Source organism: Rhodoflexus caldus, assembly GCF_021206925.1.
GTDB classification, from domain to species: domain Bacteria; phylum Bacteroidota; class Bacteroidia; order Cytophagales; family Thermoflexibacteraceae; genus Rhodoflexus; species Rhodoflexus caldus.
Genome location: NZ_JAJPRF010000003.1, coordinates 1 through 115,343 on the forward strand (window position 1 = coordinate 1; position 115,343 = coordinate 115,343).

Genomic DNA, 115,343 nt, shown 5'->3' on the forward strand with positions numbered 1-115,343 from the left:
CGCGCCTTGCGGAGGCTAACAACCCTGTTTTACAAGCCATGCTTGCCCATAAAGCACAACCAAACTCTGTTATTGGCTAGTACTTAATGAAAAAGGCCGCCCCTTTTCGGACGGCCTCTTTGTTAAATCGCTACACTGCTTGCGTTCACCTATTTTTTCAAACCGATTTCGCGCAGACGCTCATTGAGGAATTCACCCGCTGTAATATCGGGATACGCCTTTGGATGAGCCTCGTCAATGCAGTTTGGCAAACAAGCCAGATTCATTTCAGAGCGAGGGTGCATGAAGAACGGAATGGAGAAGCGGGAAGTACCCATTTTCTCGCGCGGCGGGTTCACTACGCGGTGAATGGTTGATTTGAGTCGATTGTTCGTATGACGCTCCAACATGTCGCCCACGTTTACTACTACCTGTTCAGGCAGCGCCGTAATCGGAATCCACTTGCCGTCGCGGCGGAGCACCTGTAAGCCTTCCGCACTTGCACCCATCAGCAGGGTAATCAGGTTGATGTCGCCGTGAGCAGCGGCACGCACCGCATCAGGAGCCAGCGCATCAGGGTTTTCAATCGGGAAATAGTGAATGGCACGCAGGATGCTATTGCCGAATTTTACTTTATCGTCAAAGTAGTGTTCGTCCAGCCCCAGATAAAGAGCAGCGGCACGCAACAGTTGCACGCCCGCTTTTTCCAACGTGCGATAGGCCTCTAAGGCTAAGGGTTTGAACTCAGGTACTTCTGCATCAGGGAATACGTTTTCGGGATATTCCGCCTTAACAGGGTCGTTAGGGTCGGTTACTTCCTGACCTACATGGTAAAACTCCTTCAAATCCGGCACGGCATGGCCTTTTGCCTGCTCTTTGCCCTTGCCTATATAGCCGCGTTGGCCGGCTATTTCGGGGATTTCGTATTTTTTCTTTACTTCATCGGGCAAAAAGAAAAACTTCTTTACTGCATCATACAGCTTTTCAGTCAGCTCATCGCTAAGGCCGTGATTTTTTACTGCCACAAAGCCGATGTTTGTCCATGCATCTCCCAGATTTTTTACGAAGCGGGCTTTGCGCTCAGGGTCTCCGCTGGTGAAGTCCGCCAAGTCTAATGAAGGAACCTCATCATACAAAATTTCGCTCATTGTTTATCAGGTAATTAAGGTTTGTAAAAACAACCTGCAAAAGTAGTAATAATCAGCCAATTGTAAATTAGCTAATTAAAGTCATGAAAACTATTGTATATACAAATATTGTTCGTATGTTTGCACAAGAATTACATGTTATAACATCTAAATTGCATTACAATTATGGCACAATGGGTAATTGACGCTGCACACAGCGAAATACAATTCAAGGTAAAACACCTGATGATTTCAACCGTAACAGGTTCTTTCGGTACTTTTTCGGGCAGCGCCGTTACTGCAACCGACGATGACTTCACCGATGCACAAATCTCTTTCACGGCTGCTACGGCTTCCATCAACACCGGACAAGCCGACCGCGATAACCACCTGCGCTCTGCCGACTTCTTTGATGCCGAAAAATATCCCGAAGTAACTTTTACTTCTTCTTCCATGAAGAATACAGGCGGCAGCAATTTTGAACTGACCGGCACCCTTTCTATGCACGGCGTGAGCAAAGAAATTACGCTGAACGCAGAGTTTTTGGGCATCAACAAAGACCCTTGGGGCAACACCAAAGCAGGTTTTGAACTGAGCGGCAAAATCAACCGCAAAGATTTCGGCTTGAACTGGAACGCAGCATTGGAAACAGGCGGCGTACTGGTAGGCGAAGAAGTAAAATTGATTGCCAACGTACAATTGGCGCGTCAATAATTAGTTGAATAGATGTATGGAAAGCCGTTTCGGATTTTTCGGAACGGCTTTTTCTATAGCCCGAGTTTGGTTTTGAAATCGCGCAGCAAGTCCGTGTTTTTCATGCCCGGGGCAGCTTCAAAGCGGCTGTTTACGTCTATGGCGTGCAAAGCGGGCAGCAGCAGGGTTTTGAGTGCTTCGGCATGTTCCGTGCCGATGCCTCCGCTAAGGAAAAAGGGCTTGCCGAAAGGATAGTTTTTGAGCAAGTCCCAATTGAAGGTTACGCCGTTGCCGCCGTGATTTTTCCCTTGTGTATCAAAAAGGAAAAAATCTACGGTTGGTTCATAGTCGGTCAGTTTTGCAAAATCAAAGGTTTCACCGACGGAAAATGCCTTGATTACAGGCAAGCCCGTTGTTTGGCGTATGCTGCGACAAAATTCCGCCGATTCGCTGCCGTGCAGTTGCAAGAGTTGCAAGCCGTAGTCTGCCGTTGCCTGCACGATTTCCTCTGCCGACTGATTGACAAAAACGCCCACTTTTTTGGTTTCCGCAGGGAAAACAGGCAATTGCTCGGGCGGCAGATTGCCCGCATACCGCGATGAGTCGCGATAGAATATCAAGCCCGCATAGTCTGGGCGTATGTCCGAAAGAATTGCCGCTATGTTGGCAGGGTCTTTCAACCCGCATATTTTCCATTGCATTGCTTCACTCATTTTTATTGCTCCGCGTCAGAGGCTAAATTAGCGGACGCATTGCCAAAGATACGGCGCGATTTGTTATGAAAAATTTTACCGTTCAAACCCGCTATAAAAAACTGCTTGCCGATACGGTTACTCCCGTGAGCATCTACTTCCGTCTGCGCGATAAGTTCGTGAACACTCTGCTGCTGGAAAGTTCCGATTATCACGGCAACGAAAATGCTTTTACCTACATCTGCTGCGAACCCGTAGCGGCGTTTAAGGTTGCCGAGGGGCAAATGCACATCAGTATGCCCGACGGACAAACGGAAACGTATCAGGTAAATGCCGAAAATCGGGTGGTGGACTATTTGAACCGTTTTGCCAAGTCGTTTCAGCCCGTTTCGCCGCTGCCCGACAAGTTCATCAGCAACGGCATTTTTGGCTATATGGCATACGATGCAGTGCAATACTTTGAAGATATTTCGCTGCCAGTCAAATCCAAAGAAGGCTTTGACCAACGCATCCCCGACATTTACTATCAGGTATTCCGCTATATCATCGCCATCAACCACTTCAACGAAGAGTTGTACATTTTTGAGCACCAATACGGCGATGAACAACTGACCGAAGACGGCATTGCACAAATTGAAGGCATCATCCGCAATAAGAACTTTGTTGCCTATCAGTTTGAACCCGTCGGCAGCGAGCGTTCTAACTTTACCGACGAGGAATTTCTGCAAATTATTGCCAAAGGCAAGCAGCATTGCCAAGCGGGCGATGTGTTCCAAATTGTACTTTCGCGACGCTTTGCGCAAGGTTTCAGAGGCGATGAGTTTAATGTATATCGCGCGCTCCGGGCTATCAATCCTTCGCCTTACCTGTTCTATTTTGACTACGGCAATTTTAAAATTTTCGGTTCTTCGCCCGAAGCGCAATTGGTCATCAAAGGCGGGAAAGCCGTTATCCACCCCATTGCGGGCACATTCCGCCGCACGGGCAACGACTTGCAGGATGCCGCCGCCGCGCAACGGCTCATGGAAGACCCCAAAGAAAACGCCGAGCATATCATGCTGGTGGACTTGGCGCGCAACGATTTGAGCAAGCACTGCGAAGAGGTAACGGTTGCCACTTTCAAAGAGGTGCAATATTTCTCACACGTGATTCACTTGGTTTCTACGGTAGAAGGCAAACTCACCGACCCGGAAAAAGCCATCCAGATTGTGGCGGATACCTTCCCTGCCGGAACCCTTTCGGGCGCGCCCAAATACCGCGCCATGCAGCTCATCAACCAATACGAAACCATCAGCCGCGGCTACTATGGCGGTTGCATAGGCTTTATGGGCTTCAACGGCGACTTCAATCAGGCAATTATGATTCGTTCGTTTTTGAGCATCGGCAATACGCTGCACTATCAGGCAGGGGCTGGCGTGGTGTTCAAGTCCGACGACCGCAGCGAGCTGGAAGAAGTAAACAACAAACTGCGCGCACTGCGCACCGCTTTGCAATTGGCAACGGGTTTTGAGAATTAATCGCCTTTGCGCAAAACGGTAATCACTTTGCGCACATCTTTGGGCTCAAAGGTTTTGATGCCTTTCAGGCAGGCACGCAGGAAACGGGAAGGCGGTTTGCGGATGTATTCGCTCCATACAGCCATTTCTTCATCTATTTCACGGATGCGCTGTTGGCGTTCCTCATGGTCTTTCAACAGCCATAACTCTCTGGCAATCAGCCATGAACGATTGCGCGCATAAACAATGCCCATATTGGCCAGCCGCTCATCCATCTTGCCGCCTATTACGTCTATCACCGACATTACGGGAGAAATGCGGTTAATGCTTGCCTGCATACTATCGGTAAGTGCTGCCAGAATATTGTTGATTTTGGCATAGTCATTTGACAATTTGTTGATATGCTCCGATTGCATGGTTTCCGCCGCTGCAATTCCTAAGTCTAAACTGATATGTGCGTGCATCCCCATAATCAGATGCTGAATGACGGCCAACTCTTCCTGACTGCTTTCAAATGATACCGCCCATGAGCAGCTGATTTCCTGATTTTGCTTAAACCCCTGATAGGCAGACAGATACAAATCAGCGAAATTAACATCAAAGACGGTCATACGATGGTTGTCATCAAACGTCTTTCGCTCAATTGCAGCTTTGATGGCAGCCGTTGTACGGCGATAGATACAGGCAAAAATGCCTGCACGGCTGGCGTTATCGAGGCTTTCCTCAATAATTTCATCCATTTGCGCCAAAACCCGGTCTATGCTTTCCATGGCTAAAAAAGTGCATACATCATGCCGCCAAATGAAGGTACGCAAAAAAGGGCAGCCGTGCAAAAACATCAGAAGGCGACTTCTATTTTTGAAAGAATTTTAGTAGTAATATCGGTTTGCAGCCACCACATTACCCAATCAAAAACCATCAGCCATGCGCCTTGCAGGATGATGGCTTTGCCGAAACCTTCCCACCGAAGGCTGTTGCTGTCGTTGCGGCGAGCGCGTTCTATCAGATAAAAGCCGCCCATGATGTACGCCACGTCCAAGGCGGCATTGAACAGATAGATTTTCTCAATGCCATACTGTGCAGCAACCGATTCCCGAAGGTTCATCAGGCTAACACCTGTTTGCAGGGCATTCCAATAGCCACCTGCGGCAAGTACGATATTGACAATGTTCCAATAGGCATTCATTTGCCAGAAATAGCGGCTTGCTCCTTCGCTTTTTCGGGCTTTCCAAAAGCCGATAATAATGTTGAAAAATGCCCATGTGCCCAACAGCATCATTCCCTGCTGGTTGAGGTTGAGCCGCGCTAAGTTGAGCGTTACAAGTGAGTCGAGCAACAGCATAGCTTAATGATTGGATAGTTTGATGTACGAAACCGACAGGTCTTCGAAACCTATCAGGTTTAAGTCGTTCATTTTTAATGATTTATGCAAATTTTCCTTTACAAATCAACTATTACTTTGTACAGCCGCGTTATCTGCCCAAAATCAGCATTCGAATACAGGAAAAACGTGGCTGTTATCCAAAAACCTCCTGCAAAGGAATCTGTAAATCGCTGAAAATGAATGAGGTAATCAGGTCTTCTGCGGTATAGATGTCGTGCAGTCGGTAGCGGTTGTTTTCATCTAAAATAAACTGTTGCAAAAACTGTTCGTAGGGAACCACAATCCAGTATTCGCGCACGCCGTTTTCTTCATAGAGGCTGAATTTGTGCTTCATTTCCTTCTTGGAATTGCCTTTGGAAAGAATTTCCACAATCAAATCCGGTGCGCCGAGGCAGCCTGCTTCGTCAATTTTTGCTGCATCGCAAATAATGGAAATATCGGGCTGCACGACCGTGAAAATATCGCGATTGGCTGCGGCAGACTTCTTACCGTCTAACAGCCGCACATCAAAAGGCGCAGAAAAAACTTCACAGGATTTTTCCCAAAAACAGTTGGAGATAAAGTGCATCAACTTGCGCGAAATCCGCTGATGGGTAGCCCCGGGCGCGGGCGACATCGGGAAAATTTTGCCTTTAATCAACTCAACGGTTTCCTCCAACTGCCATTGCAGATAGTCGGCGTAGGTATATACGCCGTTGGGGTCTAATTGGGAAAGGCTGGTAACGGGTTGCATAGTCAAATATACACAATTTTCATCCATCCGACGGCTTGCCGAAGCCGCCGCCGCCGGGTGTATGCAGGCAGAGCAAATCACCTGCTTGCAGGTCGGCGCGGTCGATGCCTTGCAGTGCCACAAGTTCGCCCGTAGCGCGCACAAGCCACTGTTGCCCTGTTTTGCCCGGCTCGCCGCCTGCCATGCCGTAGGGGGCTTCCTTGCGGTGCTGGGTAATGAGGCTCAACGCAACGGGGGCAAGAAAGCGGATGTGCCGCTCAATACCGTTGCCACCGCGCCACTTGCCCTTGCCGCCCGAATCGGGGCGAACGGCAAACCGCTCTACGCGCACGGGATAGCGTTTTTCCATGATTTCCGCATCGGTAATGCGCGTGTTGGTCATGTGGCAATGGACGGCATCCGCACCTTGGAAACCTTCCGTTGCGCCGCTGCCTCCGCCAATGGTTTCGTAGTAGCCGAACGATTCATTTCCGAAAATTAGGTTGTTCATTGTGCCTTGGCTGCACGCGGCAAGTTCTAAGGCTTTGAGCAGCGTATCGGTCAGCCGCTGGCTGACTTCGGTATTGCCGCCCACCACGGCAGGGCAAAGGGCAGGATTATCGGAAAATCGGGGATTGAGCAGCGAACCTTCGGGCAAATGCAGTTCTACGGATTGCATCAGCCCCTCATTGAGCGGTACGTATTCGTGCGACAACTTGGCGGCAATCAACAAGCGCAAGACGTAAATCACAACGCTGTTCACAATGGCAGGCGTGGCGTTGAGGTTGCCCGCATATGTGGCTGCCGTGCCGCTGAAATCAATCGTTACTTTGTCGTTGCTGATTTGGATGCGGGCGCACAGCGGGCTGCCGTCGTCCAAACGCTCCGTGGCGGCAAACGATTGCGCGGGCAATTGCCGCAGGCTGCGCATCAGGCAATCATGCGCATAGCGTTTCAATGCCTGCATGTAGCGGCGCACCTGACCGATGCCGTAGGTACGGCAAAGATTTTGCAGCCCGCCAATGCCTGCCTGAACCGATGCCAGTGCCGCCTGCAAATCGGCGATGTTTTCGTTCAGCGCACGGGTAGGATACGGCGCATCGGTAAAGAGTTGTGCGACCGCCTCCCATTGCGGCACGCCGCCGCGCATCAGGTAGGCAGGTACAATTACGACTCCTTCTTCTGCAAGCGAGCGGGCATCGGGCGGCATCGAACCCGGACGCGAGCCGCCGATTTCAGCATGGTGCGCACGGTTGGCAACATAGCCAACCAATTCATCATCAAAAAAAACGGGCGCAATGAGCGTAACATCGGGCAGGTGCGAGCCGCCGAACGCGGGATGATTGGTAACAACCACATCGCCTTTTTGCATAGGCAAAACCTTGCGCACTTCGCGCACGCATACGCCCAAACTGCCCAAATGCACGGGAACGTGCGGCGCATTGACTACCAATTCGCCGTCGGCATCCAGCAGGGCGCAGGAAAAATCCAGACGTTCTTTTACGTTCACCGAAAAGGCTGTCCGTTGCAGCAATGCGCCCATTTGGTTGGCAACTGCCGTAAATCGGTTGGAAAACAGTTCCAACTCGGCCGCTTCGGGGGCTTGCCCTTGTTGAAGCGGCTGATTATCGGTGCAATACAATGCCACATCGCCGTTGGCAAGTATTTCCGCCTGCCAATGCGGCGGCATAAAAACCGTGTGATAATCACTCAAAAGGATAGCCTTGCCTTTCAGAGCAGCGCCTGCGGGCAGGTCTTCAAGGCGAAAAACGGCGGCATCGCCGTAGCGCTCCGATGTCGTTACCTCATGTTTTTGCTCATTGGGCAAAGGCGGGGGCAAAGTGCGGCTTTGCGGAACGGCAGCCGTCAACCACAAGGCTACCACTTCGGTTTGTTCGTCGCTTGTTTGCTCGGGAAAATAGCCATAGAGTTTGGCATATGCCTGTCGGAACTTTTGCGCTGCCGAAAGTTGCGTTTCATCTTCCTCAAAATCAACAGAAACGGTACTTTCCTGTCCTTTGAGCCGCAACTCGGCACTGATTTGTCGGATGATAATTTGTTCAGAAGCAAAGTTTTGGGCAAGCAAGGGCTGCATTGCCGCATTTTTAAGCTCGGCAAGGATTTGTTGCCAACTATCAAAAAAACGAGGCAAAGGCTGCATGATTTGCCGTGCCTGCGTATGGGCAATATCCGTTTGCCCGATGCCGTAAGCACAAAATAAGCCTGCATAGCGAGGCACTAAAATTCGCTGAATACCGAGCAAGTCCGCCACTTCGCAAATGTGCTGCCCGCCTGCACCTCCGAAGGCAAGCAGCGCATAGTCGGCAGGATTTTCGCCTTTGCGCGTGGTAATCAGGCGAATCGCTTCCGCCATTTTTTCGTTGGCAAGTTGCAAGAGCGTAGCCAGCAGTTTTTCCCGACCGATTGTCTCACCTGTTGCTTCGGCTATCTTTCTTTGAAGATGAGCTAAGGCCTGTTCGGCAGCGGCTTCGCTGATAGGGATGGAAAAATTTTGCGGCATCAGTCTGCCCGCAAGTAAATTGACATCCGTTACGGTGAGCGGACCTCCGTTGCCGTAGCAAGCCGGACCGGGAAATGCCCCCGCACTGTGCGGACCGACAGCGAGCCTGTGTCCGTCGAAAAAGCAAATTGAGCCTCCGCCTGCCGCCACGGTCTCCATGGCAACGGCGCGGCTCATGAGCGACAGCCCGCTGACCTGTACCTCGTTTGCCCAATCGGGTGCACCGTCCACGCGGGCAACGTCGGTGCTGGTGCCGCCCATGTCAAAGGTGATATGTTTGGCAAAGGGGCTGCCCTGCGTATGCTTCCATGCACCAATAACTCCTCCCGCGGGGCCGCTCAGCAAACTGTCTTTGGGGTGAAATTCCCAATAATCGGCCAGATTTCCGTTGCTGCTCATCAGCCGCAAATCGGCTGCCTTTTCGCTGATTGGTTGAAGGTACGACATCAACACGGGTGCAAGTGCCGCATTGGCAAGGGCGGTTTGGGTGCGCCATTCGTATTTAATCAACGGTAAAAGCGCCGTACCTGAGGAAACATAAGCAAAGCCCGCCTCTGTCAGTGCCTTGACCAACTGCAGTTCGTGTTGCGGGTTCAGGTAGGCGTGCATGAGCGAAACGGCAACGGATTGAACTTCTGCACTTTTCACTTCTTCAATTATTCTCCTGATTTCGCTTTCGTTGAGCGGCTGCACGATTTGCCCTTCGGCATCTGTTCGCTCATGTACCTCTACGACCACATGCGGCGGCAAGGCAGGCTTTCGGATTTGCAAAGCAAAAATATCGGGGCGCTGCTGGCTGCCGATACGCAGCACATCGGCAAAACCTTTGGTTACTACCAAGGCGGCTTTGGGAGTTTTGGCTTCCAGCAGTGCGTTTGTTCCTTTGGTAGTACCCAGCCGCATGGCAATAGGCGGCAAAGGCTGATGCAGCGGCGTATGCGTCAGCAAGCGTGCTGCGAGCAGGGGCGCCTCTTCGCCTGCCGTGAGTTCAAAAAGGGTGTCGGCAGCAACAGCCGAGGCGGCATTTTGCAGAAATAGCAGCCCTTCGGCAAGACGACTGCCCATAACCTGATATGTGCCGCCATCGGGCAGCAGGCGCAGGGTGTAGCCCTCAAAAATATCTTGCCGAAAAGGAAACTGCACGTGCCAAATGTTGCCTTGCGTTTTCCGAACGGTTCCGCGCAGCACGCCGCTGCTCAATACTTTGCAGGTGAGCCATTCGCCTGTGGGAGAAAGTGCTACGCAGTCGGTAAAAGTACCGCCTGTGTCAGCCCATAAATGCCAGCCGTTGTTCATGCTACCAAATTACGAATGTATGCGGTTTATTGTGCCTCAAAACAATCCGCAACGGATTACATAAACATGCAACTTTTTGCAGATGACATGGTTTTCGCTGATTTTGTTATACCAAACGGCAAGTGTTTTTGGGAAATTTTTTATGTAACTTCTTGAAAAACAGAATATTACATGCCTAAAAGACCCATAAGGTTGATGTGTAGCATCCTCAGTACCAAATCTACACCCCTGTTTTAATTTTGGGCGAGGATATACCGCCTTATGCTGTCGGTAACAGCAAGCTGAACGTTGCTCCTTTACCGTATTCACTTTCACAAATCAAATCGCCGGACATAGCAAGCGCATAGCGTCGGGCGATGTATAGCCCCAAACCCGATGAAGGTTCGCCGGCAGTTGGTCGGGCGCTGAGTTGCTGAAACTGCCCGAACAGACGAGGCATTTCCTCAGGTTTAATACCCGGCCCCTCATCCCTGACTTGTATGGCAAGCATCTGGCCCCTTAGTTCGGTAGTGAGATAAATATTTTTCTCCTTTGGCGAAAACTTGAGCGCATTTGAAATGAGGTTTTCCAAAATATTGCGGGTGAAATTCTTGTCACCAAAAGCAGTAGCTGACGGCTCTGTTGCCGATGCAATGTGTATGGTGATTTGTTTGCGCGCCGCCTCGGTGGCAAACCTGTCGGCAAGTATCTGAAACAAATAGGCGATGTCAAGGGCTTCTTTGTTCAATGAAAGCTCGCCGCGACTCATGCTTTGCCAGCTCAACAACTGCCCGACTGTGTCTAAGGCATCAGTGGCTACCTGTCCTATCATCTCAATAGCCTCCCTATTCGGCTGAGTATCATAAAGGGCTATTTCCGACAGCGAACTGATGTTACCCAGCGGTGTGCGCAGGTCGTGTGTAATAATGCGAATCAGATTGGTTTTTTCGTTGTTCAATGCTGCCAATTCCGCATTGCGGGCTGCCAATTGTTCGTTTTGCTTGGTTATCTCGCTGTTTTTTTGCAGCAGCATCAGATTGGTTGCCCGCCTTTGGTTGGCCTGATGCACAAGCACGCCTAACAATATGACTGTTAAGGCAATTACAACACCTGCCGCCCACAGATAGGTATTGCGTTGGGCAAGTTCAATAGCTTGCAGGCGATTCTCATTACGCGCTTGTATCAGTGAGAAACTGGCTTTTGCTGCTTTTATCGCATTGGCTTTTTCGCTGTTCATGATGCTGTCTTTCAGCACGTAGTACTTTTTCAGCCAAGCTATTTCACTACGGGCATCTCCTTTAACCGAATCCAGCATGTACAACAGTTTATATGCCCCCAGAGAGGTGGACTTTCTGTTAGACTGCTGCCCTTCTTTCAATAAATCCATCGCCACAGCCCTTGCCTTTTCGTATTGTGCGGTGTAAAAATAGCTTTGGCTCAGGGTTTCGCGTATGCGAGGCAACAAATAGCGAAGGTCGGGGTGATTGTTTTTAATTGCCAGTGCAGTTAGCCCTACATTAATTGCCTGTTCGTAATTCTTCTGCATAAAGAAAAGGCGTGCCATTTCGTCTAAGGGGGTGATAGCCCGCTTGGCATTGCCTGCTTTTTCATAGAGTATTACAGCCTTTTGCAGGGCTGCAATGGCTGAATCTAATTGTTGCTGCCTACCTAATAATAGCCCCTGCTGTGTGGTCAGGTTGGCCTCTTCTATGTACATATGTGCCAGCCTGCTCAGTTTGAGAGATTCTTCCAAATGCAAAGAGGCTTCTTGGTATCTTCCGGCTGAAATCAAAAAATCCGTTTTGCTGTACGACATTCCTACCATTTGCAAGGTATCGCGCAGATACGCCGCCATTCGGTAGGCTTTTGCATAAAGGCTATCCACTGCCTGTGCGGTTGTATCACCCAATTGCCTGTTCAAATTCGCAATATTGATAAACAGTGCGGTCATAGACCGGGTAGGCTCTTTTAGCTTTTCAAAAGTCCCAAGAGCGTTCAAATAAAACTTCAAGGCGATTTCCAGTTCGCCCATGTTGCGGTGGCAAAGCCCGATGTTGTTCAACGTGCGGGCAAGACCATAATCATCTTGCAGTTTTTCATATATCAGACGGGCAGAATCTAAGTGCGACAGGCTTTTTCCAAACTGTTGCCATCGCAGATAGTTCAATCCTGACTCTCTGTGTGCCTCTGCCATCTGCGTGCTTGCGGGCGCATGCTCGCGTAATACGGCAATGGCCGATTGCAATATTTCATGTGCTTCGGAGTAGTAGGAATATTGACTGCGTGCACTTCCGGCTTCCGTAAGTGCCCATGCAGCCTCTTTTGGTAGCTGATTATCACGAAACAGCTTTGCCGAGGTTTGTGATACGATAAATGCGGAATCAAAACTCCCTTTTTGCCTGTAAGAAGTTCCCAAAGCAAGCAGCGCCCATGCTTCGCTAATGTTGTCGCGCTGCCGACGCGCCTCATGCAGGCTCGTAATGGCAAGGCGATAAGCGCGCCCCGGGTCTTTGTCGTATAACGCAAGGGACTCTTGCGCCATTTTTTTAGAATGAGGCATATCTGCCGCAGCAAGCATTGGAAGCCACCATAGCAACCCCAAAAAACAGTAGCGTATCGGCACAACCTTCATTCTGTCTTGATGTCGTTTTTTTTGATAGTTCACAAAAGTACGAAACTGCCTGATTCTCTTTTATGTATGACTAAGCAACTGCCCGTCTTTAAGTGTCAGTTTGTTATCAATGATACTGTGCTGTTGCACCAAAGGGTCGTGGGAGGTAACAATAATGGTTTTGCCTCCTTTTTTCAGTGAGGTAAATACGTCCAGAATTGCCGCTGCCGTGTGGCTGTCCAGATGCGCGGTAGGCTCGTCGGCAAAAACAATGGTAGGATTGGCTGCCAAGGCTCTTGCAATAGCGACGCGTTGCTGTTCTCCTCCCGACAATTTTTCTATGGGCGATTCTATTTTATGTATAATACCCGCACTTTCGGCAGCTTTTTCCACGGCTTTTTTCAAGCTGTTATGCGAAAGCCCGTAAGGAATGAGCGGAACGGCAATATTGGCACGTACCGTAAGCCCTCTGATGAGATGAAACTGTTGAAACACCATGCCAATATGTTGGCGGCGGAAGCGTGTCAAAAATTTTTCCGGCCAGCGCGATACCTGCTCGCCGAGGCAGTAGTAAGCTCCTTCGGTTGGCTTAGCAAGACAAGCAAGGATGGAAAGCAATGTGCTCTTACCCGAACCCGAAGGGCCTGATAAGAGCACACATTCACCCGCTTCAATCGTCAAACTGATGTCTGTCAGGGCTTTTACTTCGTTGCTTTCTCCGCCGTTAAAAACCTTACTGATGCCTATGGTTTCTATAACAGGCATGGATGCAGCTATTGTTTGTTGGCGTTTTGTACTTTTTCAATGTCTTTGGCTTCCAGTACATCTTTGATGTTCATGCGCTGGTTGTCTTTGTAGGCAACAATCCAAGCATCTTTCACACCCATTTTGCGCAGGTACTTTTTAAAGTTATCGGCTTCCCAATAGTCGCGGAAGTGTCCTAAGGTGTATTTGTAAGCACCATCGGAATCCTGTTCAACGGAAAAATTTTTGTTGTTATCCTTGAACATGCTTGCGTCTATTTTACTGTAAACGCCTACCTGCACGCGGAACCATACGCCTTTGGTGTATTCGGAATAAGAACCTTCCACCTCGTTTTCGTCGCGGCTTACCCTTGCGGAGTTACCGCTGCCTCCGCCTCTTGCGGCTGCCAGTTCGTTGCGCAAGGCTTCTATTTCAGCGTCTTTATCGGCAATAATCTTACCCATATTGACCAATTGGCGTTTCATACCTTCGGCTTCGCCTACCAATTCGGCTTTACTGTTCACCAAGTCGCGATATGCCAACGGGTCTAACTCGTTCTTTTTCTTTTTCCACTTTTTGATTTCTTCCTTGTTTTTTTTGTCATCATTTTTTTTCTGCGCCACAACAGGAAGCACCGCTGCCGAACTTAAAAACGCGAACAGAAAAAAGGCGTAAACCGGTTTCATAACTTTATTAGCTTTGGTTGTGTGAATCAATACTTTAACACCAATTTGATAGCATATATTAAGCCAAAAACAAAATTTATTTGAGGCTGCCAACCATATCGGCGGGAACCACCCACTGGTCATATTGCTCGTTGGTCAGCAAGCCCAGCGCAAGAGCAGCTTCACGCAACGATGTGCCCTCTTTGTGTGCTTTTTTGGCAATTTTAGCGGCATTGTCATAGCCAATGTGCGGATTCAGCGCAGTTACCAGCATCAAAGAGTTTTCCAGATGGCGGGCAATGACTTCATGGTTAGGTTCAATACCGTCAGCGCATTTTTCGGCAAACGATACGCAGGCATCGCCCAGCAGGCGGGCAGACTGCAATACGTTGGCTGCAATCAGCGGTTTAAATACGTTGAGCTCGAAATGCCCCATAGAACCGCCTACGCTTACGGCTACGTCGTTGCCCATTACTTGCGCACAAACCATTGTTAAGGCTTCGGGCTGTGTCGGGTTCACTTTGCCGGGCATGATAGAGGAGCCGGGTTCATTGTCGGGGATGATGATTTCGCCAATGCCGCAGCGTGGGCCGGATGAAAGCATACGGATATCGTTGGCAACTTTCATGAGGGCTACTGCCGTGCGTTTCAGTGCACCGCTCAGTTCTACCATTGCATCGTGGGCAGCCAGCGCTTCAAACTTATTGGGAGCTGTTACAAACGGATAGCCCGTCAGTTCAGCAATTTTTTTGGCCACCAGCACATCGTAGCCTTTGGGCGTGTTGAGTCCCGTACCTACGGCAGTTCCGCCGAGCGCTAGTTCGCGCACTGCTTCCAGCGCGTTTTTAATGGCGCGGATGCTCATATCTATTTGCTGAACATAGCCGCTGAATTCCTGCCCCAACGTGAGCGGTGTGGCATCCATAAAGTGTGTACGGCCTGTTTTCACAATCGGCATGAAGGCCTGAGCCTTGGCAGCCAGACTGTCGCGTAGGCGTTGCAAACCGGGCAGTGTAATTTCTACTACCTGCTTGTAGGCGGCAATGTGCATCGCCGTAGGGTAGGTGTCATTGGAAGACTGTGATTTATTGACGTCGTCGTTAGGGTGCAGTACCTTTTTCTCGTCGGTGAGCTGACCGCCGCTGATAACGTGTGCACGATAGGCAATCACTTCATTAACGTTCATGTTGCTTTGCGTACCCGAGCCGGTTTGCCAGATAACCAGCGGGAACTCGCCGTCTAATTTTCCGGCCAATATTTCATCGCATACCTTGCCAATCAAATCGCTCTTTTCTTTGGAGAGAACACCCAATTCGTAATTGGCGAGTGCAGCAGCTTTTTTCAGGTAAGCAAAGGCATAAATCACCTCTTTGGGCATACTGCCTTCCGGCCCGATTTTGAAGTTATTGCGTGAGCGCTCGGTTTGCGCACCCCAGTACTTATCGGCAGGTACTTGTACCTCGCCCATTGTGTCACGTTCTATGCGGTAATTCATCGGTGAAACGGGTTTAATTCATTCCGACAAATTTAATGGAAGAAATCGGGATACGTGCAGGTGAGGTGAGATATAGATACATAGGTGAATTTTAACTCACACCCCCGAAAGCCGACTTCTTGCATCATCCCATCGTTTGAGCAAGGGATACGTAAGAACGGCCACCAGAATAATTGCTGCACCCATGTAGAAGCCGCCGGTCAGTTGTTCGTGCTCGTTAAAAAATACTGCGGCCAGCAAAATACCGTATACAGGTTCCAGATTAACGGTCAGATTGACCGCAAATGCCGTCAGTCGTTTCATGAGTTCTACCGACGCCGCATAGGCATATACCGTACAAGCCCATGCCAAAACCATAATCCAAACCCAGTCCGTTGCCTGCGGAATCAGTTGCAGGGGTTCGCCATTGTTGAGAAAATGCTGATAAATCGGTAAACTGATGAGTGAAACCAACCACGCGCCTATCATTTCGTAGAAAGTGATGGTTTGGTGGTGGTATTTTTTGGTAAATCGGCTATTGATGACCGTAAAAACAGAGGCTAAAAAGGCGGAAGCCAGTGCTAAGGTAAGCCCCAGCATCTGATTGAACTCAAATCGGAAAATGACATATAAGCCGGCCATGATGACCAGCCCGCTGACTACTTCGTACCACTTCACGGCTTTTTTGTTCACAAAAGGCTCCAATACAGATGTCCAAAGGGAGCAGGTTGCCATGCCTGCCAAACAAATGGAAGCATTGGCCACCCTTGCAGAGGCAAAAAACAACACCCAGTGCATCCCAACAATGGTGCCGGTAAATATCAGGCGAATGATGGCTGCACCGTCCAATTTCACCGATTGTTTACGGATGAGCAGGATGGCACCCAAACCCGCTATTGCCAGCAGTGTGCGGTAAAAAACCAGTTCCAACGCCGGAATGCTGATAAGCAGCCCCAGAATAGCGGTGAAGCCCCACAGCAATACGATGAAATGCAGTTGCAAATAGTCTTTGAACATAACGGAAGAGTCTTATCGCGGAACAGTCTTGTACATAATAATTGCCAGCACACCAAACAGCAGCGGCGGTGCCCAAGCCGCCATAAAAGGTGAAACGGAACCCGCCTGCCCCAAACTCATAAACATCCGCGCCAAAATGATGAACAGAAAGGCTATCAGAAAACCAATGGCAATTTGCACGCCTGACCCTTGCCGCGACTTGCGGGCAGATACAATCACCCCCATGAACGTCAGGATGATAATGGCAAAAGGATAGGCAAATGCCATATTTTTTTGTACCAGAAAAATACCAACCGCTGTATTGCCCCGCATCAATTGTTCTTCCACATACGCGTTGAGTTCAGGTATGGTCAGTTCTTCGTGCAGCAGGTGCGTGCTTTCAAAGTCTTTGGGCGAAAGGCGCAACAGCGTATCCATTTTTTCACCGTATTTCAGCACTTCGCGTTCGCCGTTGAACTGATGGAGGCGATAGTTTTCAATAGACCATTTGCCGCTTGTGCTGTCCCAACGGATGCGCTCGGCACTGAGCTTCTCCATGAGCTGATTGCCTATGATGCGTTCCAGCGTAAACTGATAGCCGGTTTGAGTAAAGTTATTGTAGTTCTGCATGTAGGCGTAAGCATCGGGGGCTACGCGGAAATGCACGTTGGTGGCATCGTAGAAGTAGCGCTCTTTGATGAAGGCGCGCTCAAATGCCACCCGCGACTTGTTGGTAATAGGCACCAGATAGGTGGTGCCTGCAATGCTGATGGCTGCCAACAATGCCGCACCCAGCATATAGGGCACCAACAGGCGCATAAAACTCACCCCGGAGGCCAGCATCGCAATAATTTCCGTGCGATTGGCCAACCGCACGGTTACAAAAACCGTTGCCAAGAATACAATAATTGGGCTGAGCAAATTGGTCATGTAGGGAATGTAGTTGATGTAGTAGTGTTCAACAATAAACCCTAACGATAACTTATTGCGATAAAAATCCTGACTTTTTTCGCTGTAATCAATCACGCAGATAATAGCATTGAGCATGATGACCACATACACAAACGTGCTGAGGAACTTTTTCAGGATATAGGCATCTATCAGTTTGAGGCGCATGGCAGTTTAGTCCAACACAAAAGTTTGTCCTTTTTCGGGCATGGCCACTTGTTGGTAGCCTTCGGTTGAAAGCAGGGTACGGAATGCTTCCATTGAATCGGTTTCGCCATGCACCAAAAATAGCTGTTTCAAACGGTCGGGTGCCTGTTGTTTAACAAACTTTATCAGGTCGTCTTGGTCGCCGTGCCCGCTGAAAGCATCGGTGTACTTCACTTTGGCAAGTACAGGGATTTCTTGGTCGCCCACGCGGAGCGAGGGAATACCGTCCAGCAGTTGTCTGCCAAGTGTATTTTCGGCGCTGTAACCAATCATCAGAATGGTACAGTAGGGGTTAGACAGGTTGTGGCGAATGTGGTGCTGAATGCGCCCGCCTTCCAGCATACCCGAAGAAGAAATGATGATACAGGGCTCGCGGTAGTTGCTGATGGCCTTGCTGTTTTTCAGGTCTTCCACAATCACCAGATTGTCAAAATCAAAAAGGGTATCGTGGGTTGCCAGAAAATCGCGGGCATCTTTGTTGAGCATTTTGCTGTAGCGCGCGTAGATTTTCGTGCTTTGCAGTGCCATCGGGCTGTCGGAAAACACCTTGATAGGTGGCAACCGCCTTTGCGTAGCCAACTTGTTGAACGTATAGAGCAATGACTGCGTGCGGCCTACACTAAACGACGGGATAATCAGCCTGCCGGGCTTCTCCACACAGGTTTCTATGATGGCTTTTTCCAGCTCTGCCTCCACTTCTACGTTGGGCGTATGATTGCGTCCGCCATAGGTACTTTCGCAAATCAGGTAATCTACTTGCGGAACAGGCGAAGGGTCGGGCAGCAGCGGGTAGTTATAGCGCCCTATATCTCCCGAAAACAGAATGCTGCGCTGTTTGCCGCCCTCATTTACTTCTATGAGAATATTGGCAGCGCCAAGCAAATGGCCGGCAGGTATAAATGTGATGTGCAATCCTTTTTTAACCTGAAAGCGCTGATTGAAAGCGATACCGACAAAACTATCCATCGCTGCATCCACTTGTTTTTCAATGTACCACTCGTTCACTACGTTGGGCGGCGGCAACTGCTTCTTCTTTTTCTTTTTGGAAAGATTTTGCAGCCGGCGGCGGTGCAATGCAGCCGAATCGGTCAATAACAGGTGGGTGAGGTCTATGGTAGGAGAAGTACACAGCACTTGCCCTTCGTAACCTTCGCGATACAGATTGGGAATATTTCCCGAATGGTCTATGTGGGCGTGGGTTAATAATACCAGATTGAGCGTACTTGCATCAAACGGAAAAACTGACCCCGGAAATGCCTGCGGCAACTCTTCTTCTTTGCCGCGTTCTCTGTCCATATCAAAACCGCAATCTATCAGGATGCGATAATCGTCTTCCAATTCCAATAAATACATGCTGCCCGTAACCTGCCGGGCAGCCCCCCAAAATGTCAGCTTCATTCTCTCAAAATATCTTTAACAGTATGTCTGCGCGCAAACCCGACAGGTTTTGGAAACCCGTCAGGTTTGCCTCAACTCAATAAGCCCGCTCATGCGAACCTTCCATAAACTTGATAAACGCCTTATTAACAATGTAATTACCGCCCGGCGTAGGATAATCACCCGTAAAGTACCAGTCGCCGATATGATTGGGGCAGGCACGATGCAGATTCTCTACGGTTTGGTACACCACCTTCACTTCTGCCTGAATGTGTGGCTGCTTTACTATCTGCGCCACTTTATCGGAAATTTGCTCGTAGGTGAACGGCGCATAAATTTCCTTCACATGATTCACTATTTTGTGGCTTTCCAGCTTAACGGCATCCAAACATTTCTGATAAACCTCTTCCAGCAAATAAAGTTTTTTGTGTTCCTTCAACAGCTCGCGTGCGGCACGGAAAGCAACAAACTCTTGCATACGCGACATATCAATGCCGTAACAATCGGGAAAGCGAATCTGTGGCGCGGAAGAAACTATCACAATACGCTTGGGCTCTAATTTTTCCAGCATATTGATGATGCTTTTCTCTAAGGTGGTGCCGCGCACAATGGAGTCATCTATTACAACAATGGTATCCTGCCGCTTTTTGATAACCTCGTAGGTGGTGTCGTACACGTGCCCTACCAAATCGTCGCGATGCGCATCATCGGTAATGAAGGTGCGCAACTTGGCATCTTTAATCACCAATTTTTCCACTCGCGGACGGAACGAAAGCACCGATTCCAAGTCTTTGGCACTGAGTTTTCTCTCGGCAATGGCTTTCTTTCGCTGCTCAATCAGAAACTCCTCTATGCCCTGCATCAAGCCCAGAAAGGCTGTTTCGGCCGTGTTGGGGATGTAGGAAAAAACGGTATTATTCAGGTCGTAGTCAATGGCTTTCAGAATTTGGTCGCGGAGCAAATAGCCCAAGGCCTTCCGTTCCTGATAGATTTCGGGGTCGTTGCCGCGTGAAAAATAAATGCGCTCAAAACTGCACGAACGCTTGGGCAGCGACTCGGTAAACGGCAACATCCGATAGTCGCCTTCTTTGTCTATAATCAGCGCGTGGCCGGGCGTAATTTCCTGAATCTGGTTGTATTGGCAACCAAAAGCCGTTTTGATGGCGGGTTTTTCGGAAGCAACAACTACTACCTCATCATCGGCGTAATAGTAGGCCGGACGAATGCCGGCAGGGTCGCGTGCGACAAATGCTGCGCCGTAGCCTGTCAAACCGGCCATGGCATAGCCGCCGTCAAAGTCTTTGCAGGCACGCTGCAATACGCGCTGCAAGTCAATGTGTTTTTCCAGCAGCGTTGTAATCTCTTGATTGTCAAAGCCCTGCTGATTGTAGTGGTCGAACAGGCGTTGGTTTTCGGTATCCAGAAAATGTCCTATTTTTTCCAGTACGGTAACTGTGTCGGCTTTGGCTTCGGGGTGCTGACCTAAACTGATGAGTTTTTCAAACTGTTCATCTACGTTGGTCATGTTGAAATTGCCTGCCACAATCAGATTGCGGCTTCGCCAGTTGCTGCGGCGGATGAACGGGTGCACACTCTCAATGCCATTGCCGCCAAACGTTCCGTAGCGCAAATGCCCCAGCCATAACTCGCCGGTATAAGGCACGTTATTTTTTAACCAGTTGGCGTTCAGGTATTTGTCAGGATACTTTTTCTGTATTTTCCGAAGCACTTTACCCACTTTTTTGAAAATGTGTGCGATGGGCTGAGCTTTCACGGAACGCACCCGATGCATGTACGGATTGCCGGGGCGCGGATTGATGACGATGTTTGCCACACCGGCACCGTCCTGCCCGCGGTTGTGTTGCTTTTCCATCAGAAGGTACAGGCGATTAATGGCGTAAGCAGGTGTGCCGTATCGCTCAATATAATAGGAAAGGGGCTTGCGAAGCCGAATCAGCGCAATGCCACATTCATGGCGGATAAAGTCGCTCATGCGAAGGCTAAAAATAAAGAAGTGCAAATGTACACCTTTTCCCATAGTTTTCTATGGGCTGTTTGCAGGTGATTGGCAATTAGCAGAACCTTTATTTGATAACGGCTATCGCCTCAATTTCAATCAGCACTTCGGGGTCGTAGAGTGCTTCTACGCCTGCGAGCGTACTTGCAGGCGGCTGCTCCATATTTAGGTAGTTGCGGCGAATTTCGCGGATGCGGTTGCGGCGCTCAATGGTCAGCCCCACTACGTAGGTATTCATTTTTACCACATCGGCAAAGGTTGCACCGGCGGCTTTCAGGGCTGTTTGCAGATTTTCAAACACCTGCCTCGCTTGTGCATCAAAGTCATTTTTGCCCACTATCTGCCCCTGTGCATCGGTGGGCACTTGCCCCGAAAGGTAAATGGTTGTTCCGCCGCTTACTTTGACCACATGTGTATAGCCGGGCGGCTTAGGCCACTCCGAAGGATTGATAAATTCTACCACCTTGGGTTGTTGTGCATGAGCAGCTATACCCACAAACGTAAAGATGGTAATCAAAAAGAGAGTTTTCATGGTTATTAACAGTAACGTTAAATGAGTGTTCTGCTCCTCAAATCTGCACCGCTTACCCCGCCGAAATAACCGAAAAACCGCCTTTCAAGTGGTTTTCGGCAGCCTGCAACAGGTCATCGGTTGTAATTTTATTCAGCGATGAAACATAGTGATGGTAGAAGTCTTCGGGTAGCCCGTGGTGATAAATGCCTTTGTAGCGATTGGCTATGGCAAAAGCCGTATTCAGCGAACCAATAAACGACCCTTGCATATAGTTTCGCACCAAATTCAACTCATCGGTATCTATGGGCTGCTCAATCATCCCCGCTATTTCCTTGTGGATTTCACTGATGGCCAGCTCGCGCAAATCCTTCTTTACATCTGCGCCAATTACCAGATAAGATGCCTGTTGCAGCGTAACCAGATTGGCATAGATGCCATAGGTAAGTCCTTTTTCTTCGCGAATGTTTTGCATCAAGCGCGAGCCGAAATAGCCGCCTAAGGCTTCTACAAGCAAGGAAAGCGTAAGGTAGTCCCTGCTGTTTTTGCCCTGTTCCAACACAATGATTTTGCCAATGCGAATAGAACTTTGCACAGCGTTTTCCTTCGGCTGATAGAGGGTAACAGGTTCAATGGCCGGTGCATGGCCGCTTAGGGTTGGTGCCGTAACATGACTCACGGGCAATGTACCCAGCGTTTCGGCAAACAGTTGCACATCGTCGGGCTCAAACTGCCCTGCCGCAATTATCTCAAAGGATTTTCCTGAATAGTACTGTTCATAGAATTGCTGCACCTCTTCTTGCGAACTGTCGAGCAACTGCTGCTCGGTGATAACGCTGCCGTAGGGATGCGTTGCACCAAAAATGCTCTCCCTGAACAAGTTAGTGGCTACGGTAGCCGTTTTTTCTAAATTGATGCGGATGCCCTGAGCAGTAACGTTTTTCAGTTTTTCTAACTGACGTTCGGGGAAAACAGATTCTGCAAGCATTTCCTGCACCAATCCAAGCATCGGGCGCAAGTGTTTGTGCAGGCAGTAAAACTCTACTTCGCTGTGGTCGAGCCCGGGGCTGAGTTCCAAAAACGCACCCATTTGGTCTATGGCAGCCATGAGCGATGCAGCAGAACGATGCTTTGTACCTTCTGCCAACATTTTATTGGTCAGATAGGCAACGGCGCGCTGCTTGCCTGCCAACCTGCCCGTATTGAAATTGAGTTGTACATTAACGGTTGGCTGAACGCCTGCATTAATCAGTCGCAGTCGGATGCCATTGGGCAATATAAAAGTTTGCGGGCGTACCAAAGGAAAATCTTCTAAGGCAAACGCCTGAGGCGCAATTGTACGGTCTAAGGGTTGTTCCATAAGCAAAAGTACGAGTTTCCGACGGGTTGAATGATACAGGTCATCTTTTCCATTGACCAATACAGCGAAATTTGCAGCCAAAACGCCCAAATGAGCCCATTATGAAAACGCTCTGTTACTCTCTTAAACCGTTTGAACGCCCGGGCATGGTGCAGGCCAACCATCGCAAACACGAACTGATTTTCAACGAACAAAGCCTTTCTTTGGAATCGGCAGCACTTGCCGAAGGCTGCGAAGCCGTTTCTATTTTTACTAACGATGATGCTTCGGGAGATGTGCTGAAAGCACTTCACAGACTCGGCGTAGGGTACATAGCCTTGCGCTCGGCAGGGTATAACCACGTAGACTTAACAACGGCACGCCGATTGGGCATTCGCATTGCCAATGTGCCGGCCTATTCGCCCAATGCCGTGGCAGAGCAAGGCGTAGCACTGCTGATGGCACTCAACAGGCGAATCGTAGAAAGCCAGTGGCTCATGCAAATGCAGGATTTTCGCTTAGATACACTTACAGGCTTCAATATTCACGGCAAGACCGTTGGTATTATCGGCACGGGGCAAATAGGGATGGCTTTTGCCAAAATTATGAACGGCTTCGGCGTTCGGCTGCTTGGCTTTGACCCGCAACAAAACCCCGAGGCAGCCGCTATCGGCCTAACCTATGTTTCGTTGGAGCAACTGCTGTGCGAAAGCGATATTATTTCCATTCACTGCCCGCTGAACGAGCACACCCAATACATGATTGATGAGCCGCAATTTGCACTGATGAAAGAAGGTGTGTATATTGTCAATACGGCACGCGGCGGCATTGTGCGCACATCTGCACTTATCCGCCACCTGTCGGCGGGCAAAGTAGGCGGAGCCTGTTTAGATGTGTATGAACGCGAAAAAGGCTTGTTCTTTTTTGACCACAGGCATACCATTATGCAGGATGAAGAGTTTATCCGCCTGCGCAGTTTTAAAAATGTGCTGATAACAGGTCATCAGGGTTTTTTAACGGTAGAGGCCTTGCGCAATATTGCAGATACTACCATTGAAAACTTGGACGCATGGGAGCAGCACGGACGTTCGCCAAACGATTTGACAGACTAATAACTCATTAAACACATGAAGTATTCTCTCTCTTTGGGCAAAATTCTGGGCATCCATGTACAAATTCACTGGACATTCCTCATCCTCATCGGCTGGATTGTAATAAGCAACCTGAGCGCAGGCAACAGCACCGAACAAACGCTTTGGGCAGTCCTTTTTGTGCTTACCATTTTTGCCTGTGTAACGCTGCACGAATTTGGTCATGCACTGGCGGCACGTCGCTACGGCATTGAAACACAAGATATCACCCTTTTGCCTATCGGAGGCTTGGCACGGCTGGCTTCCATGCCCGAAAAACCGATGGAAGAACTGGTTGTTGCACTGGCAGGCCCGGCAGTGAATATTGTCATCTCTGCGCTCATCTATCCATTTCTGCATATATCCGAAGGAACGGAAATTTCCCTCAACCTGCGCGCTGTTGATGGCGATACTTTTTTGCTGAGTCTGATGGCCGTCAATTTATGGCTGGCACTGTTCAACATGATTCCTGCTTTCCCGATGGACGGGGGGCGCGTACTGCGTGCATTGCTGTCGTTCCGCATGGAGCGAGCAGCGGCAACCCGTGTAGCTGCTGCTATCGGGCAATTTCTTGCCATTGGTTTTGTTATTTTGGGTTTCCTTGGCAATCCCTTCCTGATTTTTATCGGCTTTTTCATATTCCTTGGTGCACAGGGAGAAGCCGAACTTGCACAGACCAAGTCTGCTTTGCAGGGCTATCGGGTAGCTGATGCAGTGATGCACGACTTCATGACTTTGCAAACTTATCAGCCATTGCAGGCAGCGGTAGATTTACTGCTCAACGGGCAATCGCGCAATTTCCTCATTTTAGACCAAGACCGCCCCGTAGGTACGCTCAGCCGCGATGAAATTGTACGGGCACTTTCACAATACGGAGCCGAAGTGCCTGTAAGTCAGGTAATGAACCCCGAGCTGGTATTTTTACAGGCTGAAATGCCTCTGGAAATTGCTTGGCAGAAAATGCAGCAACACCGCATAGAGTTTGCGCCGGTTATGCACCAGCAGCACCTGTTGGGCGTGTTAGATGTAGAAAACATCGCCGAGTTTATGATGGTACAAAGCGTGCTGAAATCATCGGAAGCACGCAGCAACTTTGCAGCAAAGCCTGTATAGTCGCTCTGTGTGTAATTTTTTCAGCTTTCGGTGAATCTGCCGTACTTTTAGGTACAATTTTTATGGTATTCATGCTGTACCGTAAATTTAGATATCTTTGAAAGTCTGATTTGTACCATCCCAATGACTCATCGCATCGTACGATATTTACTGCTGTTTTTTGCTTTGTTCGTAGCTGTTCCTGCCTTGCTTGTTGCGCAAACTCCAAACCCCATGCAACAAAGGCGACAGGAAGAACTCAACGTACTGAAAGCTATTTTTGAACAAATGGGGGGCGCAAGCTGGACAGGTGCCGGTATGCCTTGGCCTGTAAATGCTAACAATGCGGTTTCCACTTTTCATACATGGGCAGGCATTACCTGCGAACCCAACGACAGTACGGGGCGCATCGTTAAAATCAACTTACCGGGCAGGAAGCTCACAGGCAGGCTACCTGCTGATATCAACAAACTAACCGAACTGACCGAATTAGACCTTTCCGATAATGCGATTACAGGCACCATACCACGGGAACTTGCCACTCTCACTAAAATTACCTCTATCAATCTGAGTAAAAACCGCATTACCGGCATTCCGAGTTTTGCTACGGTTACTTCCCTGCGAACGCTTAATGTTGCGAATAACAACTTGGCATTTGACAGTTTTGAGCCCAACATAGGCAGAGGTTTTACGCTGACACCGCAAGACAGCATCGGGCGCGACACGGTGATTGTGCTCAACGAAAAAGATGCTTTTCGCTTCAATGGTGAAATCGGAGGCACAGCCAACGTTTACCAATGGCTGAAAGACGGGCAGCCTTTCGGCTCAGCCAGCCCTAATGCAGGAATTCTGGATTTTCCCGATGTTGCACGCAACCTGCATCAAGGGCGCTTTGTGCTGCGCGTAACCAATCGGTTGGTTTCGGGGGTTACATTATTCCGACGCACTGTCCGCATTATTGTTACACCCTGTTTTATTACCGGTTCACGCATCGGCCCCAACCAAACCGTTTATTGCGAAGGAGCACCCGTGCCCACCTTCACGGGCGAACAGGCATCGGGGGCTGTGGGCACGCTGCGCTATCAGTGGCAACGCTCTACCGACAGCCTCACATGGACAGATGTAGGGCCTAACAGCAAAGATTACAGGCCAACTGTAATCGGTCAAAGTATCTATCTGCGCCGATTGGCACTCGACGACCGCTGCGTAACCGATACGAGCAACGTCATACGCGTGCTGTTTGTGCCGCGTATCCGCAACAATGTGGTGGAATCTTCTTATATCTATTGCCCCGGCGACAGCATCCGCACATTCAGAGGAACACGCCCCGTAACAGGAGGAGACGGCAACTACCGCTACCAGTGGCAAAGTTCTAAGAATCGCATAGATTGGTCAGACGAGGACGCAACTGCCAACTTCCGACCACAGGCACTGCAAGATACGACCTATTTCCGCCGCATAGTTTCCGACCGCTCCTGTGCCGTAGATACAAGTAATGTTATCCGAGTGGTAGTAGCCCCTGAGTTTGGCCCCAACTTAGTCGGGTTTGACCAAATCCTTTGCCCGGGGCAGCGACCGCGAGCCCTGCGCGATACCGTCCGCTTAGACTCTACCACCGTTCGCGATACAGTAAACTTCCGATTCCTTTGGCAACGTTCCTTAGACCGTCGCGCATGGGTACGTGCCGATTCGCTCACCCGCGCCGATACTTTTTCCGTATTTCAGCCGCGCGTACTGGCAGCAACCACCTATTTCCGCCGCTTAGTAATCGGCCCTTGCGTTACCGATACAAGCAACATAGTTACCCTCTCCATTGCGCCGCCTATTGAAGGAAATTTTATTGAAGCAGACCGAGAAACCCTTTGCGACAATGATACATTGCCTATCAAGCTGCGCGGCATCATCCCCGAGCCCAAAGGCGGAGGCGGACAGTACAGCTACATCTGGCAAAGCTCGTTAAACGGGCGCGACTGGAACAATCGGGCTACCTCCGACACGCTCGATTTGTTCATCCGCAACGTATCCGATACTACCCTCATCCGCCGCATTGTACGGAGTCGCTGTTTTACCGATACAAGTAACATTGTTCAAATCAACCGTGCGTTTGACTTTGGAGAAAACAAGGTTACAAGCGGCAATTTGACTATTTGCCTGACCGACAAACCGCCGACCATTCAGGCAACACGTCCGCAAGAGCGCGGCAGATTCAATATTCAGTGGCAAATTTCGCCCGATTCGGTCAATTGGGCGAATGTAGATTCCACCCTCAGCCGCCGCGACTTAGGCAAGGGGGTAGATTATACGCCCGATACCTTGCGCCTTTCGCTGCAATATTTCCGAAGGCTGCTTAACAACGGCTGCCGCACCGATACAAGCAATGCTGTTTCGCTTCGGGTTGTTCCGCGACTGGCCGGCAACCGCATAGCACCTGTTACGCAGGAAGTTTGCGAGGGCAATCCTATTCAGGCACTGCGCGGGCAACAACTGACCGGCGGCGGCGGCAACTATCGCTATCGTTGGGAGGTTTCCACCGACAGTGTGCGTTGGGCATTGGCCGATACCTCTGCCGTATTCCAACCGCAGGGACTGGTACGCACCACGCTCATCCGTCGCATTGTGCAAGCCGCCCATTGCAGCCCCGACACGAGCAATATGGTGCAAATACGCATCATCAACCGCTTGGAAAACAACCGCATCCGCGACAATCAGGAAATATGCTTCGGGCAAAAACCCGATACGCTGCGCGGCAGCGTGCCCGTGGGCGGCGACGGACGCTATGACTACATTTGGCAGCGCGAAGTAAGCCCCAACGTTTGGATATCCGTTGGAGCAGAGCGCGACCACTTCCCCGATGTGGTACAAACTACCCGATTCCGCCGCATTGTTTCTACCCAATGCTTTACCGATACAAGTCAGGTTGTCAATGTGTTTGTTACTCGTCCCATCCGCAACAATATCATTCTGACAACCAACCTGACCATTTGCAAAGGGGCACAGCCTGATACCATTAAGGCTTCTATTCCGCAAGACGGCACAGGCGTATTTGAGTATCAATGGCAAATTTCTACCAACCGCACCACATGGCGCGATATCCCGCGCGAAGTAGGGCCGTTTTTAGTACCCCCAACACCGGATAGTACAAGTTTTTATCGCCGCATTGTGAAAAACAAATGCTTCAGCGATACCAGCTTATCGGTACCCATACGCGTACTGCCTTTGCCACGCGTCAATGCGGGGCCTGATACAACGGTTATATTTGGCAGAAGCGTTCGGCTGCGGGCAACAGGCGCAAGCAGATACGTATGGACACCCAAAGAAGGGTTAGACAACGATTCTATTGCTACACCGCTTGCAAGCCCGCGCGTAACTACTCGGTACATTGTGCGCGGTATAGATGCGGCAGGTTGCGTCGGACAGGATACCATAGAAGTGCGAGTAGCCACCGACCCCGAACTACTGGTTGATATTGTGGATGTGATTACACCCAACGGCGATGGGCTGAACGACTTTTTGCACGTGAAGAATATAGAACTGTACCCTCAAAATACGCTGATAATCTTCAATCGCTGGGGGCAGGAAATTCTCCAAAAACGCAACTATACCAACGATTGGGACGGCACCATAGACGGCAAAGCACTACCCACGGGTGTGTATTTCTACATTTTCAGGATAGAAGGCACCTCGCGACCAAAGACGGGTTCATTCACGTTACTCAACTAAAACTATGAAAAAATTTTTACTGATATGGGTATGCGTTATTGGATGCGTCTCTTTCGCATACGCCCAGCAAGTGCCACTGTACAGCCAGTATTTTCATAACCCGTTTATCTACAACCCCGCATGGGCAGGGCTGGATAAGTTTGCTTCCATGAACCTGACCTACCGCCGCCAGTGGGAAGGCTTAGAAGGTGCACCACAAACCATACTTGCCACCTTAGACCTGCCTTTCTATGAAAACAAGGCAGGGTTTGGCATTAATGTGTACCAAGACAGAATCGGGTTATTTCAGCAAAACAAAGTACAGTTCAGCTATGCTTACCACCTTTTCGAGCTGTATGAAAACAGTTCCGTTTTCTCATTCGGACTTACCGGCGGGCTTGTTACCAATCGCATAGACTTCAACAATGCCTATATCCTGAATCCTAACGACCCGCAGTTGCTCAACAATACAGGCAACTACCAAGGCGTAGAATTTACCTTCGGCTTGAACTATATCTTTCAAGACAAGTTTCAGATAGGCTTTACTATGCCTCAATTTCTTACAACAGGTATCCGCACCATTGACAACGGCACTAATGATATTGATTTACAACCACACTTTTTGCTTGCAGCCAAGTGTACGCTGAAAACCTACGATGAAATCCATCGGATAGAGCCGATGCTGATGTTGCGCAAGGTGGGTAACGTGCCGCTGCAATTTGATGTAGGTGCACAGTACACATGGAACAATACCCTTTGGTTCAATGCGGCATTCCGCACCAGCTACAGTGCCGTGGCTGCTCTTGGCGTAAACGTGAAGAACTTCCGTTTCGGATTCTCCCGCGACTTTGGCGTTTCCGAGTTGCAGGGAGCAGTAGGCAGCACCAACGAAATTATGCTGGGCTACAAATTTAATCACCTGAAAACCAAGACTTACGGTGCACCAAAAGGTCGCTCCAACACTAACATAAGACGCAAGGTAGAGCATCCTTCCAAACCCGGCCCTGTTTATCGCCCCAACAACATACATTTGAAGAAAAATCCTAAAAAGAAGCCCAACGTGAATCTGCGCTCACGTCGCCGGACTAACTGATTTTGTGTATGCGGGTATTTTTGTTGATTGGTTTACTATGGACTGCCTGTATGACACATGTATACGGGCAGAATAATGATGAACGGTTTCGGATAAAATTATTGCGCCTCAATACGCAACGCGATGAGGCTTTCCCCGTGTTCTACGGTAATCAGTTCTATTACTTGGCTGCGGGAAAACTGAAATCGCCCGTCAACCTCAGCAACAGCGGCGCAAACTATTACCTGTTACCACATCCGGACAGCAGCTATTCGGCCAGAAGGCGCGTATTCATTGCGCAAAAAAGAGAAGAACAGGGTATTCTCTCCGGCGCATCCTATGCGACAAGCAAAAATCGCATGTTTTACAGTCGCCATTTGTCAAAATCTGGTCGCAACCCGCAAACATCGCGCATATACGAAGCCCTTGTATCGAGTAACGTATGGTACAGCGCATTGCCTGTGCTGCGGAATCTGCCCGACAGTGTTACGGTTTGCCATCCATCGGTATCGGAGGACGGCAACACGCTGTACTTTGCTGCCAATCTTCCCGACAGTCGGGGCGGAATGGATATTTATGTCGTAAGAAAAGACAGCACGGGCAAGTGGTCAGCACCTGTTAATGCAGGGGCAGGCATTAACTCGCCGCAAGATGAGATAACCCCTTTCATTCATCCCGAAGGCAACCTGTACTTTGCTTCTAACCGCAACAACGGCTATGGCGGATTTGATATTTATGAAGTACCTTCCATAGCAGGCCAACTGCAAGAATGTCGTTTAATGCCTCCTCCTTTCAACTCAACCGATAATGACTTTGCGCTGATTATGAACGAAGCGCAGCGAATCGGTTACTTCAGTTCCGACCGACGGGGAAATTATGACATTTACGCCGTCAGCGTTATAAAATTGCATCATACGCGCAACCTAACCGAAAGCGGAGAAAACCTGTATGAACAGTTTGAAATGGAGGTTTCCGGCAGTGTTATAGATACAGCCAACCGTCAGCCGGTCAGAGGCGCACTGGTCAAACTGCGGGACATTTACACCGACGATATCCGAATTACCTTTACCGACAACGAAGGAAGGTATCTGTTCACCGTTCAGAATGACCATAAGTACCAAATAGGCGTTTCCAAAGTAGGTTATCAAAGCACAGAGGATACAGAGTTTTCAACCATCGGCATTACCGAACCTATTCCGCTGAATATCAACTTACTGATGAGCTTGCCGTTGTACAGGCAGTCATTGAAAGTACAAGTGCGGGAGGCCGTCAGCAACACCAAACAATCATCGGGAAACATTCCGGTGGTTGATGCGCATCTTGTACTGGAAGATGTGGCAAGTGGCGAAAAGTACGAGAAGCGCAGCGACCCCGACGGCTCATGCTTGTTTATCATAGAACAAGGGCGCACCTACAAACTGTTTGCGGAAGCAACAGGCTACCAAAAAAGTCTGCCCTATCGGATTACTACCAATCCTAAGTACATGGGGCAGTTTATTGAGATGACCGTAGATTTGCCTCGCGAGGAAGTAGTTAATAATGCTACTAACCGCTACATAAAGGCCATTGTGGTCAATCAGGAAACCAACCGACCGCTGGAAAACGCAACCGTATATTTAACCAATCCGAAAACAGGCGAAACTCGCTTTCTGTACACCGCCAAAGACGGCACTGCTACCTTCAAGGCAGACTCGGGACTTGTTTATAAATTAGAAGCGCAGATACTCGGCTATCAGATGGAAGATTACATGATTGCCGAAGGCAGCGATGTGGAATTGGGAAAAACTCAGGAGGTTCTGCTGCCGTTAAAGCCCGTTAATTACAACCCCATTCCGTTGGATGTTTCCGTGCCGACGATTTATTATTCTTCCGACCGCGAAATTCTTAACGATGAGGTAAAAGCCGAGCTAAACCGCATCCTGCAACTGCTAACAGAATACCCCGGGGTAAAAATTGCCATAGAAGCCCATGCAGGTTTGCACGAATCTTCGCGAAATGTATATGAAATAGCACTGAAACGCGCCAATGCAGCCGCAGCCTATCTGTTCAAAAACGGGTTGTGGCGCGAGCGAGTGGTGGCCATCAGAAGTTTTGGTGCTGAACGCCAACGCAACGACTGTGTGCGCAAAAACTGCACCCCCGAACAGCGTCGTGCCAACCGCCGTACTGAATTTATCATTGTATATCGGTAGGTTGAATCAATTGCAGCATGGTTTCACACTTCATCTCGGTTTCGTTCCATTCTTTTTCGGGGATGGAATCTTCCGTAATGCCGGCTCCTGCGTATAAAATCAGGCTGTTTGCTTGTAGCTGCATGCAACGCAGGTTTACAAACAAATGACTTTCGCCTGAAATATTTACGCTGCCGATGTAGCCGCTGTACAACGCCCTGTCGTAGTGTTCATGGGCAGCTATGAACTCCATTGCAGCAGGTTTGGGCATTCCGCAAACTGCCGATGTAGGGTGCAGCAATTCAAGCATAACCGTCCCTAACTGAGGGAAATTGGTTGCGCGCATATCCACTTCAAAATCGGTTCGCAGGTGAATGAGCTTGCCTGCTGCCACTGTTCGAGGGCCGTTTTCTTCAAACTCGCGCAGACGGATTTTTTTGAAGCAATTGATGATATAGCGGCTTACCATTGCCTGCTCGGCTATTTCTTTTTGTGTCCATGTTGCCTGCTGCAAATTGGTCAGCGTACCTTTGGCTTGTGTACCTGCCAGCGCCATGGTGCGGAAAATCTGATACCTGTCCACGCTCACTAATATTTCAGGCGTAGCACCCATCCAAACTCCGACTTGCGGAATTGCAAAAAAGGATACAAAAGCATTGGGATAACTCTTGACAAGTTCAACAAATACTTCTGCAGGATTAAATCCCTCAGGCATGGCGGCCTCCTTTTGCTTAGAAAGCACCACTTTTTGAAATTCGTGCCTCTTGATTGCTGCTACGGCCTGCGCTACCGCTGCCCGAAAACTTTCCGATGAATTACCGCTTACGGCAGTTGTTTTTACATAATTTTTCAAATGCTGCACCGAAAACTTCTCCGCAGGCATTTGTGCCGATAGCTCCGCTCCCTTGATGCGTTTTACAATTCCCTCGGGTGCAGTTTCCCATATCCAATGTTCATCGGCTGGTATAAAATACACCCCCTTTTCGGCGTGAAACGGTGCTGCAACAAAACCGGCAGGCAGCGCCTCCAAGTCTGTTTGCAGGTGATGCTGTGCCTGCGGCGCAAAGCCTGCAATCAAATGAATGAGGTTGCTTTCGGGCAGTTTCCAAACAGCAAACGGGCGGTTTTCGGCACTGATATAAGCAATCAGGTGACTGATTTCCGTTGCTAAACTGACAGGGGCGGCAATGCCAACGTGCGGCGCAGACAACATAAGGCTACAAACATCTTCAGCTTTTAAACGCTAAAATGACAATGATTGTTGTAACAACCAATGGGACTCAAAGCCATTCAATGGCAAATTTCTGTGCCAATTGCTGTAAATCTTCTACTACCGGAGCTACCAAGGGAATACCTGAACGGCGGCGTTCGGCTTCGGCCTCACGCTCAGGGTCGCCGGGAATCAGCACGCGCTCGTAACCTTCAGCAGGTTTTGCATTGCGAAATCGGCCAATCCAGTTATCCATGTGGTGTTTAAACTCTTCGGCAGGGCGGAATGCATCTACGCGCATAGCACCCAAAAAGTGGCCTAAACCTTCGCCCACAGGGTCGGCAGGCAGTGGCAAAAAGCTAACAAAGGGCGGTGCCCAAGGGCCATAGCCTGCACCGGAAAGTACTGCTGAAAAAATATCTACGATAGAACCGAGGCAGTAACCCTTGTGGCTGCCATGTTCGCGGTCGGAGCCAAGCGGCAGCAATGCGCCGCCTTTTTTCAACGCATTGGCATCGGTGGTTGGTTGGCCTGCCTTGTCTTGCACCCATCCCAGCGGAGCATCGGCATTTTTGCGCTGTAAAATTTCCAACTTGCCGTTGGCGGCTGTAGTAGTGGCAAAATCTGCCACAAAAGGCGGCTGCTCCTGTGCGGGAATAGCCACAGCAATCGGGTTTGTGCCCAACATGCGCTCTAAGGAAAAAGTGGGCGCAACCAGTGGGCTGGCGTTTGTCATCGCCATGCCAATCATATCGTAGGCAAGTGCCTGCATGGCATGATGGCCTGCAATACCAAAGTGGTTAGAGTTTCGCACACTTACCCATCCCGTCCCTGCCTGTTGGGCTTTCTTGATAGCAACTTTCATTGCCCAAGGCGCTACCACCAACCCCAGTCCTGCATCACCGTCAATGGTAGCGGTAGAGGGGGTTTGGTGTACAATGCGGATGTTGGGTTTTGGGTTAATCCGCCCCGCTTCCCACAGACGCACATATCCTGAAAGTCGGGCGACTCCGTGCGAATCTATACCGCGCAAATCGGCTATCAATAAACCCTCGGCGGCAGTAATCGCATCGGCCTCAGAGCAGCCAATGGCAGTAAATACTTGGTAAACAAACCGGTAGAGCGATTCGTAAGGAAAAGTTTGCATAAGCAACTGACAGGGATGATGGTATCACAAAAAAAGAGTTGCAGGTTATCAGCTTTTGGCTTTAACCCGCAACTCATGCAGTTCTACTTTTGGTCAATAAGTGATTAGCCGGCAACTACTTCTACTGCCACTTCTTTCTTCACTTCTTTGTGAAGGTCGAGCACGGCAGTGTATTGGCCAAGCATTTTAATTTCACTCTTGAAAACAATTTTTTTGCGGTCAATGTCAAAGCCCTTTTCTTTCAGAGCTTCAGACAATTGAGTAGTAGTAACCGCACCAAAGATTTTGCCGCTTTCACCGGCTTTGGTTACGATTTGAATCACCAAATCGCCAATACGGTCGGCCAGTTCTTGTGCTTCGCGCTTAATTTTTTCGGCTTTGTGAGCAGCCTGACGCACGTTTTCGGCAATAATTTTTTTATTGGACTCGGTGGCAGCAATAGCCAGCCCGCGAGGGATGAGGTAGTTGCGGCCGTAGCCGGGCTTTACATCAACGATGTCGTTCTTATAGCCCAAACCTGCGATATCTTCTTTGAGAATAATTTCCATGACAGCAATTCGATAATTGTTGGTGGTTAACTAAGACTATTTGAGCGAATCGGTTACGTATGGTAACAGCGCCAGATGACGGGCACGCTTCACGGCTTGTGCTACGCGGCGTTGAAATTTCAGGCTGGTTCCTGTCAGGCGACGAGGTAAAATTTTACCTTGTTCGTTTACGAATTTCAACAGAAAGTTCGCGTCTTTGTAGTCGATGTACTTAATTCCGCTCTTCTTGAAACGGCAGTACTTTTTCTTGTTTTCGTTGTTTCTAACAACTGATTCGTTTACGAGTGTCATGGCTATTAGGCTTCGGTTTCGGTTTTAGCAGTTTCTGACTTTTTGTTGAATGCGCCTTTGCGGCGTTTTTCGTTGTACTCCAAGGCGTGTTTGTCTAACTTGGTAGTCAAAAAGCGCATTACGCGCTCATCGCGCTTAAACTCGGTTTCCAGTGTTTTGATAACATCCGGCTGGCCAGAGAACTCGAACAATGTGTAAAAACCTGTGCTCTTGTGCTGAATGGGATAGGCGAGCTTTCTAAGCCCCCAGTCTTCGTGGTGATACACATCCGCACCGAGCGAAGTCAGCACTTGTTTGAATTTCTCGACTGCATCCTTCATCTGAGCATCAGACAAAACGGGAGTTAAAATGAATACAGTCTCATAGTGGTTTGGCTTCATAAAATTTAGCTACAAACGTTTAAGATTAATTTTGAGGGGGCAAAGTTAGACCAAAACATCTGAAAAACAAGTATTTCCCGATACTTATTGCGCATAAACACCCATAGCGGCAAATTTCTCGATGCGTTGATTGATGCGCTCGCGCGGAGAGAGGGCGTTCAGTTCGCGGAAGTTATTCAGGATGGCCTCTTTTACGGTCTGAATGATGGCGGCTTTGTCTTTGTGTGCGCCTCCCAGCGGCTCGTCAATAATGCCGTCAATCAGTTTAAATGCCAGCATATCGGTTGCGGTGAGTTTGAGCGCTTCGGCTGCCTGCTCTTTGTAGTTCCAGCTTCGCCACAGAATAGAAGAACATGACTCGGGCGAAATCACGGAATACCAAGTGTTTTCCAGCATCAAAACGCGGTCGCCAATGGCAATGCCCAAAGCTCCGCCTGATGCACCTTCGCCGATAATGATACAAATGACAGGTACTTTCAGCATGAACATTTCGCGCAGGTTGTGAGCAATTGCTTCTGCCTGCCCGCGTTCTTCGGCCTCTATACCCGGGAAAGCGCCGGGCGTATCAATAAAAGTAACAATGGGTTTATTGAACTTCTCGGCCAGTTTCATCAGGCGCAGCGCTTTGCGGTAGCCTTCGGGGTTGGCCATACCGAAGTTGCGGAATTGGCGCTCTTTGGTATTGCGGCCTTTCTGCTGACCTATGAGCATAAAAGTTTGCCCATCGATGGTGCCAAAACCGCCTACCATTGCTTTGTCGTCGGCTATGTTGCGGTCGCCGAAAAGTTCGATAAAGTCGGTAGTGAGGTTGTAGATATAGTCCAGCGTATAGGGTCTGTCCACATGTCTGGAAAGTTGTACGCGCTGCCAACGGGTTAAATTGCGATAGGTTTCTATCTTCAAATCGTTGATGCGGCGTTCCAGCGTTTTTACGGGTTCGGAAACATCTACGCCGTTTTCGGTTGCCAACCGCTTCATTTCAGCAAGTTTTTCTTCCAACTCGGCGATAGGTTTTTCAAAATCGAGCAACATCTTGTTTGTTATGAGTAGGACAAATGATGAATCAGTAGATTAATTGTTCATGCTGAGCAGGAACTCCTCGTTGTCTTTGGTTCCTTTCATGTTGTTCAGCAGGAATTCCATAGCCTCGCTGGAATTCATATCGGACATGTACTTGCGCAGAATCCACACGCGTTGCATGGTATCTTTGTCGAGCAAAAGGTCTTCGCGTCGTGTACCCGATGCCGGAATGTCTATGGCAGGGAATACTCGTTTGTTGGCCAGTTTGCGGTCTAACTGCAATTCCATATTGCCGGTACCTTTAAACTCTTCAAAAATCACTTCGTCCATTTTGGAGCCTGTGTCAATCAGTGCAGTAGCGATAATGGTTAGCGAGCCGCCGTTCTCTACATTGCGGGCTGCACCAAAGAATCGCTTAGGCTTGTGGAGTGCGTTGGCATCTACACCACCCGACAAAATTTTACCGGAGGAAGGTACAACCGTGTTGTAAGCTCGTGCCAAGCGGGTAATGGAATCTAACAGAATTACCACATCGTGGCCGCACTCTACCATTCGTTTGGCTTTTTCCAATACAATGCTGGATACTTTGACGTGGCGTTCAGCCTGTTCGTCAAAAGTAGATGCTATTACCTCTGCATTGACGCTGCGTGCCATATCGGTTACTTCTTCCGGACGCTCGTCAATCAGCAATACAATGAGATATACTTCGGGATGGTTTTTGGCAATTGCGTTGGCAATTTCTTTGAGCAATACGGTTTTACCTGTTTTGGGCTGTGCCACAATCATTCCGCGTTGGCCTTTGCCGATAGGCGCAAAAAGGTCTAACAAACGGGTGGAATATTCGCTTGATTTATGGCTCAGTTTCAGGCGCTCGTTGGGGAACAGCGGCGTGAGATATTCAAACGGAACGCGGTCGCGCACTTGCTCGGTTGTTTTGCCGTTTACGGTAATTACCCGCAACAGGGCAAAGTATTTTTCGCCTTCTTTGGGCGGACGAATGGTTCCACGCACGGTATCGCCTGTTTTCAGGCCGAACAGTTTGATTTGTGAAGGAGAAACATAGATATCATCGGGGCTGGCCAAGTAGTTGTAGTCGGAAGAACGCAAAAAGCCGTAACCGTCCTGCATAATTTCCAGCACGCCTTCGTTTTCAATAACGCCGTCAAAGTCTCGCACGGTGTATTTAGGTTGCGGTTGCTGCTGCGGGCGCTGCGCTCCTTTTTGAAACGACTGACCGCTGTTGCCCCCCTGACGTTCGTTTTCGGGGCGGCGCTGCGGGCGCTGTTCGGCAATAACGGATTGTTCGGAAGTTGGCGGTGTATCTGTTTCCGGTGCAACTATCGGTGCAACTATCGGTTCTGCCATTTCCATATCGGCCACGGGTGGCAAAGCAGTGGCATCTATCATAAAATCTGCCGTAAAATCTTCTTCCAAAGGCATTATCGGCAGGTTCTCTTGTTCAAATACGTCATTATGAACCGGCTCCAACGGCTGCTGTTCACGTTTATTTACCCTTGTTCTTTTCTTTTCCCGAACAGGCTCCTGTGTGGCGGGAGGCTGTTCAAGTACCGATATTTCTACACGTGGCGCTACGTTCTGACGCTCTCTGCGGAGTTTCAGCGTAGGGGTATTTGTTTCGGGTTTCTTTTCAGTTTCAGTAACTGTATCTGCGGCAGGAGAGGGCGCGGAGGCCTGATGCTCTAAAATTTTGGCAATCAAATCTTTTTTGGTGGGTTTGCCCACAACTTTCACACCCAATTCCTCAGCCAGTTGCCTGACCTCTGACAAGAGTTTAATGTTCAACTCTTCAATACTGTACATACAAATGCGGAAAATAAGTTATTGCTGCGACGCGGTCAGCAGCAGGAAGGACAAGAAATTTTTAAATTGAATCAGAAATGGAACGCACTAAAAAGCTTCTGTGGAGAGAAGCAAAAAAAGGAATAACTGCGCAATAATACGGGTTATACACCTAATAAGCAAATACTACACCTGTTTTTTGCCGTTATTTTCTTTTTCCATGCTTTCCGTCTAACATTGCACAATGAAAGTTTTTTGGCGTATCCTGTCGTTTACTGATGCATGGGGGCGTTTTTTGCCCTTCTACATGTTGGTGCTGCTGCTGTCGGTTGTATTTGGTGCACTCAATTTTTCGCTGCTTATTCCGCTGTTCGATGTTCTGTTTGAAAAAGTGCCTGCCACCGCCACATCGCTGAAAGAACCGATGTTCGACGGCAACATTATTGCGTATGCTACTGCCTACTTCAATTACCGTCTTCGCCTATCTGTGGCAGAATACGGGCCTATGCAATCGTTGCAAATGGTGTGTGCGGTGTTGGTTGTGTCGGTGGTGCTTTCCAATTTGTTTGTTTATTTGGCTCAGTACAGCATGAATCAGTTGTGTTATACGCTGATTCGCGACATTCGGGTGGCTCTTTTCGAGCGTTTTACCGACCTGCATTTGGGCTATTTCAAAGGAGAAAAAAAAGGCGATTTGCTTTCGCGCTTGACCAATGACGTGCAGGAAGTAGAGGTTACGGTTATCACCGTGCTCAAATCCATCATCAAAGAGCCTGTTACCATCATCATATTTTTTGGTGCATTGCTGTATCTGTCCGTAGAACTCACGGTTTTCACTTTGCTTTTTCTGCCTGTAAGCGGTGCCATTATTGCAGAAATCAGCAAGCGACTGCGCAGGGAAGGCCGCGACCGACAAGATATGCTCGGCAAAATTGTCAATATTGCCGACGAAGTGCTCGGCGGCATTAAAGTAGTGAAGGCCTTTAATGCAGTGGGGTATGTAAACAGAAAATTTGCCGAACGCAACGAAATTTATCGCCGCCTGACCATCAGCATTGAAAACAAGCGCGATTTAGCCTCGCCCCTTTCACAGGTATTGGGTACAGTGGTAGTGGGGGGAATTTTACTCTACGGCGGCAAAATGGTATTCGGCGGCGAGCTGGCAGCCTCTTCTTTTCTGACTTATATTGCTTTTTTTACACAGATACTCACCCCTGCAAAGTCGGTTTCAACGGCTGTCAGCACCCTGCAACGGGGTGTGGCTTCCATGGAGCGCGTTTTACAGGTGCTGGATACTCAGCCTGCCATCCAGTCCGCACCCGATGCACAAACCATTAAAGGTTTGGAAAAAGTAATTGAATGGCACAATGTATCGTTTGCATACGGCGAGCGAATGGTGCTGCAAAACATCAACCTGCGATTGGAAAAAGGAAAATCGCTGGCGTTGGTTGGCCCTTCGGGAGGCGGAAAATCTACGCTGGCCGACTTGCTACCCCGTTTCTATGACCCCGTGCAAGGCTACATCAGCATTGACGGCGTAGATATTCGTCGGATTGAGTTGCAGTCACTCCGCAATCTTTTCGGCATTGTTACGCAAGAGCCTATCCTGTTTAACGATACGGTTTTCAACAACATTGCCTTTGGTATGCCTCATGCAACCATGGAGGAAGTGGAAAAGGCTGCCCGCATTGCCAATGCGCATGAGTTTATTATGCAGTTGGAAAATGGTTACGATACGTTGTTGGGCGACCGTGGCGGCAGACTTTCCGGCGGTCAGCGGCAGCGCATCAGCATTGCCCGTGCCGTTATGAAAAACCCACCTATCCTGATTTTGGATGAGGCAACCTCTGCGCTCGATTCCGAATCGGAAAAGGCTGTGCAGGAAGCATTAGAAAATGTGATGCAAGGCCGTGCTACATTGATTATTGCACACCGCCTGAGTACGGTGCAAAATGCCGATGAAATTGCCGTCATTCAGGAAGGGCGCATTGTTGAACAAGGCACGCACCGCGAGCTGATTGCACTTGAAGGCATGTACAGCAAACTGACCCAATTACAGACGTTTTAAAACGGCTTATTGAAACCCTCCCGACACTATACACAAACAACTTGTGTCGGTTTTTTTTTGCTTCCTATTGCTTCACTCTGCCAATTCATAAGCCGTACTTCTGCCGCCTGCGGCTGTTTTGCGGAGGATTTGCTTTTCTGTCAGGTACTGAATATCTATTCTCCGTAAAATATGCGGTGAATATACGCCTTATTCTCCGCAAAAACCTCAATAAATCCCAAAAACTGTCTTTAATTCACTTCAACTCCCTTGTCAAATCGCTTTTTGTCAATTTCGCGGCCGTCGGTGTCGTAGTAGCGCCAAGTGCCGTCGGCTTTGTCGTTGCGGTAGCGTCCACGCACCTTGATTCTGCCGTTAGGGTGATATTCGCGGTAGTCTCCGTGTTTAAAACCGTCGCGGGTTTCTACTTCGCGTTTCTTTGTGCCGTCAGCGTAGTATTCGGTCTGCACTTTGGCGTTGATGTCGCCGATGATTATTTCGTCTGTTGATTCGGTAACGGCTGCCGAGTCTTGCTCCGGGTTTGCCGGAACGACAACGGGAGTACTCTCTCTTGCCTCAGCATCAAACCGCACCAGCAACTGCGTATCAAATACTTCATCGTCGCCAATCAGTTGCAAACTCACATGTTCAAAGCAGTTAATATACGCCTTGTTTGCGTTCATGCTTGCCCAAGTAGCAGGAGAAACCATGGAGCGCATCGTGGGGAACATGACAGGCATTTGCATGTACATAAAAATGCTGCCTGCACGCGATGTCTGCTCTATCAGTTCGCTGAAGCCCTGTTGTGCTGCCAGTGTACGGCCTGCCTCGTAGTCGTCTATGATGTTTTTCAGGGTTTGCGGATGGTTGCTGAAAACCACATAATCGCCGATATAGGTGAAGTAGGGGCGCTCCAATTTTTTAAACAACTTTTCCAGAAACAAACGAAAAAAAAACTTGATGGTCAGGTACTTGATGGGATAGCCCTTGTGTTCGGTTTCAATGAATTTCATGGGGGTTCGCTTGCGGATTTGCTCGCCTACAAAGTCCAATTTCTCGCGCCCGATGGTTTTGTCTTTGGCTTTGATGAATACGGCATAGTCTTTTTCGCCGCGGCTGCTTTCGGGCTGTAACTGCACAATGGCTACCTCCTCGCCAATCCAGTTGATGAAACTTTCGCGGAAATCCAATTTCAAAAAGCGCTCTATCTGCTGCACGTTGCGCTGATAATCACTCCATGCGGCAGCGTCTTCTTTGTATTTTTCTTCAAACGAATTGTAGAAAACGGAAAAATCTTTACAGGTGAGCGTGAGATAGTTGGCGGTGCGTTGTGGCAGTACTTCGTGTACAGACATGCGCCCTTGCCCGGCCTGCAACAGGGCGCGGTAGTAGGAATGTACCGAATCGGGCAAATTGGTCAGCCCGCTGATGCGCAGCCATCGGTCATCCTCTGTGTAAAAATTGCCGCCCGTAAATGCCAATTCTTTGCTGATGCCGTCAATAAAATCATTGGGAGGCATATAGCAGCGAAAGTAATCGTCTAAGTACGCATAATTGAAAAACAACTTGAACAATCCGCTATTTGACGTTTTTTTGCTTACCTGTACAAATTTGGGGTTTTGTACCAACTGCGGATTGGTTCGCTGCAAAAGTGCATTTTCTACCAATTTGCCCTGAAAAGAACAAACCATCAGGTTTTCTACAAAGGCCGCCGAAATGAGTGCTCCCGATTTTCTGTTCCGAAATTCGTAGATGACCGTGCCATCAAAGTCGCGTTTGGCAAGGTTGAACCCCGAAAAAGGCAATGCTACCAGATATTCCTGCAAAAAGGTGAGCCTTGCGGCGCTTTCGAGGTCTACAACAAACAGAAAGTCGTAGTCCGAAGGTTTATAAACATGTGCCGAAACCAGTACATTTCTTGAACCCAGCAGTTTGAACAACTCGCTGTTTTGCTCAATCACAGAGTCCAGCGCATTGGTGCCTTCGGTCAGCGCACCGAAGTAGGGCTGCTTGCGCAAGTGCTGCCAAATAGCACTGCGGCTGATTTCGCGCCAGCTTTCTATCGGTTCGTCGGTTTCTATGACAAATACTGCATCGGCAGGCACCAAACTCATTGGCGGCAGGTTGCCTATTTTTTGCCCGATATAGTACCAACCCAAGTACAGCAGGCAGGCAACAAATATTAGAAATAAAACTACTTTACGCATGGTTGAACAAGTCAGATAAGTTTTGGCGGGCTTTGCGGTAGTTGCTCCACCAGAAGAAAGCCGCCACGGGTACGAATACAGGCACTACACAACTGCCGACAAAGATAAGATGATGCAACATAAACGGCTCCAAAGACCTTCCTTCGGCATATAGCGCATATTTCAAAAAAATGGCATAGCTGATATAGGCATAGGCAACAAGTAAGAGTAGCAATGTCAGCCATGCCTGCTGCCAGTGGAAAATGGCAATCAGCAAATAAAAAGGCAGTGCCCCGATAGCAGCAGCCAAACAAGCCTTTTGAACTTTGTGCCATAAAAAAACCTGCGATTGCGCCGCGCCCTGCATATCTAACCACACTCGCGGTTCACAAAAAATATAGAATGAACCTATTATCAGCAAGTACAACAGCAGCAAAGCGACCTGTGCCACCATTGCCCAATAGAAAAAAATCGCCAGTACCCATACAGCCAGTAAAATCCACCCATTTTTGCGCAGGCCTGCTTTCCACTCGTACATATCGGCAGGCAAACGGTTGAACAGATGCAAACTTCCTGTGTTGCGCATGGCAGGCATTCGTGCATCGGGCAACAGCCACCACACCACCAGCCAGACAAGCATCCCTTGCCAGTATGCCCAAGTAATCATTCCGATAAAAAACGGCAAAGCAAGCAAAGCATATTCGGTACGCATCAGCCATGCCCACTGTGGGGTAAGTGTTTGGAGGAAAAAACGGTCGCTTCGGCTGAAATGCAGCCCGACAATAATGACTACCGCCGTCAGTAATAAAGCCAGTGGACTTTGCAAGGCTACCAACCGAAATGCTGCCCACAGCACAAAGGATAGCAACAGCAGCAAACGCCACAGGCCTAAATCGCGCAGACTGCGCACCAAAGCTACTGCCCGCAGATAGAGTATTGTTCGGATAACAGGCAACATAGAAAAAGCCCCTTTGCAAATTAATGCAAAGGGGGCTGAAACTATTGTTCAAAAATAGTTGGTGATATTATAAAAAGAATGCGTTTAAAATAGTCCCAAACGAATCATACCGGCCATCAACTCAGTACCTGCCAAAAATAAGCCAATGCCCAGCGCTTTGTGTTCCGGTCGCAATCTTGCAAAACTTGATGGTAATGCTGTTACACTTGCAAAAGCCATTGATATAACAAATGCACCCAATACTAAGGCAAACAGCCACGAAGGCAGCGGAAGCCAAAAGGCAGCTATCAATAATAAAGTCAAACAAGCAATGGGTATAAAAACGTTCTGCCAACCTAATTGTACAACTATACGGCCTGCAAAAAATGCTAATATTGCCGCCATTGCCAGTATGGCGGCGGCTAACTGCTCGCCACCAATCACAGCTTGACGTACTATCTCCATATTTGGCAGAATTTCTTGAATAAATGCCATACAAATACCTAACAAAAGCCCGTTTATGAATACCATGACAAAACCTGAGCGGCTTATCTCTTTTATTTGTCGGCTGCTCTGCATACTGCCTGTACGAACGTTCCTCATTTCGTTGCGGTATAGAATACCACTCAAGAGAATCAAAATGCCACCTGCGGCAAATGTAACAGGTGCACCGATAGCCTGTGCAATCGGTACGATAACGGGTTCAAGTGAGTAAGCCAAATCGGTAACAAGGGTGAGTAAACCAACGGCCACAGGCATTTTCTCTGCCGAAACCATGTCTTCCAGACCTGCCAGTGCAGGCGCATGGAAAATATTCATTGCAATCAGCCAGAGTGTTACCAATACAGGAAACAGCCAGCGGAAAATACCATCGGGCGAAATCGCAATAGTTGTTGCCACACTCATAAAAATCATGGCTACAATACCGATACCGGCCATCACAACGGGCAGACTGTTACCGCCTTTGGCACGATAGCGGTCGCCCAGCCGTCCGGCCAATGGCGGAACAACCAATAAAATAACTGTCTGTGCTACCAACACAAACCTGCCAAGGTACTCAAAGCCAAATTGCGCAAGTAGGGGTTCCTGAAAGTTATGATAAGCTACCCAGCTAATAGCAATAGAAGCACTCAATAAAGTAAGAGCTATCAGTTGAGACCAGCGGATTGCCGGTGAAACAGGAGCATGAACAGTAGGCGTAGCAGTAAATGTTGCTTGATTAGCAAGATTTGCCATATGGGTTACATAAAAGGTAATTAAGGTATTTGTTGAGTGAAAAAAGGGGTATATGTGAGTGTACGCATAACACCATTCAATGTTACAACATCTAACCGATTATTTTGGACTTATTGCCTCACTTCCAGCAAATGTCCCTTACCAATACCAAAATTACCCATGCCGTTTGTGCCTTGCACAACGTAGCGGTAACGGGCAGCGTTATCGGCTGTATAAAATGTTACTCTGGCTTTGCCTGTTGTGCTGTCGGTTTGGATAACAGGCTGCCAGTACAGCGTGCTTCGCAAATCAGGCTTAGGCGAATTAGGCTCTTTGGCATAGTCCGGTACATAAAACTCACGGGCTTTGTAGTAGGCGGCCTCTTTGAAATGGAAAATACCCGGCAAAGGCGTTGTGTCTGTAATGTTGTTCCCCCGCTTGGTAATAATGTTAATCACTCCGTTGGCACCATTTGCACCATAGGCAGCAGCGCCTGCTCCTTTCAGTACTTCCACAGCGGCCACATCACTTGGCGGAATGCTGCGGGCTGCCGAAATATCGCTCATAGGCATCCCGTCTATCAACAGTAAGGGGGCTGTACCACTATTGAATGAATTGACTCCGCGAATCTGTACTGTTGCATTGCCGTATTGGTCTACACCTACGATAACCCCTGCAATACGCCCTTGCAATGCCTGTAATACGTTGCCGGAAGGAGCAGCCGTAGTAAAATTAATGTCTTTATACGTCAGGATGGCATCGGGAGCAACCAGCATACGCCCCTGTGTGATTTCATCTTCCGGCTTAATTTTCGTGTCTTTTATGACCACTTCCTGTAAATAGCGGTCGGCAAGCCCGTCGTAGGTACGGTTAGCCTGTGCCTGTTTCTGCCAGTTTTCAATGTAAGACATCAGCGAAGAGGCAGGTTGCGTAATATAATTCATCGGACTGACGGCAGGGTAACTGCGCTTATCCAATACCACTTGTACATTTTCGCGGTTGCCCTTGGCTGTGCTTGCCTGAATGGAGAATTGCAGCGAATCGGTAAAGTCCAAATCGGTAATAAGAAAATTCCCATACTCATTGGCGGTAAGTTGAATGGTTCTGCCAATCGGTTTTTGGAGGAGTACCATCATTTTGGCATCGGGTATGCCTGCGCCTTTGCGGTCGCGCACCTGCCCGCTGATAGCAAAAGTTTGCTCAATCTTATGCACGTAGCGCAAAGAATCGGGATTCAGAATTTTTTTCCATACAAACCTGCGCCAGCCGTGCGTCATCATCAGCAAGTCCAGTGCCTCATAGGCTTTTTCATTGTTTTGTAAATAAAATGACGGATTACGAATCAAACCCGGCAGCTCGGAAGTAAGCATCATGTAGCTCATCAAATCTTCCGGAAAAGGCTGCGTTTCGGGCAAACGGTCGGCATCCAGCACTGCCAGCGACAGGGAAGCAGCAGTAGGCTTGCCATTCAGCGTAGTCTCTACATCTAACGAAACCAAAGAGCGCTTGCCAACGGTATTGGCAGAAGGTGTAATTTTCACCTGCAAATCGCTCTGCGGCGTGCGATTGAACACTAATCGCTCTGCCAGTGGCTCCAATTCGTTAGTGAAAAGTGTGATTTGTAGAATCCCTTCGGGCAACCCGCGCCTGGGGATGCGGATATTGGTCAATGCATTGTCTATTTTTCCCTGAACGGCAAAAACCATTTCGCCGCGCCCCTGAACGACCAGTAATATACCTGTTTTAGCAGCTACATACGGCTCGCTTGCATACACCTGCACGCGATAGGCTGTGTCGGCGGGCGTGTGCAATACGTTCATCATAATACCGCTCTGCTGAGCAGCAGGCAAGGGGAACTCCTGATAAGTGCTGTCGGGAAAATATACGCGGGCAAGGTAGTTGTCGCCGGCCTGCGGCACTAAGCGGAAACTTCCCAAGCCGTCATGCACGGCATTCATTCGCGCTGCCAATTTATTGTCCTGATTGACAATAATACCGCCCAAATTCAAAGGCTCGCCGTATAAATCCGTGATTTTAAAGGCTACGCGATTGCGAAATCCATTGACCATTTGACCACTTTCAGGAAAAAAATTCACCTTTAAGGCGGGTTTCTGATTCGTTCCGGCCTCTACCTCGCTTCCGCTCAGGATGGTCAGCGGACGGTCGTAAAAAGTTTCTTCGCCAAAGTTGCGTTGCCAGTTGGTATAGGCTCGCAGGCGATACGTTCCCGCTTTGAGTGTATCGGGAAGTGTTAAATCTCCCTTGCTGCGTCCGTTGATTACCTGTAAAGTGAGTCGCTTCAGCACTGCTGCCTCCGGACTGATAAGTTCTACATATAAAATGCGACTCAAAGGAGAAAAAGCCCAAGAATTGGCCTCATTGACATACGCAGAAAGCCATACAACTTCACCGGAGGCATAATAAGGCTTATCAGTATGTAGCCATACTTTTTCCTCTACGCGGGTGTCAGTATAGTTTTTCAGGGCTTTGGCAAGCGATTCCAAAGGCGGGTCATTGCGCCAGCTTATTAAAAAAGCGGCGCAAACAAGCAGAAGCAACAAGATAATGCGCATATTATTGACGATAAGGAAAACTTTTACGTTAAAGGTAGTTATTTTTTATTGACAACCCGCTTAAAAAGCAGCCGTTTTTTGTCAATCTTCTTCCTCGTTCGGATAAAGGTAGCGTTGTATTTGCTGCCGCAGTTCTACTAAATTCAGCGCAGGCAGTATTTTGCCGTTGCGCACGGCAGAAGCATGTCCTGTTTCTTCGGAGACAACCAACACAAGTGTATCGGTTGCCTCACTCATGCCAATAGCTGCCCTATGGCGCAACCCCATATTAGGCGGAACGTTCCTATTGTCGGTTACAGGCAGGATGCAGCGGGCAGACTTGATGCGACCGCTTACGATAATCATTGCACCATCGTGCAGCGGGCTGTTTTTAGAAAAAATGGAGATAATCAGGCGCTTGGAAATCATAGCGTCAATCATATCGCCCGTTTCGCAGTAAGCATCCAGTTCATCGTTGCGGGAAAGCACAATTAATGCACCTGTATGTGTGCTGCCCATGACTTTCATTGCTTCCAGCAAGTCGTGAATGTCAAAATCGTTTTCGCTGCGCCCCCTCCGTTTGAAAATGGCGGGCAGTTGCAGCCCCTGTATATCGGCCGATTTGCCAAGGATGAGCAAAAACTTGCGGATTTCCTGCTGGAATATAATCAGTGCGGCAATGATACCTACGCTCATAAACTTGTCTAAAATGAGCGTCAAAATCTCCATTTGGGTGGCTTGAACCACCAAAAACAGCAGGTACAATATCAACAGGCCGAGCAAAACCCGCAATGCCACCGTTCCTTTTACCAGCTTGTAAACGCTGAAAAGCAAAACGCTGACAAGGGCTATATCAAAAATGTCTGCCCATTTGATTTCTAAGAAGCCAATATGAAAAGCCGGTACGAGTATCAAGTAATTGTAGGCAAAAGAAATGAAGCCTTTTGGCGCAACCAATTTTCCTTACGCCCTAAATCGCGTCAAAGTTACACAAGTCCAAGCGCTTTTTTGGTTGATGTGTATAAGTAAGCAGGCAAATTTTTGCGTTCGCCTGTAAAGCACATCGGGCGGGTTTACACCGATTTGTTCGGATGAACACCCCCGCGATGAGGATGTTCATCCGAGTTATTAGCCCCAATCCACGAACTTGCGTAAGGCGTTTTAAACATTGCCTGCTATTGTTTCACCGAAAACGTCCGACGGTCTTTACCTACGCCTTTGATGGTCAGCGATTTGATTTGCGAAGGCAACCGAGTTTTCAGTTGGATGATGCCTTGGTCGGTGATGTCTAAGCCGCCGAAGCCGTTCAGCACGGCTTGCAACATACCGCCCGCACCCGTGGCAAAGTAGGGATTCGTTCCGCCTGCGGTTTCCGCAAGTACGCCAAAGGGCGGCGCTTCGTTGGGTTGGAAACTGTCCAAAAACTGCTCATAGCCTTTTTGCGGGTCGCCCGTGCGGGTATTGAGGATGCTGAAAATGGCATGTGCCATGGCGGGGCTGTCGCCTTTTCTGCCGGGGATGTTGTCGCCCAGCACTTTCCAGTAGTAATCCAAATCTTTGCGAATGGTTGCCGGGTCGGTGATTTGTTTGAGCGGATAAGCCAGCAAATTCACGTCGGCTTGCTTGATGGGTTCTCCGTTGTAGGTGGCGTGTTCGCGGGTAGTACCATCGGGGAATTTGAGGATGACCAAACCCTCTGCCACTTCTTTCCACTTCGGATTTTCGGGTAGCCCCAGCGTGCGCGCCGCTGCATTGGCATAGCCCAGAACTTCTTTTGCCATGCCGTTGGTAAAGGCGTTGTCATCTACGTTTTCTGCCCATTCGTCGGCACATACCACGTTGATAATGTGGTACTTGCCGTCGTTGCCTTTTTCGGCGCGGCTTATCCAAAAGTCGGCTACTTCTTTCAGCACGGGGTAGCCGCGCTGGCTCAGCCAAGCCTTATCTTGCGTTACCTGATAGTATTTCCAGAAAGCAAAACCCACGCAGCCCGTAATGTGGTGCTGAAAAGGACCTGTTAAAGCCCAGACGGGCGTGGATTCCTGCCCCGTATCGTCCGATTCCCAAGGGAACATCGCCCCTTGATAGCCGTGATTGCGGGCGTTTTGTTTGGCAGCTTCCAATCGTTGGAAACGATATTCCAGCAATGACTTGGCAATTTCGGGCTGCAAAATCAGCAGCGGCGGGAACATCCACAGCTCGGTATCCCAAAACACATGTCCGTTGTAGCCCAAGCCCGAAAGCCCCATCGGTGAGAGGCTGTACGCCGTGCCTTCGCGGGCAAAACTGTACAAATGGTAGAGCGCCGAACGCACCGCCCGTTGCACGGCAAGGTCGCCTTCTATTTCAATATCGCTTTGCCAGAGTTTTTCCCATGATTCGGTATGGCGTTTGATAAGGCGTTCGCGCTTTTCCAAAGCGGCAAAAATGGTCAGGCGTTCGGCTTCGTTATGCGGGTCGGCTACGTGTTCGGTGGCAATCACCGAACCGACTACGGCAAACCGATAACTTTCGCCTGCCTTCAACTGCTTGGTGAATTTGAGGCGATGCATCCCGTAGTCCCATTCTTCGTGGATGAGTTGCGGTTCTTCGCCGCGGTGTTCTTCAAACAAAAAACTGTTGCTTGCCGCTACGGTGTGCTTGCCCGTCGGGCTTTTGGCTACGGAAGTCATCAGCGGAATTAAGGCATGAGGGCGGTCGATGAGATGATAGCTGTTTTTAACATCGCGCAGCACGTCGGGGGCTTGCATGACGCTGTGCGCGGTAAACGAAAGGTCTTTTTTTGCCTGCACGGTAACTTCTATGAGTGCCGTATGAGGCAAATGGCGCAGCGCCATAACTGTGTGGGTAACGCTTGCCTTATCGGCATGGTCAAACGTGGTGGTGAAGGCTGCCCGCTTCATATCGAGCGTTTGGGCGTAGTTGCTGATGTTGTTGCGCCCTAAGCGTTTGCCGTCTATGTCCAAATCCATATTGGCAAACTCAAAAACCTTCATAATGTTGCTCACGCGCCCGCGTCCGTAGGTATCGAATGCGCCGTTTAGTACTACTTCGCTCACCTTCATCGGGTTGGGCGAGGAAACAATGCCAATCATACCGTTGGCTACGGTAATGCCGAAATAGCGGTTAGGGTCAATTTGCCGCGCCTGAATGTGCCAAGGCGAATTGCTCAGGTTTTGCGCCTGTGCATATCCTATCAGCAGCAGGCAACAGAAGAGTGCAGTCAGTTTTTTCATTGTTCAACAAAGCTATGGACTTGCGGATTTCGGATTTGGGATTACGGATTTTCAAATTTGGCTTACAAAATCGGAACAGTGCTGATTTGGAAATTTGAGATTGCGGAATCCGAAATTCGCCTTCCGCAATTCGAAATACTCTATCGGTCAGTCGCGCAGCCAGCCTTTGCGCCTGAACCAGAAGTAAATCAATATTACTACGCCAATCATAAAAAGCCAAGTCAGCCCGTAGCCCCATTCCATTTCTAATTCGGGCATGTATTTAAAGTTCATGCCGTAAACCCCTACGATGAAGGTAAGCGGCATGAAAAACACCGAAAAAATGGTCAGGATGCGCATTACCTCATTGGTGCGGTGCGATGCCAGCGAGAGGTGAATGCTCAACAGGTTGTTGGCATCTTCGTAGAGTTGGCTTGCCTGATAGTGCAGCCGCGAGGCATTGTCTATTACGTCCTGCAAATAGGGTGATTTGTCTGCATATGTCAGGCCTGTTTTGTTCAAAATCTCATTAACCGACATGAGCATATTCTTCATCACCGATGCACGGCGGCGGAGCAAATACAGTTTTTCAATAATGGACGTAGGAGCATTGTCGCTGAAAATGAGCTCTTCGTATCGGTCTAATTCTTCGGCTGCTGCATTAAGCGGCGGCTCATAGGTATGCACTACCGAGGCGTACACATCCAGCATAATCAAAAAACTCAGGTCGGTTTCATTTTTATGATAAACGCGCCATTTGTTGCGAATGACTTTCAGGTTTTCGTGGTCGTGGCGATGGATAGAGACCAGAAAGTTATCGCCGATGAAAAAGGCAAGTTTATTGGTCATCTTGCGTACGGTATCGCACTCGGGCGTGGAGTTTTCGTCAAACATCCGCACGATGATGAATGACACATCGCCAATTTTCTCATACTTGGGCAAGTGTTCAGGTTCTAAGCAATCCTGCACCGAAGTAGGGTGCAAATCGTACTGTACGGCCACCTGTGAAAGCTCGCGCAGCGAAGGGTCTATCAGGCTCGTCCACTCAAAACCGGTGGCCTTGCTTTTGAAAACCGACTCTATCATATCAGTTCTGCATTAGAAAGGCTTTGATAAATTCGTCAATTTCGCCATCCATAACACTTTGTACATCAGAGGTTTCCGTACCGGTGCGCAAATCTTTGACCAACTTGTAAGGATGAAACACATAGTTGCGGATTTGCGAACCAAAATCTATGCGTTTCTTCGTGTTTTCTATCTGGGCGCGGGCTTCGTTGCGCTTTTCAAGCTCCAACTGATAGAGGCGCGATTTGAGCATTTTCAGTGCTTTCTCTTTGTTCTGAATTTGCGAGCGCTCCTGCTGACACTCAATAATCAGGCCTGAGGGGGCATGGCGCAACCGAACCGCTGTTTCTACCTTGTTTACGTTCTGCCCGCCTTTGCCGCCTGAGCGAAAAGTCTCCCAAGTAATGTCCGCCGGGTTGATTTCAATCTGAATAGAATCATCAACAATCGGGTAGGCATATACCGATGCGAAAGAGGTGTGGCGGCGGGCATTGGAATCAAAAGGCGAAATGCGCACTAAACGGTGTACGCCTATTTCGGCCTGCAAATAACCATAAGCAAAGGGGCCGTCTATTTCCAGCGTGGCAGACTTAATACCTGCCCCTTCTCCGGGCTGATAGTTGAGTTCCGAAACTCTGTAGCCGTGTTTTTCGCCCCACATAATGTACATGCGCATCAGCATTTCAGCCCAATCTTGGCTTTCGGTGCCGCCCGCGCCGGGATTGATTTCTACAATTGCACCGAGCTGGTCTTCTTCTTTGTCCAGCATTTTTTTCAGTTCCAGCTCAGCTACTATTTTTTCGGTTTTATCTCTTTCTGCCAGAATCTCTTTTTCGCCTACTTCTCCGGCAGTGTAAAACTCATAAAGTACCTCTAAGTCATCCACTGCTTTTTGTGCCTGCTCAAAGTCGTTTGTCCAGTTTTTGCGCTGCTGGATTTCCTTCATGGTTTGCTGAGCGGCCTGCGCGTCGTCCCAAAAGTCGGCGGCAGTGGTTTTAGCCTCCAATTCGGCTATTTCTTTGCGTTTGCCGTCGTAGTCAAAGATACCTCCTCAAGGCCGATATACGCGCCTTCAAATCTTCTAACTGTGTGATTGTCATTCGTATAATCCAATTTTCAGAAAGGCAAAGTTAGGGTTTGCAGCGGAAAGTATTGCGGCTGCCTGCGTTTTATACCGATGCGGCGTTTTGATGGGAATAAATCTATATTTTTGCTGCCATCAAAAAACTATTTTAGCCTCCCATGAATATCCCACAAGACCTCCACTACACCAAAGACCACGAATGGATTCGCTATGAGGGCGATATTGCCGTTGTCGGCATCACCGACTTTGCACAAGGCGAATTAGGCGACATTGTTTATGTAGATGTCAATACAGTTGGTTCAGAAGTAAAAGCAGGCGATGTATTCGGTACTGTAGAAGCCGTAAAAACCACTTCCGATTTGTTTATGCCCGTAGATGGCGAAGTGCTGGAAGTAAACGAAAGCCTGAACAGCCACCCCGAGCAGGTAAACAACGACCCCTACGGCAACGGCTGGATTGTAAAAATTCGTCCGACGGGCGGCGGCAAAGAGCACCTGATTGATGCAGCAGCCTATGGCGCACTGGTTGGGGCGTAATGTGGTAAAACGTGTAGAGGCACGGCGCACCGTGTCTCTACATTAAACGCGCTAAAACACCCGCCTCAACTGCACTTTAAACTCACTTCGGCGATTGCCTTCTATACGGTCTAAACCTGAGCCAAAAACATTCTGATTCCGCAATTCGGTGAAGGCATAGCGCAGCCACAAGTCTGTTTTCCGACCGATATTGAACTGTGCCATGTAATAGTTGCGAAAGCCGCGCCCGTTATATGCCGGAATGCTGAACGAATACAGCACATCTTTTTCAAAAATATATTGGCGGTTTTCAAAATCATCGGTATCAAACAAGGCAAAGCGGCTGCTGATTTTCACTAATTTGAAGTCCAGTACAATATCCTGTGCGATAGCCAGCCCTTGTGTCATTTTGCCTCCTTCCTGTTGGAAACTGCTCCACTGAATACGGCTGCGCGTAGTTACAAGTTGTTCTGCTTTAAAGTCGGCGTTGAGTTGGAAATTGCGGCGCACCGATGGCACTGCCACGTCCATCATGGTGGTATTGTCGCGCAGGTTGCGACCCTTGGTTTCCTGACGGAACTGCGCGTAAATCGCTACTTTACGGTTCGGCTGATGTGTTACGCGTACCAACCACTCGTTGCCTGTAGAGGGAGCATCTACCAGAAAACGAAGCCACGGGAAACGGAAGATATCGTAGTAGGCGGCAATTGTCCAACGCAGTGTCGGCTTAATTTTAATGCCCCAGTAAGTGCCGTACTCGTTAATCGGGCGCGTGCCTTCGCTGAACGACTGGCCGTAGAATGAATGAAAGTTGCGGTCATAGCGGCGGTAAAGCATGGACATATCTACCTTTGCCGAAAGGCTGCTCACAAAACCTGCCAGTGCTCCCATACCTCCGCTTGCCGAGCGTGCGGCTTCGCCAAAGAAGTTGAAATTGCGGTAGTTGTAGCTGAAAAAGCCGCCGATGTTGTGATTCTGAGTACCGTTGAACTCAAATCGGTTGTAAATTCTGTCCACCGGACGAATGGGAACGCTGAAATTGGTCATCATAGCCGTTCCGCCTGCCTCTACGTTGCCGTCGGGCGAGCGATAAGTGGCTGTAATGCCACCGGTAACTTCACGAATGGCATTTTTACCGTTGAGTTCGCGCTCGGTGCGGTGGAAGCCCGTCGGAATAATGCTGTTGATAAACGCCTCGCCAATAATATCCACATCGCTCACAGTATCGGCAGCAGCAAAGTTTACATTGGCCGAACGGCGGGCAAAAGAAATAAAAGGCGTTACATCTACCTTCCCGAAATTGACAGTAGCGGCAGCCCCGCGGAAAAACCCGTTTTCAATCACACTGGTATAAGGCCGAATGCCTGTGTTGCTGCGGCGAATAGTGGCAACCGTTTCAGCACCTTTGCCAATGGTAAAGCCCGCGGCGAGCAGCATTCCCTGCCCGGCCTGAATGAGGTAATCGCCCAGCATGATGGCTTTCAGCCGCCCGCGGTTATATACCGCCGCATGAGCCGACCAGAAATCCATTCCAAACTGACGGCGTGAAGGATTCCATGCAATGGGTTCGCCGGCATCTTTCTCGGCCGTAAAGCCAATGCTGAAATCGCGCAGGTGGCTGACGCGAAATCGCATATAAATTTTATCGGGAGAGCCGGCATAGCGTATTTGCGGCAGTCCGGAGCGCAGCGTATCACCCGCCCCTAACGGGCGAAATCCGCGCTGCTCTTCCAACACCCGCGAGTGGCGGATGAGCAGGTAGTTGTTTTCTTCACTCAAAATGCGCTGCAAAAGCGTGCGTGTGTCTGCTGCAAATGTGCTTTCGCCTACCACTACAAAAGGCAGAATTTTCTGAATGGTTTCCAAATCAAAACCTTCAATGGCTTGCAGTTCGTAGATGCTGAGCAACTCGCCGTTGCGTTGGCGATAGTCCAGAAATTGCCTGATTTGGTATTGCGATAGTACATACAGGTCGGCTAACTGTTCGTAGTTAGCCCTGTTCAGGTCTAATGGGTTGGTGTATAGCAGGTAGAGCGACTCATAAGCATCTTCGTAGTTGATGTCCTCATCCTGCACGGCAAAAAGGGACTGAATAAACTGATCTAAATCTACTTCCGACTGAAAGCGTTTTTGTTGTGCCGATGCAGCCCAACCAAGCAGAAGCAGCAGCGCTGTAAGTAAGGTTTTTTTCATTCGTCCCATGCTTTTTTGGCAGTTTTCTGCTTTGAAAGATGATAACGCAGCGCCACATGATGCGAAGGCAACAGTTGCGGATGTGTAGAAACCGCATAGCCTGCTTCCAATTGCCTGAAATACAAACTTAACCCAAACGAGCCTGTATTAGGCTGTGTGGCAATACCTGTGCGTATTGCCAGTTTCTCTATGAGGCGATACTCTACGCCAACCTTTGCCCGTGCAGGCATTTCTGCATCTTTTTCTCCTTCTGCATTAATCATCAGCCGTTCGTTGGGGCGATACGAAAGCCCGGCCTTCATCACAGTCGGCAGCCGTTCATCCTGAAAATCGGCTAAACGCGCCTGCGTAAAATTGAAAATATGTGCACCTATCCACAGTTGCCGCGTCAGTTGCCCTACGCCACCCAACTCGAAGGCAAACAGGTTGCGCATCCCCAATCCTTCCATGTTGATTTGTACATAGTTCGCACGCAGCCCAAGGCTGTAGTTGGCAATTTTATGGCTGATACCCAGCGCACCAATCGTTTCGTTGAATAAATTATCGCCGAAGCGCGAGAAAGTAGCCGAAGCCCATGCACCGCCGTACACAGGAGCGGCAATACCCGTGGCTACCGTGTGAAAGCCTGCCGCCTGAAAGCGATTGTCATAAGCTGAAAGAAGCGATGCCTGTGTGTTCCATGCCAGCCCGCCAATGTTGTTAAATGTTGCCCACTCGTCTTGTAACGTAACGGCTGCATTAGCCATACCTGCTGCCCTTGCACCTATGCCATTGGTGCGCCATTGTGCCTGTAAATCACTGATAAAAACGCAATAAAAAAATAGAGTAGCTATCAGCCCCGAGGGTAGGAGTTGTTTCATGCCTGCTTTTTTGTACCGAAAAATTAAATCAATTTGATAGGATTTTGTTTGGTGTGGCTTAAAATTGTAACTTGTTTTGCCTGATTTTATTTTTTTAACCCTCCTTTCCGTATTCGGATGAACAAAATCATAATAGCCATAGACGGGTATTCTGCCTGCGGAAAAAGTTCTACCGCAAAAGCTGTTGCGGCAGCTTTGGGATATAGCTACATAGACAGCGGCGCCATGTACCGCGCCGTTACCCTGTATTTCATACAGCACTACGTCAGCCTTGACAATGAACGTGAAATCAGCCGTGCACTGAATAATATTGAAATAGAATTCCGCATACCGCCCGGCAGAACCGACGGTATCAGCGAAACATACCTCAACGGCCTGAATGTGGAAGAAGAAATCCGCAGTATGTTCGTTTCCGATATGGTGAGCGACGTGAGTAAAATTCCGCAGGTAAGGCGCTTTTTGGTTGCCCAGCAGCAGAAAATGGGTAAAAAGAAAGGCATCGTGATGGACGGTCGCGACATTGGCACGGTCGTATTTCCGCAGGCAGAACTCAAACTGTTCCTCACGGCCGACATTAACGAGCGGGCGCGCCGCCGTCAGGCCGAGCTACTGGCAAAAGAACAGTTGGTCAGCCTCAAAGAAGTGATAGAAAACCTTCAAAAGCGCGACCTGATAGACACTACCCGTGCAGAAAGTCCGCTGCGCAAAGCCGAAGACGCTATTGAGATAGATACCACCTTCGTAACTTTCGACGAGCAGGTAGAAATTGTATTGCGCAAGGCGTACCGCAAAATCATGTATGCAGCTGATGAAGTGAGCCAATAGCGCAATTATTCTTCCAAATCCTACGGCAATATGGAACAAGACATCCGATGGAAGCAAAGGTTTGAAGCATTTGGAAGATGCTATTCATATCAGCAAGCCGAGCGATTTAGAAAAAGAGGAGACTATCCGGCGATTTGAGTTTACGCACGAGCTTGCATGGAAAGTAATGAAAGAATTCTTGGAATACGAAGGCATCTCCGGCATTATAGGTTCACGCAGTGCAACAAGAGAGGCCTTAACAAAGGTTTAACACGAAGGGGCAAATATGGATGGATATAATTGAAAGCCGTAACAGGAGTGTTCATACTTATTTGCCCAACATTTTAGTGCGTGAATACGAATTAATTGTAGAAGTTTACTATCCATTACTGGCGGCCTTTCACGAAAAAATGAAAACATACCTATGAACTTCGGATTAGACCAAGAAACCATTGACAAAATCAATTCGTTTTTTGCCAAATATCCCGAAATAGAAGAGGTTGTCATCTACGATTCGCGTGCCAAAGGGAACTATCGCGAAGGCAGCGAGCGATATAGATATCACCCTGAAAGGAAAAGATGTGAACGACCGAACCCACACCAATATATGGCTGGATATTGACAATTTGAATACTCCCTACCTGTTTGATATTTCCGTTTTTCATACCTTAGAATCCAACAGTTTGCCGGAACACATCAACCACGTCGGAAAAATATTTTACAAAAAAGGCCAATAGTCGCGCCTATGATAAACCTCCAAGAGAACCGCACAACTTCCAATATTATCATTTTGATGATGGCCGTAGTGATTGGTGTCGGTTCTATCATCTACACTAACTCGCTGGTGAGCCGTATTTTGGCACAGGAAGAGCAGCAGACCTCCATTTTTGCCAAAGTACAGGAATACATCGCCACTGTTGAAGCAGGGGAAAATATCAATACGCTGATAGAAGTAATTGACGCCAACTATACCTATCCGGTAATTCTGACCGATGAAAACGACAAGGTATTGGGACATCGCAACATCAGAATTCCCAAAGGAAAAGACTCGCTGGCCTACTTGGCCGCCGAACTTGCCGAAATGAAAGCAGCGCACCCGCCCATTGTGGTAGAGCCTGCCCCCGGCCTAAAAAACCTGATTTACTACAAAAACTCCGATTTGGTAGTGCAGTTGAAGTACTACCCTTACGTAGAACTGCTGATTATCAGCCTGTTTTTCGGGATTGTATATGTGCTGTTCAATGCTTCGCGCAAAGCCGAACAGAACAAAGTATGGGTAGGTCTTGCCAAAGAAACAGCGCATCAGTTAGGAACCCCCATTTCCTCACTCATGGCTTGGATGGAGTATTTCAAAGCCGACGAATCGCTGGATGAGAGTATCATCGGTGAGTTGGAAAAAGACGTGTTAAGGCTGGAAATGATTACGGCGCGTTTTTCAAGCATCGGCTCGCCGCCGGTTCTAAAATTTGAAAACGTAGAACAGTTGGTCAAAGACAACATAGACTACCTGCAAAAGCGCATTTCTACCAAAGTGCAGATTTCTGTTAAAAATCTGGAAGGAATGGCTTTGGGTGCGCCGCTCAACCGAGGTTTATTTGAATGGGTTATTGAAAATATCTGCAAAAATGCGGTGGATGCAATGGGCGGCATAGGCAAAATCAACATTTCGCTCAGCTACACCCGCGACGGTAAACAGGTGCAGATTGACATCTCCGACACAGGGAAAGGTATCCCCAAATCGCTCTGGAAGCAAATTTTCAAACCCGGCTATACCACCAAAAAACGCGGTTGGGGGTTGGGGCTTACCTTAGCCAAACGCATTGTGAAAGACTACCACAAGGGCAACATTTTTGTACTCTCATCAGCGCCCAATGAAGGCACAACGTTCCGCATTTTACTGCCCCGCTTCTGATACCTTGAAGTGTAGGTTTTTTATCGTACTTTGCAGCTATGAGTTTCTTGTATCCGTCGTTTCTCTGGGCGCTGGCGCTCGTGTCCGTGCCGATTATCATACACCTGTTCAATTTTCAGCGCCCCAAGGTGATTTATTTTACCAATGTGGCGTTTTTGCGTGAAGTCAAATCGGTTGCCAATGCGCGCAATCGGCTGAAACACCTGCTGGTGTTGCTGATGCGTTGTTTATTCGTAGCCGCATTGGTAGCGGCTTTTGCGCAACCTTTCATCCCCTATCATCGGGCAGACAACCTGCCTGTGGCAGGCAATCAGGCAGCTATTTACATTGACAACTCATTCAGTATGCAAAATGAGCGCGACGGTAAAAAACTGCTTGACCGTTCGGTAGATTTGGCCTTGCAAATTGTCAAAGGCTTTCCGCAAAACGCGCGGTTTTCGGTACTGAACAACAGCTTTGAAAGCGACCTGAATTTTCTTTTTGAGCCTGCCAAAGCCAATGATTTGATTTCAAAAACCGATTACAGCAATACAGGCAGAACTTTGGAGAGCGTGTATGAACGGCAAAAAAACATCCTTGCCAATGTGGCAGGCAGCGGCAGCCACCATATTTTCTGGCTGACCGACTTTCAGCAAATGCCCGGCAGCGATTTGGAAAAATTAGCCGCCGCGTTAGACAGTGTCAATCGCTTTTACCTGCTGCCACAAGAGGCCAACGACGTTTCCAACGTGTACATTGATTCGGTATGGCTGGAAAATCCCTTTGTGCGCGTAAACGAAAGCAACACGCTCAGCATACGAATGCGCCATTTTGGTACAGAGGCAGCCACCGAACGGTTGGTGCGCCTGTTTATTGAAGGCAAACAGGTATCGGGGGGAACTGTCAGCCTTCAGGCCGGCGAAACGAGCGAACTCAAACTCAACTTTGCCGTAACTTCTGCCGGTCAAAAGCCTTGTCGGGTGGCGGTAGATGACATGCCCGTTGTTTTTGACAACAATTACTACTTTACGCTGAACGTAGCCCCCGAAATCAACATTTTACACATCGTGGAAGGGAAAAGCCCGGCCTATATACCCGATGTTTATGCTAATGAGGCGTTTTTCAAAGTGGAATCGGTAAGCGCCGGCAGTTTGGACTACGCCCGCATCAATGCCGCCAACGTGGTGATTTTGCAAGGTTTGAAAACCATAGATACAGGTTTGCAAACAGCTTTGCGCAACTTTTTGGTGCGGGGCGGGGCGCTGGCGGTATTCCCCGGGCAGGTGTTTGACCCGCAAGCCTATTCGGACTTATTAGGTATCCGAACCGTTTTTATTCCCGATGCGCTCTCTGCGGCGACCTTGAAGCTGCCGATGAATGCCCCCGATTTGCAAGAGCCTTTTTTCAAGGGCATTTTTGAAAAAATGACCGAACAAGGCGAAGCTGCCCGCATGGCAATGCCCGAAGCCAAAGTAAATCTGTCGTGGAGTGGGGCAGGCAGAGACCTTTTGAGTTTGCGTAACGGGCAACCCTATCTCTCATCGTTTGAACTGCTGAACAGCAGGGTTTTCCTTTTTGCCGCACCGCTGGATGCAGCTTTTACCGGATTGCCGCAAAATGCGCTTTTCGTACCGATTATGTACAAAATTGCATTGGCGGGCAAGCGTGGCACCGAACGGCTGGCCTATTCTTTTGCCGAGCCGCTGATTGCCCTGCCTTTGGCAGAAGGGCAGAATTTTTCGCGCAACGATGTGCTGAAGCTCGTACCCGCCGACAATACCGCCACCGACCGCGAGCTGATTCCCGTGCAGCGCTTTGCCGATAACCAACTGATTATTGAATTGCCTAAAACAGAACTGCCCGCGGGCAACTACAACTTAGTGCAACGCAAAAACGGCAATGTGGTAACAGCCCTTGCCCTAAATTATGACAAAGCGGAGTCGCAGTTCAAAACCTACAAAGCCGACGACCTGAAGCGGATATTTGCAGGCCGAAAAAATGTGCAAGTACTGGACGAAGTCAGCGCCCGCGAATTTGCAGGCACATTCAATGCCATGAACCTGAACAAGCCGCTTTGGCGCTACTTCATTATGGCAGCCCTTGCCTTTTTGTTGGTAGAAGTGCTGCTGCTGCGGTTTTGGAAGGGGTGAGCTACGCAACCGACATGCTTATAGTACAGCGGTTGAGTGATTTAGCATATCGCGGTTTGCGCTATTGCCCTTTCAATAACTCCTGTTGCCATTTCCACGCCGAGGCCATCATTTCATTGATGCCAAAACGCGGCTGCCACCCTAAAACAGCGGCTGTTTTGCGGGTGTCGGAATAAATGGCTGCCACATCGCCCGCACGAGGGGGGCCTATGCGGTAATTGAGTTTCATTTGCGCTGCTTGTTCAAAGGCGTGAACAGCTTCCAATACGGTTACGCCTTGCCCCGTTCCCAGATTGAAAACATCGTAATAATGCGGCGAATCCTCTTGGCGGAAAAGATATTCCAACGCCGCAATGTGTGCCTCGGCAATATCGGTAACGTGGATATAGTCGCGGATGCAAGTGCCGTCGCGGGTGGGGTAGGTGTCGCCCGCCACAACGAGTTCCGAACGAAGCCCCGCAGCAGTTTGTGTAATAATCGGTACGAGGTTGAGCATTGTTTGCAGCGCATCCTCGCCAATCAGCCCCGATTCGTGCGCACCTACGGGATTGAAATAACGCAAGGAAATAGCTTTGACGGAGCTTATTTTAGCCGTGTTTTGTACAATTTCTTCGCCCATTTGCTTGGTATTGGCATACGGCGATTCCGCTTTTTTGAATGGTGTAGCCTCGTGAACGGGCAGTTCATCGGCATTGCCGTAAACCGAGCAGGAAGAAGAAAAGATAAAATGATTGACATTTCTTTCCTGACATATTTCCAACAGGTTAATCAGCGAAACAAGGTTGTTGCGGTAATAGCGCAGCGGTTGTTCCACCGACTCGGGAACGGATTTCAGTGCAGCAAAATGAATAACCCCTTGAATATGAGGATTTTCATCAAAAATAGTCGCTGTTGCGGCTTTATCGCAAAGGTCAATGGGATAGTTGCGCACCTGTGTGCCGGTAATTTTTGCAATGCGATTGAGTGTTTCCGGACGTGAGTTTACGAAGTTATCGCATGAGATAACCTCATATTTGCCTTGTTGCAACAGTGCAATAACTGTGTGCGAGCCTATGTAGCCACATCCTCCGGTTACGAGGATGGCAGGTTTTGATGCTGTCATGGAATCATTCAAAAAAAATGAAGTGCCGCCACACAGGGGGCACTTCACAAATATAATCATCAGCGATTTTATTTCAGTAATTCGGTAAGGCGGTCTTCCAATGCCTGCCCGCGGAGGTTTTTATCTATGATGATGCCGTTTTTGTCTAACAGCACCGTCATGGGGATACCCTGAATGCGATAAAGCGGTACAACGGATGATTGCCAGAATTTCAGGTCGGAAACATGAGTCCAAGTCAGCCCGTCGTCTTTGATGGCTTTGAGCCACTGGTCTCTTTCCTTGTCCAACGAAACGCCGAATATTTCAAAATCTTTTCCTTTGAACCTGTTGTACATGCGCACTACGTTCGGGTTTTCGCGGCGGCAGGGGCCACACCACGAAGCCCAGAAGTCAATGAGCACGTATTTGCCGCGCAGCGAGGAGAGCCTGATTTCTTTTCCTTCGGGGTCGTTCAGTGCAATTTCGGGGGCGGGTTGTCCAATGGCGGTTTTGCTGATTTGTTCTAATCGCTTGCCAAAATCAACCACATACTCCGAAGTAGGATGCGCCTGTGCAAGTTTTTGGTGGATTTGCTGCAAAAAAGCTATTTCTTTATCGGCATCGAGCGCACCTGCCACCACAATAGACACAATGGAAGAAGGATTTTGTTCTATCATTTGCTTGGCTTTGCCGATAGCATCGGCAGAAAGTGACTGATAGGCTTCCATCAGTTGCTCTTGCGTCAATTGCCCGTTTACTGCCAAAGCCTGTACGCTGTCGGCCTTTCTGCGGAAAGATTGCTCCAACCCGTAAAAACGCAGCAAATAGTCGGTGTCGGGCGAGCCGCTTACTTTAAATGTGCCATTGGTTTGCCCGGCCGCTTCCACCTTTATTATTGCGGGTTGCGTAATTACCAAATCTCCGAATTGTGTATTGTACACATTCAGCGAATAGAAACCGGGAGATTCTACTTTTACTTCCATGCGAAACTTACCGTTGTCATCGGGCTTGACCGAATCTACGGGGACAGCTTTTTCCAACCCTTGCCTGCTCAGATAAACCATTTTACCGGGTTGCGGATTGGCAATTGTTCCTTCAATAACTGTTACTTCCGCATGTGTATTTTCAGCAGCATTTTGGCAGGCTGCAAGTGCTGCTCCGAACAGTAAAAGGAAAACAGTTTTGCGATTCATCGCTAAAATTAAATTTAAGACAGCATCAAAAATAGGCAAAAAGCACCCGCTTACAGGTGGTTGCCGACCGATTTTGGATTATTTAACATTGATTGCCGGCATCTGTAAGATTGGGAGTTCCTCTCTGCCCAATCTTTCCTAACTTTGCCCTATGACTGCACAAGAGTTGTTGGGGCTGTATGCCAACGATGCGTTTATTCAAAATATCGCCCATCAGATTAACCGAACGGGTACGGGAACTATACCACTGCGCGGCCTTACGGGCAGTCAGGACGCGGTTATTGCTGCAACACTCTATAAAATCAATCCGCAGCCGCAATTGTTTTTGCTGCACGATAAGGAAGAAGCCTACTACTTTTTTAATGACCTTCAAAACCTGCTGAAAGACCAGTTGCGCCCCGGGCAGGAAATATTGTTTTTTCCTACGTCCTACAAGCGGCCTTATCAGTTTCAGGAAGTTGATAACGCAAATATTTTACAGCGGGCAGAGGTACTGAACCGCATCAACCAGACCAAAAACTACCTGCAAGGGGAAATCATTGTGAGTTACCCCGAAGCAATGACCGAAAAAGTAATCAACAAGCGCTCGCTTGTAGAAAATACCTTTCTGGTGAAAATAGGGGAGAAAATCAACGGCGAATTTGTTGCCGAACTGCTGCACAGCTACGATTTTGAGCGCACGGATTTTGTCTATGAACCCGGGCAGTTTGCCGTTCGCGGTGGTATCATAGACGTATTCAGCTATGCCGGCGACCTGCCCTATCGAATAGAATTGTTTGGCGATGAGGTGGAAAGCATCCGCACATTTGACCCCGTTACGCAACTTTCGGTAGCACAGGTACAGTCCATTGCAATCATCCCCAACGTGCAAACCAAACTGCTGCACGAAACTCGGGAGCCGTTTCTGAAATTTATTCCCAAAAACACTCGCATTTGGGTGAAAGACTTGGCTCTTACCTTGGAGGTTTTGCGCAAATATTTTGACAAAGCCACACAAGATTTTGCCGAAATAGTATCGGGCAGCGACATCCAACTGGTTGCCAAACCTGCTGACCTTTTTGAAACCGCAGAGAATTTTAAAGAAGCCCTTCAGTCTTTTGCTGTGTTGGAATTTGGCAAACGATTTACAAGCAAGCACAAAGCCATAGAATTCAGCAGCAAACCGCAACCCTCGTTTAACAAAGATTTCACGCTGATTGCCAAACACTTAGACGAAAATCAACTGCGCGGCATTACCAACGTGCTGGTAGCAGAACAGCATCGGCAATTGGAGCGGCTTCGTACTATTTTTGAGGAAATAGACCCGCAATTGCGTTTCCAAACGCTGCATTTGGCACTGCGCGAAGGCTTTTGCGATGAACTCCTGCAAATAGCCTGCTATACCGACCATCAGTTGTTTGAGCGTTTCCACCGCTACAAAGCCAAAGAGCGATTCTCTAAGTCGCAGGCCATGACCATCCGCGAACTGAAATCGCTGCAAATAGGCGACTACGTAACCCACGTGGACTATGGGGTAGGGCGATTTGCGGGGTTAGAAAAAGTAGAATCTAACGGCAAAGTGCAGGAATCCATCCGACTAGTCTATCGGGACGACGATATTTTATACATTTCCATTCATTCGCTGCACAAAATTGCCAAATATACAGGCAAAGACGGTGCCACACCTCCGCTGAGCAAACTCGGCTCGCCGGAGTGGGAAAACAAAAAGAAGAATGTCAAAAAGAAAGTTCGCGACATTGCCAAGGAGTTAATAAAACTCTATGCCAAGCGCAAAGCCGCACCGGGGTTTGCTTTTTCCAAAGACAATTATTTGCAAATTGAACTGGAAACCTCATTTCTGTATGAGGATACGCCCGACCAAGCAAAAGCTGCCGCCGCCGTTAAGGCAGACATGGAACAGCCCTACCCGATGGACAGGCTCGTTTGCGGCGATGTGGGCTTCGGCAAAACCGAGGTGGCCATTCGTGCAGCCTTTAAAGCTGCCATTGACGGCAAACAGGTTGCCGTATTGGTGCCAACAACCGTACTGGCTATGCAGCACTACAAAACTTTCAGCGAACGCCTGAAAAATTTCCCTGTGCGCGTGGAATACATCAACCGCTTTAAATCTGCCAAAGAAATTAAAGCAACCCTGCAAAACCTTGCCGAAGGTAAAATTGACATTCTGATTGGTACGCACCGCATTGTGAGCCAAGACGTCAAATTCAAGGATTTGGGCTTACTGATTATAGATGAAGAGCAAAAGTTTGGTGTAAAAACCAAAGACCGTCTCAAAGAAATGCGCGTCAATGTGGATGTGCTCACACTTTCGGCAACACCGATTCCGCGCACTTTGCAGTTTTCGCTCATGGGCGCGCGCGACCTTTCCATTATCACCACGCCGCCGCCCAATCGCCAGCCCGTTACTACCGAAATTCACGTGTTCAAAGAAGAGCTCATCCGCGATGCAATCAGCTATGAGTTGCAACGCGGCGGACAGGTGTTTTTCGTACACAACCGCATCGGCGATATTGAAGAAATTGCCAATATTATTCTGCGGCTTGTACCCGATGCCCGCATTGGCATTGCGCACGGGCAAATGGACGGCAAAAAATTAGAAGCCGTGATGATGAAGTTCATTGAGGGTGAGTATGACGTGCTGGTTTCTACCAACATTATTGAAAGCGGCTTGGACATTCCCAATGCCAACACCATTATCATCAATCGGGCACATACTTACGGGCTTTCCGACCTGCACCAGATGCGCGGCCGCGTCGGGCGCTCCAACCGCAAAGCCTTCTGCTACCTGCTTACGCCGCTGATGAGCGGCCTTACGGCAGATTCACGCAAGCGTTTGCAGGTGCTGGAAGAATTCAGCGATTTGGGAGATGGCTTCAAAGTGGCCATGCGCGACTTAGACATCCGCGGCGCAGGCGACCTGCTGGGGGCAGAGCAAAGCGGCTTCATTACCGACATCGGCTTTGAAATGTACCATCAGATTCTGGATGAAGCCATTCAGGAACTGAAAGAAACTGAATTCCGCGAGCTGTTTGAGCGCGAGCTGTCGCTGAAACAAGAGGATTTCGTGAAAGACTGCACCATTGAAACCGACTTTGAAATCATTATACCCGACACGTACGTTTCGGGCATCAGCGAGCGGCTACGCCTCTACACGCAAACAGACAGTATCAAAACCGAGGAGGAATTAGAGCAATTCCGCCAGTCGCTGATAGACCGCTTTGGCCCCATGCCGCGCTCAGTATGGGACTTGCTGCGTACCGTTCAACTGCGCTGGCTGGCGCAAAAAATGGGTTTTGAAAAAATTACGCTCAAAGGCGGTACGCTCAAAGGTTATTTCCTCAATAAGGAATCCTATTTTCAGGGCGAAATTTTCGGGCAGATTATTCGCTATGCCACACGCAACCCCAAAAACTGCCGCCTGAAAGAAACCAACAAAGGCCCTGTGCTGATTATAGAAAACATCACCGATGTGGAAAAGGCTATGCAGGTGATGGAAGATATGACAGGGAAATTACAGGAAGCATAGCTTCAGGCCTGATAGTCGCATTTCCACACCGCTTGATAAAAACTTGTTTCGGTATCAGGCACGCATCAGTTCCGCAAGGCTGTTACCAATCATAGAACCGATGGCGACCCCCATGCCACCCATGCGCACCCCCAAAAATACCTGCGGCAGCGTAGGGTGGGGCTGAACAATCGGCTGTTTGTTCGGCCCGAATGCCATAATACCTGCCCACCGCATGGCAATTCGGAAATCTGTATCGGGCAAGATAACACGGCGCAACTTTTCCTCCAACAAATTCATAATCAGTGGCGTAACTTCAAATTTTGTGGTGGTTTCACCCGCAAAATCGGCATTGCGCCCTCCTCCGAACAGCACGCAATTGCCTACGTTGCGGAAGTAATAGTACCCCTCGTCCATGTGAAACGCACCACGAAAAGGCAAATTCGGGATAGGTTCGGTAATGAGTACCTGCCCGCGGCCAGGGCGCACATCCAATTCGGGGAATAATTCACGGGCAAAAGCATTGGTGCAAACGGCCACCTTTTCAGATTGAAAATCAATACTTTGCGGTAATGTTTGGCATGAAATTACAATTTTCCCCTGTTGTTCATGCAGTTCACGCACTTCACAACCCGTTACAATGTGTACTCCGCGTTCCGCTGCATATTGCCAGAGGCTTTTCATCATTTGCCCTGTATGCAGCATTCCTTCTAAGCAGTTGAAAACCAATGCTTTGCTGTGTTGATGACAAAAGCCGAACTCGCGAATTTTATCGTTATGCAATGTGAATATCTTTTGCTTGAAGAGCTTGAACAGCATGAAATTAACGGCTTCCAAATGTTGCAGGCTGTTCAACTCCTGTTCACCGATGAGTTCATAGCCGCCGACAGGCTCATAGCCGATGCGCTCGTCGCCAAGCCTTTGACGCAGCCGAAGCAGCCCTTTCCATCGCAACTCTACCAGTGCGAGCATTTCCTCTTCGGACATGGTTTGCAGGTCGGCCAGCAGTTCGGTCAGGCTACCGAAGCAGGCAAAACCCGCATTTTTGGAGCTTGCTCCCGTAGGCAATGCACCGCGTTCAATCAATAAAATGCGCTTGTCGGGTTGGCTTTCTGCCAGCGCTGCGGCGGTTGAAAGCCCGACAATTCCTCCGCCGATTACTGCGTAGTCGTAATCGGTAAATGATGCTTTTTCCCAAAAACTCAGCATTGTCAGTTTACGTTATCTCCGCGCAAAGTACGGAAACGGCGGCGAGCTTCCGCTGTGTAGATGCTTCCTTTGTATTTTATCAGTACGTCCTGATAGAGTTGCATGGCCGTTGCTTTGTCTTTCAGGTTTTCTTCCTGAATTTTTGCCATTGTGAATAAGGCATCGTCTGCCAGAATATCATCGCCGTATTCTTCCACAATTTTTTTCAGCCGGTCTATTGCCTGCCCAAACTGACCGCGTTTCAAATAAATATTGGCCTGTGCCCAATAAATTTCATCGGTCAGCGAATGGTTAGGGTAGGTGAGGAGCATTTTATCGTATCGGGCAAGTGCTTCGTCAAATTTATTTTGAAATACCAGCAATTCAATGGCCGAAAACTCGCGAAGGGTAGTTTCGGCTGTATCCAATTCCAGATTGTCTCCAATTAGCAGTGAAAGTTGCATGGCATCATTGGCAATTTCACGCGAGGTAGCTTCTTTGAGCACGTCCAGATATTCTTTGGCAAACTCAAAATCGCCTTTAAAATAGGAGAGGCGGGCATTGCGCAACTTTGCCAACTGTCCGATGTTGGTATTTTTTTCGGCTTTTTCAACTTGGGCATAGAACAGCGTGCTTTCCCAAGGTTCGCCTTTGAGCAGGTAAATATCTCCCAAATCCAATTTTGCCTGCGCGATAATATCGCGTTTATTGGCTATTGCAGGCGAAATTACAATCTGTTCCAATACTTTAATGGCAGTATCTTTATTGTCTAAATAGAAAGCCTGCAACAGTGCCATGCTTCGGGCAGCCTCGGCGGTGGACTCCCGTAAGCCCACTTCTGTAAGCATTTTGGTATAATCATTTACCAATTGTCTGATTTTCACCATATCAACGGGAAAGGTATTTTTAATTACCTCTTCACGCGATTTAATCAACATTCTGCGCGCCACAGGATAGAGGTCGCCGGAGGGGTAGCGCTCTATCATATATTCAAAAATTTTAATGGCATTCTGAAAGTCTTTGTTCTCAACGGCAATCATGCCAAGGTCGTAAAGCCCCATGCCTTCTAATTTTTTGCGGCGGTCAATGGCTTTTGCCTGCACCAATGCTTTGCCAAACTCTTTGAGTTGTATGTAGTACCAAAGCATCATTTCATTATAGACGATTTGGTCGGGGTACTTTTGCAAATAGCGTATCAGAATACCTTCCATTTTGGCGAAAGCATCTTCATCCCGAATGCGGGATTGCAACACGCTTTGCACGTAATCCAATTGCCGTTCGCCTTCGGTGAGCAACTCCATGTATTCCTCAATCATTTTATCTACTTTGCCCGAAAGCGAGTAAAGCACCGCCAACTCATAAATAAACTTATCATTGCCGTTTTTCCGGCCAATCAGATAGAGTTGCTCGGCGTAGTCAAACAGGTTGGCATTAATGAAATAGCGAGCTGCATACTTAATCAGGTTGTCATCTTTTCGCACGGCAGCAATGAAGGATTCAAAGTGCTTTTGTGCTTCCTCACGCCGCCCCATCAGCCCCAGCACAACGCCGTAGTCCACATTGAACAAGCCTTCGGTCGGGTAGGCTTTCACTTGCCGGCGCAGATATTTTTCGGCTTCGTCCAATTGCTGCAATTTCAGCATTGCATCCAAATAGTTTTTATGTATCTCATATACATACTGCTTATTGCGCGCCAATTTGGAGTAGATAGTCAAGGCCTTTTCAAACTCGCCATTTGTATAATATTCGTTGGCGAGTTCCAACTCATCTTGTGCCTGTGCTTGCAGCAGAAATCCTAATACGCAAACGAGCGGTAATAACCATTTTTTTGCGTTGTTCACTACATAAAGCATATACAAATAATTCTAATTGATTTTAATAATTAATTGAGGTTTATTGTTGAGCCGTGTATTAGTTGAATGGCCCTCGCTTTTGCCGTACTGTTCATTGCATTTTAATTATCTGAATAGGTAGTTCATCATAAAATGTACACTAACCGTGTTGTTATTAGCAAGTTAGCTTATTTATTCAACGAATTATTCAAATGTGAAGTTCGCTGTTCATCTTTTTAAATTTGGTGGCACACGTGAATAACCATTGTGGAAGGATGAATAAATCATGGCAAGTCGTGTATAGCAAAACAGGTATCACCTGCCTTTTTCACAGATGATACCTGTTTGTTCATGCCTGTACACTATGCTGTTCAAGATTTGTTCAAGGGAAACTTATTTGGGCGCGCGTACAGGAATTTGTTCTTTACTTGTGTCTATAATATTGTCTTCGTAGTCCCACTTGGGTTTTACTTTGATGACTTCGCCAAAAACATAAACAGGCTCGGGGAGAATCCCTTTGGAAGGGTTGCCCGCATCCCATTTACCGTTGTTGTTCAGGTCTCCGATAATGCGAATGCGTTTATCTCCCGGGGTAACATATTCAAACTTGAAGTTCTTCGTATTGAATAGCTCTTGCTCTACGCTGAATTTGTCGGAGGTGAGCTGCACAATAAAATGCGGATAGTCGGTTCGTACCTCTCCGCTGATGGTAGCCAAGTCGTTGGGGTCGCGCTCTTTGTAACTGATTTCTTTGCCTTTCAATGTATCGGACTCTACGGAAATGAAAGCGTTTTTCCCGATTTTCATTTTGAATTCTTTGACGTTCTTGCCCAAATCTTTTTGGATGGTAAGTCGTGTAAAATTGGGATTCCAAGAGTAGTCTGCGGGCGTAAGTTTCTGCTTTTTGAGTGTATCTTTATTTGTAAAGACCTGATAATCAATGCTATCCATAGTAAATTCGCTAACGGGTTTATTAAAAACCAATTCAAATTTGAGCTTATGAATAGCCGGAGTAACCAAAGCTCCGCCTGCGGGAAATTCTTTGACCTCAAAGGGTGCTTTGCGGACATTTTTTTCTTTGGATACATCTGCAAAATAGACATTGAGCGTATCCGTAATGCGGTTCCCGGCCGAGTCTTGTGCAGTTAAATAGATTTTACTGCTGTCGCCTATGTTATAGGCTTCGGTGCGGAAAAATCGGATAGCATCGTTCTCGATCATCCATCGGGTTTTATTTGCAAAGTCTGCGTCAGCATACTGTACCTCTGACATCTGCAAACCTTTATTGAATTTGACCTCGTAATATTGACGCACGGCGCGCGCCTGTGTACGGCGAAAAGGACGGGTATCGTATCGTACCGTTTGCAGATTGACTATTCTGAAAGAGCGATTGACTAAATCAACCGGTACGGAGTCCATGCCGATTGCTTCTTGTGTGTTGTTGTAAATCAAATCGCTTTTAGTGCCTTCCTGCAAAGCATAAATTTTGTAGCGGTCGGGTTTAATATTTTTCAGATGGAACTTGCCCAAAGAGTCGGTTCTGGTTTGGTAAAGCGGCTTATGCTTGAAAATATCTAAGGTATCGTTCAGGCGGTAGAGTAGTACAGAGGCCTTGATTTCCGGCTGACCGGTTTGCAGTTGGGTTACTCTACCGCTGATATTTGCCGTATCTATTTGTTCTCCTGTACTGAAAGCGATGCGCAGATTTTCCGCTTTGTTGCGCTCATTTACATCTTGTACGGTTTCACCGAAGTCAAGCACATAGGTAGTTTGTGGCTCGAAGGGTTCTTCAAATATCAGTGTCAGAATATTTTTATTGAGTTTAAACTCATAATCACCTTTGATGGTAGGCGTGATAATGAGCCCTGATTTCAGGCTTTTCAGCTCAATATATTCATCAAATGCTAACTTAATAATTTTGCCGTTGAACTGTACACTTTGGTCTTTGGGGATACTGAATAGCAATTGCGGCGGCGTTTCATCTTTGGGGCCGCCTGAGGGCGGAGTACCCATGTTGGCACATGCAGCCAGCAGACACAACATGAATACTCCGATAATAATTTTTTGTAACATGAGTTATTTGTCTAAATAGACCATTATAATGGATATATCCGCAGGAGAAATACCACTGATACGCGAAGCCTGTCCCAAGGTTTGGGGGCGCATACGGCTCAATTTTTCACGAGCTTCGTTAGAGAGTGCCTTTATTTCCTGATAGTTGAGTGTTGGGTGCAATTTAATATTGTCTAAGTTGCTTAAACGCACGGCAACACGTTCTTCTTTTTCAATGTATGTATCGTATTTAATCAGGATTTCTGCTTGCTCCACTGCTTCGGGAGTATATTTTTTGAGCTCTTCGCCTATTTCTCTGTCTATTTGCGCCAGTTGTTGCAGCGTAATTTCAGGGCGTTTCACAATTTGTTCTGCCTTAATTTTTTGCGTCAGTAGTGCAGAGCCAAGCGCTTGCAATCCGCCATTGACTTCTTCCGGAGCTACGCCTTTTTGTTTCAGGTATTGCAACACCTTTTCCGTGTCGCTTTTTTTGCGCAGCATATTCCGGTAGCGTTGTTCGTCGGCAAGCCCTAATTGATAACCTTTTTCGGTAAGACGCAAATCGGCATTGTCCTGTCTAAGCAAGATGCGGTACTCTGCGCGGGAGGTAAACATGCGGTAAGGTTCTTCGGTGCCTTTATTTACCAAATCATCTATCAGTACGCCGATGTATGCTTCCGAGCGTTGTAATATAAAAGGTTCTTTTTCAAAAACTTTGTTGTATGCATTGATACCGGCAATCAGTCCTTGACAGGCTGCTTCTTCATAGCCTGTCGTTCCGTTAATTTGTCCGGCGAAATAGAGGTTTTCTACCAATCTTGTTTCCAGCGTTAGTTTAAGCTGTGTTGGCGGAAAATAGTCATACTCAATAGCGTAGCCGGGGCGGAACATTTTTGCATTTTCAAAGCCGGGTATCATCCGCAGGGCTTTGTATTGAACGTCTTCGGGTAATGACGTAGAAAAGCCATTTACATATACCTCTACTGTTTCCCAGCCTTCGGGTTCTACAAATATCTGATGGCGGTCGCGTTCGGCAAAACGATTGACCTTATCTTCAATAGAGGGGCAGTAGCGCGGCCCGATGGACTGTATGGTACCATTGAACATTGGCGAGCGGTCAAAACCGGAGGCCAGTGTGCTGTGCACTTGTGGATTGGTATAAGTAATATAGCAACTTCTTTGGTTGAGAAGGGGCGGAGTGTCTGTATAAGAGAATTTACCTGCCGGTTCATCGCCTTTTTGCTCTTCCATGGCTGCATAGTTGAGGGTGCGCCCATCTACGCGCGGAGGTGTGCCGGTTTTCATTCTTCCTGCCTCGAAACCAAGACTTACCAACTGTTCGGTAATACCAAACGCTGCTTTTTCACCGGTTCTTCCTCCACCAAACTGTTTTTCACCAATATGGATAAGCCCATTGAGGAAAGTACCATTCGTCAGAATTACTGCTTTTGCCTCAAAAGTAATACCGATACCTGTTTTTATTCCTTTAACTCTCCCCTGTTCTACTACCAGTCCTGTAACCATTTCCTGCCAGAAATCTACATTGGGATTTTGTTCCAATGCCAGCCGCCAAGCTTCTGCAAACCTCATGCGGTCGCTTTGCGCACGCGGACTCCACATGGCAGGCCCTTTGGAGCGATTGAGCATCCGAAATTGAATCATGGTTTTGTCGGTAATAATTCCCGACATACCACCCAGTGCATCAATTTCGCGTACGATTTGCCCTTTGGCAACTCCCCCCATGGCCGGGTTGCAACTCATTTGGGCAATCGTTTGCATATTCATGGTTGCAAGCAATACTTTTGCGCCCATGGTAGCTGCTGCATAAGCTGCCTCACAACCGGCATGGCCTGCTCCTACTACTATGATGTCATATTTTGGATACATCGCTGATTCTGTTTTGATTACACAAAATTAGCATATAATCTGATAAGTAAGCAGTTACAACAAATAGCATCTTTGCCATAAGCAACCAATGTGCAAAGTTTTATATCCTTATTCTACGGAAGCTCTGTTTTAAGAGGAAATCGTATCACACAACTGCGCGGATTTTATCAGCCGATATGAGTCAATACTGCTTGGGATGTTTATAAATAAATAAATCCGAATAAACTCACGGCATTATCCGCATTCAAAAAAGGAATCTAATAAGGGAGTGAGCAGTTTAAACTGACTTTTCAAATTTACCGCCAAGCCCGCTGAGTGTTTTTATGATAAATCTTTTCTTTGTGCACACTGCGGTTAAACCTTTGCGCACTCCGCGGTAAAAAGGAACGTGTTAATCTGCTCACCTGCTTAAAGTTAGCTGCTTACTTAAACAATCAAGGTAATGTTCCACGTGGAACATTACCTTGGATTAGTTTTTATAAGGATTGATTCGGTTTTTATATTAAAGCGATAAAATGCGTCTTGTTCCACGTGGAACATTAATTTTCTTGATTCATGGCTGCAGCGGCTTTGGCTTCTGCAGCAGCTTTCAGCATATTATCTAAAATTTGAAGACAGTTATCTTCTTCTTTACGCATAATTTTTTGGTCGCTGGCATTTTTGTCTTTAAATCCGCATAAGTGAAGTACACCATGTATCATTACGCGTGCTAATTCGTTCAGCATTTCTTTGTTGTATTTCTGCGCATTTTCAGTAACGCGTTCTATACTAATGAAAACATCGCCTGAAATTTCGTTGGAACCCGGTTCTGAATTATCAAAAGTAATAATATCAGTTAGAGTGTCGTGGTTCAGATACTGCATATTGATGCTATGCAGGTAATGGTCGGAACAGAAAATGTAGTTTAGTTCACCGACTTTTTTGTTGTACACATTTTCAACCATATGAGCCACCCATTCTTTGTAAACCTTTTTGGATGGCAGTTTGAAAATGATGTTTTCTGTGAAGAAATGCACTTTTTTACTCATGTCGTTGAGAATTTTGGGTTTTGATAATAAAAGTAGTAGGTAGTTTTAGGTCAAATAAAATGTCAGGTTTACTTGGCTGCCTTGCGATAGAAATTCAACTTCATCGGCAAGGTGTTTAATGATAAATATTCCTCGCCCACCGGGTTGCAGTAGGTTCTCCGGTGCAGTAGGGTCTGGCAGGTTGTTATAGTTAAAACCTTTTCCTTCGTCTTTAATGGAAAAGGATATTTTTTTGTCGTCTATGTGCATGGATAAATCAACCAGCTTCTTATGGTCTGAGCGGTTGCCATGGATGATAGCATTATTAACCGATTCTGTTACGGCAATCATGATGTTGCCATAGATATCATCATTGATATGCAGTTGTTCTTTCAGCTCTTCTATAAACTGTTCTACCACTCTGACATTTTCAGGTATAGAAGGTATGCGTAGCTGTTGTACTGCGTTCATAGTTATTTTTCGGTTAAGCGAAGAAATTATTAATTGTTGACTTGCGCTGATTCATTTATTTTTTTGAAATACTCATTGACCTCTTGCTTATAATAAGGATTCAATGAGGGTGGAACTGTTTTAAGTAGTTCTATTTGTTTGGTTTTTTCTTTCAGATATTCGTTGTAAGAACCGGGAGCGGTTTTGTTTTTATCTTTCGCACGTTCTGCCTCGCGCTGCTCATCTTGCTCCCGCTCGCGTAAAGCTTTTTCCGATTCAAGTAGACGGGTCATAATTTCTTTTTGACGCTTGATTAAATCTTGTGTAAGCCTGCGGTTTACCAAGTCTTCTTCTGTTTTTTCCATTTCTTCCAACAGTTTGGCGATATCTCCCCCACCGCCGTCTTTCCCGTTTTCTTTCTGTCCCTTTTTGTCTGTGGGTTTTCCTTCCGTGGCTTTGCGCAAGGCTCTGCGGATGAGCTCCTGCTGGGCTGCAAGTTTAGCCAATTGTTCGGACATCTCTTTGCCCGACTTACCGCTTTTCATCAGCTCTTGTATTTGCTGGTTGAGCGATTGTTGCATTTCGCTCATGTTTTGTTGCTGGCGGTCTTTTCGCTTTTTATTCACTAATTGCATACCGCCCATTTGTTGACCCATTTGCTGCTGCATTTGATGCAACACATCGTCAAGCATAAGCGCCAAGTTGTTAATGCTCCGCATGGCAAATTGTTGCTTGCCTGCTGCTATGTTGTTGTGGCGTTTTTTTATTTCTTCCAAACTTTGGTTGATATAGTCATTCATTTCGCTTACTTCGCGTGTAACGAACGACTTAATCTGAAATACGCGCTTAGAAAGTGCTATCAGGCTGTCTTCTACGATTTTTGCGTTGTCTTTAATTTTCAACTGCTGCTGTCCTAACTCTACAAATCGGGGGTCTTCCTGTCTGACACCTTTAAATTGTGTCATCAGGCTTTCTTGGTCAAAGGATAGTTTTACAAGGTTCTCTAATATTTGGCGCAAGGCATTGTAGTCTTCTACCTGTTGTTTAGCTTCGGCAGACTGCTGCATTTGCTGCATCTTTTGGCTCATTTGCTGCATCTTTTGCGCTGCATTGCGCTGCGATTCGGATGCTTTCTGATTTTGCTTTTGTTCTAACTGTTGGATACTTTCTTTTTGTTTTTGTTCAACTTGTTTTTGGTCATTTTTTAAGTCCTCCATTTGATTTTGTTGCTCCTGCTTTTGCAGTTCTTTTGCCAAATCTTCTATTTGTTTGAGGTCTTTTTGTTGTTGTTCAAATTTTTGATTGAGTTCTTCCTGTTTCTCTTTTAATTCTTGTTGTGAAAGGCTGTTTTCTTTTGTTTGTTCGGCTAATTCTTTTTGTTCTTTGCTGAGTTCTTGCAGGTTGTTAATGGCTTCTTTGGTTTTTTGTTCCATTTGCAGTTTTTTGAACATTTCGAGTGCGCGGTCTAATTCGCGAGCCATATTTTTCTCGCGTTTTTCCATTTCTTCAAGAATGTTCTGCAAATTATTTGGGTTTTGGAGTTCTTGTTGCAAAAGTTTGTTGAGCTCGTCATATAGCTTTTTACTTTCTTCATCCAACAACTCCTCCATCAATTGATTGAGTTGCTCGGCTTTCTCGGCAATTTCGCGGTCTCTTTCGCCAAAGCGCTCTTGTTTGCGATTCAGAATCTCATTTTCCTTTTGCAGTTGCTGAATTTCTTTGGTCAGTTCCTCGCGGCGCTTAATCAGTTCTTCCAGTGCTTGTTTGTCTTGCCAGTTGAGTTTCTTTTTGCCTTTCAGTCTGTCTTGTAATTCATTCAGGCTTTTTTTGAGTTCTTCGGCTTTTTGGAGTGCTTTTTCTATTTGGTTTTTAGCTGAGGAAGCCGATTTTTCAAGTTCTTTTGCAAATTCTTGTTTATCCGGAATGCTAAATTCTTGTACACTTGTTTTACTGCTTTTAGCACCGTTTACACCGTCATTGTCCCATACCTGCACAAAGTACTCGAGCTTGTCTCCTTGCGAAAGCCCGAAATTCTCAATGTTGAACTCTTGATAATATCCTTGGCTAATCAGATTCGGATTAAAATTGATTTTGATGCTATTGTATTGATTATCAGGGTTTTTTCCTTTTTTCAGCACTCTATACTTTAATTCCAGTCGGCTGATACCGTAATCGTCGGATATGTTGCCGGCAACTATGACAAAGTTGTAGAGGGCGGTATCTTTCAGTTGATTGAGATTAATGGTCGGATATTCATCGGGTATAACATTTAAGAAGTACTCAATCACATCCTTATTTTGGCTGTACCGATTTTTTAATTGTATGGTATATGGGGCAGATTGAATGGCTTTTTTAGTGAATTCAAAAGCATTGTTCCCGTTTTTGTTAGCCGGCATTAAACTGTCCGACTGAAATTTGACAAAGAGTTGCTCTGTTTGTTGGGTATTAAAAACCCATCTGATAATTGTTCCTTGCGGGACTATCAGGTTGCCTGTATTAGTGAGTTTTTCATCGGGTTTTCCCAAATACGCAGGATAGTCGAGAAACGCAGTGAAATTACTCATGTTAGGGCGCTCTTGTAACTTCAATAAATAGTCCTTGGAACTGAAGCCCGAAGCCTCTATGGAGAAAGGTATGTCTTTTTGTACGTTTTTAAAAGTGAATGTAAACTTATTGGCTGCGGCTTTATCCATTTTAATTCTTCTGTCTCCATAGAGCACATAGGCCTCCGACGGAATGGCCGTGCCAGTCAATTCTACCTCGAGCCGAAAGTCTTCATTTTTAAATACAACTAATTGATTTTCAGGTACTTGAAAGGTGAAAGGTGCTTTTGGGACAAAAGTTTTGGAATAGTAAATCAGGCGCGGGGTTGTCTCTGTAAAAAGTTGTGGAATAATTGCGGCAAGTAAAAGCAAAACTAAAACGGGGGGCAACACATATCGCAAGTAGCGTTTGTTTTGTGTGTAGTCTATAGCAGCCCGAAAGTCTATGGGTGATATAGCTTGTGCTTTTTGTTCAATGCTTGCCGTAATTAAGTCGGTTTGTGAGGCGCTGAGTTGTCCTAATTGCAGAATATTGAGCAGTCGGTCGCTTACTTCGGGAAAATATTTGCCTATTTGAACGGCAGCTTCTTCGTTGGTCAGCGGGCGATTGAGATTGAATAATTTCAGTATCGGAATCAATATCCATTGGTAGGTTGCAAAGCCGGCAAAAGAGAGGAAGGAAAAAAACAAGGTAGCACGCACCCACGAGTTGAAGTTGCCAACGTACTCGATGCTGTTTACCAACACAAACAACGCAGCCAAAGCACCGGTTGTCAGCATGAGGCCTTTCAGAAGCATATTTTTATAATACTTCTGTTTATACGCCTTTAGTTTCTGCTGAATTTGGTCATATAATTTGTTGGCAGACACCATATCCTTCATACGAAATGTGCAAAATTAAAGTTGCTTTGACCTGCTGAAATTTATTGATAAAATTTATAAAATGCACATATCTGCTCAATTTAAGGAGCGAAATTAAATCCTATTTGACTGAAAAAGCCATTACTTGCCAAATTAGTTCTGTAGTTTTGCTTTTTTAACAAATCATGAAAGGAAAAGTTGTTGTCATTACCGGTGGTTCTTCCGGCATTGGAAAGGCACTGGCCGAAGTTTTTGGACGCAAAGGCTCTCATGTTGTCATTACAGGAAGAGATGTAAATGCGCTGCGAGAAACGGAGCAATACCTTAAAAATCAGGGCATTAGCATAGTTGCTGTTCAGGCGGATGTTACGCTGCCGGCCGATAATGAGCGCATGGCAAAAGTTGCAATTGAAAAGTTCGGTAAGATAGATATATTAATTAACAATGCCGGTATTTCCATGCGGGCACTTTTTGAGGAGGTAGATTTGAACGTTGTTAAAAAGGTGATGGATATTAACTTTTACGGCGTTCTTTATGCTACTCAGGCTTGTCTTCCTTCCATTATTGCCAATAAAGGTTCCGTAGTAGGTATTTCTTCGATTGCAGGCTATCGCGGGTTGCCCGGCCGAACGGGATATTCTGCTTCCAAGTTTGCTTTACAGGGCTTTTTGGAGGTTCTGCGCACGGAAATGATACCTAAGGGCGTGCATGTGCTGACGGCCTGTCCCGGTTTTACAGCCTCTAATATTCGGATGCGCTCTTTGACAAAAGACGGCAGCCCGCAGGGAGAGTCCCCGCGCGATGAGTCCAAAATGATGAGTGCAGAGGAATGTGCGGAGCATATTTACAACGCTGTTGTAAAGCGCAAAAAAATACTGATACTCACGCTGGTGGGTAAACTGACGGTATTTATGAACAAATGGTTTCCCGGATGGATGGACACCATTGTGATGAAGTACATGGCTCAGGAAGCCAATGCTCCGCTCAAAGGTTGATTTAACAAAACGTTCATATCTCTTACCAAAAAGAAATATAGCTTTGAGGTAAGTTTTTCAGTTGGTATCGGCTGTGTGCAAACCTCATTTTTATGTTTGGACTCGAATTTTCTCTGGCAATAGTATTAGCCCTTTGCATACTTTGTGCCCTCGTTTTTGAATTTATTAACGGCTTCCACGATACGGCTAATGCGGTTGCCACTGTAATTTACACAAATTCTTTGCGGCCTGTTCCGGCGGTTGTATGGTCTGGTGTGTGGAATTTTATTGGTGTATTGACAGGCGGTATTTCCGTGGCAATGGCTATTATCAATATTTTACCGATTGATACGATTCTGGATACAGACGTAGGCCACAGCGTTGCGTTGGTGCTGGCTATTTTGCTGACTGCCATTTTCTGGAATCTGGGCACATGGTATCTCGGATTGCCTTGTTCCAGCTCGCATACGTTAATTGGTTCTATCATTGGCGCGGGGTTTGGCTATTCGCTGCTGAATGCGGATGTGGCAACCAGTGCGGTAAACTGGGGGGAGGCGCAAAAAATAGGCATGGCATTGCTGTTTTCGCCTCTGCTTGGCTTCGGCTTAACGGTTTTCTTAATGTTTTTACTGCGCTTTGTATTTCAGGCCGACAATAAAATTTTTAAAGAACCGCCCAAAGGCGAAGCACCTCCTTGGTGGATTCGCACCATCTTAATTCTGACCTGCACCGGTGTGAGCTACTCTCACGGCTCCAATGACGGCCAAAAAGGGATAGGTTTGGTAATGTTGGTGCTGGTAAGTTTTGCACCTGTTTACTTTGCACTCGATGTGAGCAAAGACAGCGCTGAATTGGGCAAAGGCCTTGCGCATTTTCAGCAAACCGTTCGGCAAATAGATTTGCACGAGCTGGCAAAAAGCGACAGTGCCAAACTTGCTTCCATCAACGGAAAGCTGACATGGATGCAAGGTGAGCTTACTAAATACGGTTCTTTGGAAAATTTGCCACAGAACGAACGGTTCGAGTTTCGCAAGTCCATCCTATTGGCAGAAAAGTTTTTCCGCGATGCAGAAAAGAACAATATGCCCGGTATCAGCAAAGAGCAATTGGCTTCCGTAAAGGCCGATATGAAGCTGATTACCCCATTTACCAATTATGCACCTGTATGGGTAATTCTTGCCGTAGCGCTGTCGCTGGGTTTAGGAACCATGGTAGGTTGGAAACGAATTGTAGTTACCATTGGCGAAAAAATAGGTAAACAACACCTGACCTATGCGCAAGGTGCAAGTGCCGAGATGGTAGCCGCCGGAACCATCGGGCTGGCATCTGCGCTGGGGCTTTCCGTAAGCACTACGCAAGTGCTTTCTTCGGGCATTGCGGGTTCTATGGTAGCTTCCAACGGCCTTAAAAACCTGCAAGGAGGAACTATTAAAAACATTCTGATTGCTTGGCTGCTTACCTTTCCGGTGTGTATGGCAGGCGCAGGAACTTTGTTCCTGATAATCAGATGGTTTATAGATTAGCCTTTAAAAACCGCAAAATACGGCTGCTCAAACTTGTCTGTTTGGGCAGCTTTTTTTATCTTCAACAATGGAAAATGAAGACCGCAACCTAAGGTTTTTGGGTGTATTTTTGCTCATTACTTTAGTTGTATCGTGCTGCCTTAATCCCCAAAATCTGAGTGGCAAGCCTCACTTTCACTATATACTGTTACAGCTTAATGTATTAATTATCACCTATCAATATGCTTGTTACCAAACGCAACGGGACAACCGAAACCGTCAGAATCGAGAAAATTACGGCTCGTATTGAAAAGCTTTGCTATGGGCTGGACATGAACCATGTGGATGTATTCCAGATTACACAGCGCGTTATACAGGGAATGTATGACAAAATAACAACAGTAGAGCTGGACAATCTGGCAGCAGAAACAGCGGCTTCCATGACAACCCGCCACCCTGACTATGCGGTACTTGCCGCCCGTATTGCGATTTCCAATTTGCACAAAGAAACCAGTAAGTCTTTTTCAAGTACTGTTAAAAGACTTTACAACTACATTGACCCCAAAACAGGCGAAAATGCAGCGCTGATTTCCAAAGAGGTTTACGAGGTAGTTCGGAACAATGCGGCACTTTTAGATTCTGTCATTATCTACGACCGCGATTTTAACTACGATTATTTCGGATTTAAAACGCTGGAACGCTCCTACCTGTTGCGCATGGATGGCAAAGTAGTGGAGCGCCCGCAGCATATGCTGATGCGTGTGGCCATCGGTATCCACATGAACGATATTGAGGCGGCCATCGAGACCTACAACTTGATGTCGGAAAAGTGGTTTACCCACGCTACGCCGACGCTATTCAACGCCGGTACGCCAAAACCGCAACTCTCATCTTGCTTCCTGCTAACCATGCAAGAAGACAGCGTGGACGGCATTTACGATACATTGAAGCAATGTGCTAAAATTTCACAGTCTGCCGGAGGTATCGGCTTGAGCATTCACAATATCCGCGCTACGGGAAGCTATATTAAAGGAACGAACGGTACATCTAACGGTATTGTGCCGATGCTCCGCGTATTTAATGATACAGCCCGTTATATTGACCAAGGAGGCGGCAAGCGAAAAGGTGCTTTTGCTGTTTATTTGGAGCCTTGGCACGCTGATATATTTGACTTTTTGCAACTCAAAAAAAACCATGGCAAAGAAGAACTCCGTGCCCGCGACTTGTTCTATGCCTTGTGGATACCCGACCTGTTCATGAAGCGCGTAGAGGCAGATGAAGAATGGTCGCTTTTCTGCCCCAATGAAGCCCCCGGCTTGGCCGATTGCTACGGAGAAGAATTTGAGCGCCTTTATGAACGGTATGAGCGCGAAGGCCGTGCCCGCAAAGTTGTGCGTGCGCAGGATTTGTGGTTTGAAATATTGGAAGCACAGACCGAAACCGGTGTGCCTTATATGCTCTACAAAGACCATTGCAACCGCAAAAGCAACCAGAAAAACTTGGGTACTATCAAGTCCAGCAACCTGTGTACGGAGATTATAGAATATACCTCTAAGGACGAGGTGGCTGTTTGTAACCTTGCTTCGCTGGCACTTCCCAAGTTTGTTCATGAAGGCAAATTTGACCATCAGAAACTCTATGAAGTTACCAAAGTAGTAACGCGCAACCTGAATAAGGTAATAGACATCAACTACTATCCGGTGGAAGAGGCGCGCCGCTCCAACATGCGCCACCGCCCGATTGGCTTGGGGGTACAGGGTTTGGCCGATGTGTTCATCATGCTGCGTATGCCGTTTGATTCGGAAGAAGCCCGCGGCCTGAACAGAGATATTTTTGAAACTATCTACTACGCTGCCGTAGAAGCCTCTATGGAACTTGCTCAGAAATACGGCACTTACGAAACCTATCAGGGGTCGCCCATGTCGCAAGGCTTGTTCCAGTTCGATATGTGGGGCGTAACGCCGTCTTCCGGCCGCTGGGACTGGGAGGGGCTTCGCAAAAAAGTGCTGGAGTACGGTGTGCGCAATTCGTTGCTGGTAGCACCCATGCCTACGGCTTCTACATCCCAAATTTTGGGCAATAACGAGTGTTTTGAGCCTTATACTTCCAATATCTATACGCGCCGCGTGCTTTCAGGAGAGTTTATTGTGGTGAATAAACACCTGATGAAAGACCTGATTCGCCTTGGTTTGTGGAATGAAACCATGAAAAACATGATTATTCAGGCCAACGGTTCCATCCAGCAGATTCCGGGCATTCCGCAAAACCTGAAAGATATTTACCGCACGGTGTGGGAGATTTCGCAGAAGGCTATTATTGAAATGGCAGCCGACCGAGGCCCTTATATTTGCCAAAGCCAAAGCCTGAATATCCATATTCAAGAGCCTAATTTCGGCAAACTGACTTCTATGCACTTTTATGCATGGAAGAAAGGCCTGAAAACCGGTATGTACTATCTGCGTACACGTCCCGCTGCCGATGCCATTAAGTTTACGGTGGACAAGGCTATGCTACAGCAGGTGCAGGGGCAATTGGAGAGTGTAGCAGCCGGACAACCTGTTACTACTACTTTTTACGAGAAAAAGTCCGTACCGACGGAGATGCTGCGCGCCACTCCTGCCACAACTAAGGAAGACTACGAGCAAAAGCGTCAGGATATGTCCTGCTCGTTAGACGACCCCGAGGGTTGTGAAGCATGCAGCGCATAGACACTTGCTCAATAAAAAAACTATAAACCCCGAAGAAAAGCATCGCTTCTTCGGGGTTTATTTTTATGGTAAATACCTGTCTGTCAGATGCAGATAGACTTACTGCTTCACGTCGCCGTTTTTGGATATTTTTACCACTAAATGGTCGGTAGTTTCGCCTTCATTGTAGCCGGCAATAATAAAGTCGCCGTTTACATCTTCTGCAATACCGTAGGCGCGCTGGTCGCCGTTGCCACCAATAGTTTTTCGCCACAGGGTTTTGCCCTGGTCGTCGAGGAGCATAACAAAGGCGTTATTCCCTTCTTTACTTGTATTTTCATTGTTGGCATCAGGTACGAATATATCCACATACCCTGCTACAACAATTTTACCGTCCTTTGTAGCCAATACGTCTAAGGCTTCGTCGGTGCTGGTGGTGCCCGTTGTGGTTTCCCATACCTTTGTACCTTTCGCATCGGTCTTTACAACCCATATATCGTGGCTGCCCTCTTTGGCAAAGGAGTAGGTATAACCGGCAAGTACAAATCCGCCGTCCTGTGTTTGAGCAATGGCATTGGCTTGTTCACCCATTTTGCCGCCATAGGTTTGTTCCCATGTTTTGAGGCCTTCTTTGTCAAGAGCTATCAGCCAGAAGTTCCAAGCCAGTTTACCTTGGTGGCGCACTTCTTTGCTGCCGACAATCATAAAACCGCCTTCTTTGGTGGCAATCACCTGTGCGCCCATTTCGCTATTATTAGGCAGCCCGAACTCACGTTTCCATGCCAAATCGCCTTTTTCGTTGGTTTTGATAAGTATGATATCCGATTTTCCGGTTGTGATTTTAGTGGCATTGGCAAGAATTACGAAACTTCCGTCTTCCAATTGAATAACGGAACGGGCTTCATCAATGCTGTCATCATCACCAAATATTTTTGCCCATTGGCGGTCGCCGTTTTTGTCTAATTTGATAGCCCATACGTCTTTCATGTCAGGGCCGCCACCATAGGAATCGGAAGAGCCGACTACCATAAAGCCACCATCGCGGGTTTCGCAAAGGGCGAAGGCTTCTTCTGTTTCCTGACCGCCATAGTTTTTGTCCCACACAACAGAACCGTTATTGTCTAACTTGACAATATTGAAGTTCATATCCATTGAGCCAACACCATAGGAATTAGACCTTCCGGCTACGACCACTCCGCCACCGGATTTCAGCGCCACAATGTCAGCGGATGCATCGTAATTTTTACCGCCAAAAACTTTGTAAAAGGCCGCCAATTGTTGCGGGCTGTTCAACAGAACATGCCACGGATTGGGAGAACTCAGCAGCATCAAAGCAAGTAAAACTATTGGCTTCATAAAGGATAGATTGTTCTGATGTTCAAACTATTAATGCGATAATCGGGAAAATATTGTGTGTTGATAAGGATGTAATAACTTCACAGGAAAATCCTTCGCAAAAATGGTGTCAAAATCGCTGTGTTATTCACTTTTGGGGCAAAACTTTCATCTGTTGCCCGAAAAAGCTATCTTTTGGGAGGAAGAACAAACACTGATTTTGTCTGATATTCACTTGGGTAAAGCCGGCCATTTCCGAAAGTCGGGGTTTGCCATACCGCAAGGTGTTCACCTGCACGACTTGGTTACGCTGGAAAGCATCATTGAACGCTGGCAGCCTGCAAAAGTACTGATTATCGGGGACTTATTTCATAGCGAATGGAATGCGGAGTGGTTACTTTTTTCCGATTGGCTCGAGCAGTTTACATCTGTTCGGTGGGTACTTGTCAAAGGGAATCATGATATTTTGCCTGCCGCTGCCTATCGGTTGAGTTGCCTGCAAATCGTAGCCGATAAATGGGAGAGTTATCCTTTTGTTTTTACCCATGAGCCTGTTGAGCCGGCGGGCGAATGGTATAACATTAGTGGGCATATCCATCCTGCCGTGCGCCTAACGGGGCGGGGGCGACAACATTTGGTATTGCCTTGTTTTTACTTTGGCTGCCGCAATGGCATTTTACCTGCGTTCGGCAAATTTACCGGTATGGCAACCATTCAGGCAAAAACAGGTGACACGGTATTTGTGATAAGCGCCGGCGGCGTAACCCGCGTCTGTTAAAATCAGCATAACTTTGCAACTATGGAAAACCGCGAAATCCGCAAATGGGAAGACATCCTGCAATGGGTAGCCGTTGCATTGGGACTTTTGTGTATCAACCTGTTTATCAGTAGCTTTTTCTTTCGGCTTGATTTGACAGAAGACAAACGCTATTCCATTGCGCCCGGCACCCGCCAATTGCTCGAGAATCTGGACAACAACATCTACGTAGAAATATACTTGGCCGGCGAGCTGAATGCCGGATTTAAACGCCTGCAAGCTGCCATTCGGGAAACACTGGAAGAATTTAACGCTTACAGCAACAATAAAGTCCAATATCGGTTTATTGACCCCGAGTCGGCAGGCAACCCTGAGCAGCGCGGTGCGTTCCAGCGAGAACTGATTAATGCGGGCATTCAGCCGACTAACTTGTTTGAAAACGTGGATGGTAAGCGGATTCAACGCCTGATTTTCCCCGGTGCGATTGTTCGTTCGGGTACGCGACAGGGAGCGGTTAATCTGCTCAAAGGCAATTTGGCAGCCTCGGCACAAGAGCGGCTCAACCAATCGGTAGAAAGTGTAGAGTTTGAACTTGCCAATGCCATCAAAAAAGTTACCCGACAACAAAAACCCCGCATAGCGCTTATTCAAGGACATTCGGAGCTTAACAGCCTGCCCATAGGAGACCTCAAACTGAGCATGGATGAACATTTCATTACCGAAGAAGTCCGATTGGATAATGACAGTGCGCTGGCAAACTATCAGGCGGCTGTTATTATTCAACCGAAAGTGCCTTATACCGAAGCGGAAAAATTTCGTTTAGACCAATTCATTATGCGCGGCGGCAAAGCGCTGTTCATGCTGGATATGGTACAGATGAACTTAGACAGTATTGCCATTGGCGGCGCTTATGCTTTCGGCTACGATTTAAATCTGGACGATATGCTGTTCCGCTATGGGGTACGTGCCAATATGGATTTGGTTCAGGATATGCAAATGGGTACGGTTATCGTCAATGTGGGGCAGTTTGGCAATGCTCCTAACCTGCAACCTGTTCCGTGGCCGTATTACGTATTGGCCAATCAGTTTGGTAAACACCCGATTACCCGCAACCTGAATGCGGTTTATACCAAGTTTACGGGCAGTATAGATACGGTCAAATCCAAAGGAGAGGTCAAAAAAATTCCTTTGCTGATGACCAACCAGTATTCCCGTATTCGCCGTGCACCTACGATTGTGAGCTTAGACGAGCTGAAAAATGATATGGAGCCTGCCAAGTTTAATCAAAGCCATATTCCGTTGGCTTACTTGCTGGAAGGCCGTTTTCATTCGCTTTTCCGCAATCGGTTTGCACCCGAAGGCATTGCCGAAGGAACAAAAGTGATTCAAGAAAGCGTTCCTACGCAAGTGGCAATTATTGCTGACGGCGATGTGGCGGTGAATGAACTAGACCGCCGCTCTCAGCAGCCGCTGCCGCTCGGCTTTGACCCTGTTACCAAGCAGACTTTTTCCAACAAAGACCTGATTATGAATACTTTACTGTACTTCACTGATGAAGATGGACTGCTCGAGGCAAGGTTGAAGGAAGTGCGTATTCGCCCATTGGATAAAATCCGTTTGACGGATGAGAAAACGCAATGGCAGGCATTGAATCTTGTTTTACCGTTACTGCTGACAGCCGCTTTGGGGGGGATGTGGTACTATGTACGCAAAAAACGCTATGAGAAAGTTTAAGGGGCTTAATTTTTTAGGGCTATTGTTGTGGATGGCTTTGCTTTGTTGGCAATGCACGCCACAGGAAGACAATCAGCCCATGCCGCCCTTGCCCGATGCGACCAATAACAATACCGACAAAAAAATCGCTTATCTCTCCAAACTTATTCAGGACAATCAGGCCAATGCAGAGGTTTTTTACCAACGTGCCACGCTGAATTTGTCTATCGGCAAAGAGAATCTGGCCTTGATTGATATTGACCGTGCGCTGGCACTTAAAAACAATGAACCCAACTACTATTGGGTGCGTGCATTGGCCTTAGACCAAAGGTCGGATTTTGCAGGTGCACTGACGGCTGCGCGCAAGGCCGAAAATATGAATTTGGAGAAGGGCATACAGCCTGCCCCGAACACCTTTAAATTGATGGGCAAATGGCATTATCTGCAAAAAGATACTGCCGCTGCCCGTCGCTACCTCGTTGCTGCGCAGCAATCTTTCCCCGACCATGCCGAAGTGTACTACTACTTAGGCTTGCTGAGTAAAGATGCCGGCGACTCTGTACGCACTGTCGGCAATCTGCGGACTGCCATTGGTTTGCAACCTAACTATCCCGAAGCCTACGCGGCTTTGATAGATTTCTACAAAAAACGCGGCAGTCGTCGCTGGGCTACTGCCGTTGCCGCAGAAGCCGTAGAGCAATGCCCCAATCAGCCCAAACTCATGGAGGCCTATGCCGATATGCTTATGCTTGGGGAGGAGCGCGAAGCAGCCGCCATGCAATGGTATCAGCGGGCAGCCGACCTGCAACCCGACAATTGGCGGTTGCACTACATCGTTGGGATGTACCACCAGCGCGAGCGACACTACAACGAAGCGGAGAAATACCTGAAAAATGCGCTTGCCAATAAGCCGGACTTGGAAAAAGCCCTGTACAGCTTGGGAACGATTTACGAATACCAGCGCAAAAACCTGCCCGATGCTTTGGCACAATACGAACTTGCGGCCAAAATTACGCCCTACGATACAACCGTTACCTATTCGGTGCGGCGCGTGAAAAAGAAAATTGCTTACGAAGAATACAAGCAATCGCCGCAATACATACTTGACCAAATGCGCAAACGCAAGGAGGAAGAGGCCGCCCGACTGCTGCAACAACAACAGAATCAGTAAGCCAAGTTTGAGATTTTAAATCCCCTATCCTACATCCACGCCTTCAACACCGACTTTTGCACTTTGCCCATCGCATTGCGCGGCAGTTCGTCCACAACATGCCATTCGGTCGGTTGTTTGTAGGGCGCTAACTGTGTTTTGAGCCATTGCTGAACGTCGGGGAGCGCCGCGGGGTCGGTAAGTACCACAAAAGCCGCTGCCTGTTCGCCCTTTTCGGGGTGCGGCAAGCCGACAACCGCACAGGCTTGCACGGCAGGATGTGCCAAAATCGTATCCTCAATTTCTAAGGCAGAAACCTTATAGCCGCTGATTTTCAGAATGTCAGCCGAAAGCCGCCCCATGATTTTGTAGTTGCCGTCCGCATCGCGTTGTGCCATATCGCCCGTGCGAAACCAGCCGTCGGGGGTGAAACTTTGTGCCGTTGCTTCGGGGCGTTGCCAATAAGCCCGGAACAGCGTCGGGCTTTTCACCTGAATTTCGCCCATGGCTTCGGCAGCGGTCTGAACTTCGCCGTTTTCATTCACCAAGCGCACCGATACGCCCGGTAGCGGCTTGCCGACAAAACCCGCCTTGCGCTCACCTGCCAGCGGGTTGGAAATAGCCATACCGATTTCGGTCATGCCGTAGCGTTCCAGCAGGAAATGCCCCGTGATTTCCTGCCAGCGTTGCAGCACGGGCACGGGCAGCGCCGCCGAGCCCGATACCATCAGGCGCAACTTGTAGGCTGCCGCCGAATATTCGGCTTGCACGGTTTGGGGTGCTTGTTCCCAATACTGAATCAGCCGCTGATAGACCGTCGGGACAGCCATAAACAGCGTCGCCGAAGGTTGTTTAAACCATTCCCATACTTCCGCCGCATCAAATTTGTTTCGCAAAAGGCAGTGCGCACCGTTCCAAAGTGCACAGCAAAGGATGTTTATCAAGCCGTGGACGTGGTGCAGCGGCAATATGTTCAGGATTTCATCGTCCGCCTGCCATGCCCATGCATCGGAAAGCGATTGTATTTGCGCCGCAATACTTGCGTGCGTATGCACCGCACCTTTGGGTTTGCCCGTTGTGCCGCTGGTGTAAATCATTAGCGCGGGCGAGTGCTCATCAACGGCACAGGGGGCTGCGGGCTTTTCCGCCGATTGCTGCGCGGCAAAATCGGCTTGCACAACAATTGCAGGCGGATGAGGCAACATCGCCGCCGCTTCGCGAATGCCCGATTCGTATTGCGGATGTACCCAAACCTGCGGGCAGCCCGTATCAGAAAGCACATAAGTCCACTCTGCGGGCGGATGCGTAACGCACAGCGGCACGGCAATTCCCCCCGACTGCCATATGCCAAGCAGCACCGCCGCGTAATCAAAAGACGAGGGATAGAGGAAGCAAATCGGCCGGCCTGTTACATCGCCCAAGCGGCTGCTGACCGTATCGGCTGCCGTTGCAAGTTGTGCATAGGTGTAAGTGCCTTGTGTATCGCTCAACGCCTGCCTTTCGGCAAACTGCCGCAATCGGGAAAAAAATTGGAGGGGTTGCATATGGTGGTATTTTGGCTATGGTAGCTGCAAAACTATTTTGAGTTGCGTGTTCAGTCAAACAAAAGCACGCATCATTGTATTTTTGCCCACAATGGATGCGCCGAAAAATACGCCCGAGTTGCCGCCCGATTACTACCTGCATTATTTCCGCTATGTGCTGGATTTTGTCGGGCAGCGCTATGCCGATTTTGCCGATGAAGCAGCACGGCAGTTTGAGGCAACTTTTCGGGCACTTTCCTACGAGGCGCAGTGCCTCTATGTGCGGATAGCCAACCGAAAGCCCGTTTTTTTCCTGCCCGAAGACCTGCATTACCCCGAAATCGGCGACCTAGCGGCAGCACTGGAAGAATTGCACAAAAACAAGTTGATTGAGCGCGTCATGCCGCTTGCCATCGCCGATGAGTTGCTGCGTGCCGAGGCATTGGAAAGCCTGACCAAAGCACAATTGGAACAACTTTGCGCCACCCTTGACGAGCCGCCGCCGTTTGCGCCCAAAAAAGCCCGCAAAGCCGACTTGCTGAATTTTTTACACGGTTGGCAGGGCAATTTTCAGCCGCATTTTGAATTGATTTGGCAGATTTCGGAGCGGGAAGTTGCCTTCTGGAAGTTCCTGTTTTTCGGCAATCTGGAACAGGAAAATATGTCGCAATTTGTCATCCGCGACTTGGGCAATGCACAGTTTCATGATTGGGACGAAACGCAGCTTTCTGCGCTTGCACATTCCGCACAGGAAGCACAGGAGCATTTTGCTGTGCATTGGAACTACCGCTTTTTTAAGCGATTGGTGCAATACAGCGTTCCGCCGCAGGCTGTTTTTGAATGGTTTGATGCCTTGCCTAAGCCTTCGTTTTCATTTCCTGTTTTTGATAAATTTTGCTTGCGGCTTGGCGAGTGGTTAGAAAAAAACAAACTGCCCGATGAGGCGCTGGCAGTTTACCAATACACCGAAAAGCCGCCATCCCGCGAGCGTCGGGTGCGCATTCTGCACCGCCGTGGCGATACCGACGAGGCGCTGGCACTTTGCCTTGTAGTAGCAGAAAACCCGCAAACAGCCGATGAACAACTGTTTGCACAGGATTTTATCCGCCGACACACACAGGGCAAAGGCACTTTCCGCAAAACCGTAACGGAGCAGTTGCTCAATGCGCCTGCCATCACAGTAGATGCAGGGCACAAAAATTATGTGGAGGGCGGAGTTGTGCGCCATTATCTGGAACAGGGTTTCTGTGCTGTCCACAGCGAAAACTACGTGTGGCGCGGGCTCTTCGGGCTGATGTTGTGGGAGGTGATGTATGACAGTCCGCAGTTTGTTCACCACCCTTTGCAGCGCCACCCGACCGACTTGTTTCATACCGATTTTTACCGCCACAGGCAAGCTGCGATTCATACGCAACTCAACCGCTTTACCGACAGTGCTGCGGCATGGGCTTATGCGGAACAGGTTTATCGGCAGCAGGAAGGCATGGTCAATGCTTTTATCGGCTGGCACGAGGCTTTGTTGCCGTTGGCGGAATTGTACTTTTCCCGTATGAGCTGGGAGCAAATCCGCGAGGTACTGCTGCAAATTGCCCGCCACCCGAAGGAAAATGCACGCGGCTTCCCCGATTTAACGGTGTGGAGCGAAACCGACTTTTTCTTTGTGGAAGTCAAATCGGAAAATGACCAACTTTCGGCGCAGCAGTATTTCTGGCTGCAATATTTCAATCGGCTGCAAATTCCTGCGCAAATTTTGCGGGTTTGCTTTTCGGCATAGTCTAATTGACGGCTTTGTCGTACTTTTGTGGCTGTATTTCAATTTTTTACATTACCACACATCATTTTTTCGTAATTTTGCCTTATGGAACAAGCCTATAATATCCTTCTGTACTATTGCTATACGCAGATAGAAGACCCCGAAACTTTCAGGGACGAGCATCATGAATTGTGCTTGTCGCTCAATCTGCGCGGGCGCATCATTGTGGCTGCCGAAGGGCTGAACGGAACAGTTTCCGGCCTGAAAGCAGATACGGAACGCTACATGGAAGCAGTAAAGGCTGACCCCCGTTTTGCTCATATTGATTTCAAAGTTGAGCCTTACCACAAACATTCTTTTGCCAAGTTGCATGTGCGCGTAAAACCCGAAATTGTTCATTCCGATTTGCACCACATCAACCCGAATCAAAGAACAGGCATTCACCTTTCGCCTGCCGAGTTTAAAAAACTCAAAGATGCGGAAGATGTGGTGATTCTGGACGTTCGGTCAAACTACGAACACGCGGTAGGTAAGTTCAAAAATGCCGTTACGCTGGATATTGAAAACTTCCGCGATTTCCCGCAAAAAATCAGTGAGTTAGAGCAGTACAAAGGCAAGAAAATCATAACCTACTGCACGGGCGGCATCAAATGCGAGAAGGCAAGTGCCTTTTTGTTGGAACAAGGCTTTGAAAACGTGTATCAGTTGCACGGCGGCATTATCAAATACGCCATTGAGGAGGGCGGCGAAGACTTTGAAGGCAAATGCTACGTATTTGACGGGCGCGTGATAGCGGACGTGAATAAGGTAAATCCCAAAGTGATTTCTACCTGCTACGTTTGCGGCACAGCGTGCGACCGCATGGTCAATTGCGCCAATCCGGACTGCAACGTTCACGTACCGATTTGCGAAAAATGCGGTTGGGAAATGGAAGGTGCTTGTTCGGCAGAGTGCAAGTCGCACCCCAAAAAACGCCCTTACGACGGCACTGGATACTACGTGAAGGAGTCTAACGGGTACAACCCCTTCCTAAATGCCAAACGGGCTAAGAAAAACCAATCCGCTGCCAACTGCCTTACCGAAGAGGTCTGAAATCAGTTTTCATAAAGCAATGAATGCCATCCCATGATTTACGGGATGGCTTTTTGTTTGGGCATATGCGCTTTTAAATTTCTAAAAATCGGTCATCAGGTTGAAGAAAAAACCTCTGTCTCCTTCCCTGTTTAAAGCATACTCAAAACGCAGCACGGAGGTATTATACAGTACAAGGTCTAAACCTGCACCTGCACCTGCCAGCCATCGGTTGGTCAGCCGTTTGTTTTCCATGCTTACATAAGGATTATCCACATAGCCTGCATCGGCAAAAGTTTTCAGATAAACTGCTATCGGAATAGATTTGAACTGCTCCAATGGAATTACATCGCGCAGGAAGTGGTCATTGGCAAATACCCGCCAGCGCAGCGTATTTTTCCAGACACCATAGCGAGGCCCGTCAACTACGTATAAATCGTAGCCGCGCACGAAAGTACCACTGTAGCCAAAACCTCGCATTTCGGCAAAAGGCACACGCAGCGGAAAAATCAGTTGCCCGCGCAGGCTGGTTGATAAATAGAGAGGTTTGGCCAATTGCAGAAATCGGGCGTAAATAATTTTAAAGTCAAACAGATTCAAATCATCGGCAGCGCTTAATCCTTTTTGCAGTGCCGTAATTTGTAAATACCGGCCTTTCAGCGGATAGTTCGCCATATCGCGCAGGTCGCGGTTGAAAACGTAGGCAATCTCAAAATAGCGCTGTCGGTTAGCACCATTCAGGAAATACTCGGGGTTCAGGCGTACAATGGTATCGGCGATGTGGTGGTTGTGATAGCGCAACTCGAAAAAATGCGTATTGTAAAATTGGCTGCGTTTAAAAATGGCAATATCGGCCGTAAAGCGGCTGCGCAAAATTTCTTCCGAACGCACAAACACAAGTCGGTTATCGGCTGTGCCATAGGCCAGATTTTTATTGTTGTCATACAAAAACCGGAAATTCATACCGGTTGTCTGTTTTTTATCTAAATAAGGAATGTTGTATTCCAGTTCAAACTTGCGGGTAAATCCTAATTGAAAAGTCAGTTTCAAATCTTCATTTCTGCCTCGCACATTTTGCTGAGAGAATCGAATGCCATAAATCAGGCGGTCTAAATCGCGTCCGCGCTGTTGCCACCATTCATTAAAATTTCGGTCGGCAAGTTCTATGTAAGGGATGGGATACACATACCATTTTTCGGTTACAGTCACTATCAGGTCTATGGTATCGCCCGCTACGGGAAAATAAAATACTTCTGCCAGCACAAACAGATTGGTGTTGAATATTTTACTGGCCTCTTTTTGCAAGGTGGTCTGGATATTATGCTTAGCGATTTTATCGCCCGGTTTGTAGGCCAATTCCCGCAGGATAATGCGGTCAATAGTGCGTTTGTTGCAATCTACGAATACGTCTCTAATCAGGAAACTGTCTGAATCGGCTAAACTGTCGGTAACGGTTGGGTATCTTTCAAATGGGGGCAAACTACTGTCAGCCCAAAGTTGATGTACTCCCAAAAAACAACTTAAACCGACTGTTAATAGTAAAATAATGCGCCTCATCTGAATTTATGGACATACTCTGCACAAATTTGCATACTTTTATTTCCTTGCGGGGAAGAATTAAGAATAATTAACCCGCGGGTTTTGTGTTAATAATAGTGAAAAAAGAGAAGGCCATATGTTTCGCTCTAAGTTTATAATAGCTGTTGCTGCGATGGGCTTATCGTTAGCTGCTTGTGATACAAAGCCGTTAGAGCCGCTGAATCCGCAAGAAGGCACGGAATATTTTCCGCTGGAAAAAGGGCGATTTGTGTCCTATAATGTCAGGCAAACCAATTACAGGCTGAACCAACCGCCTGAGGTCATTACTTTTCAGTTAAAAGAAGTCATCAGCGAACCCTACATAACCCCTGCCGGCGAGCAGGCATGGCGCGTGGTTCGCTATCGCCGTGCCGACGGCAGACAAAATTGGGAAATTATTAACGTTTGGACGGCGCGAAAAACAGCGACCTTTGCCATGAGAACCGAAGAAAATATCCCTTATTTGCGTCTTGTTTTTCCTGTTCGGGTAGATAAAACATGGAACGGCAACCAGTACAATACGCTCAGCCGTGAAAATTACCGCATTACCGATATTGGCAGTCGCTATTTGGTAGACGGAAGACCATACAATGAAACCCTTACAGTTTTACAACGTAACGATTCTACGCTTGTGGGCAAAGACAAACGCATGGAAGTATATGCTCCTGATATCGGGCTTATTTACCGCATTTCAGAGCAGGTGGCCTACTGCCAAGACAGGACGCAAAACTGTGTCGGTCGGGCAATTATTGAAAGCGGCACCATTACAGAACAGCGCATTTTTGACAGCGGCATAGAGCGCAACTAACCAATATTATTCAGACATGAGAATTGCAGCCATAGATTTAGGAACCAATCAGTTTCATTTGCTGGTGGCAGAGCAAACTGCCGAAGGAAAGTTTGATATTTTAGCCAAAGAAGACCGTTTTGTACGGCTTGGCGAAGGAGGGATTAACGATTCCCTAATTGTTTCAGATGCCATTGAGCGCGCACTTGGCGCAATGCACGACTTTCAGGCAATCATCCGCCAACACGAGTGTCAAAAAGTAGGTGCAGTGGCTACAAGCGCCGTGCGAAATGCCAAAAACGGTGAAATGCTCATCAACCGCATTGCCGAAGCCACAGGTATTCAAGTAGAAGTGATTGACGGCAACCGCGAAGCCGAACTGATTTACGAAGGCATCCGCGCAACCGTTCCCATAGATGAACTCTCGCTGATTGCAGATATCGGCGGCGGCAGTGTAGAATTTGTGATTTGCAATGCCGAAAAAATCCTTTGGAAAGGAAGTTTTGAAATAGGTGCACAGCGTTTATTTTATCGCTTTCATACCATAGACCCTATTCCTGCCGAAAATGTAGTTGCATTGAACCAGTATCTCTCGCGCACGCTACAACCCCTTGCCGAAGCGATAGAACAATATCATCCGACTACGATTATCGGCTCGTCGGGCTCTTTTAGCACACTCTACAAACTGTATGCAGGTTTAGAGGGCATCGGCTACGAAAAAAATCGGCCTGAATACGAACTGCCCGTAGAAGGATATTACAGGGTACACAAGCAATTATTGCTGAAAAATCGGATGGAACGCAGCGAAATGCCGGGTATGAGGCCGGAAAGAAAAGACATGATTGTTACGGCTTCCTGTGTTGTTTATTTCCTTGTGCGTTTGTTACATTCAGAAAAAATACGGGTGGTTTCGGCTTCTCTTCGCGAGGGTTTGCTTGCCTCGCTTGCACACGAATAAAAAATTAAGATTTCCCGATTGTACAAAGCGGTTCACACAAAACATTACAAAAAATATCTGTACACAAATTGCAAAATGCACCTGAGGGAATTACAACTGCGCAATTTTAAAAATTACGAAGAAGCAATTTTTACTTTTTCACCCGGCATCAACGGAATTGTAGGAAAAAACGGAGCAGGAAAAACCAATTTGCTGGATGCCATTTATTATTTGTGCATGACCAAAAGTGCATTTCAAAATACAGACCAAGCCAATTGGAGATTCGGCGAAACTTTTTTTACGATAGAAGGCACAATAGAGCACGGCGATGTTCCCGTACATCTGCATCTGAGTTTCAGCCGCGAGCGCGGTAAAGTTTTAAAACTCAATAAAAAAGCATATACCAAAATCAGTGAGCACGTGGGCAAATTCCCCTGCGTGCTCATCACCCCCAACGACAGCGACCTTGTGCGCGAGGGCAGCGAACTGCGCCGCCGCTTTTTTGATACAATCCTCTGCCAACTCAACAAGGTTTATTTGGAGCAACTGATGCGCTACAACAGGCTGCTGCAACAGCGCAACAGCTTGCTCAAACAAATTGCCGAGCGGCGGCAAGACGTTTCCATGCTGGAAATTTACGATGAGCAATTGGCCTCGCCTGCGCACTTCATTGCAGAGGAACGCGCCAAGTTTACCGAAAAATTTTTGCCTGTTTTTCTGGAAAATTACCGGCTCATCAGCCGTTCCAATGAAGTTGTTTCTTTAACATATCAGTCGGCATTGAATGAAACTTTATCTTTTGTGGCACTGATGCAACAAAATCAGTCCAAAGATTTAGCCTTACAATACACTTCACAAGGTATCCATCGCGATGATTTTATTTTTGAAATCAACGGCAATCCGCTGAAGAAATTTGCTTCGCAGGGGCAACAAAAATCTTATACCGTTGCTTTGCGACTGGCACAATTTGAAATTTTAACGCAACAATCAGGTGTCAAGCCGTTACTCTTGTTAGATGATATTTTTGATAAGTTGGATGATGAGCGAATTACACAACTGATGTTGCTCATGTCGGGCGGAAGGTTTGGGCAGGTGTTCATCACCGATGCACGCCCCGAACGCACCGAAAAACTGTTTTACAACGACGGCATTCCGATTCACATGATTCGGATATAAATTCAGATGATGTACCCGAATTAAAAATCCGACAGGTACAGCCAACCTGTCGGATTTGTTTTATTGTTGAATTTGTAAAATCCGTATTTTGAGAAATTAAAATTAAAGCAGTGTATAAGCAACTTTTCTTGAACCTTCTACTTTTTCAGAGGCAACTTTGTTTTGTTTTTTCATTTCCGACAGAACGCGGTACACATTGGTGCCTACTTTTTGTGCATAGCTTTCGTCCAATCCTTGGCTTTCTATGATTTTATTTTGAATATCGGCTATTTCCAGCGATGCGCCCGCAGCTTCTTGCAGGGCTTTCAATACCAAACCTTCATAATCCAATTTGAGATAGCTGCTTGCTTTGCGCTTGCCCGCTGCCGAGGCAGCCTTAGGGCCGCGTTTTTTGCCGCCTTTTTCTGCCGTTTCAGGCTTTTTTTTCAGTTCGCTGTTGAGTTCACTGATTTCTGCATCAATTTCTTTAATCTGACTTTGCAGCGCCTTGATTTGCTCTTGAAGTTTAGCTTTTTTTTCTTCGTAGGCTTTTATGATAACCGGATACATTTCCGGCGTAATGGTGATGGTTTTCATAAATTCACACGTTTAAATTTTGGGGATAATATGCAATATTAAAAATTAAAACCGAATTGCGAAAAAAATGTTATGAATACTGAAACCCGTTTTTAAAAATCATGCGATTTGTTATTTGTACGGATGTGAGTGCCGACCTGCAAAAAGTTTGGGCAAACTTTAATGAAAATCTTTTTCAGGCACTTGCGCCGCCTTTTCCGCCCATTAATTTATTGCGATTTGACGGCTCTCTGAAAAATGATGAAGTACATCTGGAACTTAATTTTTTACTTTTCAAACAAGTTTGGATTAGCAAAATTACCGAGCAGGCAGCCAAAGAAAATGAAATCTATTTTGTGGATGAAGGAATCAAACTGCCTTTTTTTCTGGGCTATTGGCGGCACAAACATTTAATGCAGGCACTGCCCGAGGGCGGCACGCGTATTACGGATGACATCACGTTTGAAGCACCCGTCAAAGCGTTGAGTTGGCTGCTGTTCCCTGCCCTGTATTTGCAGTTTTTGTATCGGAAGCCTGTTTACAAACGGTATTTCAAATAGATTGGCATCAATAAAATGAAAACCCGACAAGTTCAGCAGACCTGTCGGGTTTTTTCGGTTACACGCCGATTACAATATGCGCTAATTCACTTTTGTATAAACGGTTTCTTTTTCGTAGAAGAAACTCAACTTGTCGTTTTCCTGAATGAAATTGCGCAGTGCTGCCGAATTATCAAACTTTTCGCGCACATTTTCGGTAACGGGCAGCAGTGTAATTTTATTGCCGTTGGCAGATTGCAATTTAAAAATCAGAAAATCTGCATTAGGTACGGGGTTGGTTCCTTGGCGCGTCATTTTTACGTTGAGAAAAGTCAAATCGCCGATGGTTGAAGTATGCGCCACATAGGTTTTGCGCTCTACTGCACCTTCTATTTTGTGTGTATGTTCCACAATTTGATAGATATTTTCATCAGCTTTTGAAATTTCATAAAAATCTTTTCCCGCAACATCTACCTTCCATTTGCCGAGCCATTCTTCTTTTACCGGCTGGTTGGGTTCATCCACCGGCACGGGCGATTGGTAAGGGCAGGCGGTGCAAAAAAACAAAAGGGCGAGTAAACCAAACAAACTGAACTTTTTCATGGTCGTTATTAAAATTTAGTTATAGTGAAAAGTGCAATTGCCAAGCCAAAATTATTTGTTTTTGGCGTGGTAATACAAAGTTGAACAATTTTCGGGGCGCAGCACCTGTTGTGCTACTTGGCGGATATCGGCGGCAGTAACTGCCTGAATTTTATCCGCCTCTTGGTTAATCAGGTCAGGGTTGCCCAGAACGGCAGCATAAGCCAGTCCCATGGCGCGGTTCAGCACTTCCATTTCACCGAAAATAAGTGTAGATTCTGCCTGATTTTTCACTTTTTGCAGCTCACTTTCGGCAAGCAAATCCGCTTGGACTTCGGCTATTACTTCGCCAATGGCTTGGTCTGCCTCTTCCAAACTCACGCCTTGTGCGGGTTTAGCCGAAACGGTGAACAGCCCGTTGTCTATGCTACCCAAAATGCTGGCACTTACCGAAGTGAGCATGCGCCGTTCTTCCACTAATTTGTGGTACAGCCTTGAAGATTTGCTGCGCCCCAGCACGTCGCTCAACAGGTCGGTGGCGTAGTATTCGGGTGCGAGGCGGTCGCACATGTGCCACACTTTGTAGAGCGCACTTACGGGCACATCTGCCTCTACGTGTTCGCTGCGGGCTTCGGTCTGTTGTGGTTCGCGGGGCAACTGCCGCTTGGGAACATCGCCCGCGGGAATAGGGCTGAACCACTTGTCGGCAAGGCGCTTCACCTGTTCGGTTGTGGTATTGCCCGCTACGACCAGAATGGCATTGTTGGGGCGGTAGTATTTGAAGAAAAATTCCTTTACATCGTCCATCGTAGCGTTTTCTATGTGGGAAATATCCTTCCCGATAGTTGCCCATTGGTAGGGGTGCACCTTGTATGCCATCGGACGCAGCCGCAGCCAAACATCGCCGTAGGGTTGGTTCAGGTAGCGCTGTTTATATTCTTCAATCACCACTTTGCGCTGCACTTCCAATACTTCGGGGTTGAAACTGAGCGACAACATGCGGTCAGACTCTAACCAAAAGCCCGTTTCAATGTTTTGCGCCGGCAGCGTGAGGTAATAGTTGGTAATATCGGCGCTGGTGAAGGCGTTGTTTTCGCCGCCTACCCTTTGCAGCGGTTCATCGTATTGCGGAATGTTGGCAGAGCCGCCAAACATGAGGTGCTCAAACAGGTGCGCAAATCCGGTTTTGTCGGGGCGTTCATCCCGCGAGCCGACATCGTACAACAGGTTCAGCGCTACCGTCGGAACAAAGTGGTCTTCGTGCACAAACACCCGCAGACCATTGTCTAATACAAATGAGTTGTAGTGAATCATATACAAAGTTAAGCAATGCCGTGCCTACGACATCTAAATCTAACAACGTTTTGATACTGATGCAACCAGTGTTCACGCGTATTAGCCGTCAAAATCCGCGTACTTAATTAAGCCGTCTAAATCACAAGTATGTAAAGTCCGCCTACAGGGCTTTCAGCCGCTGACGGGGATGATAATCCAGCGATCTTTAGACCCTGACAGTAGTTAAAAAACAATGTTCATTTTGCTCACTTACCCATTGCTTTTGAATTTGCTTATGCGTTGAACGCCGCCACAAATTTCCCCGCAAAACTTATAGCTTTTTCCAACCGCTTTCCATAAATTTGTTATGTATGCATACTATTTTGGAAAAACGGGAAAATTATGGCTAAACACTATGCAAGTATCCGCAATGCGAAGTTCTTGACGCATGAGGTACACGACTTATCCGCGCTGACCAAGCACGAATATTTTGCACATCACGACCGCGAGTCTTTTGATATGATGATAGATGCTGCCTTCCAATTGGCAGACACGCATCTGTTCCCCTACTTCGCTGATATGGACAGGAACGAACCCGAGTTGAAAGACGGCGTAGTGAAGGTGCACCCCCAAGTGAAAAACATTATTCGCGCAATGGCAGAGGGCGGCTGGATTAATGCCACCGTTCCTTTGGAACAAGGCGGTATGCAGTTGCCCGAATCTATCAACGCGCTGGGGCAGTTTATTTTTCAGGCTGCCAATAACAGCGCCATGCCGTTTACGGGGCTGACTGCGGGCGCTGCCAACCTCATCCGCACCTTTGGCAACGACTTCCTGAAACAGACCTACATGGAACGCATGTATTCGGGCGAGTGGCAGGGCACAATGGCACTCACCGAACCACAGGCAGGCAGTTCTCTTTCCGATATTGTAACCACTGCCGAACCTGCCGAAGACGGCATGTACAAAATCAAAGGACAGAAAATTTTCATTTCCGCAGGCGATTTGGACGCGGTGGATAACGTCGTGCACCTGCTGCTGGCACGCATCAAAGGCGCACCTGCGGGAACGAAGGGCATTTCGCTGTTCGTTGTGCCCAAAAAGCGCGTAGTAAACGGCACATTGGTTGATAACGACGTACTGCCCGCAGGCGTTTACCACAAAATGGGGCAAAAAGCCACGCCTGCCATGCACCTGATGATGGGTGAAAACGACAACTGCTACGGCTACCTTGTTGGCGAACCCAACAAAGGGCTTTCCTACATGTTCCAAATGATGAACGAAGCCCGCATTTTGGTAGGCATTACAGCCGCTGCCATTGCTTCGGCGGCTTATCATGCCTCGTTGGAATATGCCAAAGAGCGCCCGCAGGGTCGGCGTTTGAACGAAAAGAACCCGCTCAATCCGCCGACGCTGATTATCAATCACCCCGACGTGAAGCGGTTGCTGTTGTTCCAAAAGGCTGTGGTGGAAGGTTCGCTCAGTTTGCTGTTAGAAACAGCTAAATATGCCGATTTGGCGCACATTACCCAAGGCGAAGAAAAGGAAAATAACCTGCTCATGCTGGAACTGCTCACCCCAATTGCCAAAACCTATCCTTCCGAGGCAGGTATTGCATCGGTAAGCGCAGGTTTGCAGTGTTTGGGCGGTTACGGTTTCTGTAAAGACTTCCCCTTAGAGCAACTCTACCGCGACATTCGCATCACGGCAATTTACGAAGGCACAACTGCCATTCAGTCGCTGGACTTGCTGGGGCGCAAACTGACCATGCAAAACGGCAAAGCGGGCGTACTCTACATGCAAACCGTTGCCAAAACCGTTCAGGAAGCTGCTACTTACGACGCGCTGAAAAAATATGCAGGCATTATGGAAAGCCAGATGCGCAACCTGCAAAAAGTTACCGCCCACCTGATGGGGCTTGCCCAAAAAGGCGATGCCGAACTGTTCCTTGCCGATGCGACGCTCTACATGGAACTGTTCAGCCTCAACGCCATTGCTTGGCAGTGGCTTAAACAAGGCATTGCAGCCCACAAAGCATTAGTTGTAGGCGGATTGAGCGAAGACGAAACCGCCTTCTACGAAAGCAAATTGCAGGCGATGAAGTACTTCTTCCACTACGAAATCCCGAAAGCGCAAGGACTCAGCACCCGCCTGACCGACAGCGAAATCATCACCATTGCGCAGGATAAGGAAGTGCTGGTGTAATTCGCTGATTTAGCCGACAGGCATAGGTTTTCAGGAAAAACTTCCGGAAAGCCTATGCCTGTTTTTTATCGGAAGCAGAGGTGATGCCATGTACTATTGAGGTTCTGCACCAAAACTTGCAGCCAATGTTGTTATTTGCTGCACGATGGTTTGCTGTTGGGATGTTAAGTGTCTGATGAGCCTATGCAGGGCTTCTTTTACAAATGGCGTTTGTTTGGCTTTTGTCTGCTGTTGAAAACTTTTTATCATGGCGTGGCAATCATGCCATTTGCCTAATAGTTCTTGCAGTTCGGCAATTTTCTCTGGCTGCCATGGGGCGGTTGTAAAACCCGTACAGGCAGTAAGGTAGTTGTGGACTTTCAGTTGCTTTCTGACTTCGTGCCAATCGGCGGCTTTTTCCTGCAGGTGCTTGATTTTTTGCAACAACTTGTGGCTTTTGCGCTGCATCCACTCTTTGACTCTCTTTTTGTCCAATTGTGCCAAACAGGCAGAGAGTTTGTGTGCCAGCTGCCCAATGCGGTGCAGCACGTTGTCATTGATAAGTTGCCGAAATTCAGCTTTTTGAGCAGTTTCCGTTTCTTCCAACTGCAACAACAGCAACGTTGCCCCGTCGTCTTCGGGTAAGACAGATTGAATAAATGCGGATTCTATTTGCTTTTCGCGGATGACGCCTGCACTTTTGAAAACTTGGCGCAAGGGGTGGCGATATTTTTTGGACGGCAGGCAGTTGGGGTTCAACTTTCCGACAAGCACCATTACAGCTCTGATTTTTTTGATTTCTACCCGCAGCAAATGAAAGGTCTCCGGCTCAAACTCCGGCGGCGGCAACTGCAAAATTGCCATGAGTTTTTCTTTGCGTTGTTCCATATAGGCAACCGCTTTTTTCATACGTCGCCGTGGGGTTGGTGTGTTTCGTAAATTTACGCATTCATCTCAAATATTTGCACCCCGTCGGGCAGCAGGAGGATGACCCACCGCCCGTTCATCACAAAAAACACATCCTCGGCAAAGCCTTTTGCTTGCTGGGCAAGGGTTGCCTGTGCTATCGTTTTACCCGTTGTCGCTTCACAAGCCAGCCATTGCAGCCCTTTAGCCGTATCGCAGGCAAAAAGCATGTAGCGGTCGTTTTCCAAATAGTGAACGGATGAAAGCGGTTTTTCGCCCATTAGCCCTTTTAAATAATCAGCAATCACCTCAAAATGAGGTGATTGCTTGTCATAAATAGCGGGCGTACTAATCTTTTGGGTTGATATGTTTTCTTTGTTGTCAGCGTCAGGCTGCCATGTCTGCCCTGTATTTGGGTCAAGGCGGCGGCGCACAATTTCGCCCTGTTCTATCCTGTACGTATGCAAGGTGCGGTCGGTAACTTCGGTCAGGTAGTCGTCGGGTTGTTGCCAGCACAGCGATGCGGTTGCCATTTCCCAAGCCCAAATGCCGCGCGGGTCAGGGTAGCGGTTGCCTTGTTGTTGATACAATAACAACAAATCCGAAGTCAAACCTGCCAAGTGATAAGTCAGCGGCTGTTCGGACGGTTGCCAATCGTCTATCAGTAAACTGCCATCGCTGAGATTTAGTACGCTGAATGCCACGCCATCGGGTTTGCGAAACTCCATCGCCAGCAAATCGGGCATATTTTCAGGGTTGCAAGCGATGCGAAACAGGCGCATTTCCGGATAGCGGTATTCCAAATATTCGGTCATGTGCAAAAGTAGTATTCTTAACGACTGAAATTTTTACCGCAAAGTACGCCGAGTGAAAGTTGTTATTCACCTTACCTGCCGAAAACCACGCCGAAACTAACGGGGGTCAGCTCGGGACCTCTGCCTGCTGCAAAAAGCGTGCTTAGGTCGTAATTGAGAAAAGTGCGCAAGCCCAGCACTTCTGCCTCTGCCCGCAGCCCGTAGCGCCATTGGTTCAGCCCGTAACCGCCATGCTCACGCGGACGGAATTTCTGACCGTTGAGCGTGTAAACTTGCCGCGTATAACTGTCTAACCGATAGCCGACGTAGCCGCCTACGGCAATGGCATTTTTATGAGTGCCAATGTCAATCATGAAAGGAACGTTCAGGTGCGCTACGGTGAGTTTGCCTTTGCGCAAGGGCTGTGCGGCAGGTTCAAAAACCGCACCCTGCGGCGTATTTTGCAGCGTTACGTCGCCGTCAAACATGAAATTGTGCCAAGAAACATTCGCTCCCGTAATGAGGCGCACTCTTTTGGTGAGGCGAGCATTAAAACTTCCGCCCAATGCCACATAGCGCGAACCTATGGGGCTTAAATCGTAGGGCATGCCGTTGGGTATGCTGCCGTTTTGCAGGTAGTTGTTCAACCCTAATTCCAAATCCACATCGCCGTAGATGCGTTGGAAAGGCTTTTCGCGCTTTGGTTTTTTATCGGGCTGTTGTTCCGATGCGGGCTTTTCGGTTTGTACCGAAAACGAAACGTTGTCCAGCGTAAAAGTCGTGTCGCGGCTGACCGAATCCATTACGGCAATTTTTTGCAGCAAGCTGTTGATATCCAGCGTTTTGAGCTTTTCGCGGTCAGCTTTATCGGCAATGAACAGCACGATTTTACTCTTGCCGTACTTAATAACGACGGTATCGTCTTTGATTTCGTCATGAAGTTTCCCCGCCGTAAAAGCATGAGCGGGCAGGCTGCCTAACAGCAAAAATGGAAGCAGCCAGAAGAGATGTGATAAAGTTTTCATACGTTGCTACTCTTGTGTTTTGCGCTTGTTTTTCTTTTTGAAAAGGCTGTCGGTCGGGATGCCGAATATGCGCGTTTCCACACGCGGTTCTGCGGTGTCTTTCACCGTCGGCTTGCCGTTGAGCCGCTTCCAGAGGCGTTTCAGGTGGCTTTCTTCTACCGCTTCAGCAGCAGGTGCATCGGCGGATGGGCTGCCTTTGGCTGATGATTCATTGCCTAACCTGATGAATACTTCCAACGGCAATTGTTCCTCTTGGGTAGCCGTTTCCTTTGGCTCAATGGCAGGCTGCAACGGCTCAACTGTTTGTTCCTGACGGTTTGCCATTGTCTCTGCCTGTTGTTTACCGGTATGAACAGGCGGTGCAATGGTTGGTTGCTGTTGCCTTCTGTCAGGGATTGCGGCTGTTATACCTGCCGATTGCGCTTGCGGCACTTCCTCCTTTGCCTTTTCACGGGTAAGATGCGGAAGCACTTGGGAAGGTTGCTTCGCGTTTTCAAATTTTTCTGCGGAAACTTCTGTCGCTGTCGGGCTGCTTTCTGCCGATGCGTTGTCGGTGCGTGTGATGTACCAATAGCCGCTACCCGTTGCCATTGCTGCCACCAATGCCGCCGCTGCCGTCCACCAAATCCAGCCTCTGCGCTTGTCGCCGTTTTGGTTCAAGCGTGCCATTTCCGCCTGCCATTTTTGATGTGCCGAAGCCGAAGCCTCTGCCTCATAGTTGGCAAGTGCCTTGCGGAACAGTTCATCTACCGCGTTTTTGTCGTTGAAATCGGGCGTGGTTTTCATGATACTTTCGGGCTTGACAGGGTTACGGTATTTTCAAGGGCGGCAATTCGCGCTTTGAGCATGTTGCGGGCACGGTTCAGTTGCGACTTTGAGGTGCTTTCCGAAATGCCCAACATATCGGCAATTTCCTGATGGCTGTAACCTTCAATGGCATAGAGGTTAAAAACCGTTCGGTAGCCTGCGGGCAGTTGCTGCACCAGTGCGAGCAGTTCTTCGGTGTGCAGGGCTGCATCGGCTTGGCTGTCCGACTCATGGTAGCCGTCTGCCTCTTCTATGTCGGTTTGGTGTTTGCCTGCCTTTTTTCTGAGCATTGCCAGCGCTTCATTGACCACAATTTGACGCACCCAGCCTTCAAAACTGCCCTGATGGTTAAAGGTATGCAAATGCCGAAAAACTTTCACCATACCCGCAATCATGGCATCTTCGGCTTCGTGGCGGTCGGGCAAATAGCGCAGACAAACGCCCAGCATACGGCTGCTGAATCGCTTGTAGAGCCATTCTTGCGCAGCTTGCTTGCCTTTGAGGCAGTCTGCTATGGCTGTTTGTTCGTCGTATTTTTTGGCAGAGCCAAACATCGGTCGGTCGGTTTCCGACGATAAGATGTAAAAGGCGGCGGAAAGGTTGCTTGCAAGGGCGGAAAAACTTTGCCTCGGCACAAAACTGTAACCAACTCAAAATAACTCTGTTTTTGCCGCTTCGTCTGCCATTTCCTCAGAGGCTTTGTCGCCAAGGTAAGACTTGATGGCAAAGTGCATGATGTACAGCAAAGGAATCATGATAAGGGCAATGGCAAATTTGTAGATGTAGTTGATGATGCCGACGGAAACCACTTGCTCAAACGTCCATCGTGGGTTGCCGAATACGTAGAACGCAATGCCCAATACGATGAAACTGTCAATCAGTTGGCTTACCAAGGTTGAGCCTGTTGCCCGCAGCCAGATGATGCGGCTGCCCGTCAGGCGGCGAATCCACTGGAACGTAACGGCATCCAGCAACTGCCCGACCAAAAACGCCACCAATGAACCGATGATAATGCCCAAACTTTGCAGAAAAATGCGGTTGAAGGCTTCGTCAATATTCAGTGGGTTGCCTGCGCTGTCGGTGCTGTTGATGCTCAACCAAAAATCGGCGGGGGTAAGTTGCGTAGCGGCGTAAATCATCAGAAACGCATAGCTGATAAAGGCTGCGGTGAGCAGGGAAATTTTGCGCACACCTGCCTTGCCGAAGTATTCGTTGATAATATCGCTGGTGATGAACACCACAGGCCACAACACCACACCTGCCGTCAAATTAAAATCCAGCACAAAATCGCCTAAAAGAGGGATTTGCGCAGGTGGAAAATCCAAGGTTTTTTCCAGCGAAAAAATTTTGGTGCCTACCATTTCGGCAACCAAGGCGTTGGTCAAAAAAAGTCCGCTGAGGACAAAAAACAGGGTGTTTTTCTTCTGTTGCAGTTGGGTCATAGCCTAATTCCATGAGAAACCCGACGGGTTTTCAAAATCCGTCGGGTTATGTAAAATCTGTATTTTGCTGCTGCCTATTGCGCTACGGCAATGCAGGAAATTTCCACGCCTACGTCTTTGGGCAGGCGGGCTACCTGTACCGTTTCGCGGGCAGGGAAATGTGAAGTAAAATATTGCCCGTAGATATTGTTCACGGTAGCAAAGTCGTTCATGTCGCGCAGGAAGATGGTACACTTCACCACGTTGCGGAAGCCCATACCTGCTTCGTGCAAAATGAACTCTAAATTGCGCATCACCTGATGGGTTTCAGAGGCAATGTCTTCTGTTACCATTTCGCCTGTTTCGCGATTGATGGCTATTTGACCTGACACATAAAGCGTATTGCCTGCGCGCACTGCCTGATTGTAAGGCCCGATAGGTTCAGGGGCGCGGTCGCTGTTGATGATTTGATGCATGGCTGTTGATTGGTTTTTGGTTGCCAAAGATAAAGTATCGGATGAGATTTTTACTGTTTCGGCGGGCTGACGGTGGTCTAAGTTGAACATCAGGTATAGAAGTACGCCCAAAACGACCAGCAGCATAAAAGCAGAAATAAAAAGCAGGTTGGTTTTATTCATTGTTTTCTCTGTCAGAATTGTTTCGCGCGCGCTCATCGTAAGGGAAGCCTTCAGCAAGGAAGCGATAGCGGTCAAAAATAGCACGAACGGGACGTTTCAGCATTTTTTCGCTGGCAAAAAGTGCATTGCCAAAGATACCCGAAGCGTAACCTTGCCAAACGGTGCGCTGTTGTTTGCCGTCAAAAAACAGGATAAGCAGGGTGCCTTGCCGCAGGTTGTACTTAATGGGGTCGTATTTTTCCTTTTCGTCTTCGTAGCGCACCCATTCTTCAATATCGGGTTGGTTGAAGCCCGTAAAACGCAAGTCGTCAAAGAAGATGCGGTAAGAAACCAGCAGGTCGGGTTTTTTATCGGTTTGTTTGTAGCCAATTAAGCCCATGCGAAAGCGGATTTCATCTTCAATAATGCGGCTTTGCGGGTCGTCTTCCAATCGGTTGGGGTTCATATCTTTCACAAAGTCAAAAGACTTGTACTTTTTGAATTTACCATGATAGCTGTAGTCAGACTCTACTTTGAGTTTTTGCGAAGTAGAGCAATTGGTAAAGGAGAGCGCAACTGTCATCAGCACGGCAGCGCAGGTAAAAGTTCGGAAAAGATTCATCAATCGCTGCATACGTTTCAGGATAGATTGGATGGGAAAAACAGGAAAGACGTTTGTTGTTGAAAGAAACAGATTGGCATAAGCCTTTGATAATCATAAAACTAAGTGAAAAAAGTTTGCTTTGCAAAAAAATAAATAAGGAATGTGTCATTCGTTTTTGTTGCAAACAGGATGACTTCATGTGGCAGTAAACCGATGTTTTGAGCAGACCCTGCCGGTGCAATTCGGATGGTTAGCAAAAAATACGGCAAAAGTTAAGCAGTTCGGCAACTGAAAGCGCACGACATAAGCATGCCAATTGCGACAGATAGCACAGATGAACGCGGCTAAGATGTTTTGGGCAGAGAAAAACGAAATTCTGCATCCGAATTTTTTCAATTAAAAAAGGCCATCGTTTGAAAGATGACCTTTTTAAGTTGAGCGAATTGGGGTTAAACTATTTCCGATGTATTCATTTTGTTACTTTTTCTAATAAGCGCGGCCATGGGTGGAGAAAGCAGGCGCAACTTGCGCTTGGCGCCATCGGTCAGGTATTGCACTTGCTCGGTGAGCATTGAGTTGGCAACAGTTAGCTTACCTGTACCAAGGTTAGATACTGTTCCTAAAACAGCCAGCGAGGTTCCGTAAATCCCTCCGTTCATATACGCATAAATCAGTGCGGCTATCATAAGCAGCGTAGGTAAATACGCCATCACATGATTAACCGATACATGCAAAAATACATTGTAAACAATCTGTCGTGCGGGACGATTGAGCAAATACTCCATGTAGCGTTTGGCTGCTGTTTGGTAAATTTTCTCCAAACTGCCCGCTATATAACCTGCGGCAATAGCTATCCACCAAAGGCGCGCCAACTGGCCGGCGGTATATTCTCTGCCGTTTTTCACCCAGTTGGCAGGGAAGACGGTTTCAACCAGCCATTGTGCCAGCAGCATGAGTAATAAGGCCGCTGCAAGGCCTGCCGCCAATGTGAGCAAACCTTGACGGTTGCTGCGATTATCGGTCAGGTATGCCGGTAAAAGCGCAATACAAACACTGCCAATGCCATAAATCAATGGTACAAAAACAGGTGCATATGCAAGGCGTGTTGTTTGAAAGGCGCTGACGTTTATGAGTGTGATTCCCAGAAAAGCGGCTGCCACTACTGCGGCGGCAAAAATGTGGATGTATTCCTGCTCAATGGCGAAGTGAGGCTTTACATTGGCTGAACGGTGTTCCAGAAGCAAATTAGCCAGCAACCACGTAACCGAAGTACCTGCTGCAAAGCCCAAAGAGGCATAAGCAAAAGAGGTAAAAACCGAATCTTCACCGGTTGCGGTAAGGAATTGCCATACGACGGCAAGCGTAAAACCAAGTGAAGCCAGTAAAGGAGTACCTAACGATACGATAGGACGCGGGATAAAAAGCAACTGCCACCATTTTTGAACAGTAACAGACGTTGGCAGCATCCGCGTGAAAACGACAACCAAAAGTGCTTGTGTTAAACCGATAACCACTGCCCGTTGAATGGCCGAAAGAGCGATTTCAAAATACAAAATACTGAAAGCAGCAGCGGTAAGGATGAAAAGAGGGGCAAAATTGCGTTGAATGATGTACTTAAAACTACAACTGGGTAACATGAAGGTTTTGTTTGGTACAACCATGCAGCGGGTACAGACCATAGACTGTAACCCGAAGGCTGAGGGCTTTCCTCAACAAAGCCAACTAATTGTTTGTCAGTTAGTTAAGCTTTCCTTGTTTAACTGCACCAGACAAGAAAATCATCTTTTGCAGAAAAACATAACTGCAAAGCTAATAGTTTTTCCCCCATTTCCAAATTTATCGGCCTGAAAACAGCATATAAACAAAATGCCCGCTCGCAAAAAGCAAGCGGACACATGAAAAAAATCGGGTTTGAAAAGTCAGTAAAAATCGGGTTATCTTATTAAGCGGGTTAGAATGATGAGCAGAAGTAAAATTAAATTCACCGATGAACGGGTTGGTTAAGCCGCCAAGTATTCTGCTGCCACACCGTTTTTCTCCATCGCGCGGCGTAGGTTCAGCAACGCATAACGCATACGTCCCAGTGCGGTATTGATGCTTACGTTGGTAACATCGGCAATTTCCTGAAAACTCATTTTCATGTAATGACGCATCATCAGCACTTCTTTCTGATTTTCAGGCAGCAGATGAATATAGCTTTTCAGTTGGCGGAATGTCTCGGACTGAATCTGAGTAGTTTCAATAGAGGCTTCTGACAGTTCAATGGTATTGTAAAGTGCAGAACCTTCTTTAATGCGCATATTAGGATAACGCTTTTGCTTGCGGAAAAAGTCAATTGCCATATTGCGGGCAATGCGCGCAATCCAAGGTAAAAACTTGCCCTCGTCATTATAGCGGTCAGAGCGAATAGTGTCCAGCGCTTTAATCATGGTTTCCTGTAGCAGGTCTTCGGCTGTTTCCGCGTCTTTCACGATGTTGTAGATAACGGCAAGCAAACGCTGACGATGACGGCTGAAAAGTAGGTTAAAGGCGTTCTCGTTGCCGTTGCGGAAACTAACTACTAATTCGCTGTCATTGGCGGAGGTGAGGGCTACAGTTTTCATGGCGCTTCAAAGTTTAGTATTGATTTGAATTTGTCTTCGGTGAAATGTTTGATTTCTTAGACAAAGGTAGTAATACAATCGATAAAACCAAAGTCGCCGATAAAAATTTACCGATTGCCGAAAGACTTATTTGGCGCTTCGCCAATACTTTGTTACTGTATGTAATTGATAATTAAGGTATTATATTTAAAATTATAACGCGTTTCATGTAAGTTTTGTGTAAGTAAATCTATTGTATTAATTGCTTGTTTTTAACATTTTTTAACTATTTGTTGGCTGATTGCTTGATTTTTTTCGGTGAAAAAACAAAAAAGCACCCCTGTTCAGCGGGTGCTTTTTTGTTTTCGTCGATGAAAATATATTATTCGTCGATGGTTTTGGGTGCTTCTTCGGCTAAAAATAAATCCGGTTCGTGCTTGGACAGAATATTGAACCAAGTGATGAGCTTTTTAATATCGGAAGCATAAACCTTTTCACGGTCAAAGTCCGGCAGAATTTCAGCCAGAAAAGCCGTCAGTTCTTGCGCAGGAGCATTTGGCGAAGGGATTTCGCCCTGCCATTGATGCATGGAACGGAACACATCGGCCAGTGGCACGCTGCCCTCCGCATTGTAAGCATAAATGGCTACTTCTTTCAATACGGAAACTCGGCTGTTCATACCAACGGCAAAGCGTGTACGCTTCTCATCAATGCTTTCCAGAATAACTCCTGTACGTGTCGGTTTAATTACGCGATAGAGGCCGGGCTTTCCTGCCACGGCTGCAATATTGGTCAGATTCATGGTGTTGATTTTTGCTTGAAATAAGGCAGCACGTAAATGAGCAGGCTGCTATTTATTTTGTTTCGATAATTGATTCAATGACTCGATGTAGGACAGAATCTCCTCGCGCCCCTGCCCCGTTTCGGAAGAACTGATAAATAAGGGCGGCATTTCTGCCCAATATTGTAGGGTAAGTTCGGTATAGTGCGCCACAGCTTTGGCTGCTGCAGTCTTTGATAGCTTATCGGCTTTGGTGAAAATCATGGCAAACGGCAGTTGTTGCTCCAACATCCAACCCATAAAATCCATGTCATTGGTTTGCGGCTCGTGCCGAATGTCAATCAGTACAAACGTGCAAACCAGATTGCTGCGCTGTTGCAGGTATTTTTCAATCATTGCAGAAAAGCGCACACGACTGGCTTGGCTCACTTTGGCATAGCCGTAACCGGGCAAATCGACCAAATACCAGTTATCGTTAATGATAAAATGATTGATGACCTGCGTTTTGCCGGGTGTGGCTGAGGTTTTTGCCAGCCCTTTGCGGGCAGTCAGCATGTTAATGAGTGATGACTTGCCTACGTTAGACCTGCCAATAAAAGCGTATTCGGGCAAATGCCCTGACGGACACTTGGCTACTTCCGAATTGCTGCTGACGAATTTGGCACTGTGAATTTGCACGGCGCAAAGTTAGGACATTCTGCCGTATGTGCTATCGTCCGGTAAACTTTGCCTCGCGCTTCTCTAAGAATGCCTGTGTGCCTTCTTTGAAATCGTGCGTTTGGCAGCAGGCAGCAAAGGCTTCGGCCTCCACTTCGTAGCCGTCTATGGGCAGAAAGGCAGCATCGGCAGCGCGGATGGTTTGTGCAACGGCTACGGGGCCTTTCTTCATAATTTTATGCAGAATTTCACGGCTTTTTTCCAAAAGGGCTTCCTGTGAGGCGGTTACATGGTTCACTAAACCCAATTGCAGGGCTTCGGCTGCGCTAATCATATCGGCAGTGAGCATGAGTTCAAGTGCTTTGCCGCGGCCGATTAAACGACTGAGGCGCTGCGTACCGCCGTAGCCCGGGATAATGCCTAAGTTTACCTCCGGCTGGCCGAATTTGGCATTTTCAACGGCTACGCGCATGTGGCAAGCCATCGCAAGCTCGCAACCGCCACCCAATGCAAAACCATTTACTGCTGCAATAACAGGTTTGCCACAGGTTTCTATCATGCGGAAAATATGCTGTCCTTTTACGGCAAAAGCACGTGCCTGTTCTGCATCTAAATTGGTGATTTCGGAAATGTCGGCACCTGCTACAAATGCCTTGTCGCCGGCACCTGTCAGTATAACGGCGCGTATAGATTCATCGGTTTGCACTAACTGAAAGGCGGCCTCAATTTCCTGCATCGTGCGGATGTTAAGCGCATTGCGCTTTTCAGGGCGATTGATGGTGATGGTCAGGATGCCGTTTTCATTCACCAGCAAAAGGTTCTCAAACATCATATCAGTAAAAAATCGGTAGTTACGAGCAGCAAGTTATGGATTTGCTTATATTTACCCAAACGAATAAGGTATGGAACTTTCAAATAAGACCGCCCGGGAAATTTATTATGAAATAAAAGCCAATCCGCAGCGGGCTAAATTTGGTTTTGGTAAGCGCCCTGCCATTGTCAATATTGATTTGCAGCGTGCTTACACCGATACGGCAACTTTTAAAACCGCCTACGAAACCGACCCGCGACAAATTGAATACATCAACGAAATTAACCGCATTGCCCGTAGTAAAAATATCCCTGTCATATTCACCTATGTAGCCTATATGGACAGCGGCGAAGATGCAGGCGTATGGGGAACGCGCACCAATACACCCGATTCGCTGCAAAACATCAAATTCGGCTCGGAGCGCGCCGAGTTTGACAAACGGTTGGTTGTGGATGCCAAAAGCGACGTAATTTATTGCAAAAAAATGCCTTCGCCGTTTTTTGAAACACCGCTTGGCTCGCTGCTGACATGGCATCAGGTAGATACCGTAATTATTACGGGAGGCAGCACTTCGGGCTGTGTGCGTGCTGCGGCTGTGGACAGCCTTTCGCGAGGGTATCGCACCATTGTCCCCGAAGAATGTGTGGCCGACAAGCACGAAAGTTATCACTTTGCCAACCTGACCGATATGCTGCTCAAATATGCCGATGTAGAGCCGGTGCAGGCGGTGATAGACTACTTGAACAGGCTACCCGTTTTGGAAAAGCGCATCAATGAGTTTTTAAATCGCTGATAGTCAAAATAGCTAAAGTCTCAATCAACATATACCCGTTCACTGTCAATCTTATTTTTTATGCTACGCGACCCTGAACTGTACAGCTACTGGCCTTACCAAAACCGCCCGAAAATCCGTTGGAAAAACGGGGCAAAAATTGCTTTTTGGGTAGCGCCCAATATTGAGTTTTATGAGTTAGACCCGCCGCAAAACCCCATGCGCAAGCCTTGGGCAAGGCCGCACCCTGATGTGCGCGGCTACTCCATGCGCGACTACGGCAACCGCGTCGGGCATTACCGCATGATGGAGGTGATGGACAAATACGGCGTGCGTGGCAGCGTGTCGCTGTCGGTAGCCATGTGCCAGCATCACCCCGAAATTATTCAGGCCTGCGTAGAGCGCAACTGGGAGTTTTTTTCGCACGGCATCTACAATACGCGTTATACCTACGGAATGAGCGAAGAGCAAGAGCGCGCAATTATTCAGGATTCATTCCGAACTGTTCGCGAAGCTACGGGGCAAACCATTAAAGGATGGCTTGCACCTGCACTGACACATACGGAGCGCACCTTTGACCTGATTGCAGAAGCCGGTATTATCTACACCTGCGATTTGTTTCAGGATGACCAGCCACAACCACTGAAAGTCCGTTCGGGTAAGCTGATTTCAATGCCTTACTCGTTGGAAGTGAACGATGTGATTTGCTACAACAGCTATTTTCAAAGCCCGCGCCACTATGCCGACGTGTTGAAGCGGCAGTTTGACACACTGTATCGCGAAGGAGAGGAAAGCGGCACTGTCATGTGTATTCCGCTTCATGCCTATTTGGTAGGGCATCCGCACC

Annotated in this window: 91 protein-coding genes (1 of these 91 running past the window's edge); 30 read left to right on the forward strand and 61 right to left on the reverse strand. The window is 47.8% G+C overall.

Going from position 1 to position 115,343, the window contains the following annotated elements:
• Window positions 1-149 precede the first annotated feature (149 nt).
• Entirely contained in the window at window positions 150-1,127 is a 978-nt protein-coding gene (locus NDK19_RS04280; RefSeq protein ID WP_250630612.1) for an isopenicillin N synthase family dioxygenase, read from the reverse strand.
• 165 nt (window positions 1,128-1,292) lie between these two features.
• Here NDK19_RS04280 and NDK19_RS04285 point away from each other — a divergent pair, with 165 nt between their 5' ends.
• The gene (locus NDK19_RS04285) at window positions 1,293-1,820 is read left to right on the forward strand and encodes a YceI family protein (protein WP_250630613.1); all 528 of its coding nucleotides are present in this window, start codon (window positions 1,293-1,295) and stop codon (window positions 1,818-1,820) included.
• Window positions 1,821-1,873: 53 nt separating this feature from the next.
• On the opposite strand, the gene NDK19_RS04290 is transcribed toward NDK19_RS04285, so the two are convergent.
• Window positions 1,874-2,512: a phosphoribosylanthranilate isomerase gene (locus NDK19_RS04290; RefSeq protein WP_250630614.1), complete on the reverse strand. Its 639-nt coding sequence runs from the start codon at window positions 2,510-2,512 to the stop codon at window positions 1,874-1,876.
• 65 nt (window positions 2,513-2,577) lie between these two features.
• On the opposite strand from NDK19_RS04290, the gene NDK19_RS04295 reads away from it, so the two are divergent.
• The gene (locus NDK19_RS04295; RefSeq protein WP_250630615.1) at window positions 2,578-4,008 is read left to right on the forward strand and encodes an anthranilate synthase component I family protein; all 1,431 of its coding nucleotides are present in this window, start codon (window positions 2,578-2,580) and stop codon (window positions 4,006-4,008) included.
• Here the strand turns inward: NDK19_RS04295 and NDK19_RS04300 are convergent.
• The 14 genes from NDK19_RS04300 to NDK19_RS04365 all read right to left on the reverse strand — a co-directional run bounded on the left by NDK19_RS04300 (window position 4,005) and on the right by NDK19_RS04365 (window position 22,789).
• Entirely contained in the window at window positions 4,005-4,757 is a 753-nt protein-coding gene (locus NDK19_RS04300) for a DUF5995 family protein (protein ID WP_250630616.1), read from the reverse strand. The two genes, NDK19_RS04295 and NDK19_RS04300, sit on opposite strands and share 4 nt — an antisense overlap.
• Before the next feature lie 68 nt (window positions 4,758-4,825).
• Window positions 4,826-5,329 carry a DUF6992 family protein gene (locus tag NDK19_RS04305; RefSeq protein ID WP_250630617.1) on the reverse strand — a complete coding sequence of 168 codons (504 nt, stop codon included), beginning with the start codon at window positions 5,327-5,329 and terminating at the stop codon, window positions 4,826-4,828.
• Window positions 5,330-5,504: 175 nt separating this feature from the next.
• Window positions 5,505-6,104: a Uma2 family endonuclease gene (locus NDK19_RS04310; protein ID WP_250630618.1), complete on the reverse strand. Its 600-nt coding sequence runs from the start codon at window positions 6,102-6,104 to the stop codon at window positions 5,505-5,507.
• Between the two features lie 19 nt (window positions 6,105-6,123).
• Window positions 6,124-9,900 carry a hydantoinase B/oxoprolinase family protein gene (locus NDK19_RS04315; protein WP_250630619.1) on the reverse strand — a complete coding sequence of 1,259 codons (3,777 nt, stop codon included), beginning with the start codon at window positions 9,898-9,900 and terminating at the stop codon, window positions 6,124-6,126.
• Between the two features lie 259 nt (window positions 9,901-10,159).
• Window positions 10,160-12,439 (reverse strand): ATP-binding protein, encoded by a 2,280-nt coding sequence (locus tag NDK19_RS04320; protein WP_250630620.1) that lies wholly within the window; start codon window positions 12,437-12,439, stop codon window positions 10,160-10,162.
• 132 nt (window positions 12,440-12,571) lie between these two features.
• Entirely contained in the window at window positions 12,572-13,255 is a 684-nt protein-coding gene (locus NDK19_RS04325) for an ABC transporter ATP-binding protein (protein WP_250630621.1), read from the reverse strand.
• 8 nt (window positions 13,256-13,263) lie between these two features.
• Window positions 13,264-13,920 carry an Ezrin/radixin/moesin family protein gene (locus tag NDK19_RS04330; protein WP_250630622.1) on the reverse strand — a complete coding sequence of 219 codons (657 nt, stop codon included), beginning with the start codon at window positions 13,918-13,920 and terminating at the stop codon, window positions 13,264-13,266.
• Window positions 13,921-13,996: 76 nt separating this feature from the next.
• A complete protein-coding gene (fumC, locus tag NDK19_RS04335) occupies window positions 13,997-15,394 on the reverse strand; it encodes a class II fumarate hydratase (RefSeq protein WP_250630623.1) in 1,398 nt (465 codons plus the stop codon).
• Window positions 15,395-15,490: 96 nt separating this feature from the next.
• A complete protein-coding gene (locus NDK19_RS04340) occupies window positions 15,491-16,390 on the reverse strand; it encodes a DMT family transporter (protein WP_250630624.1) in 900 nt (299 codons plus the stop codon).
• Window positions 16,391-16,402: 12 nt separating this feature from the next.
• Window positions 16,403-17,485 carry an LptF/LptG family permease gene (locus tag NDK19_RS04345; RefSeq protein WP_250630625.1) on the reverse strand — a complete coding sequence of 361 codons (1,083 nt, stop codon included), beginning with the start codon at window positions 17,483-17,485 and terminating at the stop codon, window positions 16,403-16,405.
• A 6-nt stretch (window positions 17,486-17,491) separates the two neighbouring features.
• Entirely contained in the window at window positions 17,492-18,922 is a 1,431-nt protein-coding gene (locus NDK19_RS04350) for an MBL fold metallo-hydrolase RNA specificity domain-containing protein (protein WP_250630626.1), read from the reverse strand.
• A 76-nt stretch (window positions 18,923-18,998) separates the two neighbouring features.
• Window positions 18,999-20,894, reverse strand: a complete 1,896-nt coding sequence (locus NDK19_RS04355; protein WP_250630998.1) for an amidophosphoribosyltransferase — start codon at window positions 20,892-20,894, stop codon at window positions 18,999-19,001.
• A 91-nt stretch (window positions 20,895-20,985) separates the two neighbouring features.
• Window positions 20,986-21,450, reverse strand: coding sequence for a RidA family protein (locus tag NDK19_RS04360; RefSeq protein WP_250630627.1), 465 nt, complete (start codon window positions 21,448-21,450; stop codon window positions 20,986-20,988).
• 52 nt (window positions 21,451-21,502) lie between these two features.
• Window positions 21,503-22,789, reverse strand: a complete 1,287-nt coding sequence (locus NDK19_RS04365) for a M16 family metallopeptidase (protein WP_250630628.1) — start codon at window positions 22,787-22,789, stop codon at window positions 21,503-21,505.
• Between the two features lie 101 nt (window positions 22,790-22,890).
• Here NDK19_RS04365 and NDK19_RS04370 point away from each other — a divergent pair, with 101 nt between their 5' ends.
• The 5 genes from NDK19_RS04370 to NDK19_RS04390 all read left to right on the forward strand — a co-directional run bounded on the left by NDK19_RS04370 (window position 22,891) and on the right by NDK19_RS04390 (window position 31,953).
• Window positions 22,891-23,880, forward strand: coding sequence for a 2-hydroxyacid dehydrogenase (locus NDK19_RS04370; protein ID WP_250630629.1), 990 nt, complete (start codon window positions 22,891-22,893; stop codon window positions 23,878-23,880).
• A gap of 15 nt (window positions 23,881-23,895) precedes the next feature.
• Window positions 23,896-25,011, forward strand: coding sequence for a site-2 protease family protein (locus tag NDK19_RS04375; protein WP_250630630.1), 1,116 nt, complete (start codon window positions 23,896-23,898; stop codon window positions 25,009-25,011).
• A gap of 123 nt (window positions 25,012-25,134) precedes the next feature.
• The gene (locus NDK19_RS04380; protein ID WP_250630631.1) at window positions 25,135-28,710 is read left to right on the forward strand and encodes a T9SS type B sorting domain-containing protein; all 3,576 of its coding nucleotides are present in this window, start codon (window positions 25,135-25,137) and stop codon (window positions 28,708-28,710) included.
• Window positions 28,711-28,714: 4 nt separating this feature from the next.
• A complete protein-coding gene (locus NDK19_RS04385; RefSeq protein ID WP_250630632.1) occupies window positions 28,715-29,782 on the forward strand; it encodes a PorP/SprF family type IX secretion system membrane protein in 1,068 nt (355 codons plus the stop codon).
• Between the two features lie 50 nt (window positions 29,783-29,832).
• On the forward strand, window positions 29,833-31,953 hold the full coding sequence (locus tag NDK19_RS04390; RefSeq protein ID WP_250630633.1) for a carboxypeptidase regulatory-like domain-containing protein: 2,121 nt from the start codon (window positions 29,833-29,835) through the stop codon (window positions 31,951-31,953).
• Here the strand turns inward: NDK19_RS04390 and NDK19_RS04395 are convergent.
• The 7 genes from NDK19_RS04395 to rho all read right to left on the reverse strand — a co-directional run bounded on the left by NDK19_RS04395 (window position 31,937) and on the right by rho (window position 38,349).
• The gene (locus NDK19_RS04395; RefSeq protein WP_250630634.1) at window positions 31,937-33,145 is read right to left on the reverse strand and encodes a chorismate-binding protein; all 1,209 of its coding nucleotides are present in this window, start codon (window positions 33,143-33,145) and stop codon (window positions 31,937-31,939) included. The genes NDK19_RS04390 and NDK19_RS04395 overlap by 17 nt on opposite strands.
• Window positions 33,146-33,212: 67 nt before the next feature.
• Window positions 33,213-34,289: an Ldh family oxidoreductase gene (locus NDK19_RS04400; protein ID WP_250630635.1), complete on the reverse strand. Its 1,077-nt coding sequence runs from the start codon at window positions 34,287-34,289 to the stop codon at window positions 33,213-33,215.
• A 104-nt stretch (window positions 34,290-34,393) separates the two neighbouring features.
• The gene (gene rplI / locus NDK19_RS04405) at window positions 34,394-34,837 is read right to left on the reverse strand and encodes a 50S ribosomal protein L9 (RefSeq protein WP_250630636.1); all 444 of its coding nucleotides are present in this window, start codon (window positions 34,835-34,837) and stop codon (window positions 34,394-34,396) included.
• Between the two features lie 36 nt (window positions 34,838-34,873).
• On the reverse strand, window positions 34,874-35,128 hold the full coding sequence (gene rpsR / locus NDK19_RS04410) for a 30S ribosomal protein S18 (RefSeq protein ID WP_250630637.1): 255 nt from the start codon (window positions 35,126-35,128) through the stop codon (window positions 34,874-34,876).
• Window positions 35,129-35,133: 5 nt separating this feature from the next.
• Window positions 35,134-35,508, reverse strand: a complete 375-nt coding sequence (gene rpsF / locus NDK19_RS04415) for a 30S ribosomal protein S6 (RefSeq protein ID WP_250630638.1) — start codon at window positions 35,506-35,508, stop codon at window positions 35,134-35,136.
• Window positions 35,509-35,592: 84 nt separating this feature from the next.
• On the reverse strand, window positions 35,593-36,540 hold the full coding sequence (locus tag NDK19_RS04420; protein WP_250630639.1) for an acetyl-CoA carboxylase carboxyltransferase subunit alpha: 948 nt from the start codon (window positions 36,538-36,540) through the stop codon (window positions 35,593-35,595).
• Window positions 36,541-36,579: 39 nt separating this feature from the next.
• The gene (gene rho, locus NDK19_RS04425) at window positions 36,580-38,349 is read right to left on the reverse strand and encodes a transcription termination factor Rho (RefSeq protein ID WP_250630640.1); all 1,770 of its coding nucleotides are present in this window, start codon (window positions 38,347-38,349) and stop codon (window positions 36,580-36,582) included.
• Between the two features lie 223 nt (window positions 38,350-38,572).
• Between rho and NDK19_RS04430 the strand changes: the two genes are divergently transcribed.
• Window positions 38,573-40,396 carry an ABC transporter ATP-binding protein gene (locus tag NDK19_RS04430; RefSeq protein ID WP_250630641.1) on the forward strand — a complete coding sequence of 608 codons (1,824 nt, stop codon included), beginning with the start codon at window positions 38,573-38,575 and terminating at the stop codon, window positions 40,394-40,396.
• A gap of 230 nt (window positions 40,397-40,626) precedes the next feature.
• On the opposite strand, the gene NDK19_RS04435 is transcribed toward NDK19_RS04430, so the two are convergent.
• The 8 genes from NDK19_RS04435 to prfB all read right to left on the reverse strand — a co-directional run bounded on the left by NDK19_RS04435 (window position 40,627) and on the right by prfB (window position 52,645).
• Window positions 40,627-42,582 carry a DUF3352 domain-containing protein gene (locus NDK19_RS04435; RefSeq protein WP_250630642.1) on the reverse strand — a complete coding sequence of 652 codons (1,956 nt, stop codon included), beginning with the start codon at window positions 42,580-42,582 and terminating at the stop codon, window positions 40,627-40,629.
• The gene (locus NDK19_RS04440) at window positions 42,575-43,519 is read right to left on the reverse strand and encodes a hypothetical protein (RefSeq protein ID WP_250630643.1); all 945 of its coding nucleotides are present in this window, start codon (window positions 43,517-43,519) and stop codon (window positions 42,575-42,577) included. The genes NDK19_RS04435 and NDK19_RS04440 overlap by 8 nt, the downstream gene beginning before the upstream one ends.
• 84 nt (window positions 43,520-43,603) lie before the next feature.
• The gene (locus NDK19_RS04445) at window positions 43,604-44,734 is read right to left on the reverse strand and encodes an MFS transporter (protein ID WP_250630644.1); all 1,131 of its coding nucleotides are present in this window, start codon (window positions 44,732-44,734) and stop codon (window positions 43,604-43,606) included.
• Between the two features lie 110 nt (window positions 44,735-44,844).
• Window positions 44,845-47,286, reverse strand: coding sequence for a TonB-dependent receptor plug domain-containing protein (locus NDK19_RS04450; RefSeq protein ID WP_250630645.1), 2,442 nt, complete (start codon window positions 47,284-47,286; stop codon window positions 44,845-44,847).
• An 81-nt stretch (window positions 47,287-47,367) separates the two neighbouring features.
• Window positions 47,368-48,180, reverse strand: coding sequence for a diadenylate cyclase CdaA (gene cdaA, locus NDK19_RS04455; RefSeq protein WP_250630646.1), 813 nt, complete (start codon window positions 48,178-48,180; stop codon window positions 47,368-47,370).
• Window positions 48,181-48,440: 260 nt separating this feature from the next.
• Window positions 48,441-50,501, reverse strand: coding sequence for a glycosyl hydrolase family 95 catalytic domain-containing protein (locus NDK19_RS04460; protein WP_250630647.1), 2,061 nt, complete (start codon window positions 50,499-50,501; stop codon window positions 48,441-48,443).
• A 147-nt stretch (window positions 50,502-50,648) separates the two neighbouring features.
• Window positions 50,649-51,566 (reverse strand): magnesium transporter CorA family protein, encoded by a 918-nt coding sequence (locus NDK19_RS04465; RefSeq protein ID WP_250630648.1) that lies wholly within the window; start codon window positions 51,564-51,566, stop codon window positions 50,649-50,651.
• 1 nt (window position 51,567) lies between these two features.
• Window positions 51,568-52,645, reverse strand: a protein-coding gene (gene prfB / locus NDK19_RS04470; protein WP_250630649.1) for a peptide chain release factor 2 whose coding sequence is annotated in 2 segments (ribosomal slippage) — window positions 51,568-52,593 and window positions 52,595-52,645 — 1,077 coding nt in all. Because the reading frame shifts where the segments join, the coding sequence is not laid out codon by codon here.
• A gap of 142 nt (window positions 52,646-52,787) precedes the next feature.
• Here prfB and gcvH point away from each other — a divergent pair.
• The gene (gcvH, locus tag NDK19_RS04475; protein WP_250630650.1) at window positions 52,788-53,165 is read left to right on the forward strand and encodes a glycine cleavage system protein GcvH; all 378 of its coding nucleotides are present in this window, start codon (window positions 52,788-52,790) and stop codon (window positions 53,163-53,165) included.
• Window positions 53,166-53,216: 51 nt separating this feature from the next.
• Here gcvH and NDK19_RS04480 read toward each other — a convergent pair whose 3' ends face one another.
• Window positions 53,217-55,337, reverse strand: a complete 2,121-nt coding sequence (locus NDK19_RS04480) for a ComEA family DNA-binding protein (protein ID WP_250630651.1) — start codon at window positions 55,335-55,337, stop codon at window positions 53,217-53,219.
• The gene (locus NDK19_RS04485; protein WP_250630652.1) at window positions 55,334-56,197 is read right to left on the reverse strand and encodes a hypothetical protein; all 864 of its coding nucleotides are present in this window, start codon (window positions 56,195-56,197) and stop codon (window positions 55,334-55,336) included. The genes NDK19_RS04480 and NDK19_RS04485 overlap by 4 nt, the downstream gene beginning before the upstream one ends.
• Window positions 56,198-56,314: 117 nt before the next feature.
• Between NDK19_RS04485 and cmk the strand changes: the two genes are divergently transcribed.
• From cmk to NDK19_RS04510, 5 genes are all read left to right on the forward strand, one after another.
• Window positions 56,315-57,022, forward strand: a complete 708-nt coding sequence (cmk, locus tag NDK19_RS04490; protein ID WP_250630653.1) for a (d)CMP kinase — start codon at window positions 56,315-56,317, stop codon at window positions 57,020-57,022.
• Window positions 57,023-57,083: 61 nt separating this feature from the next.
• Window positions 57,084-57,272 (forward strand): nucleotidyltransferase substrate binding protein, encoded by a 189-nt coding sequence (locus NDK19_RS04495; protein WP_250630654.1) that lies wholly within the window; start codon window positions 57,084-57,086, stop codon window positions 57,270-57,272.
• 153 nt (window positions 57,273-57,425) lie between these two features.
• Entirely contained in the window at window positions 57,426-57,623 is a 198-nt protein-coding gene (locus NDK19_RS04500) for a nucleotidyltransferase domain-containing protein (protein WP_250630655.1), read from the forward strand.
• Window positions 57,624-57,746: 123 nt separating this feature from the next.
• Window positions 57,747-58,913: a sensor histidine kinase gene (locus NDK19_RS04505; protein ID WP_250630656.1), complete on the forward strand. Its 1,167-nt coding sequence runs from the start codon at window positions 57,747-57,749 to the stop codon at window positions 58,911-58,913.
• 38 nt (window positions 58,914-58,951) lie between these two features.
• Window positions 58,952-61,042, forward strand: coding sequence for a BatA domain-containing protein (locus NDK19_RS04510; protein WP_250630657.1), 2,091 nt, complete (start codon window positions 58,952-58,954; stop codon window positions 61,040-61,042).
• A 61-nt stretch (window positions 61,043-61,103) separates the two neighbouring features.
• On the opposite strand, the gene galE is transcribed toward NDK19_RS04510, so the two are convergent.
• Both galE and NDK19_RS04520 read right to left on the reverse strand, forming a co-directional pair.
• Complete coding sequence (gene galE / locus NDK19_RS04515; RefSeq protein ID WP_250630658.1) at window positions 61,104-62,144, reverse strand: UDP-glucose 4-epimerase GalE; 1,041 nt, start codon at window positions 62,142-62,144, stop codon at window positions 61,104-61,106.
• Window positions 62,145-62,212: 68 nt separating this feature from the next.
• Window positions 62,213-63,316 carry a TlpA disulfide reductase family protein gene (locus NDK19_RS04520; RefSeq protein ID WP_250630659.1) on the reverse strand — a complete coding sequence of 368 codons (1,104 nt, stop codon included), beginning with the start codon at window positions 63,314-63,316 and terminating at the stop codon, window positions 62,213-62,215.
• A 151-nt stretch (window positions 63,317-63,467) separates the two neighbouring features.
• Here NDK19_RS04520 and mfd point away from each other — a divergent pair, with 151 nt between their 5' ends.
• Complete coding sequence (mfd, locus tag NDK19_RS04525) at window positions 63,468-66,842, forward strand: transcription-repair coupling factor (protein ID WP_250630660.1); 3,375 nt, start codon at window positions 63,468-63,470, stop codon at window positions 66,840-66,842.
• A 54-nt stretch (window positions 66,843-66,896) separates the two neighbouring features.
• Here mfd and NDK19_RS04530 read toward each other — a convergent pair whose 3' ends face one another.
• The 7 genes from NDK19_RS04530 to NDK19_RS04560 all read right to left on the reverse strand — a co-directional run bounded on the left by NDK19_RS04530 (window position 66,897) and on the right by NDK19_RS04560 (window position 78,578).
• Entirely contained in the window at window positions 66,897-68,030 is a 1,134-nt protein-coding gene (locus tag NDK19_RS04530; protein WP_250630661.1) for an NAD(P)/FAD-dependent oxidoreductase, read from the reverse strand.
• A 2-nt stretch (window positions 68,031-68,032) separates the two neighbouring features.
• Entirely contained in the window at window positions 68,033-69,862 is a 1,830-nt protein-coding gene (locus NDK19_RS04535; RefSeq protein WP_250630662.1) for a tetratricopeptide repeat protein, read from the reverse strand.
• Window positions 69,863-70,234: 372 nt separating this feature from the next.
• Entirely contained in the window at window positions 70,235-71,914 is a 1,680-nt protein-coding gene (locus tag NDK19_RS04540) for an Ig-like domain-containing protein (protein WP_250630663.1), read from the reverse strand.
• A 3-nt stretch (window positions 71,915-71,917) separates the two neighbouring features.
• The gene (gene mnmG / locus NDK19_RS04545) at window positions 71,918-73,780 is read right to left on the reverse strand and encodes a tRNA uridine-5-carboxymethylaminomethyl(34) synthesis enzyme MnmG (RefSeq protein WP_250630664.1); all 1,863 of its coding nucleotides are present in this window, start codon (window positions 73,778-73,780) and stop codon (window positions 71,918-71,920) included.
• A gap of 539 nt (window positions 73,781-74,319) precedes the next feature.
• Window positions 74,320-74,808, reverse strand: coding sequence for an rRNA maturation RNase YbeY (gene ybeY / locus NDK19_RS04550; protein WP_250630665.1), 489 nt, complete (start codon window positions 74,806-74,808; stop codon window positions 74,320-74,322).
• 45 nt (window positions 74,809-74,853) lie between these two features.
• Window positions 74,854-75,258 carry an ATP-binding protein gene (locus tag NDK19_RS04555; protein WP_250630666.1) on the reverse strand — a complete coding sequence of 135 codons (405 nt, stop codon included), beginning with the start codon at window positions 75,256-75,258 and terminating at the stop codon, window positions 74,854-74,856.
• 29 nt (window positions 75,259-75,287) lie between these two features.
• Window positions 75,288-78,578, reverse strand: coding sequence for a DUF4175 family protein (locus tag NDK19_RS04560; RefSeq protein WP_250630667.1), 3,291 nt, complete (start codon window positions 78,576-78,578; stop codon window positions 75,288-75,290).
• 248 nt (window positions 78,579-78,826) lie between these two features.
• Here NDK19_RS04560 and NDK19_RS04565 point away from each other — a divergent pair, with 248 nt between their 5' ends.
• From NDK19_RS04565 to NDK19_RS04575, 3 genes are all read left to right on the forward strand, one after another.
• Complete coding sequence (locus tag NDK19_RS04565; RefSeq protein WP_250630668.1) at window positions 78,827-79,636, forward strand: SDR family oxidoreductase; 810 nt, start codon at window positions 78,827-78,829, stop codon at window positions 79,634-79,636.
• Window positions 79,637-79,728: 92 nt separating this feature from the next.
• Window positions 79,729-81,138: an inorganic phosphate transporter gene (locus NDK19_RS04570; protein WP_250630669.1), complete on the forward strand. Its 1,410-nt coding sequence runs from the start codon at window positions 79,729-79,731 to the stop codon at window positions 81,136-81,138.
• 221 nt (window positions 81,139-81,359) lie between these two features.
• Entirely contained in the window at window positions 81,360-83,825 is a 2,466-nt protein-coding gene (locus tag NDK19_RS04575) for a ribonucleoside-diphosphate reductase subunit alpha (protein ID WP_250630670.1), read from the forward strand.
• A gap of 99 nt (window positions 83,826-83,924) precedes the next feature.
• Here NDK19_RS04575 and NDK19_RS04580 read toward each other — a convergent pair whose 3' ends face one another.
• Window positions 83,925-85,160, reverse strand: coding sequence for a hypothetical protein (locus NDK19_RS04580; RefSeq protein ID WP_250630671.1), 1,236 nt, complete (start codon window positions 85,158-85,160; stop codon window positions 83,925-83,927).
• A gap of 103 nt (window positions 85,161-85,263) precedes the next feature.
• On the opposite strand from NDK19_RS04580, the gene pdeM reads away from it, so the two are divergent.
• Genes pdeM through NDK19_RS04595 form a run of 3 tightly spaced genes read left to right on the forward strand, consistent with a single transcriptional unit; the run spans window position 85,264 to window position 88,780 of the window.
• Entirely contained in the window at window positions 85,264-85,917 is a 654-nt protein-coding gene (gene pdeM, locus NDK19_RS04585) for a ligase-associated DNA damage response endonuclease PdeM (RefSeq protein ID WP_250630672.1), read from the forward strand.
• Between the two features lie 21 nt (window positions 85,918-85,938).
• A complete protein-coding gene (gene gldG, locus NDK19_RS04590) occupies window positions 85,939-87,630 on the forward strand; it encodes a gliding motility-associated ABC transporter substrate-binding protein GldG (protein WP_250630673.1) in 1,692 nt (563 codons plus the stop codon).
• Window positions 87,617-88,780, forward strand: a complete 1,164-nt coding sequence (locus tag NDK19_RS04595; protein ID WP_250630674.1) for a tetratricopeptide repeat protein — start codon at window positions 87,617-87,619, stop codon at window positions 88,778-88,780. Before gldG ends, NDK19_RS04595 begins: the two co-directional genes overlap by 14 nt.
• Before the next feature lie 29 nt (window positions 88,781-88,809).
• On the opposite strand, the gene NDK19_RS04600 is transcribed toward NDK19_RS04595, so the two are convergent.
• Window positions 88,810-90,303 carry an acyl-CoA synthetase gene (locus NDK19_RS04600; RefSeq protein WP_250630675.1) on the reverse strand — a complete coding sequence of 498 codons (1,494 nt, stop codon included), beginning with the start codon at window positions 90,301-90,303 and terminating at the stop codon, window positions 88,810-88,812.
• Between the two features lie 46 nt (window positions 90,304-90,349).
• On the opposite strand from NDK19_RS04600, the gene NDK19_RS16955 reads away from it, so the two are divergent.
• Both NDK19_RS16955 and trhO read left to right on the forward strand, forming a co-directional pair.
• Window positions 90,350-92,056 carry a VRR-NUC domain-containing protein gene (locus tag NDK19_RS16955; RefSeq protein WP_250630676.1) on the forward strand — a complete coding sequence of 569 codons (1,707 nt, stop codon included), beginning with the start codon at window positions 90,350-90,352 and terminating at the stop codon, window positions 92,054-92,056.
• Window positions 92,057-92,140: 84 nt separating this feature from the next.
• Window positions 92,141-93,127 carry an oxygen-dependent tRNA uridine(34) hydroxylase TrhO gene (trhO, locus tag NDK19_RS04610; protein WP_250630677.1) on the forward strand — a complete coding sequence of 329 codons (987 nt, stop codon included), beginning with the start codon at window positions 92,141-92,143 and terminating at the stop codon, window positions 93,125-93,127.
• Window positions 93,128-93,208: 81 nt separating this feature from the next.
• On the opposite strand, the gene NDK19_RS04615 is transcribed toward trhO, so the two are convergent.
• Window positions 93,209-94,585: a BamA/TamA family outer membrane protein gene (locus tag NDK19_RS04615; RefSeq protein ID WP_250630678.1), complete on the reverse strand. Its 1,377-nt coding sequence runs from the start codon at window positions 94,583-94,585 to the stop codon at window positions 93,209-93,211.
• 196 nt (window positions 94,586-94,781) lie between these two features.
• On the opposite strand from NDK19_RS04615, the gene NDK19_RS04620 reads away from it, so the two are divergent.
• The 3 genes from NDK19_RS04620 (at window position 94,782) to recF (ending at window position 97,584) form a co-directional block, all read left to right on the forward strand.
• A complete protein-coding gene (locus NDK19_RS04620; protein WP_250630679.1) occupies window positions 94,782-95,492 on the forward strand; it encodes a hypothetical protein in 711 nt (236 codons plus the stop codon).
• Between the two features lie 16 nt (window positions 95,493-95,508).
• A complete protein-coding gene (locus NDK19_RS04625) occupies window positions 95,509-96,429 on the forward strand; it encodes a Ppx/GppA phosphatase family protein (protein WP_250630680.1) in 921 nt (306 codons plus the stop codon).
• A gap of 75 nt (window positions 96,430-96,504) precedes the next feature.
• Entirely contained in the window at window positions 96,505-97,584 is a 1,080-nt protein-coding gene (gene recF / locus NDK19_RS04630; protein ID WP_250630681.1) for a DNA replication/repair protein RecF, read from the forward strand.
• 102 nt (window positions 97,585-97,686) lie between these two features.
• On the opposite strand, the gene NDK19_RS04635 is transcribed toward recF, so the two are convergent.
• The gene (locus NDK19_RS04635) at window positions 97,687-98,160 is read right to left on the reverse strand and encodes a hypothetical protein (RefSeq protein ID WP_250630682.1); all 474 of its coding nucleotides are present in this window, start codon (window positions 98,158-98,160) and stop codon (window positions 97,687-97,689) included.
• A gap of 101 nt (window positions 98,161-98,261) precedes the next feature.
• On the opposite strand from NDK19_RS04635, the gene NDK19_RS04640 reads away from it, so the two are divergent.
• Window positions 98,262-98,699 carry an SRPBCC family protein gene (locus NDK19_RS04640; protein ID WP_250630683.1) on the forward strand — a complete coding sequence of 146 codons (438 nt, stop codon included), beginning with the start codon at window positions 98,262-98,264 and terminating at the stop codon, window positions 98,697-98,699.
• Between the two features lie 81 nt (window positions 98,700-98,780).
• On the opposite strand, the gene NDK19_RS04645 is transcribed toward NDK19_RS04640, so the two are convergent.
• Both NDK19_RS04645 and NDK19_RS04650 read right to left on the reverse strand, forming a co-directional pair.
• Complete coding sequence (locus NDK19_RS04645) at window positions 98,781-99,281, reverse strand: hypothetical protein (protein ID WP_250630684.1); 501 nt, start codon at window positions 99,279-99,281, stop codon at window positions 98,781-98,783.
• Between the two features lie 51 nt (window positions 99,282-99,332).
• Window positions 99,333-100,574 carry a M16 family metallopeptidase gene (locus NDK19_RS04650; protein WP_250630685.1) on the reverse strand — a complete coding sequence of 414 codons (1,242 nt, stop codon included), beginning with the start codon at window positions 100,572-100,574 and terminating at the stop codon, window positions 99,333-99,335.
• A 363-nt stretch (window positions 100,575-100,937) separates the two neighbouring features.
• Between NDK19_RS04650 and NDK19_RS04655 the strand changes: the two genes are divergently transcribed.
• Window positions 100,938-102,740 carry an acyl-CoA dehydrogenase gene (locus tag NDK19_RS04655; protein ID WP_250630686.1) on the forward strand — a complete coding sequence of 601 codons (1,803 nt, stop codon included), beginning with the start codon at window positions 100,938-100,940 and terminating at the stop codon, window positions 102,738-102,740.
• Window positions 102,741-102,833: 93 nt separating this feature from the next.
• Here the strand turns inward: NDK19_RS04655 and NDK19_RS04660 are convergent, their stop codons facing one another.
• The 13 genes from NDK19_RS04660 to NDK19_RS04720 form a co-directional block, all read right to left on the reverse strand.
• The gene (locus tag NDK19_RS04660; RefSeq protein ID WP_250630687.1) at window positions 102,834-103,628 is read right to left on the reverse strand and encodes a CHAD domain-containing protein; all 795 of its coding nucleotides are present in this window, start codon (window positions 103,626-103,628) and stop codon (window positions 102,834-102,836) included.
• A gap of 32 nt (window positions 103,629-103,660) precedes the next feature.
• Entirely contained in the window at window positions 103,661-104,440 is a 780-nt protein-coding gene (locus tag NDK19_RS04665) for a hypothetical protein (protein ID WP_250630688.1), read from the reverse strand.
• 71 nt (window positions 104,441-104,511) lie between these two features.
• Window positions 104,512-105,444 carry an outer membrane beta-barrel protein gene (locus tag NDK19_RS04670; RefSeq protein ID WP_250630689.1) on the reverse strand — a complete coding sequence of 311 codons (933 nt, stop codon included), beginning with the start codon at window positions 105,442-105,444 and terminating at the stop codon, window positions 104,512-104,514.
• A 6-nt stretch (window positions 105,445-105,450) separates the two neighbouring features.
• Complete coding sequence (locus NDK19_RS04675) at window positions 105,451-106,230, reverse strand: hypothetical protein (RefSeq protein WP_250630690.1); 780 nt, start codon at window positions 106,228-106,230, stop codon at window positions 105,451-105,453.
• Window positions 106,227-106,886 carry an RNA polymerase sigma factor gene (locus NDK19_RS04680; protein WP_250630691.1) on the reverse strand — a complete coding sequence of 220 codons (660 nt, stop codon included), beginning with the start codon at window positions 106,884-106,886 and terminating at the stop codon, window positions 106,227-106,229. Before NDK19_RS04680 ends, NDK19_RS04675 begins: the two co-directional genes overlap by 4 nt.
• Before the next feature lie 15 nt (window positions 106,887-106,901).
• Window positions 106,902-107,693: a queuosine precursor transporter gene (locus tag NDK19_RS04685; protein ID WP_250630692.1), complete on the reverse strand. Its 792-nt coding sequence runs from the start codon at window positions 107,691-107,693 to the stop codon at window positions 106,902-106,904.
• A gap of 74 nt (window positions 107,694-107,767) precedes the next feature.
• Window positions 107,768-108,148, reverse strand: coding sequence for a RidA family protein (locus NDK19_RS04690; protein ID WP_250630999.1), 381 nt, complete (start codon window positions 108,146-108,148; stop codon window positions 107,768-107,770).
• A gap of 154 nt (window positions 108,149-108,302) precedes the next feature.
• Window positions 108,303-108,923 (reverse strand): DUF4136 domain-containing protein, encoded by a 621-nt coding sequence (locus NDK19_RS04695; protein ID WP_250630693.1) that lies wholly within the window; start codon window positions 108,921-108,923, stop codon window positions 108,303-108,305.
• A gap of 419 nt (window positions 108,924-109,342) precedes the next feature.
• On the reverse strand, window positions 109,343-110,530 hold the full coding sequence (locus NDK19_RS04700) for a hypothetical protein (protein WP_250630694.1): 1,188 nt from the start codon (window positions 110,528-110,530) through the stop codon (window positions 109,343-109,345).
• 363 nt (window positions 110,531-110,893) lie between these two features.
• Window positions 110,894-111,496: an RNA polymerase sigma factor gene (locus NDK19_RS04705; protein WP_250630695.1), complete on the reverse strand. Its 603-nt coding sequence runs from the start codon at window positions 111,494-111,496 to the stop codon at window positions 110,894-110,896.
• 361 nt (window positions 111,497-111,857) lie between these two features.
• Window positions 111,858-112,277 carry a DUF5606 family protein gene (locus NDK19_RS04710; protein WP_250630696.1) on the reverse strand — a complete coding sequence of 140 codons (420 nt, stop codon included), beginning with the start codon at window positions 112,275-112,277 and terminating at the stop codon, window positions 111,858-111,860.
• A gap of 48 nt (window positions 112,278-112,325) precedes the next feature.
• A complete protein-coding gene (yihA, locus tag NDK19_RS04715; RefSeq protein ID WP_250630697.1) occupies window positions 112,326-112,934 on the reverse strand; it encodes a ribosome biogenesis GTP-binding protein YihA/YsxC in 609 nt (202 codons plus the stop codon).
• Window positions 112,935-112,965: 31 nt separating this feature from the next.
• Entirely contained in the window at window positions 112,966-113,745 is a 780-nt protein-coding gene (locus NDK19_RS04720) for an enoyl-CoA hydratase/isomerase family protein (protein WP_250630698.1), read from the reverse strand.
• Window positions 113,746-113,815: 70 nt separating this feature from the next.
• Here NDK19_RS04720 and NDK19_RS04725 point away from each other — a divergent pair, with 70 nt between their 5' ends.
• On the forward strand, window positions 113,816-114,517 hold the full coding sequence (locus tag NDK19_RS04725; protein WP_250630699.1) for an isochorismatase family protein: 702 nt from the start codon (window positions 113,816-113,818) through the stop codon (window positions 114,515-114,517).
• Window positions 114,518-114,577: 60 nt separating this feature from the next.
• Window positions 114,578-115,343, forward strand: partial view of a polysaccharide deacetylase family protein gene (locus NDK19_RS04730; RefSeq protein ID WP_250630700.1) — the 5' portion only. It continues 134 nt past the right edge of the window; only the first 766 of its 900 coding nucleotides appear in the window; its start codon is at window positions 114,578-114,580; its stop codon lies off the right edge, out of view.

What these genes read in the sequence shown, in the direction of transcription:
- NDK19_RS04600 (WP_250630675.1), bottom strand. Translation starts at nt 90,303, where the DNA reads ATGCAACCCCTCCAATTTTTTTCCCGATTGCGGCAGTTTGCCGAAAGG.
- NDK19_RS04690 (WP_250630999.1), bottom strand. Translation starts at nt 108,148, where the DNA reads ATGCATCAAATCATCAACAGCGACCGCGCCCCTGAACCTATCGGGCCT.
- NDK19_RS04305 (WP_250630617.1), bottom strand. Translation starts at nt 5,329, where the DNA reads ATGCTGTTGCTCGACTCACTTGTAACGCTCAACTTAGCGCGGCTCAAC.
- NDK19_RS04540 (WP_250630663.1), bottom strand. Translation starts at nt 71,914, where the DNA reads ATGTTACAAAAAATTATTATCGGAGTATTCATGTTGTGTCTGCTGGCT.
- NDK19_RS04670 (WP_250630689.1), bottom strand. Translation starts at nt 105,444, where the DNA reads ATGAAAACTTTATCACATCTCTTCTGGCTGCTTCCATTTTTGCTGTTA.
- NDK19_RS04420 (WP_250630639.1), bottom strand. Translation starts at nt 36,540, where the DNA reads ATGTTGCTCGATTTTGAAAAACCTATCGCCGAGTTGGAAGAAAAACTT.
- NDK19_RS04685 (WP_250630692.1), bottom strand. Translation starts at nt 107,693, where the DNA reads ATGACCCAACTGCAACAGAAGAAAAACACCCTGTTTTTTGTCCTCAGC.
- NDK19_RS04315 (WP_250630619.1), bottom strand. Translation starts at nt 9,900, where the DNA reads ATGAACAACGGCTGGCATTTATGGGCTGACACAGGCGGTACTTTTACC.
- NDK19_RS04380 (WP_250630631.1), top strand. Translation starts at nt 25,135, where the DNA reads ATGACTCATCGCATCGTACGATATTTACTGCTGTTTTTTGCTTTGTTC.
- NDK19_RS04565 (WP_250630668.1), top strand. Translation starts at nt 78,827, where the DNA reads ATGAAAGGAAAAGTTGTTGTCATTACCGGTGGTTCTTCCGGCATTGGA.
- NDK19_RS04635 (WP_250630682.1), bottom strand. Translation starts at nt 98,160, where the DNA reads ATGAAAACCATCACCATTACGCCGGAAATGTATCCGGTTATCATAAAA.
- NDK19_RS04710 (WP_250630696.1), bottom strand. Translation starts at nt 112,277, where the DNA reads ATGAATCTGACCAATATTGCAGCCGTGGCAGGAAAGCCCGGCCTCTAT.
- NDK19_RS04345 (WP_250630625.1), bottom strand. Translation starts at nt 17,485, where the DNA reads ATGCGCCTCAAACTGATAGATGCCTATATCCTGAAAAAGTTCCTCAGC.
- NDK19_RS04560 (WP_250630667.1), bottom strand. Translation starts at nt 78,578, where the DNA reads ATGCTTCTGAAAGGCCTCATGCTGACAACCGGTGCTTTGGCTGCGTTG.
- NDK19_RS04325 (WP_250630621.1), bottom strand. Translation starts at nt 13,255, where the DNA reads ATGCCTGTTATAGAAACCATAGGCATCAGTAAGGTTTTTAACGGCGGA.
- NDK19_RS04450 (WP_250630645.1), bottom strand. Translation starts at nt 47,286, where the DNA reads ATGCGCATTATCTTGTTGCTTCTGCTTGTTTGCGCCGCTTTTTTAATA.
- NDK19_RS04430 (WP_250630641.1), top strand. Translation starts at nt 38,573, where the DNA reads ATGAAAGTTTTTTGGCGTATCCTGTCGTTTACTGATGCATGGGGGCGT.
- NDK19_RS04445 (WP_250630644.1), bottom strand. Translation starts at nt 44,734, where the DNA reads ATGGCAAATCTTGCTAATCAAGCAACATTTACTGCTACGCCTACTGTT.
- NDK19_RS04530 (WP_250630661.1), bottom strand. Translation starts at nt 68,030, where the DNA reads ATGCTGAGTTTTTGGGAAAAAGCATCATTTACCGATTACGACTACGCA.
- NDK19_RS04330 (WP_250630622.1), bottom strand. Translation starts at nt 13,920, where the DNA reads ATGAAACCGGTTTACGCCTTTTTTCTGTTCGCGTTTTTAAGTTCGGCA.
- NDK19_RS04505 (WP_250630656.1), top strand. Translation starts at nt 57,747, where the DNA reads ATGATAAACCTCCAAGAGAACCGCACAACTTCCAATATTATCATTTTG.
- NDK19_RS04555 (WP_250630666.1), bottom strand. Translation starts at nt 75,258, where the DNA reads ATGAACGCAGTACAACAGCTACGCATACCTTCTATACCTGAAAATGTC.
- recF (WP_250630681.1), top strand. Translation starts at nt 96,505, where the DNA reads ATGCACCTGAGGGAATTACAACTGCGCAATTTTAAAAATTACGAAGAA.
- NDK19_RS04485 (WP_250630652.1), bottom strand. Translation starts at nt 56,197, where the DNA reads ATGAAACAACTCCTACCCTCGGGGCTGATAGCTACTCTATTTTTTTAT.
- rplI (WP_250630636.1), bottom strand. Translation starts at nt 34,837, where the DNA reads ATGGAAATTATTCTCAAAGAAGATATCGCAGGTTTGGGCTATAAGAAC.
- mfd (WP_250630660.1), top strand. Translation starts at nt 63,468, where the DNA reads ATGACTGCACAAGAGTTGTTGGGGCTGTATGCCAACGATGCGTTTATT.
- NDK19_RS04620 (WP_250630679.1), top strand. Translation starts at nt 94,782, where the DNA reads ATGTTTCGCTCTAAGTTTATAATAGCTGTTGCTGCGATGGGCTTATCG.
- fumC (WP_250630623.1), bottom strand. Translation starts at nt 15,394, where the DNA reads ATGAATTACCGCATAGAACGTGACACAATGGGCGAGGTACAAGTACCT.
- NDK19_RS04520 (WP_250630659.1), bottom strand. Translation starts at nt 63,316, where the DNA reads ATGAATCGCAAAACTGTTTTCCTTTTACTGTTCGGAGCAGCACTTGCA.
- cmk (WP_250630653.1), top strand. Translation starts at nt 56,315, where the DNA reads ATGAACAAAATCATAATAGCCATAGACGGGTATTCTGCCTGCGGAAAA.
- NDK19_RS04285 (WP_250630613.1), top strand. Translation starts at nt 1,293, where the DNA reads ATGGCACAATGGGTAATTGACGCTGCACACAGCGAAATACAATTCAAG.
- NDK19_RS04650 (WP_250630685.1), bottom strand. Translation starts at nt 100,574, where the DNA reads ATGATTCACTACAACTCATTTGTATTAGACAATGGTCTGCGGGTGTTT.
- rpsF (WP_250630638.1), bottom strand. Translation starts at nt 35,508, where the DNA reads ATGAAGCCAAACCACTATGAGACTGTATTCATTTTAACTCCCGTTTTG.
- NDK19_RS04575 (WP_250630670.1), top strand. Translation starts at nt 81,360, where the DNA reads ATGCTTGTTACCAAACGCAACGGGACAACCGAAACCGTCAGAATCGAG.
- NDK19_RS04390 (WP_250630633.1), top strand. Translation starts at nt 29,833, where the DNA reads ATGACACATGTATACGGGCAGAATAATGATGAACGGTTTCGGATAAAA.
- NDK19_RS04535 (WP_250630662.1), bottom strand. Translation starts at nt 69,862, where the DNA reads ATGCTTTATGTAGTGAACAACGCAAAAAAATGGTTATTACCGCTCGTT.
- gcvH (WP_250630650.1), top strand. Translation starts at nt 52,788, where the DNA reads ATGAATATCCCACAAGACCTCCACTACACCAAAGACCACGAATGGATT.
- NDK19_RS04500 (WP_250630655.1), top strand. Translation starts at nt 57,426, where the DNA reads ATGAACTTCGGATTAGACCAAGAAACCATTGACAAAATCAATTCGTTT.
- galE (WP_250630658.1), bottom strand. Translation starts at nt 62,144, where the DNA reads ATGACAGCATCAAAACCTGCCATCCTCGTAACCGGAGGATGTGGCTAC.
- NDK19_RS04385 (WP_250630632.1), top strand. Translation starts at nt 28,715, where the DNA reads ATGAAAAAATTTTTACTGATATGGGTATGCGTTATTGGATGCGTCTCT.
- NDK19_RS04595 (WP_250630674.1), top strand. Translation starts at nt 87,617, where the DNA reads ATGAGAAAGTTTAAGGGGCTTAATTTTTTAGGGCTATTGTTGTGGATG.
- NDK19_RS04395 (WP_250630634.1), bottom strand. Translation starts at nt 33,145, where the DNA reads ATGTTGTCTGCGCCGCACGTTGGCATTGCCGCCCCTGTCAGTTTAGCA.
- NDK19_RS04675 (WP_250630690.1), bottom strand. Translation starts at nt 106,230, where the DNA reads ATGAAAACCACGCCCGATTTCAACGACAAAAACGCGGTAGATGAACTG.
- NDK19_RS04350 (WP_250630626.1), bottom strand. Translation starts at nt 18,922, where the DNA reads ATGAAGCTGACATTTTGGGGGGCTGCCCGGCAGGTTACGGGCAGCATG.
- NDK19_RS04370 (WP_250630629.1), top strand. Translation starts at nt 22,891, where the DNA reads ATGAAAACGCTCTGTTACTCTCTTAAACCGTTTGAACGCCCGGGCATG.
- NDK19_RS04625 (WP_250630680.1), top strand. Translation starts at nt 95,509, where the DNA reads ATGAGAATTGCAGCCATAGATTTAGGAACCAATCAGTTTCATTTGCTG.
- ybeY (WP_250630665.1), bottom strand. Translation starts at nt 74,808, where the DNA reads ATGAGTAAAAAAGTGCATTTCTTCACAGAAAACATCATTTTCAAACTG.
- NDK19_RS04480 (WP_250630651.1), bottom strand. Translation starts at nt 55,337, where the DNA reads ATGAAAAAAACCTTACTTACAGCGCTGCTGCTTCTGCTTGGTTGGGCT.
- NDK19_RS04695 (WP_250630693.1), bottom strand. Translation starts at nt 108,923, where the DNA reads ATGCAGCGATTGATGAATCTTTTCCGAACTTTTACCTGCGCTGCCGTG.
- rho (WP_250630640.1), bottom strand. Translation starts at nt 38,349, where the DNA reads ATGTACAGTATTGAAGAGTTGAACATTAAACTCTTGTCAGAGGTCAGG.
- NDK19_RS04355 (WP_250630998.1), bottom strand. Translation starts at nt 20,894, where the DNA reads ATGAGCGACTTTATCCGCCATGAATGTGGCATTGCGCTGATTCGGCTT.
- NDK19_RS04665 (WP_250630688.1), bottom strand. Translation starts at nt 104,440, where the DNA reads ATGACCGAATATTTGGAATACCGCTATCCGGAAATGCGCCTGTTTCGC.
- NDK19_RS04660 (WP_250630687.1), bottom strand. Translation starts at nt 103,628, where the DNA reads ATGAAAAAAGCGGTTGCCTATATGGAACAACGCAAAGAAAAACTCATG.
- NDK19_RS04705 (WP_250630695.1), bottom strand. Translation starts at nt 111,496, where the DNA reads ATGAAAACTGTAGCCCTCACCTCCGCCAATGACAGCGAATTAGTAGTT.
- NDK19_RS04700 (WP_250630694.1), bottom strand. Translation starts at nt 110,530, where the DNA reads ATGTTACCCAGTTGTAGTTTTAAGTACATCATTCAACGCAATTTTGCC.
- NDK19_RS04465 (WP_250630648.1), bottom strand. Translation starts at nt 51,566, where the DNA reads ATGATAGAGTCGGTTTTCAAAAGCAAGGCCACCGGTTTTGAGTGGACG.
- NDK19_RS04360 (WP_250630627.1), bottom strand. Translation starts at nt 21,450, where the DNA reads ATGAAAACTCTCTTTTTGATTACCATCTTTACGTTTGTGGGTATAGCT.
- NDK19_RS04580 (WP_250630671.1), bottom strand. Translation starts at nt 85,160, where the DNA reads ATGAAGCCAATAGTTTTACTTGCTTTGATGCTGCTGAGTTCTCCCAAT.
- rpsR (WP_250630637.1), bottom strand. Translation starts at nt 35,128, where the DNA reads ATGACACTCGTAAACGAATCAGTTGTTAGAAACAACGAAAACAAGAAA.
- trhO (WP_250630677.1), top strand. Translation starts at nt 92,141, where the DNA reads ATGGAACAAGCCTATAATATCCTTCTGTACTATTGCTATACGCAGATA.
- NDK19_RS04280 (WP_250630612.1), bottom strand. Translation starts at nt 1,127, where the DNA reads ATGAGCGAAATTTTGTATGATGAGGTTCCTTCATTAGACTTGGCGGAC.
- NDK19_RS04570 (WP_250630669.1), top strand. Translation starts at nt 79,729, where the DNA reads ATGTTTGGACTCGAATTTTCTCTGGCAATAGTATTAGCCCTTTGCATA.
- NDK19_RS04720 (WP_250630698.1), bottom strand. Translation starts at nt 113,745, where the DNA reads ATGATGTTTGAGAACCTTTTGCTGGTGAATGAAAACGGCATCCTGACC.
- NDK19_RS04510 (WP_250630657.1), top strand. Translation starts at nt 58,952, where the DNA reads ATGAGTTTCTTGTATCCGTCGTTTCTCTGGGCGCTGGCGCTCGTGTCC.
- NDK19_RS04655 (WP_250630686.1), top strand. Translation starts at nt 100,938, where the DNA reads ATGGCTAAACACTATGCAAGTATCCGCAATGCGAAGTTCTTGACGCAT.
- NDK19_RS04340 (WP_250630624.1), bottom strand. Translation starts at nt 16,390, where the DNA reads ATGTTCAAAGACTATTTGCAACTGCATTTCATCGTATTGCTGTGGGGC.
- pdeM (WP_250630672.1), top strand. Translation starts at nt 85,264, where the DNA reads ATGGTGTCAAAATCGCTGTGTTATTCACTTTTGGGGCAAAACTTTCAT.
- NDK19_RS04365 (WP_250630628.1), bottom strand. Translation starts at nt 22,789, where the DNA reads ATGGAACAACCCTTAGACCGTACAATTGCGCCTCAGGCGTTTGCCTTA.
- NDK19_RS04645 (WP_250630684.1), bottom strand. Translation starts at nt 99,281, where the DNA reads ATGAAAAAGTTCAGTTTGTTTGGTTTACTCGCCCTTTTGTTTTTTTGC.
- NDK19_RS04300 (WP_250630616.1), bottom strand. Translation starts at nt 4,757, where the DNA reads ATGGAAAGCATAGACCGGGTTTTGGCGCAAATGGATGAAATTATTGAG.
- NDK19_RS04640 (WP_250630683.1), top strand. Translation starts at nt 98,262, where the DNA reads ATGCGATTTGTTATTTGTACGGATGTGAGTGCCGACCTGCAAAAAGTT.
- NDK19_RS04310 (WP_250630618.1), bottom strand. Translation starts at nt 6,104, where the DNA reads ATGCAACCCGTTACCAGCCTTTCCCAATTAGACCCCAACGGCGTATAT.
- mnmG (WP_250630664.1), bottom strand. Translation starts at nt 73,780, where the DNA reads ATGTATCCAAAATATGACATCATAGTAGTAGGAGCAGGCCATGCCGGT.
- NDK19_RS04725 (WP_250630699.1), top strand. Translation starts at nt 113,816, where the DNA reads ATGGAACTTTCAAATAAGACCGCCCGGGAAATTTATTATGAAATAAAA.
- NDK19_RS04400 (WP_250630635.1), bottom strand. Translation starts at nt 34,289, where the DNA reads ATGCAAACTTTTCCTTACGAATCGCTCTACCGGTTTGTTTACCAAGTA.
- gldG (WP_250630673.1), top strand. Translation starts at nt 85,939, where the DNA reads ATGGAAAACCGCGAAATCCGCAAATGGGAAGACATCCTGCAATGGGTA.
- NDK19_RS04375 (WP_250630630.1), top strand. Translation starts at nt 23,896, where the DNA reads ATGAAGTATTCTCTCTCTTTGGGCAAAATTCTGGGCATCCATGTACAA.
- NDK19_RS04290 (WP_250630614.1), bottom strand. Translation starts at nt 2,512, where the DNA reads ATGAGTGAAGCAATGCAATGGAAAATATGCGGGTTGAAAGACCCTGCC.
- NDK19_RS04440 (WP_250630643.1), bottom strand. Translation starts at nt 43,519, where the DNA reads ATGTTGCCTGTTATCCGAACAATACTCTATCTGCGGGCAGTAGCTTTG.
- NDK19_RS04295 (WP_250630615.1), top strand. Translation starts at nt 2,578, where the DNA reads ATGAAAAATTTTACCGTTCAAACCCGCTATAAAAAACTGCTTGCCGAT.
- NDK19_RS04435 (WP_250630642.1), bottom strand. Translation starts at nt 42,582, where the DNA reads ATGCGTAAAGTAGTTTTATTTCTAATATTTGTTGCCTGCCTGCTGTAC.
- NDK19_RS04320 (WP_250630620.1), bottom strand. Translation starts at nt 12,439, where the DNA reads ATGCCTCATTCTAAAAAAATGGCGCAAGAGTCCCTTGCGTTATACGAC.
- NDK19_RS04460 (WP_250630647.1), bottom strand. Translation starts at nt 50,501, where the DNA reads ATGAAAAAACTGACTGCACTCTTCTGTTGCCTGCTGCTGATAGGATAT.